This window comes from Brevibacillus sp. FW306-2-1A-C05A (assembly GCF_058781555.1).
The window spans coordinates 398,308-510,115 of the sequence record NZ_JBYSWV010000001.1 but is presented as its reverse complement, the minus strand read 5'-3'; the positions used below and the strand labels follow the sequence as shown (position 1 = coordinate 510,115).

The window sequence follows — 111,808 nt, the reverse complement described above, 5'->3', positions numbered from 1 at the left end:
TATGGAAGCTGTTCAGGAGCTGAAAAAAATACCGGGCATCGCAGCCGTCATGCCTGTCAAGCGGCTGAATGAGCAGGCGAAGCTGAAGGTAGGCAGGCGCGAAGGCTACGTCGAGCTGGTCGGGGTCGACGTGAATGAGTCGGCCGCCTACCGCAAGAACGATGTAGAAAAAGGGACGTATTTGACAGGTTCTCCCCAGGAGGTCGTCGTCGCTTTTGACGTTCCGCGGGCAATGCGCGATGTGGAAAAAGAAAAGCGGGAGGCGCGCAGGCGCAACGCCGACAACGGCAGACAGTCGGGCATGTCCGCCATGCCTCCCGATATGGGCGGCGGCGGAGAGTCGGCAGCCTTCAACATCGTCGACAAAGCGGCAACACTCATTTTGACGCGGGAATACCGCATCGACGACGAACCGAAATTCGAGAAAAAAGAATTGCGGGTGCGCGTCGTCGGCCAGCTTCAAAAATCGGAAAACTTTCGCTACTCCACAGCGGTCTACGTCCCGCTTGGCGTCGTGAAAGAGCTGAACGATTGGGTGAACCGCGGACGCAGCGACGAAGGCAGCGAAGGCTCGTCGCGCCGTACGCGGGAGCAGGCGACAAAAGACACGTTTGAATTTGACCAGATGACCGTCAAGGTAGAATCGCGGGAGCAGGTAGAGAGCGTCGTCAAGGCGTTGAAGGAAAAAGGCTATGAAGTGTGGTCGCCAGCGCGCGAACTGGAGACGATCAACCAGTTTTTCTTCGTGATCCAGATGGTGCTGGGCGGCATTGCAGCGATCTCCTTGCTCGTTGCCACAATCGGAATCGTCAATACGATGATTATGTCCATTTTGGAGCGAACAAAAGAAATTGGCATTATGAAAGTAATCGGAGCAACCGTATTTAACATTCGCTGGCTGTTTTTGATGGAGTCAGGCTTCATTGGACTGATCGGCGGCCTGGCCGGGCTTGGCATGGCCTGGGGCGCGGTAGAGCTAGTGAACTACTTCGGCGCATCCGGCGGCATTATGGACAGTTTGAACATGGGGTATGGCGGCGGACCGGAAGGCGAACAGAGCAAATTGGCAGTGATTCCGGTCTGGCTGGCGCTGTTTGCCATCGGCTTCTCCTTTATCATCGGGCTGCTCGCGGGCATTTTCCCGGCGATTCGGGCTTCCCGTCTAAGTGCACTTCAAGCGATTCGATCAGAATAAGAAATGTGGGGAACGAAAGATGAACAAGAAAAAATGGATCATACTAGCAGCGATTGTGGTCGTTTTGGGAGGGGGCGGCTACGGTGGCTATGCGTACTACCAGTCGAAAAACACGGCTGCAGAGGAACCGCCTGCCGAACCGCCTTCCTTCCCGACGGCTACAGTAGATGTGGGGGAAGTAAAGAAGACGATTTTCTCTTCCGGTACCATCGAAGCAAAGGCGCGCGAGGAAGTCAGACCGGAGATCAGCGGCAAGGTGCAGAAGCTGTTTGTCAAGGAAGGACAAGCCGTGAAAAAAGGCGACGTGTTGTTTACGGTAGACAGCGTGGACGCCCAACTGGAATTGCAAAAGCAGGAGCTGGCGATCATCCGTGCGCAAAAAGAGCTGAACGAGCTGAAGAACAAAAAAGACAAGATTGTGGCCGACAAAACGGGGAAAGTCAAGGAAGTGCTCGTGAAGGAAGGCGAAACAGTTACCCCCGACACCGTCGTGGCGAAGCTGACCAATACCGACTATTTGAAAATTACAGGGAAGTTCACCGCATACGAAGCCGAGCATTTCCGCGTAGGGCAGCAGGTGAAAGTGTTTATCAGCTCGTCGCTTTACTACGTGGACGGAGTCGTGACGAAGGTAGACCATATCGGTCAAAAGGAAAAAGGAGTCGGCGGCGTGCACGATGTCGACGTCTTGGTCAAAAAACCGGGTGCCCTCTACGTGGGCGATCTGGGCGAGGTGCAGTACACCGATCCAAAAGGCTTGCTGTTCGCCAGCCAAAAAGCGACGCCGTTTGAATTGCCGGATGAGATGGAGATCGTGGCAGGGACGCACGGCAAGATTGGCAAAGTAGAAGTGGAGAAAGACGACGAGATCAAGGCAGGGCAGCTTTTGTTCAAAATGGACCTGACCGAATCCGAGCTGGAAATGAAGGACAAGGAGCTTTCCTTGAAAGAAGCGCTTTTGAATATGGAACAGAAAAAGCGGGAAATCGCCAAAAAGCAAGTGGAAGCGCCAATCAGCGGGGTCATTACGAAGCTGAACGTCAAGGAAGGGGAAGCGCCTGGCTCCGAGCCGGTTGCGGTCATCATGGACACGAGCTCTGTCTACTTCGTCGCGGCTGTGGACGAGATGGACATTCCAGCGATCAAGCTTGGGCAAAGCGTCGATGTGTACTTGACGGCATTCGGCAACAAGCCGTTCAAAGGCAAAGTCACCGAGCTGCCGAAAGAGGGGACAAAAGAGGACAAGTCGGTTCGCTTCGCAGTCAAGGTCGAACTGAGCGACACGGCTGATATGAAGCACGGCATGACAGGGGATTGCGATATTTACGTGGAGCAAAAGGAAAACGTGAAACGACTGCCTTTGAACGCAGTGGAAGTGTTGGAAGCAGGGCTTGGCACGGTGATGGTAAAAGACCCGGCCAGTGGCGAGCCGACGCCAAAAGAAATTGAGATTGGCGTGGAAGGAACCGACTTTATTGAAGTGGTAAAAGGATTGAATGAGGGAGACGAAGTTTTGCTGACGAATCCGGAAGGCATGTAAACTTTGCAGCGTAGACTCCCAGCCAGATAAAGCCAACAGCCCTGCGTATCCGTCCCGGGACGAAGCGTGAGGGCTGTTGGCTTTTTACGCGTGCTTTTCGGACAAGGCAAGCGTTTGGACGAGTTGCGATGTCAAGCTGTGCAACGGATGGGCGACAAACCTGCCTGTCTCGCGGGCAAACCGCTCGGCTGCCGGAGCCATGGAAAGTTGGGCTACGGACAGCGGAACGCCGTGCAGCGTCTGATCGAGGTCGTGCAACGCTGCTGTGAGTTTGGCCAAATAGGATTCCTGTCTGTTTTCCATGAGCAGGGTAAAAGCGTCCTCGACTACGAGCAACTCGATTGCCGGAACGGCTCCTGCGGTCTGCGCCTGCTTCCGTATCCGGCTCATCGTCGGTTCGACGGTCGCGGGATTGCTGAATACGAGCAAGTGCCTTTCGGTCGTGCGGGACAACTCCTGGATGAAGGGGCCGTCGATCGTGAAGACAGGCGCGGCACATGCCGCTTCAGCTTCGGCTGTGAGATAGGAGGCGTACTGGGTGCAAGTGATGACGATGGCGTCAACGGAACCGTCGTCCATCCCTTTCAACTGCTGGCGAAGCCTGGCGTAAGCCTGTTCTGTAGCCGAGGCGGCAGGGCCGTCGCCTGGCAAAAGCAGATCGGCATCGACGAAGTGAACCAGCTCGACATCGTACATAGCGAAGGCAGCGGACAAGAGCGCGATATTGCTCGGATGGGCGTGCAGGCAAGCTATTTTCTTCACGGGCGCTCTCCGGCGTTTGGTGATGCGTTCGTAGCTTCCTTGTAGGCGATGATGCGGATGCGCTTGTAGTCCACGACCCAGTTGCCGTCTTGGAACAGCGTCGGACGGACCAGCTCTGTCACTTCCTCGCAGACGGCTTCGATCTCCTGCGCGGACAGCCCGGTGAAAAAGGGGCTGCAAAAGGAATCGAGCCAATGTCGAAGCCCCCGATCCCCGTCAGGCAGCGTCGTCGGCCTGTCGAAATGCGAAGCGAGCGTCACGCGAAAGCCTTGCTCCTCAAGCAGCGTCGTGTACTCGCCGACAGCGGGAAAATACCACGGAGAGCGTTCGTCTGCCGAAAGATTCCGACGGCTCAAGGCGATGCGCAGCGCCTGGACGACGTGCTCACAATTGCCTTTTCCGCCGAACTCGGCAACGAACCGTCCGCCGGGTGCGAGCGCATGCCAGACAGTGCGAATCACCTCGCGCGGCTTTTTCATCCAGTGCAGCGCAGCGTTGGAAAAGACAGCGTCATACGTTTCCGCGGATTGGTAAGCGTGGGCGTCCGCGACGAAAAAGGCGACTTGCGGGTATTTTTGTCTGGCTGCTGCAATCATGCTGGCCGAAAAGTCAATGCCCGTTACGTTTGCGCCTGCTTGCGCCAACTGTGCGCTCAAATCCCCTGTTCCGCAGCCCAGATCGAGAATGCGCTCTCCCGGCAGCGGCGACAGCCACTCTACAACTCCTTTGCCATAAGCAGAAACAAAATTCATCTTGTCGTCGTACAGCTTCGCGTTCCATTGATTCGTAGTACTCACCTGGCTCACCCCTTTGTTCTTGTTTTACCAGCTTGCGTGGTATAAATCAATCCTATAAAAGTTATGAACTAAATAGGAATTACCTATATCGAATCCCGACGAAATATTTTCAAGCTACACAGGAGATTGCGCTCTTTTTGTCGAAGAAAGACGAGTGGCAACACGAGCAATGAAGAAAGGTAGAGGACATTTCGTGAAAAAATGGGTTGTAAAAGCACTTCTTGTGTGTCTGGCAACCGGCACTTTCTTGTCGGGCGTATCGGCTCCGCCAGCCATGGGAGCAGGGGCTACAGCATCGATGAAAAAAAACAGCCAAGTATCCAAGCCCGTTTCGCAGCCTGTTCACAATATGATTATCTTCAACGACTATCAGGTAGCAGGCCAGGACTCCGGCGGATGGAACTGGGTGAAAAACGACGAGTTTATCCTCCCGCCTGAAACCGCTCTTGATATCGATCTTGTGCAAACGACATATGGGAGCGGCACGAATCTCAATCGAAGCGAAGTGTTGCTCGATGGAGTGGAGCTGCCGGAATACCAGGTCGAGCAGCAGTCCTCGCAAAGCACGTTCCGCTGGCAGGTGCCCCGCTTCTCGATTCCTGCCGCCAAATTGTCTCCCGGACCGCACATCCTCACGTTCGTTGTAACCGATGCCAAGGGGCAAAAAAGCACCGTGCACGTGCGCTTTCAAGTAGAGGCGCAAAACTACCCGAGCATCTTCGAAGGGGAGAAGCCGACAGGTGCAGCGATTCCATCGGGTAGCCAAACCGCGATTTTTGGCATGATGGGCTCGACCAGCTTTGCCAGTACGGTTCCGGGAACGTGGAAGCTGATTAACAAAACGACAAATGCGGAGCTCCGATCCGTGCCGGCCAAAATCTTCGCGACAGGCACGCTGCCGACTGGCAATTACGATCTGGTGTTTACGCCTGATGACAGCAGCCTGAGCGCCTGGATGACGCACATTCGGATCGGAATGGCAGAGCTGTACATGGGAACGGATGCGAGCGGCCAAAAGCTCGCCCAAGGACAGCAAGTGACTGCTCCGGCGGCGCCAGGCGTCGTGCAACTGTATTCGCCGGTTGCCGGTCGCTGGTCGGTGAACGGAACAGGCCAAACTTTGACCGACTCCCAGCACTTCGAGGTCGTGATTCCGGAAATGATGGCGGGAATGACCATGTCCGTCACCTTTGAGCCGAATCAGGCCGCCAACACCGACGATCTGTGGGGAGGCTCGACAACGGAAGTGAAAATTCAGGTGCCCGGTGCGCCGAACTCCTGCGATTCTGCCAGCGCTACAGCGACGATGGATGTGCTGATGCAGCAAAATGCGCAGTCTTCGTTGATGGTAGAGCGGGAAAACTTGTACTCGTCCGATGTCACCGTGAAGCTCTACCAAAATCCGGTGCACGTCATCTGGCTGGCGACGGCTGCCGAGCACGTGGAGCAGGGCAGTGAAGCTTCGGATGACGAGGGGCCGGGCTTTTGGGCAGTCGATAACGTCGTCGTGGATGAATCCAAGCTGAACTGGGACCATACCGCTTTGCTGCTGTCCAGCTTTAAGCCGGGCCGCTACAAGGTCAACTATTACAGCAAGCGCGAACCGCGTCAGTCGTGGTGCGGCTACATTCAGGTCGTAGAGGACACCCGTCCGATCCCGTCCGCCCCTGTTTGCGCCAAAAATGAAGCAGGACTGGCACCCTCACCAGGGCCGATTCTTTTGAAAAACAGTCGCGGCAACGAATATCGCGATGGGCAAACCGTCAGAGTCAGCTCGGCGGCGGAACTGGACAGCTTGAGCGAGCTTCGGCTGACGTCTACGTATGCGAAGCGGATCGGGAACAAAAAGCTGAAAGACGGAAGCGGCAAGGACATGATCACCTACTACATGCCGAATCTCGTCTGGACGTACGGCGAAACGCCAATCGGCACCCGCCAGGAGTACATCGGAGCAACCATTTCCTCGGCAAACGCGATTCAGGTGTTCTATGAAGGAAAAGAGATTGCAAGCCTGAAGCCGAACACGGACGAGGAATACGTGGACGAGGGCGATGAATCGCTCGATTTGAAAGCGATCATCGCAGACAACGAGAACAAGCCTGGCGTCTACACAGTTAAAGTAACGAACACATTCCGCAATAAAACTTGCTCGGTCGTGCAAAAATACAAGAAATACGACAAAGAGCTGGGTGAATCGGAACGAAATCAAACGATGACCTTAACCGTAGAGGTCAAATAAACAGATGACCCCCTTGCATGTGGCAAGGGGGTTTTTGCAAAGGTGGGGGGCAAGCAAGATGACGGATGAACAGATTGCGATTCTGCAAGCGTTCGGCTTTTGCGTCGAAAACGGACAAGTGAAACATTTGAAGCTGGGAATCGTAACAGACAGTGAGGAATTTGCGCGTTTTTCCCAGGCAGAGGAGCTGCGGGCGCATATCAAATCGCTGCTTCGCAACCAATGCCAATGGAAGCGCGGCAAAGAAACATAGAAGCAATGATCCGGGAGGGATTGCGGCAGATGGAGTCGAGACAGGTTTTGCAGCAGGCATTGGAAGAGGTGGAGGCATGGGAGCGCGACCAGAACGATTTGTGGTTCTGGGAAAAGCTCGGCAGGCTTCCGTTCGTTTTTCTCGATAAAATGACGCCGAATTTCGTCCGGGAAAAGCTGGGGACAGCCGTGGACGAGATGGCCGCGTTTCTGGAAACAGGGGGAACGTATCTCGTTCAGGATACGGCGATTTACAGCAAGTTCGCTCCCCGCTTGGAAAGGGATGGCGCGGGCATTCCGCAGACCGCAGAAGTCGCAGGGGCACCGCTCGTCCTCATGGATGAGATTGCCCGCGAGCTGAAAGAATCGCGCGCGACCTTTGCCACGGTACAGGGCGCAACGACAGGCATCGGCGGCATTTTTACGCTGGCGCTTGATATTCCGTTGCTGCTCGGCACGTCGCTGAAAGTGCTGCAAGAAATGGCGCTATGCTACGGCTATCGCCCGGAGGACAAGCGGGAGCGGCTGTTCGTGGTCAAATGCCTGCAGTTCGCTTCTTCCGATATCGTCGGCAAAAAGGCGATACTGGCTGAGCTGTCGCGCTTTGACGAGCCTGCTGCGCAAAAAGACGTCATGGCACAATTGCAGGGCTGGCGGGAAGTCGTGGTGACGTACACGGAAAATTTTGGCTGGAAAAAGCTGTTTCAGATGGTGCCGATTGCAGGCATCCTGTTCGGGGCGTACTTGAATCGCTCAACCGTCCAGGATGTCGCCGAAGCGGGGCGAATGCTGTACCGCAAGCGGCGAATCCTGGAGCGATTGCGCGTGGAGCAAAACAAAGAGGAATGATTAGCTCCAGTCCTCTGCCGTGATCGCAAATAGGAGGTGATCTTCCCACACGCCGTTGATTTGCAAATAGCGCAAGGACAACCCTTCGTGGCGAAAGCCGTTTTTCTCCAACACGCGGATGGAGGGAGTATTGCGGGGCATGACAGCGGCCTGTACCCGGTGCAGCCCGGCTTCCTGGAAGGCGTACGCGAGCGCAAGCCGTACGGCCGCAGTGGTGTAGCCTTTGCCGTTGCAGGCTTCATCCATGAAGTAGCCGATGGTCGCGTTTTGCCAGGCGCCGCGCACGACGTTTGACAGAGCGACGCGGCCGATCATTTCGTCCGTGTCGCGCAAAAACACGCCAAAGGCGAAGGCGGTCCCTGCTGCAAAGTCTTGCTCCGCTTGCGCAATTTGCGCCTCCTGACCGCTCAGCGTCAGGAAGGCGGCGGAGCGGAGCGGCTCGAACGGTTGCAGGAAGGCATGATTACGCAGCCGAAGCTTCAGAAGCTCGGCTGCGTCATTTGCTTGCAGTGGTCGCAAGTAGACCGTATGCGTATGTAACGTCATGATATCAATCCTCCTTCTTGAGAAAAGATGGATCGACATTTTATCATGACAGCGCTTGCTTGAAAAGGATTTTTTTGGACAACTTCTTTTCCGGCGCTAGTCTTAGCCGAGCAGCTCGGAGAAGGAAACGCCAAACTGTTTGCAAATCTCTACTTCTTTTGCGTTAGGAGACAGCTCGATTTTCAGACCTTCGAGTGGAGTTTCCGCTCCGCGCTCGCTCGCTTTTTTCAGCAAAATATCTACAGCAGCGCCCACATGCTCGTAAGCGGAGTCGCAGGAACCGAAAGCCGCGACTTTTTTGCCGCTCAAATCAATATCGTCCATCTCTTCGTAAAAGTCCAGGCACTCGTCTGGCAGATCGCCGTCGCCCCATGTATAGGCACCGAGCAAAATGGCATCGTAGTCTTCCAGTTCCTTGGCAGTGGCATCCATGACTTCTTTTATCTCCAGGTCTTTTCCGGTGGAACGAATCCCTTCGGCAATTGCTTCAGCAACTTCCTGCGTGTTTCCTGTCATGCTTGCGTACACCATCAAAATGCGGCTCATAAGAAGTAAACCCTCCAAATAAGATAATGAAAATCATTCTCACACAAATAAAATAATGAAAATGATTCTCGTTGTCAACAGTTATTTTTCTTTCCATAAAGCTGTTGCCACAAGTGATTGATTTTGGTAGAGTAAAATGAAATTATAATATTGGAAGTCTAAATAGAGGTGCGCCGAAGATGAGTACATCTTTTCGTAATCTGCCAGGGGGCGGGAAGAGAGGGAAAGGCTAAAGCGCCGAAGCTGTTGCTGTTCCCCTCGGATAGCAGCGGCTGGGGTGATTCGTGAACAATGAGCATCCTGTCACAAAAGGCAATCGCCTGTTTGTGGAGCGCTATTTACGATTTGCTTGGGCAGTATGGAAAGCAATGAGATAGCGAATGCACTCATTGCTTTTTTTAGTCAGGGGAGCGGTTCGCTCTCGTTGACAGGCACGCTTTTTATTAAAAGGAGGATGTACCAGTGAACATGATGGATGCCAATGAAATTATCGCGTTTATTCAAAAAAGCGAGAAGAAAACACCAGTGAAACTATACGTGAAAGGCAATCTGGAGGGCATTGACTTCGGTGCCAGCTCCAAGACGTTCATTACAGGCACGACTGGCGTTGTGTTTGGCGAATGGAAAGAAATCGAGCCGGTTCTGGCTGCGAACGCGGACAAAATCGAAGACTACGTAGTAGAAAGCGACCGCCGCAATTCGGCGATTCCGTTGCTCGACACAAAAGGAATCCAGGCGCGCATCGAGCCAGGCGCGATTATCCGCGACCAGGTGACGATCGGCAACAACGCAGTCATCATGATGGGCGCTACGATCAACATCGGTGCTGTGATTGGCGAAGGCACGATGATCGACATGAACGTCGTCGTCGGCGGCCGCGGAACGATCGGGAAAAACTGCCATATCGGCGCTGGTTCTGTCATCGCAGGCGTCATCGAGCCGCCTTCCGCGCAGCCAGTCGTAGTGGAAGATGACGTCGTAATCGGTGCCAACGCCGTGGTTCTGGAAGGCGTGCGCGTAGGAAAAGGCGCGGTTGTGGCAGCGGGCGCGGTCGTCATTGAAGACGTGCCGCCATACGTTGTGGTGGCTGGTACACCAGCGCGCGTGATTAAACAGATCGACGACAAAACTCGCTCCAAGACGGAGATCAAGCAGGAGCTACGTCAACTGTAGGGGAGAGAGCTCACATGGACTGGCGTACGCTTGATGAACAATACATCGTCTCTTCCTACAAACGCTTGCCGATCGCGATCGAAAAAGGGGAAGGCAACTACCTGTACGACACAGCGGGCAAAAAGTATTTGGATTTGTTTACGGGGCTGGCCGTCAATGTGCTCGGCCACTCCCATCCGCGGATCGTCCAGGCGCTGCGCGAACAGGGCGAGCGCTTCCTGCACATTTCCAACGTATTTTTGAACCAGCCGGCAATCCGGTTGGCCCAGCGGCTGGTGGAGCAGACGATCCCGGGAAAAGTGTTTTTCACAAATTCCGGTGCGGAAGCGACCGAAGCCGCGATCAAAATGATCCACAAATGGACGAAGGCAGAAGGGGCCGGGCGCGAAGGGATTGTCGTGCTCCGCAACAGCTTTCACGGCAGAACATTGGGCGCGGTGCGGCTGACCAGACAGGCCCATGTGTATCAGGATTTTCCGCAGCCGGACTTTCCGGTGTACGAGCTAGACCCTGAGGATGCGGACGGCTTGCGGGCGATTTGCCGCGACGCGAAGCCGGCCGCTGTCCTGATGGAGCCTGTGCTCGGCTCTGGAGGGGTCGTGCCGCTGTCGGAGCCGTTTTTGCGCGAAGTGGCGGCGATTTGCCAGGAGGAAGGCATGCTGTTTGCCATGGACGAAATCCAGACAGGCATGGGACGCACTGGTAAGCTGTTTGCCTACCAGCACGCAGGCGTGACGCCGGATTTGATCTTGTTTGCCAAAGGCGTAGGCGGAGGGCTTCCGCTCGGTGGCGTGATTGCCGGAACGAAGCTGATGAACCAGTTCAAGCCGGGCGACCACGGGACGACCTTTGCGCCGTCGCCGCTTTCGGCGGCTCTCGGCAACGTGGTGCTGGATGAGCTGCTCGATCCTGCTTTTGCGGCAAGCGTGGACGAAGTGATCGCGTACTTGTGGGCGGGCCTCGAATCGCTGCGCGCGCGTCTCCCGGAACAGTTGCAGGCGCTCCGCGGCAAAGGCATGATGGTCGGCATCCCGCTCAGCGCCGCACCGGAAGAGGTCAGCCGTTTGCAGCAGGCATTGCTTGATCGCGGCATTCTCGTGGACGTGACGCAAAAAACAATCGTGCGTCTGCTGCCGCCGCTCACCTTGACCAAAGAAGACGTCGACCTTTTCCTGGACAGCTTTGCAGCGGAACTCGCTGTGCGGCACGGGGCCAAAGGGGAGGCGTAAACGATGGCGACATCGCTGTTTACCCAGATTCGGCGCGACCTGCACCAAATTCCGGAGCCGGGCTTTGCCGAGGTGAAGACGCAAAAGTATTTGCTCGATTACTTGGAGCGTCTCCCGCAGGAGCGCATGCAGATCAAGACGTGGCGCACCGGGATTTTGGTCCGGATCGCGGGGACGAATCCAAAGCGCACGATCGCCTGGCGCACGGACATGGACGGCTTGCCGATTGCAGAAGAGACGTCGTATCCGTTTCGCTCGCTGCACGAAGGCTACATGCACGCGTGCGGACACGACATGCACATGGCTATCGCGCTCGGGCTTGTGACGCATTTTGTGGAGCAGCCGATTGCAGATGACCTGCTGTTCCTGTTTCAGCCCGCAGAAGAGGGGCCAGGCGGCGCTCAGCCGATGATGGAGAGCGAGGAGTTTGCTTCCTGGCGGCCGGATTGCATTTTTGCGCTGCACATCGCGCCGGAGTATCCCGTCGGCTATATTGCCACCAAGCCGGGCATTTTGTTTGCCAACACGTCCGAGCTGTACATTGATTTGGTCGGAAAAGGCGGGCACGCAGCTTTTCCGCACAAAGCAAACGACATGGTGGTCGCAGGCAGCCATCTCATCACACAGCTCCAGACGATTGTGGCACGTAACGTCGACCCGCTCGATTCCGCTGTCGTGACCATCGGCAAGCTTGAGGGCGGCTCCAAGCAAAACATCATTGCGGAAAAGGCGCGGCTGGAAGGGACGATTCGCACGTTCTCGACCGAGTCCATGGCGCTTGTCAAAGCGCGGATTGAAGCGCTCGTCAAAGGCATCGAGGCGGGCTTCGACTGTACGGCGTCCATCGACTACGGAGTAGGGTATTGCCAAGTGTACAACGAGGAAAAGCTGACGACGGCCTTTATGGACTGGGTGCGCGAGCAGGGCGAAGACGTGACGCTGATTGCCTGCAAGGAAGCGATGACCGGAGAAGATTTTGGCTACTTCCTGCAGGAGATTCCGGGCTTTTTGTTCTGGCTGGGCGTCCATACTCCGTACGGGCTGCACCATTCCAAAATCGAGCCGAGCGAGGACGCGATCGAAGTCGCGATCCGCTTGGTCTCCCGATATTTTACGTGGCTGTCGGAACAAAATTAGCGCGAGACAGGCAGCAAAAAAAGAGCGGCGAAGCTGGCCGCTCTTTTTTGTATGCGAAAAAAGGGTTGGTGAGAGAATGGGGATGTCTTTTGTCAAGAGTCCTGCGTATTTTCTTTTCGAGATTGTGTATAAGTCTTTCTTCCTGGATGTCCCGCGCCTGTGGATTCTGTGGATACTGTTGAAAAAACTTGTCTTCGGACCACAACTATTTGCTGTCTTCCACGTATAAAATAGGGAGAAGCAATTCCGGAAAATCAAGCGCTGCCGCGCACACATACAGGAGGATTATGACATGAAAAAAGCATGGTTATCGGCCTTGTTGGCGCTGACTGTAGCGGGAGTTGGGAGTACCGCCGCTTTGGGAGAAGGTGCGTTGCGCGTTTTTTTAGGCACGGAAACGATTTCAAGCGATATGCCTGCTTCCAAGGCCGATTCGGTTGAGGCCTTGGTCAACAAGCTTGGCGGGTTTGTTGATTACGATTCGCGCACGGGCAAGCTGCAGGTAGTCAAGCCTAACGTAAACATCATCGTCATTGAAGGAATTCAGCAGACGCGCAATAAAAATATCGTCTTCAGCAACCCGGTCAAAGGCTACAGCGACAAAAACGTACCGCGCACTTTCAACGTATTCGTCGAGGTAGACGAAGCGCCTGTCGCCAAAGACTTGCGGATGCAGCTCGTCCTGATTGGACCGGACGGCAAGGAAGTGAGCAAAGGCAAAGAGTGGAAGTACTCCACGCAAAATGCGAACAGCTTCTACTTCTCCGAGCCGTTTGTATCGACAAAGCTGGAGGCGTATGGAAATTACAAGGTCCAGGTGCAGATGAAGTCCGAGAAGTTTAATTCCTACGTAGTCGTAGGCGAAAACACGTTTACGGTAGGACGATAAATTAAATGCTCCTGATACGTTCCCACTTGGCTAGGTCACATGGTATAATAGACTGAAAAAACCAATATACATGTTGAAAGCAAGTACATGAAAGAAAGGAACGATGGGAGCAAATGGAGACAAATCCCCCGCGATCGTCCACGGATGTAGAAGGCCCGAGTATCCACATCGCCTGGAAAGATGAGCATTCGATTCAGGCGGAGTGGAGTATGACGAAGGAGTTCGAGCAGGAAGTGGAGAAGAAATTTGCGATACCTTTTGCCGAGCTGCCGTTTGTCCTGCGCCTTTTTGACGTGACTGACCGCAAAGAGATCCGCAATGATGGCACAGACCTTTACACTGATTTTGATATCAACCATCGTTCTTCCGAATGGATTTTGTACGGAGTGACGCAAGGATTGGAATATTGCGTAGACCTGGGCATTCGGATGGTGGACGGAAGGTTCTATTCGCTGTCAAGATCTCAAATGATTTGAATCATCGTGCTCATTTGATCTGGCTTCCGGGCGAAAGCTCGCGCGAAGCTCTCTATGATGCAGTACCTGTTTTTTTCATAAGGAAAGAGCCCCGCTTAGCCCAGGTTCGCCTGTGCTGGAACGGGGCTTTTGTTTTCGCATACGATAACGTTATGGTGCTTCGCGCTGTTTGTCGAGCAGGCGCAGGGCGACAGCGAGGACGGCCCATACAGGCATCGGTTCGTCCAGCTTGCTGAGCCACTCTGGCGAGGTGATAAGCCCCTCGCGAAGCGCGCGTTTGCCCAGATCAAGCTTCCAGGGCGGATACGGTGACGGCTCCTCTGGCGCGAACTGATCGTAGGCCGTCAGGTTGTACGTCTGGATCAGGCGGATCAGCTTGTCGGCGTATTGCGTGTCTGTGGCATAGCCGGCTTTTGACAGAGCCTGGGCAGCCTCCTGCGGTGTGGATGCCGTCAGCACGTTTTTGTAGGTAGGCTTGAGCAGAAACTGGGCGTGATCGTCAATCGACTGCTGATAGCTGTAGTACGCTTTGAACGTAGACTGGCGGGACACGGTCTGCCCATTCTCCACCTCCTTGCTTGTGATGGTGACGGAACCGGCCGGGCCTGTGCCTTTGATCCCGAACAAATTGTACGAGGAGCGGCCTGTAACTGGGTCTTGCGGGACTTTTTGCCCCCATCCCGATTCCAGGATGGCTTGCGCAATGGTGATCGAAGGGAAGATATGGTAATTGAGAAAAGTTTGCCTGGCGGAGCCTGCCACCAGCTCGATGAATGCTTTCGGTTCCATGCGGGCACCTCTCTTCATGGTGAGCATGCTGGTTTTTGCCGCTTTTTTGTGTCGCCCCCGATTCGGGACACAAAAAGGGCCATCCGTACCATTCTTATGCCGGAGCCAGCGAAAAAGCCCACTTGCGGAAGAAAGCCGAACGCGGAGGCAGCCAGTAAGCGACAGCGCGCATTTTGCCAAGCGGCCACAAAAAAACAGCCGACAACATCGGCTGCTTGCGTTCTTATGGTTTGCGCGGCTGAAAGTACTGGATGCGCTTGTTGAACAGATGGAGCTCCGCCTTGTAATCGCGGGCCAAGTAACGACAGTATTCGTTTGCTTTGTTCTTGTCGCCGTGCGTCGCTGATTCGGGCAGGGCAATCTGGATGTAGTGCTTCTCGGTGCCGTTTTCCTCTTTGCTGCCGACCCCTACGACGATGGACTTGTACATGCTTGGGTCTTTTCCTTTCAGGAGGAACCACGAGTCCTTGCCTTCCGGACGTTCTTCTATGGTATATGGAAAAGCGGCCTCTGCGTAGGACCAGCCGAGCTGCTCCCCTGTTTTCGAGGTCATGTCCATATATCGCGTAAACTTGGCTTTTACGTCGTCAATACTTGCGGATTGGGCAGTTGAGCCATTAACGAAATAGATGTAGGCCGATTGAAGTTTCACGATTGCACCCTCCTAGTACCGGGAATATCTGCGTTTAGTGTAGCATTGCTTCCACACTTTGGCAATGAGACAGTTGGGAAAGGAAAACAATTGCGCGTCTTTTCTGAAAAGTGTAAAATATAAATACTATTTATATAGTCGATAAGTGAACGATAAAGGATCATGGAGGAGTAAACCCATGCAGGAGGCCTCGATTAGACACGTATTTGAAGCATTGAACACGATGCGCGCCATTGACGTAGTGAACAAGGAAGACTGGGAGCGAGCAGCGAAGGAAGCCGAACTGGATTCCTCCGTGCAATTAAACATTCTCTGGATCATTTACTGTTATGAGGGGGTGCGCGTCACGCAAATTGCCGACTGGACTTTCTGGCACCCGTCGTCGATCGTCATCCACATCAAAAAGTTGATGGAGAAAGGAATGGTGACGATTGAAAAGTCTGAGCTGGACGGACGCGTCGTACACGTGTACCCGACCCAGCGAGGCAAGGAAGTTCTGGAGGCAAGCCGAAGAAAAGTGCCATCTATTTTCAGATTGACGTATGCGCTGGAGAAAATGGAGGAACGATACAGTACAGCAGTAGTCGAACTGTTCTTCGAATGCCTCTCCTTTGTGGCTCAATCGCTGCACGGAGCGGAGAAGGTAAGGTGGATTCAGGAGGGCGAGGAGCGGGTCATGAACCCCACTCATTTGATTAGTTAGGCGAAATGGGTGGCAAAAAGCGGATTTTCGCGTATAATGTTAAATACTCCGAATATTTTTGAAAATGTTGTCGGAGTGAAAATCAAGACGAGGAGGGATTGCTGATGGAGCACTACGACCACTTATACGACGTTTCGGAAAACGCCAATGTCCGTTTTCTCGGGTTTATCTCCGAAGGAACGAGACACGACTTCGGCATTGTATTCACGCACAAGTTTTATGGAAAGCCGTTGGTGATCTGTATGCAGACGGGGCAATCTACCCTTCTCAGTTCAGATGATGCGGTAAATCCAGGGTACCTGCAAAGGATTTTCCGACTGGACTCGGAAAGTGAAGCCAAGGCACTCGCTGAATTTTTCCAAGAATACTTGCCTCCCATCCCATTTGAAGAAAATCAGTATTAGCGGGCGAGCAGAAGTTTATCTTCTGCTCGTTTTTTACTGGTTCCCGAAGCTGCCAGACAGCCGGCAGCACGGAGCGCCCTGTTTACGAAGCGGGCTGCGACAGCATAAAATCGGGATAGGGAAGAGGAGGGACGTAGATGAGCGTACATAAATGGTCGGCAAGCGAGCCAAAAGGAGCGGTCGTGCTCGTGCACGGCACGGGAGAGCACCATGGCAGATACGAGCATGTCGCGGCGTTTTTGAATCAACAAGGATGGGACGTCTACGCGGAAGACTTGCCTGGCTGGGGACGCTCCCCGGGGATCAGGGGGCATGTTGATTCGTTTGACGATTATGTGCAGCGGGTGCGGGAGTGGACCGTGGCCGCCCTGGAAGACAGCGCAGGCAAACGGCCCGTTTTTTTGCTGGGCCACAGTCTGGGCGGACTGATCGCTACGCGCTTCGTGCAGCGGGAAAAAGCGGCACACGAGCTGGCGGGACTGGTTTTGACCTCCCCGTGCTTACAGCTAAAGCTGGAGGTGCCCGCCTGGAAGGCGCAGGCAGCGAGACTGCTGGACCGTTTTTGGCCGACGCTTGCGATTGCAAACGGGATTACGCCTGACATGGTTTCACGGGATGAGGCCGTGCAAGCCGCCTACAAAAACGATCCGCTCAATTATCCGAAAGTCAGCGTGCGCTGGTTTTTGGAACTGCACAAAGCGATGCAGGCGGCCTGGGAGGAGCGGGAACGGCTTACGGTGCCTGTGCTGGTGCTGCAGGCGGGCGACGACTCGCTGGTGGATGCAGACGCTGTGGGGCGCTTTACAGAGGGCATCCAGGGGCAGAAGACGTTTCGCCGCTTTCCGGGCTTGCGCCACGAGGTGCTGAACGAGCCGGAACGCGAGGACGTGCTCAGCCACATGGACAGATGGATGAAAGAGATCGCCCAAAACAAAATGTGACATACTAATCGACAAAAGTTGTGTGTAATTACCGTATTGACTCCAAATGGTGTGGCATATTAATATAAAAGCATGTTGAATTGAAGAATATGTGACATCACATTTCATTTGGAATCACAAATGCGGAGGGGACACAGATGGGAACTATCGTATGTCAGACTTGCGGGACCATCATCGAGCATTTTGAAAGCAACTCAGTGAAAACGCTTTATGGAGTATGCCATTGCGAGTGCAGACCGGAGCAAAGACAGGAAAAAGAATAGCGAAAAACCGTGCAGGCCTTTCTACAAAGGCCTGTTTTTTTTGACAACCTTTTCATCTTGGAGGATAATGGAGAAGTGTGAAAATCGTTGCAAAAGGAGGAATTGTTTCATGAAACGTAAGCCCATGCAGGGTTTGCTGGCCGCCGCATTGCTGGTCACCTCCCTGTGGACCGGGACTCCAGCGTTTGCGAACAGTATCGGACAGGAAATCAAAATAGACGTAAGTCAGCCGGAAGTTTCCAAAGACGGCTTTGACATTTCCAAGGAATATGCGATCTGGAAGATTGCGGGGGAACAAAAGCTCACCTTGTACAATTTGAGCAAGCAGGCCGAGACGAAGATCGGCGACAAAAACTCCGACAAGAAAAACCCGCGGGTCGACGGAAAATACGCGGTCTGGATCGACTCTCGCCACGGCGGAGCAGACGTGTATTTGTACGACATTGCCAAAGACGAGGAAATTCGCTTGACCAGCGGAAAAGCCGCTGCAGCCGATCTGGAGATCTCGGGGAAAAAGGTCGTTTGGTCCGATAAAAGCGATGCGGGAACAGACATTTACATGTACGACATCGCGACAGGCGACACAACGCGCGTTTCCACGAGCGGCAAAGCCAGCGATCCGACCGTCAGCGACAGCTACGTAGCGTGGGAAGACTCCCGCGATGGCAACCCGGACATCTACTACTACGACATCGACAAGCAAAAGGAAGAATTGGCAGCAGGGGGCAAGGCACACCAGATTGAGCCGAGCCTTTTCAGTGACAAAATCGCCTACGTAAACGGACAGCAGGTTTACGTGTACACCATCGGCACGGGAAGAAACAAGCAGTTGACGGATACTTCGACCTCCAAGTCGGGCGTACATATTTACAAAGACACGATCGTCTACCTGGACGATGACGATCTGGCATATCGGGACGCGAGCAAATCTTCCGGCAAAGAAATCGCGAGCAGCGTGTTCGAGTCGGTGCGTCCGCGCATTTTTGAAGATTACGTCATGTACGCAAAGAGAGACAACGACAAAAAGCTGCGCCTCCACATTTATGATCTGGACGAAAGAGCTGACATCGGGCTGGGCGCAACTTCCGGGGAGCCGAGCCAACCGGATGGCTCTGACCGTTACGTAGTGTACGTGACAGAGTCGAAAAAGGCAAACTCCGTCGTCCTGTTCGATACGGAAAAAGGGACGAGCAAGGTCATCAGCAAAAGCAGCGCAGACCCGATTCGTCCGGTTGTGAGCGGCAAGTACGTAGTCTGGTACGATCAGCGGGAAGATGCACTCGTCGCGTACGATATTCGCAAAGGCACGGAAAAGCAGATTACGAACGAAGATGACGACCAGCAGCCGAGTGAAAAACTGTATGAGGTCGACGGCAGCAAGCTGTTGTGGGTCAATGTGGATCGCCGCGCCGACCTTATCATCACCGACCTGGCAACGGGCAAGGAAGAAGAAATTGCCAGCCTGAGAACCGAGCCGTTAAGTGTAGATATTTACGGCAATTACGCTGCCTGGGTGGAAGAAACAGGCTCGAAAAAGGCAGACATTTACTTGTACGACATCGAGGAAAGAGACGAGACGGTAATCCGCAAAAACGTGGAAGTACAATCCGCGCAAATCGGAGACGATTTTGTGGTCTGGAGCGAAAATAGCGGAGGCGCGAAAAACGGTTGGGATTTGTACTACTACAGAATCGATCGTCAACGGACAGAACTGCTGATCCGCTACTCTGAACGCGACCAAAAAAATCCGCAAGCTTCCCGCAATATGATTCTTTTTGAAGATAACCGCTTGTCTTCCAAAGAAAAAGATTTTTATTATGAGCTGTACGATGTAGAAGACCGCTCTTACAGCGATGTGGAGTGGGACGACAATGCTGAGATTTCCAGCCCAAGAATCGGCGGCAATCGCATCGTCTGGATCGACGAGCGCGATGGCAAACCTGTCGTCTACACGATGGCATTTGCAAGCCCACGGGATGACGATGCCGTAGAGGAGCCAGGTACAGATCCAAAACCGGACCCTGAGCCGGGCGATTACAGAGAGTACAAATTGGTTGACTTGATGCTCGACGGCACGCTGGCGGAGAAAATGAACAGTACCGATTTTACCAAAATTGTGTTTGTCTTCTTCCAAGGGACAGAGGATGAAATAACAATGCCGCTGATAGAGGCTTTCAACGATAGCAAACGTATGGTTGATTTGTTTAACCAAGCTGGCCTCACCACGATCGACATTCGATTCTATAAGTAAACGAGAACAGGCGATTAGGCACAGTCCTAATCGCCTGTTTTTACTGTTCCCGTCAAATAAGGCTTCGCCAACACCAGCCCAGCCAAAAAGAACAAGACCGCTACGTAGGCAGGAAGCAAATGCACAAAATCGACGTACCCGACCGCGAAGTGAATCCCGATGCCAGCAGCGAAGCCGGGGATGCCCGCGAGAAACAGCGTCCACCATACCCACGCTTCTCCGCGGCGAAAGCCCCAGAGGCTGATGAGCAGCACGGCGAGGCCGTCGGAGACGAGAGCGCCGCCGAAGCCGGCCCGGTCGTGGGCGATCAGCGGAATCAGCCGTTCGTTAAACGCTTGCAGCATCTCGGCGGACACGCAGAGAAAGACCAGATCGGACGGGACGAAGACGCCAGTGATCCCGATCAAGGAAATAATCAGCCCAGCTCCGGTCAAAGCAAAGCCGATGACGACAAACAAAAGCTGTCCCCACAAAGCCATTTTCCACCTGCGGTCGTTGTGCCGCTCGGGAGGGAGCGCAGGCAAGTGTCTTTTCGCTGGTGTGCGCAAAGCAAGCAGAAACATGGGCAGCAGAAGGAGCGCGAGTACGGCATGCATGTAGTCAAAATAGCCGTAGCCAATAAACAGAAAAAAACTGGAAAATCCGACGGCTCCGGAGGCGAGCAGCACAGCGCGCGTCCAGTGAATGTCGTGGCGCAAGCCGTGAAAGGAAAGCTGCGCGTAAATGATTCCGATCGAGATCATCGTTCCCGCCAGGCTGATCCGGTCATGCGACATAAAGGAAAGCAACTGGGGGCTGATCTGTGACAATTGCTCCGCAGACATTTGCAAAAAACGCTCGTCGTACGGGAGGATGACAGTGGATACAGCGACCAGCCAGGCCAATGCTCCGCCGACGATCATCCCGAGCCCGAGCAGAAGCCCCCACACCCAGGCGGGTAACCAGCGGATGGCACGTGCCTGTCTCGCTGCAGGAGCAGGAGGCAGTTGTGCCGCTGCGACTTCCGCTGCTGCTTCCGTGCGCTCGCTCTTAATCGCTGGCTCGACAGCCTGACGCGCAGCGCCGGACTGCAAAATCGCTTCATTGATTCGTTTGGGCAAGCCCGGACCGGCGTACACAAGGCCGCTGTGCAGTTGCACAAAGTCGGCGCCAGCTTCCAAAAAGGCCAAAGCGTCAGCAGGCTCGATGATGCCGCCGGAGCCGATCAGCAGGCAGTCTGGCCAAGTTTGCCTCGTCAGCGCAACCGATCGCAAGGCGGCTTCGCGGGATGGCTTGCCTGTCTGGTACAGGGGCGCTGGCGAGTCGCTTGAATCGTGTGGAGCGCTTTTCACGCCACCCGCAACCATGATCCCATCCAGGCCTGCGTTACGGGCGATTTGCAGCAGCGAAAGCCACTCTTTTTCCGCTATTCCGGGCGGGAGCGCGAACAGGAGCGGGCGCTCGGTCGCCTGCCGCAGACAGGTCAAATGCTCCTGCCACTGGGCAGCGCTCCACGGCTCATGTCTTTGGCTGGCGCGGTAGTCCAGCGAAAAAAACGAGCAGTACGGCTGCAGGCGCAAAATCAGTTGCTCTCTTTCAGCGGTCGCTTCCTTTAGTGCAGCGCCTGGGCGAAATCCCAATCTGGCGCCGAGCGGAATCGCTACAGAGGGGGAGCGGCGCAAGCAGTTTTCGAGAGCGGCGACCCCGGGATTTTCGAACGGGGCGCTGTATGTAACGGAGAGATTCGTCGTCTTGCGCAAAGTCATTCCTGGATCAGACAGCGGCGCAAGCGTAACCGGCCCCAGCTCGATGTAGCCAAAGCCAAAGCGGGATAGCGCTCCAAGCGCTTTTGCTGCGGGATCAAGCCCTGCTCCCAGGCCGACTGGAGTCGGAAAACGCAAACCCCTGACCGTTTTGGACAAAGCGGCAGGCGGCTGCATGTGCCCCATCAGCTCGATAACGGAAGTGCCGCCGGGCAGCTTCGCCAATGTGCCGATGGCAGCGAGCGTGAAGCTGCGTGCGCGCTTTGGCGGCATGAGAAAAAGCAGCGGTTTAAACAACGTCTGGTACGACCAGTCTGGCATTCGCATCATCACCTTCCTGATTTTTCCCATTTCTATCTTAGCTCAAAAGGTTCAGGCAATACATGCCCAAATCATGAAAGAAGCCGTTGCCTTCGAAAAAGAGGCAACGGCTTTGCGCGCAATGAGGGGCTTACCCCGAAATCGCGGTTTGTCTTTTGATGACTTTGATCGTTTTTAACGACTCATCCTCTGGACCTTGGACGGGCAGTCCGACGCGGATGTTTTCCTGGATGTACGCGATGTTCTCTTCGGTGATGACCTCGCCTGGCAGGAAAATCGGAATCCCTGGCGGATACACCATGATGAACTCCGTAGTGACGCGGCCTGCGGCTTCCACGAGCGGGATGGTTTCCGTCTCTGCATAAAAAGCATCGCGCGGCGTCGTGGACAGCACCGGAATGTTCGGCAAGGAAATGGTCGGCTTTTCTTCTGCCTGCACGTGGGCAAACTCCACGGACAGCTCGCGCAGCGCGTTGACGAGCGCGTGAATGGATTCTTCGGTGTCCCCTGCCGTGACAAAACAGAGAATGTTGTACAGGTCGCTCATTTCCACTTCGATGTTGTACTTGTCGCGCAGCCAGTTTTCCACTTCCCAGCCGGTAATGCCCAGATCGCGGACGTGGATCAAAAGCTTGGTCTGGTCCATGGCAAAAGTCGCCGGCTTTCCGAGTATTTCTTTGCCTACGCAGTAAATGCGCGGGATGTCGTTGATGAGGTCGCGGGCCTTGTTCGCCAGCTTCATCGCCTGGTCGGCCAGCATCTTGCCGTTGAGCGCCAGATGTTGGCGGGCCATATCGAGCGAAGCCAGGAAAATGTAAGAGGTCGACGTCGTCGTGAGCATGCTCAGCACCGTTTTGACGCGATCTACATCTACGAGGCCCTCGCGCACGTTCAGGATGGATGTCTGGGTCAGCGAGCCGCCCAGCTTGTGTACGCTCGTCGCTGCCATGTCAGCTCCGGCCTGCATGGCGGAAATCGGCAAGTCCTCATGGAAGTGAATGTGCACGCCATGCGCCTCGTCCACCAGGACCGGAATTTCGTAATTGTGCGCGGTTCGCACGATCTCGCGCAAGTCCCCGGCAATGCCGAAGTAAGTAGGGTTGATGACGAGCAGAGCCGCAGCGTCAGGGTGGGCTTCCAATGCTTTTTGCACGGATTTCACTGTAATCCCGTGGGAGATGCCCAGACGCTCGTCCATCGCCGGATGAATGAAAATCGGTACCGCTCCGGCGAAAATAATCGCCGACATGACAGATTTATGCACGTTTCTCGGCACGATGATTTTGTCGCCAGGGCTGCACGTCGCCATAATCATCGCCATAATCGCGCCGCTTGTTCCTTGGACGGAGAAAAATGTATGGTCAGCGCCGAACGCTTCGGCTGCCAATTCCTGCGCTTCTTTAATCATCGCCTTCGGATGGTGCAAGTCATCCAGTGGCGCAATGTTAATGAGGTCTATCGAGAGAGCATTCTCCCCGATGAACTCGCGAAATGCCGGATGCATGCCCATACCTTTCTTATGGCCCGGAATGTGAAATTGAATCGGGTTCCGGTTGGCGTGCTCCAACAACCCGCTGAACAAAGGAGTTTTCATTTGTCTCACTACGATCGCCTCACTTTACGAATCAAGAATAAAGGGGAAAAACAAACAAATTGAGTATAGCAAAATAGGGGGGGAAAGCAAGCGAATTTTTATTCATATTCGCGTGTGGCAGCAGGAGTTTTCCCCGCTTGCCGAGAAGCTTAACAAAAACGGGGGGATGGAGATGAAAACAAAAGTAACCGAGCTGTTGCAAATCAAATATCCGGTGGTGCAGGGCGGATTGGCCTATCTAGCATACGCAGAACTGGCCGCCGCTGTGTCAAACGCAGGCGGACTCGGACAAGTCACGGCGATGTCGCTTTCGTCGGCAGAAGCGCTGCGCGAAGAAATTCGCAAGGTGCGCGAGCTGACAGACAAGCCGTTTGGCGTCAATTTCGCGATTGGGCAATACAATCGGCCGTATGAAGAAGCATTGGAGGTCGCCATCGAAGAGAAAGTAGCCGCCATCTCTGTGACCGGAGGCAATCCTGAGCCGCTCCTGCGCCGACTCGACGGCCATCCGATCAAAAAGCTGGTGCTGGTCGCGTCCGTGCGGCAAGCGCAAAAAGCGGAGGCGATCGGGGCAGACGCCGTCATGGCTGTCGGCCAGGAAGGCGGAGGCCATCTGGGCCGGGACGACATCGGGACGTTTGTGCTCATTCCGCGCGTTGTGGACTCCGTCCGCATTCCGGTGCTGGCCAGCGGCGGGATTGGCGATGGACGCGGAATCCTCGCTGCGCTCGCGCTCGGCGCGGAAGGCGTGGAGATGGGCACCCGGTTCATCGCGACCAAGGAGTGCGTCCACGCCCACGAAGCGTACAAGGAAGCTTTGCTGAAAGGAACCGAACAAGATACGGCTGTCATCAAAAGAACGCTGGGAGCGCCGGCGAGGGTTGTGCGCACGCCAGGCTCTGACCGCATTTTGCAAATGGAAAAAGAAGGCGCCGGCTATGAAGAGTTGAAAAGCTTCATCAGCGGCGAAAATAATCGCACCTTCATCTACGAAGGCGACCGTGAGCACGGCTTTGGCTGGGCAGGCCAGGTCATCGGCCTGATTTCGGACATCCCTTCCGTTCAGGAACTGTTCGAGCGGATGTTCCGGGAGGCGGAAAGCGGCGTTCAGCGGCTGAATGCCATTCGCGGCTAAAAGAGAGGCGCTTTCTTTTCCTCTAGGATGCCCCGCACGGTGACGGTATGCCAAAAAACAAAAGAACAGGCAAGCGCTTTTCAAAAGAAAGCGGACCTGTTCTTTTGCATATATCTTTAGCAAATGCCAGGGAGGCGATTAGGAAAGCTTAACGACCGATTGTGTACAGCTTGCTGAGAACGGCAAACGTGTTTTCGAGTTGTCCCAAAAGCGCCTGCGGATCAGCAAGCACCGGATCGTGACGATCAATGGTCAAGCCGCAGAGCAGCTCCGCTTTTTTCACTTGCGCCAGCCTGTCCACCAGCTTTTTCACACCGGCTTTGCCCAGCTCCGCCTGGGAAGTGCTGTCGGGCGCGGTGTGATCGGGCGACCAATGGAAATAATCGGGCACCAGCGTCACGATTTCGTCGAGATGCTCGCTGAATGATTGACTGATCTGGGCCTTGGCCGGAGCTTCGTAGATGACGGCATACCAGACGAACAGATGCGTTTGCCACAGGCCGATTTGAAAATGCGGATGCTTTTTGTACCCGCGTTTGTCATTGGCCCAGGCGACCCACGTATCTGCTGGCGGGTTTACGGTGCGGCGGGCATGCTTGGCTACGTGGTAAAACATCTCATCGCCGGTTGCGGCCGACAAAATGGGCGCAAAATGGTGGCCAAGCGCTTCAAGCTTGGGGCGAATCACGGTCTTGATTGCGTCCATCCGCTGGTCGAGTCCATCAACGGCAAAAACGTCAAAATCTTCTTGGCGAAAGCCGGAAAACGCAGTCATGGAACAAACACCTCATTTATCATGATCGAACGCCACGTATAAAGAAAAGGGCGAACGTCCTTGTCAAGGGAGCTTGGAATCCTCCATATGATATCATACCACGCAGGAAAAAAATACTTGCCGGGATATGAATAGCAAAACCGAAGCGTGAATAATATGATATACCACTCACTCCCTTACAGCCGAAACGAAATCTGAGTATTCTGTCAACGGGAGGAGCCAGGATGAATCTCGGCATGGAGCTGGAGTATGACAATCTGGCGGTTTGGTTTGATCGCAAGACATTGCACGCGATGGTGCAGGCCCTGGTGGAAGCGGGGGTGAGCGTCACGTGGAAGGAATCTCCCGAGCAGTTTCACCTCCTCGTGAACACCACGGACGGCCTTTCCGACTGGACCATGCAGCGATTAAACGGGTCTTACAAGCTGCAAGTGGCAGGCGTTCCTGTACATGACTCGCGGGTGGCGCTGGTATTGTACCACTTCGTGGAACGAGCAAAGGGGCACGCCATCATCAAGGTCAGGTTGGATGACTGCATCTTGATGAAGCACGTCCAGTACGGAGAAGTCGTCAGAATAGTAGAAATAAAAGGAGCTGAGAAAAAAATGATCTACGAAAAATTCTGCAATGTGACGATGGACCAAGTGATTGCCGCTTTGAAACGGCGTGACTCAGAGGAGCGTATTCCGGTTTTGCGTCTGGAGCTCGATTATGAACTGGCGACGTTGTTTGACGCGATAAAGGCAGAAGATCAGGCCCAAATCAAAAAATCTATGGAAGTATTAAAACAGCTTCGTCGAGAAATGCTGCTTTTGGAAGCGTAGGTAGACTGGAGGATAACCATAGGACGATGAGCTTGACACATAGGCATACGGAATGAAAAAGCGACATCTCACAAAATGAGGGTGTCGCTTTTTTTGGTTGCGCAAATTTTCGCATTTCCCGGTTTGCCAAAGTCTTTATTTGAACGGGCGGCGAAGCGGAGGTACAATAGAGAAGGCTTTGACTGCTTATTGCAACGCATGTACCAGAAAGGAAGAAAATGTTTTGGAACCATTCCTATCCCAAATACCCAATGTCGCGATTTTGCTTCTGGCGATCATCGCGCTGACGCTGATTTTGCTCCTCGTCGTCATCCTGCAATCGGTTCGCATCAGCCGCATGCGCAAGTCGATCAACAGGCTGATGACAGGTACCGGAGGAGCCAACCTGGAGGAAGGCTTGCACAGGCTGCTGGATCAGGTAGATGAAGTCAAAAAACTGCAAGGCGATCAGCAGTTTACGCTCAATCGTCTATCACAGCGTATAGCAGCCCAGTGTGGCAGGGTAGCCATCATTCGCTACAACGCCTTCGGGGATGTCGGCAGCGATCTGAGCTTTTCCTTGGCGATTTTAGATGACGCCGAAAACGGTGTGGTGATTACCAGTATTTTCGGGCGGGAAGAGTCGCGCGTGTACGCCAAGCCGATTGAAGCGGGAGCATCCGCCTACCACTTGTCCGAAGAAGAACAGGCTGCCATCAAAAAGGCAATGACGGCAAATTCCGGCCTCTGACTCGCGGCGAATTCTTTTGAAACCGCAAGCATATGAATGAATCAGGGAGATCATTGCGTCTCTCTGCGTCATATTGCGGATATTCGGTATTTTTGCGTAAATTCATCTGCTTTTTCATCAAGACTTTTGAGGGCTTCTGTTGTATAATAAAGGTGTCAAGGATGGCTTTTTTTCGGAAAAACAAAAAGTAGGTGATCCGCCTTCATTACCCAAATCGACTTTCGATTCGCGGGGCAAGGCCAGGTTCTACAGCGTTCCTTCGTTGACACTTAGCGTATCTCCTCTACATTTGGACACAGTTTGGTCGTAACTGGCCCACGGAAACCAAAAGAATTGAGGAGATATTTATGGCACAGCGTTTAGCAACCAACTACGCCAAGGCCTATTTTACGGTGAATGAAGAGGAGTTGAACCAATTCGTCTCGCTCTTCACCAATGAACACATTTCAGTCGATGTCAAAGTATGCGACAACGGCGACCGCGACGTAATCTTGTCTGACCATAACGGCGAAATTCAACTGAGCTTTTGCCGTGTCGGCAATCGCTACTCTTGCGACAGCTCCTATCTCATTCGGGATCGGCAGTTGGCGAATGCGATGAGAAAAGCGATGAAAACGTTTCGGGGCTATGGAATCGTCCACAGAATTTACGAAGGCTTCACGATGGTGTACCACTACGATCAAGGATCGGTGGTCAGCATCCAGGAGCTGTCGGGGGACGAGGAGACGTCCATCTTTGAAGATACCTCTCTGAACATTGCCAACGAGCTGGAAGCGTTGTTCCAGCAAGAGGGCAGCGAAAGGGAGATTGAGTCCTTGCGTCAGGAAACGGACCGCTGGCTGGATTTGCGTAATTGGGCAAAGGGAGCTGCTCCGGAGAAACTTCCAGCAATCGATACGCGTTTAGTGATGTTGTCGCAGCGTCTGTTTGAACTAGAAGTATAAAAAACGTAAGACAAAACGGGTGCCGAGTGGTGCCCGTTTTTTTCATGGACTTTCTCGAAAAAGGGTATTGTCAAAGTAGGCAAATACATGGTATTGTTGTTTTCGTTGGAAACAGGATTAGGAACCAGGATTCACTTCAAAGGGTGGATAACAAGAGGGAAACCGCCCCCGTTAGTGAATGACGCAGGTCCTAGCGATGTTTAACATTACACTTGCTAGGAAGGGGGAACCGAAAGATGGAATACTCGACTTTCGGAAGACACGTTGCTGTTGACACATGGGGAGTTCAGTTTGACTTGTTGAACGACGCAGAATTTTTGAAAAAGGAAATGATTGAAGCTGCTGAGGCATGCGGAGCTACGGTGCTGAGCGTGCAAGCGAAGCAGTTCTCTCCTCAGGGTGCTACCGTGCTGGTTCTTCTCTCGGAAAGCCACCTGTCCATTCATACTTATCCTGAGCGCGGTTTTGCCGCTCTGGATTGCTACACTTGTGGCGAGACAGTCGATCCGCAAGTTGCCATCGACTACTTGGTATCCGTGCTGAAGCCGGAGAAAACCTACGCGAAGAAACTCGTTCGCGGAACAGGTGAACTGCAAGTGGTTGAGCCAGAAATCAAAGTGGCTGAAGTTGTGAGTAAGTAACAAAACGGAAGAGTATTCAAGAGGTGCGGGAGACATGTCCGCACCTCTTTTACGTGAGAGCATGCGCTGTCGATCCATCACCGCAACGGCTGCTGGATCGTCGTGCGCATGTCGTGCAGAAGTCTGGTAAATTCGGTCGAGGTGTTCGTTATTTTTTGTTCTACCGAGGTGCCCTCGTGCAAAACCTGGTTGCTGCGGTTCGTCGCTTCCTCGTAAATTTGCGCGTTGATCGCACGCACGCGGTCAAAGACGGCTTGGTCGGACGAGACTTGCATTTGCAAGGTAGGCGACACAGCCCGACAAGCAGAGTGGACTTGCTGCTCGATCACTTTTGCCTGCGGCTCGCCAAGGTTGTCGCGCACGCGAATGCCGATCATGGCGTCCTGGCCGCTTACGACGACAGTAGCGCGATCGACGCCCGGGACATCATCGGCCGCTTTTGTAAGCTGCTCTGCCAGGTCTTGATTGAAGCCGTTTGAGGTGTACCCTTTGAGGTAGTTCTGGGCGTTGATTCCTTGCGTATAGGCGTTAAAATCGTGTCCGATGCTTGAGCGAGTCATCGGTGTCGCTGGATGCGAACTGCTTTGCGTCTGTGCGCCCGTGTCAGGCCCTGCGTTGGAAGACGCGCACCCGACAAGCGTTGCTGCGATCAAGAACAAACCTGTGAAATAGCTTGGCTCGTTTTTCCTCATGGCAGACCACCTCCTGTCTTTAGTATGTCGATTGTGGCGCATGCTAATCAGGAAGTGTTTCCGAGTAAAAAAATGCCCATTGTGCCGTGTTTCGCGACCTGTTAATATGGAAGGTATGCATAACAGAGGAGGTTCACATGAAGCGTCTTGACATACGCAACATTGCCATTATTGCCCACGTTGACCATGGAAAAACAACGTTGGTCGACAAGCTTTTGATCCAATCGGGCACATTCCGCAGCAACCAGCAGGTAGAGGAGAGAATGATGGACTCCAACGACCTGGAGCGGGAACGCGGGATTACGATCCTGGCGAAAACAACGTCCGTGAAATACAAAGAGTTCACCATCAACATTTTGGATACGCCAGGCCACGCCGACTTCGGTGGCGAGGTAGAGCGGATCATGAGCATGGTGGACGGCGTCCTTTTGATTGTTGACGCATTTGAAGGCTGTATGCCACAAACCCGTTTCGTATTGAAAAAAGCGCTCGAAGCAAAAGTTACCCCGATCGTTGTCGTGAACAAGGTAGACCGCGACAATGCACGTCCTCAAGAAGTCATCAACGAAGTGTACGACCTGTTTATCGATCTCGATGCGACGGAAGATCAACTGGAATTCCCGATCGTCTACGCTTCCGGCCTGCAAGGTATCGCCGGAATGGAGCCGGATAAACTGGAAGGCGACCTTCGTCCACTTTTCGACACCATTGTTGAGCACATGCCCGCACCTGATGCCGATGAAAACGCACCACTCCAAATGCAAGTAACCATGCTGGATTATAACGACTTTTTGGGTCGTATCGGGATTGGCCGCATTTATCGCGGAACCATGAATGTAAATGAAATGGTATCGGTCACCACGCGCAACGGCGAAGTGAAAAAAGCGCGGATTCAAAAGCTGTTCGGCTTCTCCGGCTTGCAGCGCGTGGAACAAAAAACGGCGAGAGCAGGGGACATCGTCGCGATCGCAGGGATTGACGATATCAACGTAGGCGAAACCGTTTGCCACGTCGACCACCCGGATGCGCTGCCTCTGTTGAAAATCGACGAGCCGACATTGCAAATGACGTTTTTGGTGAACAACAGCCCGTTTGCAGGCCGCGAAGGGAAACACGTTACTTCCCGCAAGCTGCGCGATCGCCTGATGGCCGAGCTGGAGACAGATGTATCTCTTCGTGTGGAAGAAACAGATTCTCCAGATGCGTTCATTGTATCTGGACGCGGGGAATTGCATCTGTCCATCCTTGTGGAAAACATGCGCCGCGAAGGCTTCGAGCTGGGCGTGTCCAAGCCGGAAGTCATCGTGCGAATGATCGACGGACAAAAAATGGAGCCGGCTGAGTTTCTCGTGATCGACGTGCCGGAAGAATACACCGGGGCTGTCATGGAGACGCTGGGCCAACGCAAGGCCGAGATGGTCAACATGGTCAACAACGGCTTCGGCCAGGTCCGTCTGGAGTTCATCATTCCGTCCCGCGGACTGATCGGCTACCGCACGGAGTTTTTGACGATCACACGCGGCTACGGCATCCTCAACCATTCCTTTGACAGCTATCGTCCGCTTGTCCAGGGCGCTGTGGGTGGACGTCACGCAGGCGTGCTCATTTCCCACGAGACCGGAACCGCAACCACGTACGGCCTGATGTCTGTCGAGGATCGCGGCATCATGTTCATCACGCCGGGTACGGAAGTCTATGAAGGCATGATCGTGGGCGAACACAACCGCGACAACGACTTGACCGTCAACGTGTGCAAAGAGAAGCACGCGACCAACGTCCGCTCCGCAACGAAGGACGAGACGGTGAAAATGAAGACCCCTCGCCTGCTGACGCTGGAAGAGGCTCTGGAGTATTTGAACGACGACGAGCTGTGCGAAGTTACGCCACAATCCGTCCGTTTGCGCAAAAAGTATTTGAACAAATCGGATCGCGAGCGCTACGAAAAGCAAAAGCGCTGGGAAGCACAACCGCAAGCGTAAGCTCGCGGCGCGATCGCGGTACAATAAAAGCCGCTTTGTCCCCGATAATGGGCAAAGCGGCTTTTGGTTTGGCAGGGAAGCCGTTTTTTACAGCAAGCGTTCGATGTCAGCGGCCACGTCTTCCGGCTGCACGCGGGCACCGATGCGCTTGACGATACGGCCTTCCTTGTCTACGAGAAACTTGGCGAAGTTCCATTCGATCTCTTCACCCTGGCCTTCGGGAGCGTTGGCTTTCAGGTGCTGGTACAAAGGATGGGCAGTCGGACCGTTCACATCGATTTTGGCAAACAGCGGGAACGTTACGCCGTAGTGGCGATCGCAAAATGCCGCGATCTCTTCCTCGCTGCCAGGCTCTTGAGCGGCAAACTGGTTGCACGGAAAGCCGAGAACGGCGAATCCTTTGTCCGCATAGCGCGTGTACAGCTCCTGCAAGCCTTTGTACTGCGGGGTTAGTCCGCACTGGCTGGCGGTATTGACGATCAGCAAAACGCGTCCTTTGTACTCGGCCAGCGTCTGTTCTTCGCCGGAAATCGTCTTGACGGAAATATCGTACAGGCTCATGTTTTTCCCACCTTTTTCTAAGTTTGCGACCCTCTCATCATAGCATGTCCGCGAAAAGGCAGGCTAGCATTGTCGTGCGCCAAGTGCAGGAGCAGTCCGTTTTTGACAGGAAATCCATCACCTGATAAAGTAAAAAGGATACATACGAAAAAACGTTGGAAAAAGGAAAAGATTATGCAAAAGAGCGGGTCTTTCCCGTCGCGGTGAGAGGACACGGCCTTTTGCGTTACAGGAGAGATTTGTGATGGACTGGATACACCTTGCTTCAACCTACGTACCGGCAAACCCGGATCAACTGAGCGCCTACGACAGCTTCCGCCTGTGGGCGGACCATAATCGGGCTTGGATTTTGTTTGTGCAATTAATTATCGTTTACTACCTGGGGTTTGCGACGGTAATTCGCATGCCGATCTTGAAAACGTTGCTTTTATACCTTCTCCTGTTCGTCGGGGCGCTGATCTTTGCGATTTTGGACGTCCAGCTTCCTGTGAAGAGCGCGATGCTGGTCGCGATTGTCATTCTGGTCGTCGTCAAGCTGAGAATCAAACCGGAGCGAAAGTGAGGTGGCCCTCGTGAAACGTGATGATGCACTCTTTAACTGGCTGCAGATTCAAGTGGTAGCAGACGCGCGGCCGGACGATCAGTCGGCGCAGGAGACGGCGGCGTTTTTCTTGCAGATGTTGCAGGAGGACCACGCGCTTAGCGAGCTTGCCTATCGGCAGGAAGGCGGCTGGTACGTGCTGACGGCAAAGGAGGAAGCGGCGACGTTCGAGCGCAAATATCCGGCTGAAACGGTCGAGTCCTTGCTGGTCGCGATTGAAAACGAGCCTAAATACAATAGTTAAAAAAAGGGAAAAGACTCTTTCCGGCTCCGACCTGTTCGGCGGCGGAAGAGTCTTTTTTGTCGTGCGCACGGGGGCATTATCAGGCGTTCAGAGTGTCCCGGCGCGCTTTTTTGCTGTCTGGAGCCGCTGTGGGTATTAAGACGTGTTTTCGGCTGCGGTGCAACTTTTGAAAAAAACGCTACGTCTGTATGGTTGCCCACAGAAGACAGGGGATGATTGGCAAAAATAGAGGGGGAGACACCAGTGAAAAAGATCATGACCAAGCCCGTATTGGCGGTCGTTACGGCGGCGGGACTCATCGGCTGCCTGACGCCGATTTTTGCAGATGCCAGCTCCAGCAGCACGCCGGCGACCAAGGTAGTGATGAGCGACGAAGGCAAGCAGGTTACCCGCTACAACCTGAAAGAGCTTGCGAAAAACGACCCGGCTACGCTGAATATGCTGCTGAAAAACCAGGCAGACCATTTGTACCTGATTGTAGATCCGATCCATCTGAATACGAAGCTGCAAACATACATGGAAACGAACAAGTCGGAGTGGGAGCGCATTTATCGCGACTATTACGGCGACATCTGGCTGGAAGTTCGCCGCACAGAGGCGGACGAGGAACTGGTCAGCGTGAGCGCGCAGACCGAAAACGGCAAGGTGTACATCAAAGGCATCGTGACGCCGGAAGTGACGAAAGTAGTCGTGACCAAGCCGAACGGCGACTTTATCGAGGCAGTGCCGACGAGCGAGCATTCGTTTACCGTCAGCTTTGCCGCGCCGGAAACAGATTCCGTCCAATACGTCACCGTACAGGCGTATGCCGGCAGTCTGTTGGCGGACAGTGAAAAAGTTAAGCTCATCCCGCAGGCTGACGAGGAAAAAAGCAGGCTGATCCACGCCTTTTCCGTGTACGACGCCAAAAAAGCCGAATGGCAGGTAAAAGGTGTCGTCAAGCACGGAGCGGACAAGGTCGTCGTCTCCTACAACGGCGTGAAACAGGAGACGAGCTTGAAGAAGCTGTGGGACGGGGTGGACAGCTTCAGCGTGACGGTCAAGGACGTGAAGGCGAAAGCCGCAAGCGACGAAGCGCTGGTCGAAATATATGAAGACGGGAAAAAAGTCGACTCCGACACGATCAAAGTCGATGTCGTCAACCCACCGGACAAAGACCCTGGCGCGGCCTATGCCATTGCCGGAACGGCAGTGCACGATTTGAAGAAAAAGTCCGTTCAACTGAAAGGCACCGTCAAGGGCTGGGACGAGAAGCAAAAAGCAAAGCTTGTCGTCGTCACCCCGGACGGCAAGAAAAAGGAGATCAAGCCAAACGACAAGGGCGAATACACCGTGACCTTTACCTACAAAAACCGCTCGTTTGCTGCGAAAACCGTCCATCTGGAACTGTACGCGAAAGACAAGCTGGTGAAGCAGGCGGACATCGCGCTGAGCACGAAAATTACCGCCGTGCCGAAGAAGGATGACGATAAGGACGACAAGGATAAAGACAAGCACCACTATCCAAACGGAAAAGCATACGGCTATTGGAAAAACTACGACGGCAAATGGAAAGATGGCGACAAAGATGACCGCGACGATGACCGCGACGACGACGATGACGACGACGATGACGACGACCGCGGCAAAAGAAGCGGCAAGTAGTCTCGTTTACGGCTGCTTGTAAGTCTGAACATACTCGACCAGCTCGCGGATGTAATCGCCGAGGATAGGGATCGAGAGAAACTGCGTCAAAAGCGAGCCGAGCAGCGCCAGCACGATCGCTGTTCCAATCGTCAAGCCAAGACCCCGGGCAAGCCCTGCGAGGAAATTGATCCAGAGCAGCTTGCGCGGGGCTGTGTAGTTTTGGATCACGTCTGCGAGCCGGATATCCTCCAAAAACATGGCGATTTTGTCCATGCGCTCGTTCAATTTCCTCACTTCCTGCAGCTCGTGGAGGACCTGGTCGATTTTGTGCATAAGCCGGTCTGTAGGCGTAGGTGCCACTTTTTCCAACCTCCTTATCCGGTACGGCTTTGTTTTTTACCAGTGTAGGGAAAAAAACAGGCAGAATCAAGGCGTGGAGGAAACGTTTGCCTAATGGCAGATGCGAGGGGTACAATAGACGTACTACCGTTTACGAGGAGGCATCCGAATGGCTGAAACCGTATCCCAAACCTTGTCGGAAGAACTGTTCGCGCTCCTGCAAAAAGAGCGATTTGTGACGCTCGGCACCGTCGATCACGAGACAGGAGCGCCATCGCTCAGCTCCTTGTCCTGGACATTGGCGGTGAACAGCGGACTCATCCGCTTTGCCGTGGATAACCGCTCGCGCATACTCGCCAATATTGCCAAAGAGCCGCAGGTCGTCCTGCATCTGATCGGGGCAGGCTCCTCTTTTGCGATCAACGGACGCGCCGCAGTGAAAGCCGAGCGGCTGGAGGGCGTTCCGCTGAAGCTGGCGCTGGTGGAGATCGCGATTGACTCCGTCCGAGACGTCATGTTTTACGGCTCGCGCATTTCCGTAGAACCGCAATACGAAAAGACGTACGACAAAAACGCGGCTGCGAAGCTGGACAACCAGGTCATGACTGCGCTGAAAAACGCCTAGTCAAGACGGCCGCACAACAGTGGAAAATCCTGTTGACAAAAAACCGCCGTATCCTTTAGTATTAGGTCATTCAAATTGAATAGCAAAACTTCTTATCCAGAGAGGCGGAGGGACTGGCCCGATGATGCCCGGCAACCAATCACCTGCATGTTCGTTCATGCGGGGAGATAATGGTGCTAATTCCTGCAGAGTTTTTTAACTCTGAAAGATGAGAAGGTCTTGCTTACGGTGACGTAAACAAAGCCTTCTTTCAGAGGAAAGGGGGCTTTTTTCATGCCCCTCGTACATCATTGGAGGGAGAGAGTTACGTATGAGACTGGAAACAAAATTGATTCAAGCAGGCGTAGGCAGAGATGAAAAAACAGGGGCGGTCAGCTTTCCTGTCTACTATGCCACCGCATATCGCCACCCGGCATTGGGGCAGAGCACAGGCTTTGACTATACACGCACGGCCAATCCGACCCGCACGGTTTTGGAAGAAGCCATCGCCGAGGCAGAATCGGGCGATGCGGGCTTTGCCTGCGCATCGGGAATGGCGGCGGTTCATACGGTCATGGGGCTGTTTTCCCAGGGAGATCATCTCATTGTGTCGCTCGATTTGTACGGAGGGACGTATCGCTTGTTTGAGCAGGTGCTTTCCCGCTACGGCCTGTCTTTTACGTACGTAGACTTGCGCGACCTGGAAGCGGTGCAAAACGCGCTGCGAGCCGAGACAAAGGCGATCTTCGTCGAGACGCCGACGAATCCGCTCATGCAGATTACCGATCTTCGCCAAATCGCCGGGCTGGCAAAGCAGCATGGACTTTTGACGATAGTCGACAACACGTTCATGACCCCTTATTGTCAACGCCCGCTGGAGCTTGGCGCAGATATCGTGTTGTACAGTGCGACGAAGTACTTGGGTGGCCACAACGATGTACTGGCCGGACTGATCGTGACAAAAGGCGAGGAGTTGTCGGAAAAAATCCGGTTTTTGCATAATTCCATCGGAGCGGTATTGGGTCCACAAGATAGCTGGCTGTTGGTACGCGGAATGAAGACATTGGCGCTGCGCATGGAAAGACATCAGACAAACGCGCTCGCGGTTGCAAAAAAGCTGCAGGAGCATCCGGCTGTCGCCGAAGTGTTTTACCCAGGGCTGCAAGAACACCCCGGGCATGCCATCCAGGCGAGCCAGGCAAGCGGTTATAGCGGTATGGTTTCATTCCGGGTACGGTCTGCGGAGCAGGTGGGCTTGTTTTTGCAAAATCTGCGCATCGTTTCTTTTGCGGAAAGCCTTGGCGGCGTCGAGTCGTTGTGTACGTATCCGGCGACACAGACCCACGCTGACATTCCGCTGGAAGTACGGGAGTATGTCGGCGTTTGTGACCGATTGCTGAGGCTGTCGGTCGGGATTGAGCATCCGGAAGACTTGATCGCTGATCTGTTTCAGGCTTTGGACGCAAGTCTTGTCGTTGGGGGGGCTGCGCGATGAATTTCGCAACGAAGGTTTTGCATGGCTCTACTTGCATCGATCCGTTCACAGGGGCGTCGTCGGTTCCGATTTACCAGGCTTCCACGTTTCACCAGTTTGATCTCGACCAGCCAGGCACGTATGACTACGCCCGTTCCGGCAATCCGACCAGACACGCGCTGGAGGAAGCGATTGCCGCTCTCGAAGGCGGCGCGCGCGGCTTTGCTTTCTCGTCCGGCATGGCGGCGATCTCCAGCGTGTTCATGCTGTTTTCGGCTGGCGACCATATCGTAGTCGCGGAGGACGTGTACGGCGGCACCTTCCGCTTTTTGACCCGCGTGCTGTCGAGAATGGGCATTTCCGTTACGTTTGTCGATGCGACCCAGACAGAGGCCGTGCGGGAGGCGATTACTCCGGCGACCAAGGGAGTGTATCTGGAAACGCCGTCCAATCCGACGCTGAAAGTGACCGACATCGCGGCGGTGTCAGCCGTTGCGAAGGAGCACGGGCTGCTCGTCATTGTCGACAATACGTTTTTGACGCCGTACTATCAGCGGCCGCTGGAGCTGGGGGCGGACGTCGTCATCCACAGCGCGACCAAGTTTATCGGCGGCCACAGCGACGTGGTTGCCGGGCTGGCAGTGACGCGCGACGCCGCGCTCGGCGAGCAACTGTACCTGATCCAGAACGGCATGGGCGCGATTCTTGGGGTACAGGATTGCTGGCTCGTCATGCGCGGGCTGAAAACGCTCAAGGCACGTCTGGATGTCAGCACAAAGTCGGCAGGGATTCTCGCGGAGTGGCTGTCCACGCACCCTGGCGTGAGCCGCGTTTACTACACGGGCTTGGCTGACCATCCGGGGCATCTCGTCCAGCAACAGCAAGCAAGCGACCACGGTGCGGTTCTGTCGTTCGATGTAGGGAGCCGTGAGCGAGCCAAGGCGTTGTTTGACCGGGTGAAGCTGCCGATTGTGGCAGTGAGCCTGGGGGCTGTCGAGACGATCTTGTCGTATCCGGTGATGATGTCGCATGCGGCGATGCCCGCAGCGGAGCGGGAAGCGCGCGGCATTACCGATGGCTTGATCCGGTTGTCCGCAGGGTTGGAGGACGTGGACGACTTGCTCGCGGACTTGAAGCAGGCACTGGACGCATTGCCGCCGCTGAGTTCGGTTCAGTCACAACAATCCGTCCAGCCGCAACAAAAAGAGGCATTCTCCCGGGCGTAATTTCCCGAGGCGAATGCCTCTTTTTTACTGAATCGGAATCTTCCACGAAAACGCGTTCGCTCATCCTTGAAATGGCTTCGAGAGAGTTTTTTTTATGGTGCGCCTGTGCGGTTTACGTTGATCTTGTCGTTTCCTTGCGGTGTCGCGCGGCCGTCTTTGTTGATGCGCTGTTCATTTTCCTGCGAGGGCGTTTCCTCCCGCTGCCTTACGTCGCGCGGCAACTGTGGAATGATGCGGCCGACGATGTCAGCCAACTCCTCGGCGAAGCCCGAGATCGGGTGGCCCCGGCGAATGTCCGCAGCCATTTCCTTCAGGCGCTGGACGATGTCCGGATCGGCTGTCACGATTGCGTTTGCGCCCTGCGGGTCTTCTTTCATCGCTTCGGCAACGGTGTACTTGATGACGCCGACCTCGGGCCGATCGAGATGGGCATCCACATCAATCCCGACGACAGCGATCTTGCCGATGACGACCGCCGTCGCACCGTTAACCTTTTTCACACGGGTAGCCAGTTGCACAAGCCGGTCGGCCGTCGCTTGCGAAGATTGGTTGTAAGCTGGTTCCGGGGCCGTTTGCTGGACGCGCTGGGTATGAGGCACTTGCTGGTTGGGCTGTGGGGCAGCCTGATTGGCTGGCGGCTTGTTGTTCGACATGCATCCAGACAAAAGCAGGCTGGCGCCCAGGCAGCCGATAATCATCCGTTTCATACGCATTCTCCCTTTCCCCGTAATGCCTCCTGAAAGCGGAGGGCAGGTTACCTGTATTTTGTCCTTGCAGCCCCATTTCATTCTGCCAAAGGGCCGTCTATCTCTGTCCGACCGAACATAGACTGTAGTACATCACGTCGCCACAATTGAGCATCCCTCCAAAAATTGCATACCGTATATAAGAAGGGTAATAGGAGGCGAGATTTTGAAGAAAATCTACGTACTGGACACCAACGTACTCCTGCAAGATCCACGGGCGATGTTCTCTTTCGCTGACAACGAAATTGTCATACCCGCTGTGGTGTTGGAAGAAATCGATTCCAAAAAGCGGTACATGGATGAAATTGGCCGCAACGCTCGGTACGTATCGCGGCTCTTTGACAGTTTTCGTGAGCTGGGTCATTTGCACAAAGGCATTACCCTGGAGACAGGCGGGCTATTTCGGGTGGAGCTGAACCATTCCTCGCTTCATCAACTGCAAAAGCAATTTACGGAAATGACCAATGACAACCGCATTTTGGCGGTCGCACTTAATCTGCAGGAGGAGGAGAACCAATCCCCACAGCCCAGACCCGTCATATTGGTGAGCAAGGATGCGCTCATGCGTGTGAAGGCAGATGCCTTGAACATTTCGGCAGAAGATTTTCTCTCCGATCGCGTAGTGGGGGAATTTTCCAGCATCTACACGGGTTATCAAAAAATGCTGGTCGCCTCGGAGATCATCAAGACGTACTACGCGACGAGAAAACTGCACTTGGCCTCCTGTTTCCCTCGCTACCGCTTTTATCCGCATCAGTTTCTCGTACTGAAGGACGAATGCAACCCGTCCATTTCTGCCATCGGAAAAGTGGACCCCGATGGAAAAACGCTGGAAATGCTTGTTTCAGACGACGATCCGATTTGGGGCATCCGGGCCCGAAACGTGCAGCAACGGATGGCAACCGATCTCTTGCTGCGAGATGATATCCCGCTGGTGACCATGACGGGCAAAGCGGGGACAGGAAAGACGTTGCTGGCGCTGGCAGCGGGGCTGCTGCAGATCGAAGACCAGCAAAAGTACAAAAAACTGTTAGTGGCACGACCTATCGTTCCTTTAGGAAAAGACATCGGTTATTTGCCCGGCGAGAAAGAAGAAAAACTGCGGCCGTGGATGCAACCGATTTATGATAATCTGGAATATTTGTTCAACACGAAGCGACCAGGCGATCTCGATAAAATTTTGGCGGGGATGGGCAGTCTGCAAGTCGAGGCGTTGACGTATATTCGCGGTCGTTCCATTCCCGGGCAGTTCATCATTATTGACGAGGCGCAAAACTTGACGAAGCACGAGGTGAAAACGATCCTGACGCGGGTAGGGGACGGCTCGAAAATCGTCCTGATGGGCGATCCGGAACAGATCGACCATCCGTACCTGGACGAAAGCAACAACGGACTGACGTACGTGGTCGAGGTGTTCAAGGATCAGAAGCTGGCCGGGCACATTCGCCTGGAAAAAGGCGAGCGCAGCGTGCTTGCCCAGTTGGCTGCCGATTTGTTGTAAAAAATCGTGTATGAAAACCGACTGGTTGACCATACTATAGTTGTCGAGCCCGACGATTCATGTAAGAAACGGCGAAATGCCTTGCAGGAGGCGAAGATCCGTGGATAACCATGAACAAGCAGTCGACGAAAGTCGTATGGAAATAAGCCGATTCCTTGGGTAACCTATCTCTTTCATGGAGGTTGAAGTGCCAAAGAGAATAACCGGTAAAACCCCATAAGCAATCGGGCTCGACAAAGGACCGCTCCCTATTTGGGAGCGGTTTCGCTTTTTGGCGCAAATCAACGTGCGTTCCACGTCCATAAAAAAACGCGGACAGCCGTGTGGACGGCTCCGCGTTTTGCAGGCAAATGATAAGGGCTAGGCTTTGGCTGCGGCAATCGCCTTGCGCAAGGAAGAGATCATGCCGATGTGCATGCCTTCGTGGAACAGGGTGAAGACCATGATTTCGCCATACGTGTGCATAACACCCTTGTCTCCCAGTTCAAACGGCTTCGGGAGCGACTCGTTCAGCCGGGATTGGAATTGCTCCTTGATGCGAGCATGCTGCTCCTTCAACTGGGCAGCCAACGTTTCCAGGGAAGGGATGTTTCCCTGCCAGTCTGCCGGTTTTGTCCCTGGGCTAAACATAGCCGCGTAGGACGGAGGACAGTTCATTTTGGCTGGTCCAAGCAGCAAATAATCTTGCGTGAGCAAAATATGGCCGATATTCCAGCGGATGTTGTTTTTAAATCCTTCCGGAACGATGTCAGCCTCCTCCTCAGTCGTCTTGGTCACGTCCTCCAAAAACAGGCCGCGAATCAAATCGTATTGATTCCAAACGAATGAATAATCCTGCATGGCGAAAACCACCTTTCGTCAATTTCCATTCGTCTCCATGTTACCGTAAATCCGTAGCGAGGAAAACAAGCCCGGACAATTTTTTGCAAGTTGTCCTCCTCCCTTCATATATATATATCAAGGAGGGAGCGCACATGGTCACGTTGGACTCATCCATTGCCTTTTTTGTTTATGTAACCGCTGTTTCCAGCGCAGCGGCAGGTGTGACAGAAGCGTTCAAATCGATCATTCCGTTTTTGTCCACTGACTACGAGCCGAAGGAAGACTGCTGGGAGGACCAAAATGAGGCGGCGCGTCTGATGCACTACAAACGCTTTTTCAACCTGCTCATCTCGGTGTTGGCCGCCGGCGCGATTTTTGGCATGCTCGGCCTGGACCCGGCGCTGATTTTGACCGGAGCGGATTCGGCTTACGTGGAAAATCCATGGCAGGTAGGAACATGGCTGTGGGGCATTATCGCCGTGTTCGGTTCCCCGTTTTTTGCTTCGGTCCTGAAAATTTTGGAGGGATTCAAGCAGTCGGTCAATAACAGCAACCCGCCGAATCGCCCGCGGCAGAAGGTGAGCGGCCCGCGGGAATGACCGGCCACAGCTTGAACAGTGCCTGCCGCGTGCGGTAAGATAGCAAAAGCACATACCGCTAAAGTAGGTGGGCACGATGGCAAAGCGAAATTCATTCGGAATATTGGCATGGTTGGCGCTATTCATCTTCATGCTGACAGCCTGTTCGGGGCAGTCGGAGCCGTCCGGCGTATTCGATCCGGAAAACCAGCGGGAATACGGCGTGGGCGGAATTTACTTGGGCCAAAACATCAAGGAAGCGATGGACATCATCAAGCCGAGCAAAGCCGATTTTATGGACATGGTGTCTCGGGAAAGCTACACGGTGGACAGAATGGCAAAAGGCGAAGGCGAGGCCGTCATGGGCATGCTTTTGCTCGATCGCACGCAACTGCTCGTCAAGGTCAGAAAAGGCGAATTGAGCTCGATCATGCTCGGCGGAGTGGCAAAAGAAGATGCTGCACGGTTCAAAACGTATCGAGGGCTTGCCATGTACGACAGCGGTGAGCAGTTGAAAAAGCTGTACGGCGAAGGCAGCGGGGAAAAGGAAGTCGTGTACGAAGGCAGCAAGTACACGGCCAACTTCGGCCTTGAAGACAACCAGGTGGTCTGGTTCCGGTTTGACAGCAAGTAGCGAGCAAGCAAGGAAGGAAGTCGCTTGGCTGGCGCAGGGAGCGCATGGCCCGCCAGCCCTGGCAAGCCGACAGAAAGAAAGTGAGTTCTCCCAAAGCGGAGAGCTCACTTTCTTTCTGGGCGAAGGCCGCAGTCAGCGCATCGGCTCGGCTACGTTTTGTGCAGCCACTGCACTTGCACCTGATAGGCTTTGGCGATCCCTTCAACAAGCTCGGTCAGGCTGCTGTCGAGCAGGTAGATCGTCTCTTCTTCCTCCGCTTGCGGGATCGTGCCGCTGACGTGCTCCTTCCACTGCTCAGCCGCAGCCCAGCGATCAGCAGGGGTGCCAGACGCTTTGTCTACCGTAAACAGCGCAACCTGGTCTGCATACACAAACATATGGTCATTCGGCGAGACGAAACCGATATCGTCCAAGTGCCCGACCATCGCTTCGGGAGGAAGCAATAGCAGCGAGAAGCCGTCGCCCAGCATCTGCGACTTTTGCAAAATCGCCTCCAGCTTGTCTTTTTCCGCCTCGTTTTCGACGATAAAAAGCAGTTTGTCCCGATCAAAGACATTGACATGGTCCCCGATTTTATGTATGACTTGAGCATAGAAGCCAGGCAATTTCCCGTCTGGGATCGCAAGCTCGATTCCGTACATATGGCGCATGCGCTTCATCCTTTTCTCTAGGCTTTTTTCTTATCGTACCAAAAAAACAGGGAGGTTCCTATGAGCGACCAACAGCTTGCCATCCAATCTTTTGCCTTGGGAGGCTTTCAAACAAACGCCTACGTCCTGACCAACACGGATACAGAAGAGACGATTGTCATTGACCCCGGCATGGAGCCAGCGCGGCTTTTGCAGGCGATTTCCGGCAAAAACGTCGTGGCGATCCTTTTGACACACGCCCACCTCGACCATATCGGCGGACTGAACCAGGTGCGCGCGCTGACAAAAGCGCCCGTGTACATCCATCCGCTGGAACAGGAGTGGCTGACCAATCCCGATCTCAACGGTTCCAGCCGCTGGGGGCTGCCTGAGCCGATCGTGTGCGATCGCGCCGAGCACGAACTGGCTGACGGGCAGATGCTGCAGCTCGCCGGATTTGACATCCAGGTGCTGCACACGCCGGGACATTCGCCAGGAAGCTGTTCGTTTGTGATCGGCAAGCATTGCTTTGGCGGTGATGTACTGTTTGCGCAGAGCATTGGCCGGACCGATTTGCCCGGGGGCGATTACGAGACGCTGATGATTAGCATCCAAGACAAGCTGTTTGAGCTGGATGACGACACGATCGTCTACCCGGGGCACGGCCCGAAGACGACGATTGACTACGAAAAAACGTACAATCCGTTTGTAACGGGCATGCTACGGTAAAGACTGCTCGACTCTTTCTGGAGATGCGAAGAGGATTTTGTCGGATGGCGGCGAAAAAGAAGGGGTTATCTTAACGCCAAAAGGAGCTATTGCGATGAAGCAAGCATGGAGCAAGTGGGTCATCATCACAGCGGTCGGCTGTATGAGCCTGGTCGGGTGCGTCCCGCCGGCAGCCCCGGATCACGAAGCTTCCAAGGCTCCTGTCCAGCATGTGACCCCATCTGAGCCCGCCACGCCGCAGCCGCCGCAAGACGAGCCTGCCGCCGACACGGAAGCAAATCCACCCGCCCCTCCCCCGGAACAGGCGCCTTCACGTTTTCCGGAACAGCGAATCTCGCTGCTCGCTGTCGGGGACATCATGGTTCACCAGGAGCAAATGGATGCCGTCTGGAACCCTGCGACCAAAACCTATGACTTCAACAAGTTTTTCCCTTATGTCACGCCACTGTTTCAAGAGGCGGACTGGGTGATCGGCAACCTGGAAACGACGATGAGCGGCAGCCAGGCCCGCTATTCGGGATACCCGATGTTCAATTCCCCGGAATCTTTGGCGCAAACGTTGAAGGAAGTAGGTTTTACCGCTGTAACGACCGCGAACAATCACTCGATGGATCGCAAGGAGCAGGGGGTACTGCAGACGATCAAATACTTGGATCAGGCAGGAATTTTGCACACGGGGACGTTTGCCAGCGCCGAGGAACGCAACGAGCCGCTTCTCTTGACCAAGGACGGCTTTACGCTCGCCCTGCTGTCCTATACGTACGGGACGAACGGCATTCCCGTTCCGCCAAAGAAGCCGTACCTCGTGAACCTGATCGCGCCTGAGCTGATGAAGCAAGACATTGCCCGGGCGAAGGAAAAGGGAGCGGACCTGGTCGCCGTGGCGCTGCACTTCGGCGTCGAGTACCAGCGGCTGCCCAATGCGGAGCAAATTCGGACAGCCGAGCTGTGCCTGACGTACGGGGCCGATCTGATTTTGGGCGCTCACCCTCATGTCGTGCAGCCGTACGAGTGGAAGACGGTCACGCGGGAGGACGGTACAGAGCACACAGGACTGATTGCGTATTCGCTTGGCAACTTCGTCTCGGCACAGCGCTGGGATTACAAGGACGTGGGCGCGATTCTCAAGCTCACCTTGCACAAGGACGAGTCCGGAAAAGCGAGTATTGAACAGGCGGAGCTGCTTCCGACCTACGTTCATTTTTTCCGCAAAAACAACAAGCGCAATTACGTGATTTATCCCGTGAATGAAACGCTGGCAGGGCTTATGCGCGGGGAAAAATATCCGACCCTCACCAAAGAAGCGATCCAGTACATGACCCGTTTGCAAAAGGAGATGCCGGTTCACGTGAATACGGCTGTCTCCGGAAAAAAAGCCAGCTAATGGATAGCTGGCCTTATTTCTTTCCGAAGCCGAACGGCAAGTTCAGCTTCAGTTGCAGCTTCAGTTCTTCGTTTTGCAGGCTGATGCCCTGCACCTGGATGTTGGGCGAGATCAGCTCGGGATAAAAGCCGAGATCGTACGCTTTTTCCATCTCGTCCACGGTCGCTTGCGGCAACGCGAAGCCGTCGAAGTAAAGCTCGCTGATGTGGAATTTCAACTGGGTGGGCGAGACGAGCTCGTAGCTGCCCACCAGACGAAGCTCCATATGGTCGTAGGTGCCTTCGACAATCAGTTTGTTGTCTTCAAAAGAGAAGCGCGACTGCTTGAACAACTCGTCCTTTTGCATCAAAAACTGGTTGAAATCGCTCTGCTTGATCGTCAGCGTATGGTTGAAAAAGCCGTCCGACTGGATGCGATCGGGCGTAGCCAGCTCAGGCACTTGCACCATCACCTTGGCCAGCATGCCGAAAAACGTCTGGAAGGCGGGCAAGCCGCGCTTTTCCCAATCATCAATCAAATGGTCCATCAACGCTTCTACGGCCGTCGGGTCGTCCAGCTTCTGCACGTTTTTCTCTTTTTCCGCCTGGATGGCGAGCATCTCGGCCAGTTGCTGCTCGTATTTTTTGCGCAGATCCTGGAGCAGAGCCAGCCGGTCTTGCTTGTCTGTCTGCATGACAGCAAGCTTTGTGCGCTCGGCATGGTACGCCTGGAGCCGATTCATGTCGTGCTCGTACAGTAGCTGATAAAATTCGAACATCAATAAAAATTGATTGAAATTTTCAGCATTAAGTAAAAGAGTGAGAAGATTGACTCGTTCACCCATGTAGTAAGCCCGTGCCACCTCGCCGGCATGGCGCTGCATCGCTTCGATCACGAGCTTTTGACGCTGCAGGTCGAGGTCGATTTGAGCGATATCCCGGTATGTCCGAGACTCTTCATCCTTGAGCAAGGTGAGGGTTCGCTCCAGCTCTTTCTGAGTGAAATGCTGCTGCAGGATGAGCTGTTCCAGAGGAAGCGCCGTTTCTTCCTGGGCGAACGCCGTCAGCGGACATACAAGCAGGAACAAGACGAGCAGAAATTTGCGCATGTTTTCACCTTTTGCTTTCATGATGGAAGTCGCTTACCTTTCCACATTGTATGACTTCTTTTTCGTATTATAGCCTTATCAGGTTGAATTTGGATAGCAGGAGAAGAGACGAATGGATATCATCGCACAGATTCGCCACGAAATCGAAAGCCAGGAGGGACGCGCCATTTCGTTTTCGCGCTTTATGGAGCTGGCTCTCTATCACGACGCCTATGGCTATTATATGTCGGACTTGCCCAAGGTAGGCAAAGATGGCGATTTTTTTACCAGCGCGACGGTACACGCGGTGTTTGGAGAAACATTGGCGGATGCGGTGAGCGAGCTGTGGCGCGCAGCGGGGATAAAGCAGCCCGTGCTCGTCGAAATCGGCGGAGGTACCGGCTCCTTGTGCAGCAGCATGCTGGGACGAATACGCGAGAGTGCGCCGGACGTGTACAAACGGTTGAAAGTCGTTCTCATCGAAGCAAGCCCTTATCACCGGAGAAGACAGGAGGAAGCGCTGCGCGAGCATGAGGTGGAAAAGGTGTGGCACGCTTCGCTTGCGGATGCCGCTTGCGGAGAAGCAGTAGAAGGCGTCGTCCTGTCCAACGAATGGCTCGATGCCTTTCCCGTTCACGTGGCCGAGCGGACGAAGACAGGCTGGCAGGAAGTAGCGGTGACTTGCAAAGAGGGGCAATTTTGCGAGGTGCTGCGGGAGCCGACCGCGCCATTGCTCGCTGCTCTGGCTGAAATAGAGGCGGCTCTGCCGATTCCGGCAGGCATGCGGATCGAGGTGAACCTGGGGCTGAAACAGGCGGCGCAAGAAGTAGGGCGCCTCTTGGCAAAAGGCTTTGTCGTGACGATTGATTACGGCGATCGCCAGGAAGAGCTGTACCACCCGAGCCGAAAAAAAGGGACGCTGATGTGCTACTACCGCCACCAGGCCCACGACAATCCGTACATCCACGTCGGGGAGCAGGATATTACCGCGCACGTCAACTTTTCCTCCTGGAGCCGCTATGGAGAAGCAGCAGGCTTGCAGGAGGTTTGCTACATGCGCCAGGACAAGTTTTTGCTGCAATGCGGGCTGCTGCACAAAGCGGTTGCGCACCAGGATACGGACCCGTTTACAAGCAAGGCGATGAAGCGCAACCGGGCGATTTTGCAACTGATCGACCCAGCCGGATTGGGCGGCCGCTTCCGGGTCATGGTACAGCAAAAAGGCATGGAGCCGAATGCCGCTGCCTTGCCTGCGTTTTTCCGCCAATAAAAAAGATGCTCGCGATTGAGCATCTTTTTTTCTTACATCATCAGTTGCATGAAAGCGTGTTCTTGTCCGCCTACAGGCATCACGAAGAAGGTGTAGTACGTGAACCCTACAAAAGACAGGAACATGAAGCCGAAGAAAATGTTGATATACACTCGTTCAGTCAGGCTCATGTAGCTCAACGCTACAAAGAATGCAGTAAGACCGAAGAAGATGAGCGACATCGGGTACAGACCGCCCCAGAACGCCATCAGCGCGATTACAATGGTCCAAAAACCGAGAACGCGATACATACGATCCATTTGTTGTCCCCCCTTTTTGCCTAGATCGGTAAGATTTACAAGATTCCTTCCCCATTATATAGGACAGGCGAAGACGTGTAAACGATAAAGCTATGACGGTTTTTTGACGCGCCGAACAAAAAAAAGACGGGCGCGCCCAAGGGAGGACGTTTTCGCTTGCTCAGAACTGGATGACCGTATAGTTGCACGATTTGCAGCCCCGAATCATGGAGTCATCCTCACGTAATTCAATGTTCCCTAAGTACGTTTCGAATATTCCCATCAAAAGAGCGTTGTGCATCTGGCAGACAGCGCTCGGATATTTCTTGGCGGTGTCGGAAAACGTGCAGTTGTTTACGCGAAAACGAAGCTTGCCGTCTTCCAGCTTTTCAATGTCCGGTCTCAATCCCTGAGCCACGACGAGGCGATGGATCAGGTGCAATTTTTCTTCCAACGTAGCCGTTTGCAAATTCAATCCGCTTTGGACAATCGCCCGTTTCGCCATCTCTGTACCAATGCGATGCCCCATATGGATAAGAGCGGCTTCGCCCGCCTCACCGAGCGACAGCAGACTTTCGATCGCGATATCGGCCAGCAACTGATAGTCGCGCGGTGGGAACTGCAGGCTCACCACCTGTTCAGACAGTGAATACAATCGACTGGGACGTCCTCCTTTGCCGCTTTTGTCCGAGACGGCCGTGAGCAGATTCACGTCCTCCAGCTTGGTCAGGTGCAGGCGCGCTACATTCGGGTGAATGGCAAAGTGGTCTGCGACGTCCTGAACCGTGATGGGCTCTTTGCTGTACGCGACAAACTGGTAAATGGAAAAACGGGTGGGGTCTGCCAAAGCACTGGTTAACTTCTGCGCATCTTGGTCCATGCCGGATACCCCTTTCTCAACGTGACAAGCCTTGTTCAACATTTGTTTGAAAAAATTTCACATCCTCATAAGTGTATCCGATTTTGTGTGGCTTGTTAAGGTGGCAGTGTGCTACAACAGCACATCCCCCGATTTCCTGCCTAGTTTTTAGATTAACTACTATTGACATAGTGTTTATTGTAGATTTATAATCCAAACTAAAGAAAGAATTTTTATTAGCTTACTTTTTGCAAGTTAATAGCTCTAAGCAATTAACGAAAGCAGACAGCAGCACCAAGAACATACGCAAATGAATTTGTATAGATGAGACGGAGGGGTAACCGATGGCAGTTGCTGAGCGTACACGAACACAAAAATTGACGTTTTTCACGTATCCGAGCTGCACATCCTGTCGCAAAGCCAAAGCTTGGCTGGCAGAGAATGGCGTCAACTACGAAGAGCGTCACCTGTTCAAAAATCCACCGACAGCCGAAGAGCTGCTCGACATCATTAAAATGACGACAAACGGACTCGACGAAATTTTGTCGACCAGAAGCCAGCGCTTCAAAAACTTGGATGTGGACATCAACGACATGTCTGTAAAAGAGCTGCTGGAGATGCTGAGCGAAGAGCCGCAACTCCTGAAGCGTCCGATTCTCACCGATGGCGAGAATCTGATCGTCGGCTTCAATTCATCCGCCATGAAAAACTTGTTGTCGTAACCGGAGAGGGAAGGCGTAGGCCTTCTCTTTTTTTTCGTCGTTAAAAAGTTCTAGCGGCACAAGAGCAGCCAAGGCTTCGCCAAAAGACCGGCAAAGCCAAGTTTTCTCGCGCCGATATGATTTTCGCGGGCGACACGGTACAATAAAGCAAATACATTCGAAGAAAAGGATGGAGACTGTTCATGGATACGTTACTGATCCGAAAAGAAGCAGGGATTGCCACGATTACGCTGAACCGTCCGCACGTACATAACGCCATCAGCATGGAGCTGGTCGACGAGCTGCACGAGGTGCTGGCCGATTGCCAGACCGATCCGCAGGTGAAGGTGCTCGTCATCACGGGCACAGGCAAAAGCTTTGTATCCGGCGGCGACCTGAACCAGTTCATTGCGGCGCGAGGGCGTGCGCAAGCGCATCCGCTGCTCAGCAAAGTGGCGGGTCTGCTGTCTTCTATCGACCGCTGCACGAAACCGGTCATCGCGATGGTGAACGGTGCGGCGGTAGGCGGCGGTTGCGAATTTGCCGGGGCGTGCCACTTCCGCTTCGCCAGCGAGCAGGCGCTGTTTGGCTTCGTCCAGATCAGCATGCATATTACGACTGGCTGGGGCGGAGGCAGCCGGCTTTTGGACCTGCTCCCTGAGTCAAAGGCACTGGCTCTTTTGCTCGCCGGGGAAAGGCTTTCTGCACAGCAGGCCAAGGCTTACGGCTTCGTCGACGAAGTCTATCCGCACGAGCAGCTTGCGGACGCCGTTTACGCCTTTGCGCAAAAAATCGCGGCGCAGCCGCTTGTCGGGATCGAGGCGTACATGCAACTCGTCCGCTGGAAGCGGGAAGGGCTCGTGCGCGAGGAGCGCATCAGGCGGGAAGTCGATCAGTGCGCACAGCTCTGGGGCAGTCCCGAACACGTGTCCGTCGTGCAAAAGTTCCTCACCAAGCAGTAGTTCTCGCCTATTCGGGTTCTTCTCGTTTAAACATTTATTTGCTTGGACATACTTTTTCTAGTAGAAAGCGATTCTACAAGAGTAGGGAAAAGCATAGGATGAACTACATCATCCTTTTTAAAGGTAACGGGAGGGACTCATATGGTAGCTTCCAGACAAGACGCATGGACCGAAGATGACGATCTCGTGTTGGCGGAAGTCACCTTGCGCCACATACGCGAAGGCGGCACACAGCTTGCCGCATTTGAAGAAGTGGGTCAAAGGTTGGGTAGGACTGCGGCAGCGTGCGGTTTTCGCTGGAATAGTTGCGTGCGCAAACGTTACGATGCAGCAATCTCGATTGCCAAGAGCCAAAGACAGCAACTGAAAAAAATGGGTCGGATACAAGCGCCGGCCGCAGCGGCCGAGACGGATGCGGTTTTGTTGCCGCCAAGGCAGGCGGCGCCTGCTGCTTCGGAGACGCAGGCTGCCAAGCTGGAGGTAGTGGAGGAGGAGCAGATCGAATCCGTGATTCGCATGCTCGTCAACCAGAAAGAAATGGCCCGTCGCTTGCGACAATTGGAACAAGAGTTGGAAGGAAAAGATTTGGAGTTAAAAGAATTGAAAGAAGCGCACGAGCGCGCCAAAAAAGAACTGGAGCAGGTGCAGGGCGTAAACGACGACTACCGCGCCCTCGTCCAGATCATGGACCGGGCTCGCAAGCTTGCCTTTTTGCAGGAAGAAGAATCCGCCAAAGCCATTTTCAAAATGGATGAAAACGGCAATCTGGAGCGCGTGGAAAAATAAATGCAGGGCTTTCGACAGAAAAAAGAAGCGGTGTTCAGTCCGCTTCTTTTTTCTCGTCCGGACGAAGAGCTAGTCTTGCAGCTCCACGTTTTCCGGCAACCAGACGTAAGGGTTTTCGCCACGGTCGCGCATCGGATTGTACTTGACAGGGGTAAAGCCCATTTTCAGCCAAAATTCGTCCGCACGACAGCGGGAATTGGTTTTGATAGGAGCGCCAAAGCTTTTTGCGTGGTTAACCAGAGCTGTCCCGTAATCTTTGCCGCGGTAGTCAGGCAGAACTTCAAGCTTCCACAGCTCGTAGTAATCTTGGGCTGGCTGGAAATAACGATCGTATTTCCCGTCGATTTTATAGAGGCTCATGCGTGCTACCAGAAGATCGTTGTCATAAATACCATAAAAAGGAGATTCCGAATCGTTCTCCACGATGTTCGCCTCCAGGTCTTCCTTCATCGAAAGCTCCTCCAGGCCAAATTCGCGAAACTTTTGGAATTCCTCCAGTGTCTTGTAGTTGATCTGTAAACGTCTTACTTCAAACATGGTTAGCCACTCCTCTCACAGCTCTTTGCCTTGGCCAGCTTCGGCCACTCTCCTCTATTATACACAAGGATTGGATTTTCCGAAGCGTTTTCTTTGATTCGTCTAGGAATTGACAGGAAGTGATCGCGCTTCCTTGGAAAAAATTAAAATTTCTTGCTAGAACTATGTTCATTCTCATGGCAAAATAGAAGTAAGCAGCACATGAAACAAACCGAGCAAACGATTTGGAAACGCTTTCGATTGAAGCCGGTTTGTCAAAGAGGGGAGCGTTGCCATGCGCAAGGTATTGATCGCAAACCGTGGTGAAATTGCCAGAAGGATCATTCGCACCTGCCGCGAACAAGGAGTCGCGACCGTAGCGGTCTATTCGGATGCCGACCGCGACCTGCCGTTTGTCCGCGAAGCAGATGAGGCCGTCCATATCGGCCCGCCACCAGTGCCGCACAGCTATTTGAACGTGGAGGCAATTATCGCGGCTGCCAAGAGCACGAATGCCGATGCCATTCACCCCGGTTACGGACTGCTTTCGGAAAACGAAGCGTTCGCGAGCCGCGTTTTAGCGGAAGGACTCATCTTCATCGGCCCTTCGCCAAAAGTCATCGGGCAAATGGGCGACAAGCTGACCGCCCGCAAAATCATGCAGGAGGCAGGCGTGCCTGTCGTACCAGGCTGCGAGGAATCGCTTGCGACCGTGGAAGAGGCAGCAGCCAAAGCGGCCGAAATCGGATATCCGGTCATGCTGAAGGCCAGTGCCGGCGGCGGTGGGATCGGGATGCAAATATGCCGGGAGGAGTCGCAGTTGCTCCAGGCCTATCAGTCGGCCAAGGGCCGCGCAAAAGCTTATTTCGGCAACGATGCGATGTACGTGGAAAAGTACGTGGAGCGCCCGCGTCACATTGAGGTGCAGATTGCCGCGGACAACGACGGCAACGTCATTCATTTGCTGGAGCGCGAATGCTCGATCCAGCGGCGCCATCAAAAGGTGCTGGAGGAAAGCCCGTCGCCATTCCTCGACCCAGCCACGCGCGCGAAGCTGTGCGAAGCAGCCGTAAAGGCAGCGAAGGCCGTCGGCTACACGGGTCTGGGCACGGTCGAATTTATTGTAGATGAAAACAAAACCTTTTACTTTTTGGAAATGAACACGCGTTTGCAGGTGGAGCATGCCGTGACGGAAGAAATGACCGGCTACGATCTGGTAGCCATGCAGCTTGCCATCGCGGACGGACATCCGCTGCCGATCAGCCAGGACGAAGTGCAGGCAAAGCGCCACGCGATCGAACTGCGCGTCTACGCGGAGGACCCGGTGACGTTTTTGCCATCGCCAGGCACGATCAGCCTGTATCAGTCGCCTGTCATGGAACATGTGCGGATCGACGATGGAGTGGAGTCGGGCACACAGGTCACGCCTTTTTACGATCCGATGATCGCCAAGGTGATTATTTCCGGGCAGACCCGCGCAGAAGCGGTGCAAAGGGCGCAGGAAGCGCTGAACCATTTTCTGATTACTGGTATTAAAACGAACATTCCGTTTTTACAGGAAGTATTGGCAGACGAGCATTTCCAGGCCGGAGATTACACCACCTGGTTTATCACCGAGCGCCAAGCCAAATCCAATCACTAAACAAGGAGAGGGTCATTCATGAAGCAAGTAACCGCAAACATGGCAGGAACAGTCATTTCCGTCCTGGTGCAGCCAGGCGACACAATTAGCGACGGCCAGGACGTCATCGTGCTGGAATCGATGAAAATGGAAGTGCCGGTGCAATCGCTGGAAGCAGGCAAAGTCGTGGAAGTCAAAGCGAACGTCGGGGACTTTGTCAACGATGGCGACGTTATCGTCGTTCTCGAGTAGTATTTTTTTTCTTTCAAACTGAGCGGTCGCTAGGAAAGGAGGCGGGATGAGCGTGAAGGTGCAAATTGTAGAGGTTGGCCCCCGAGACGGGCTGCAAAATGAGAGTGCCATCGTGCCCGCAGAGGCGAAAATCGCCTTGATCCACAAGCTGCTGGATGCGGGACTGGAAAGGATCGAGGCAAGCTCCTTTGTCAACCCGCGCTGGATTCCGCAGTTGGCTGACGCGGAAGAAGTGTTGCGAGGGATTTTGCCTGTCGAAAAAAAAGGTGTGCAGATCAGCGCCCTTGTGCCCAATGTGCGCGGTCTGGAGCGGGCGCGTCAGTGCGGTCTCGATGAAATCGCCCTGTTCATGTCCGCCTCGGAGAGCCACAACCGCAAAAACATTAACAAGAGCATCGCGGAAACTTTTCCCGTGCTGGCGGAAGTGGCGAAGGAGGCGCTCGCTCTCGGGATGCGCGTGCGCGGGTACGTCTCCACCGTTTTCGGTTGTCCGTACGAAGGCGACGTTCCTGTCGACAACAGCCGTAGAGTCACCGATGCGCTGCTGGAGATGGGCGTGTACGAGGTTTCGCTCGGGGACACGATCGGGGTGGCGACGCCGAAGCAGGTACACGAGATTTTTGCGGAACTTGTGAAAGATGTTACGACCGAGCGCTTGGCCGGGCATTTTCACGACACGCGCGGAACGGGTCTGGCGAATGTGGTGGCGGCGCTCGAAGAAGGCATCCGCACGTTTGACAGCTCGATTGGCGGCCTGGGCGGTTGTCCGTACGCTCCCGGCGCGGCAGGCAACATCTCGACGGAAGATCTGGTTTACATGCTGCACGGCATGGGCTATGAAACCGGAGTCGACCTGAACCGACTGACGGAAGCAGGCGCCTACATCCAGGAGCAGCTTGGCCGGGAGCTGTCGTCGAAAGTGCTGAAAGCAAACCTGGCAAAACGCCAGTTGGAGGAGCATACGTAGAGAGGAAGGGCTACATGACGATTTCTTACCAAAAAGAGGGCATGGTCGGTGTCGTGACGATTGACAGGCCGGACGTTTTCAACTGCCTGAACCTCGCGACATTGACCGAGCTGAGACAGCTTGTCGCAGAGTTGGCGGGCGATCGCAGCACGCGCGTCGTGGTCGTGACAGGAGCGGGAGACAAGGCGTTTTGCTCGGGCGCGGATTTGAAGGAGCGGCGCGGCATGTCGCCTGAACAGGTCGAGCACTACATCCGGACGATTCGCGACACGTTCAGCGAGCTGGAAAAGCTGCCGAAGCCGGTCATTGCCGCCATCAACGGATTGGCGCTGGGCGGGGGCACAGAGTTGGCGCTCGCCTGCGATCTGCGGATCATGAGCGATCAGGCGCAAATGGGCTTGACGGAGACGTCGCTCGGGATTATTCCGGGAGCGGGCGGGACGCAACGCCTGCCGCGGCTGGTGGGCAAGGGCATTGCCAAAGAGCTGATTTTTACTGCGCGGCGCGTCCAGCCGGACGAGGCGCTGTCGATCGGGCTGGTCAACCGCGTCGTGCCTGCGGAGCAACTGATGGGCGCAGCGCTGGAGATGGCTGCCCAGATTGCGAACAACGCTCCGCTGGCGCTCGCACAGGCGAAGTTCGCGATTGACTGCGGGGGCGAGGTCGAGCTGGGAGCAGGGCTGTTGATCGAGAGCAACGCCTACCAGTTGCTCGTTCCGACCAAAGATCGCCTGGAGGGGCTGGCAGCCTTTGCCGAAAAACGAAAACCGAACTATCGCGGAGAGTGACGAGGGGGAGTAGCCGATGAGCAAACATTTGGAAGAGACGTTGCAGGAAAAGATCGCGCAAATCCAGCAAGGTGGCGATGCCAAGTACCACGAAAAGCTCAAGGAGCAAAACAAGCTGTTTGTCCGCGATCGGCTGAAGCTGTTGTTCGACGATGAATTTATGGTCGAGGACGGGCTGTTCGCCAATGTCATGGCGGGAGATTTGCCGGCAGACGGCGTCGTGACCGCCATCGGAAAAGTAAACGGCCAGACAGTGTGCGTCATGGCCAATGACTCTACGGTCAAGGCTGGCTCCTGGGGTTCGCGGACGGTGGAAAAGATCATCCGCATTCAGGAAACGGCCGAAAAAATGCGCGTGCCGCTGATTTATCTCGTCGACTCGGCCGGGGCGCGGATTACGGATCAACTGGAAATGTTCCCTGGCAGACGGGGAGCGGGCCGGATTTTTTACAACCAGGTGAAGCTGTCCGGAAAAATTCCGCAAGTGTGCATCCTGTTCGGCCCGTCCGCTGCAGGCGGAGCGTACATCCCGGCATTTTGCGACATTGTCATCATGGTCGACAAAAACGCGAGCATGTACCTTGGCTCCCCGCGCATGGCCGAAATGGTGATCGGGGAAAAGGTGAGCCTGGAAGAGCTGGGCGGCGCCCGGATGCACTGCTCGGTGAGCGGCTGCGGCGACGTGCTGGCTGCCAATGAAGAGGAAGCGATTCGGTCGGCGCGCACCTACTTGAGCTTCTTTCCGGCCAACTACACGCAACAGCCTCCGCTGGCAGCGGCTAAAGGCCCTATCGAAACGGCCAAGGACATCTCCAGCATTGTCCCGGAAAATCAAAACGCGCCCTTTAACATGCACGATCTCATTCAATCGTTGGTCGATGCGGATTCGTTTTTCGAGATTAAAAAGCTGTTTGCCCAGGAGCTGATTACAGGTCTTGCCCGTCTGGACGGCAAGCCGATCGGGATTATCGCCAACCAGCCGCGGGTGAAGGGCGGCGTCCTGTTCGTCGATTCGGCCGACAAGGCGGCGCGGTTTATTACGCTGTGCGACGCGTTCGGCATCCCGCTCCTGTTCCTGGCCGATGTCCCGGGCTTTATGATCGGCACAGCGGTGGAGCGCGCGGGCATCATCCGCCACGGGGCGAAAATGATTTCGGCGATGGCCGAGGCGACCGTACCGAAAATTTCCGTCATCGTGCGCAAGGCGTACGGAGCAGGACTGTACGCGATGGCCAGTTCGGCGTTCGAGCCGGATGCGTGTATCGCCCTGCCCGGCGCGCAAATCGCGGTAATGGGCCCGGAAGCAGCGGTGAACGCCGTTTACAGCAACAAAATTCAGGCCATCGAAGACCCGGCCGAGCGCCAGGCGTTCATTCAGGAAAAGCGCAAGGAGTACCAGGAGGACATCGATCTGTACCTGTTGGCCTCGAACCTGATCGTCGACGCGATCGTTCCGCCGAGCAGCTTGCGCCAGGACCTGATTGCGCGCTACGAGATTTACAAGGACAAACGGCAAGTGTTCTCCGACCGGAAGCATCCGGTTTATCCGGTGTAGGAGGGAATGGCTGGAGACTGTCGCCTTTGGGCGGCAGTCTTTTTTGGCTGGCGAAAAGGTAAATTCCTCTACGAGCTGTTTCTTTCGTTCGATGTTGATTTTTGTATTGTAAATCAGGAAGTCAGGCTGCCCAAGGCAAGGAAGCAGATTCAAAAAGCATTGCGAATGGTCGAGCAGGTAGAATGATAGCTCCCAGAAAGGTCTACACGAATGCCCGCACTTCTTCTTTAATTCTTGTCCAATCTTTTTACCTTGCCCTTTCTTTTTCCCCTCCGACATCCCCCTTGGTCCCTGACGAGGAAAGAGACGAAATCCGCGAAAGCTCTTTGGGCTCCCAACCGAGGCTGCGGGGAAAAAGCGAAACACGCTTTTAGCGTCCAACTCTGAGAAGCTCCCTGAATCAACCACTTTTGGACGCGGTTTCGCTTTTTCCCCGCAGCCAGGCAGTCCAGCCCTCCAGCAGGGAGCCCAAGAAGCTACAGCGATTTCGTCTCTTTCCTCGCCGCACCAAAAGTGCCGATGAAGGCCGCTTTTAAAACACAGCACGTACTACACCCAAAGTTTTCACCTCATCCGGCCATGTAAACGAAAGAATCAACAGAGAATTTTTCGATAATTGCGATCTTTTTTGTTCCAATCAATTGAACAATCTCCTAAACTCTGCTATTCTTATAAAATAAGTATTGATTAATGTAGGTGAACAAATGCAGCCAGTAACTAGCGATTTGCAAGTGGTCGTAGTTGGCGGTGGTTCCGTTGGTTTGCTGTACGCAGCAAGGCTTGCGCTCGCTGGACTGTCTGTGACCGTCGTTACGCGCAGTTCACTTCAGGCGAATCAACTCATGGAACAAGGACTTTCGCTCCAGCGTCTGGACGGCACAAAAACAAAGGTGATGGTACCTGCCCGCCCCATTGAAGCTGGCTTGCCTGCAGGGAACCTGTACCTGCTCGCCGTCAAGCAGCCTGATTTGCCTCCGTTGCTTCCGGCGCTGACCGACTTGAATCCTGCCGCGCGCGTCGTCGCGCTGCAAAACGGGATGGGGCACCAGGAAATGCTCGCAGAAGTGCTTGCGGACGCGCAATGCTTTTTCGCCATTCACACAGAAGGAGCCAGAAGGCATTCCGCGACGGAAGTGGAGCATACCGGGACAGGCACTTTGCGTGTCGGACCATGGCAGGAGAGAAACAGCAGAGATCCCGTGATCGCTTCCTTTGTCGAATGGGCATCGGCTGCGGGGATTACGGCAATCTACGAAAAAGCGATTGAACCGCATGCGTGGAGAAAGCTGCTCGCCAATGCCTTGATAAATCCGCTTACGGCATTGTTTGAAATCCCGAACGGGGCACTCCTCGACAGTTCGCATACACAAGCGCTGATGCGCGATTTGTTTGATGAAGCCGCGCAGGTAGCTGCTTTCGCTGGACAAAAAATTGGGGAAAAAGACTGGCAGGAAATTGTCGTTATTTGCCGAAGTACTTCCCGTAATCTTTCCTCTATGCTGCAAGATGTGATGAAAAATAGGTCTACGGAAGTACAATCAATCAACGGTTATCTTGTCGAACTAGGAAAAAAGTCCGGGATTCCTACTCCGTTGCACGAGACCTTGCTTCGCGTCATTCTTCTAAAATCTGGCATGGGAATAGGGAAGGAGGGGAGGCGACAGTAGATGGCCATGTGGACAACTTTCTGGTCCTATTTTTGGGGGACGCTGACCGTAGTGCCATTCTTAGGATTTCCGCTTGTCTATTTGATTGTGTACATGGTGAAGCGGAACAAAAGATTGGCAGGTCGTTGGGCGGTGAATATCACGAATTTTTTGGTGATTCGTTCCGCTGTTTCCGCGTACGAGCTCATCTGGCCAGAAGCGATGTCAGCCTGGTGGTGGGTTAGCTGCTTTTTCCTGGTGACGATTGTGCTGCTAGGCTGGTTCCAGGTGAAGTTGAAAGGGAAGCTCTCCTTGAAAAAGGTAGGATTTTCCGCTTGGCGGTTGTCGTTTCTCTGGTTTGGACTTGTCTATATAGTGCTGTTTACGACGGGCATAATCAAGACGATGGATGTGGTGTAACGCACTGGCTATACATATCGTATTTATTCCGATAAGAAAGAAGGTTGGAACTATGCGACTTCCCATCGAGAGCATCGGACATAAGATTCGGATGATTCGAAAAGAACGTGGATTTACCTTGGAGATCATGGCAGGAAAAACGGGGCTGAGCAAAGGGCTACTCAGTCAGGTGGAGCGGGGAATTTCCCAGCCATCGCTGGATTCGCTGTGGAAAATCACAAAGGCGCTGGAATCCCCGATCATTCATTTCTTCGAGGACATCGATCAAAAGCAAGTACACGTGACACGTCTGCAAAAGCGCAGACAACTGGTTTTTCCCGAATCGACAGGCACGTATTCGTTGCTCTCAATGGGAGGGAGCGCCAAGCTGGGCATGCTGGAGGTCCGGCTGATGCCAGGAGAAATGGTCGCGGACAAATTCGTCCAGACCGAAGGCGAGGAATGCTTTACGGTGATCGCCGGAAGCGTGACAGCGAGGTTCAACGATGAAGAGCACGTGCTGGAGACAGGCGACAGCATCTCGTTTGACAGCAGCAAATCGCACACGATTGAAAACAGCGGCGACGTGGAAGCCGTTCTGATCTGGTCTGTCACACCGCCTCAATTTTAAGAAAAAACAGCGCTACACTTTGACAACCCATTTTGGCGGGTTGTCTTGTTTTTTGTGGATGGCTAGCGTGGTATAATTTGCAGTGACCATCGCCCTAAGAAAGGTGAGCTAGCATGAATGTTGAACGTGTTGCGCTTCCATTGGCAAATCGGCTGGCACGAGAGTACCAGCAGCAGAACGAATCTGCTTTGTCCTTATTCGCGCACAATCCCTACCAAGATCAGTCATACCGGGAACGGTTGAAGTGGCTCTCCACGCAAACCTTCGAGCGGAAGCAACTGGCGGAAGGCTTACATAACTTTAATGAAGCAATAGGCACTCACCCCGAAGCGCTGAAAAACATCGAATTACTGAAGCAGCCGGATACATATGTCGTCATCGGCGGCCAGCAGGCAGGAGTCCTCACAGGCCCGCTGTACACGATCAACAAAGCGGTTCATTTGATTCAGGCAGCGCGAAAGCTGTCGGCCGAACTGCAAACAAACGTCGTCCCCGTCTTTTGGATCGCCGGAGAAGACCATGACATTGATGAAATCGATCATGTGTACTGGGCGGCGGATAGCGATACCCGTCTGCACAAGGAACGGCTGAAGCTGCGAAAAAAAGGGCGCATGTCGGCAAGCAAGCTGGCTTTGGAAGAAGAGGTGTGTATGCAGTTCCTGGATGCTTTTTTCCAGGAACAAACTGAGACAGCCGAAACGAAAAACGTGCGGGAATTGCTGACGCAAACAGCCAAAAGCTCGGCTACGGTGGCGGAGTGGTTTGCCCGGCTGATGGCCCAACTGTTCGGAAAGCATGGGCTGATCCTCGTCGAGTCATCGCTGCCGTTCGTACGGGAGCTGGAACGCCCCGTGTTTCAGCAGGTGATCGAACAAAACGAGCAGATGGCCCGCCTGCTCGTGAAGGCAAAAGACCGGATCGCAGCGGCCGGGTATCCGTTGCAGCTTGAAGTTGACGAGCAACAGGCCAACCTGTTCATCTACGAAGGGGAAGACCGGCTGCTATTGTCCCGGCATCTGGATCGCTTTGTCAACAGACGGCAGTCGTACAGTCGCGAGGAATTGCTGCGGCTGGTCCAGGAGCAGCCTGAGCGATTCAGCGCCAATGTCGTCACGCGCGGTCTGATGCAGGAGCATTTGTTTCCGACTGTGGCTTTCATCGGGGGGCCAGGCGAGATCGCCTATTGGGCGTACTATCGCGAAGTTTTCGAGCTGTTCGGGATGCAGATGCCGATTGTTTTGCCGCGCATGTCCATCACCCTCGTGGAAGGCGCTCACCTCCGTCTGCTGGAGAGTCTGGAGCTTACGGTCGAACAGGTGCTGACCGACTTTGCGGGCTGGAAAGCCGAGTGGGAGAAAAAGCAAGGGCCGCATCCGCTGCATGAGCAATTTGCCAGTGCGCGCGAATCAATCCTGGCCATGTACCGTCCGCTCGTGGAAGAGGTGCTGCGTCTGGACCCGGGAATGCGCGGCCTGGCGGAAAAGAACAGTGCGCTGTTGCTTGAGCAGGTGTCCTTTTTGGAGGAACGTTTGATTCGCTCCTTGCAGCAAAAAGAAGATGTCGCCTATAACCGGATCAAGCGGATCGAGACGACGCTTTTGCCCGAGGGCGGCTTGCAGGAACGCAAGCTCTGTTTTTTCCCCTTCGCGAACAAGTACGGGCTGGAACTGGTTGACCGTCTGGTCGAGGCTCCGTTTGCTCACGACGGCACTCATCAACTCTTTTTCGTGTAACAGGCAAAAAACAAAACGGATGAAAACAAAAAGTCGGCTGATCGTCCTAGACGGCCAGTCGGCTTTTTTTCGTGCAACGAAGGCGCTGCGAATCGCTTGGCTTCGCTGATTTTTCTTGCGTGTTTGGAAAATGGAAACAATTTCTACGGCGTATGCCGAAACTTTTCCGACAAAGTTTGCGTCCTACGAATAACGGAATTCCTGTGAAGAAAGGTGGTACTCGGGATGGAGAACAAGTCGCGACTATTCGGGAAAAAAGCCACTGTATGGGCGCTTGTCCTGTCGATGGCCTGGGCAGGCACAGCACTTGGCGAGTCGAATCAGGCCCAGGCCAGGGAGGAAAAGGCCGTCACCGCTTCCGTCTCCTTCCTCGACACAAAAGGACATTGGGCGGCCAAGGAGATTGAGCAGGCAGCCAAAGCCGGGTTGATTCAAGGCTTCCCGGACGGGACGTTTCAACCGGAGAAAACAGTGACACAGGAGCAGTTTCTTTCGTTGATAGAGCGCGTGCTCCCGTCCTACAAAGGACACGAGCCGGACGCTTTTGTCAAAGAGACGTATGTAGCGAAAGCTTCGGGCCGCTGGTCGGAGCAAACGTATCGCCACCTGGCGGCAGCAGGCATCATGACGACAGGCAAACCGACGGATGGAATGACGCGGCTGGAGGCGGCGCGCCTTCTGTTGGCAGCGCTCGGCCATCAGTCCGAGGGCGAAAAATACCGGGGAACGACGGCGCGGTTTTTCTCCGACCTGTCGCCCAAAAACGAGCATGAGGTCATGACCGTCTATCCGGCGTACAAAATGGGGCTTCTCTCCGGCTATCCGGACGGCACGTTCCGCCCGCAAGAAACGATCAGCAGAGCGCAGGCCGTCGCGATGCTGACCCGACTGGACAGCAAAATGGAAGAGCTGTTCCCGGGCCAGGTGAGCGAGAGCGAGAAAAAGGCGATGACCGATGCCGTAGCGGCGTTTGTCCGCGATGTGATGGACCAGAAAAAGATCAGGCGCTACGACGACCTCGTCGCGTATGTGAAGCAAAACAAGCTGAATGTCAGCGAGTCTTTTTTGCGCGAGCATTTCTCGTTCATGAAATACGAAATTTACGACTTCGTGCGTTTTCCGCAATTCAATGAACTTTTGTACTTCGCCAAAATCGGCACGAACAAGTACAGACTGACCGTCCAATACTACGCGGGCGAACTGGGCGGCAGCGTCGACAAAACTTTTTACCTCTCGTCTGCGGACGGCAAGACGTTCCGGCTGATTGGCAAAGACGAATAGCGGGCAACAAAAAAAGCTGGGTGCTTTGCATCCAGCTTTTTGCGATTTTGAGGAAAACGCGCTACGACTCCCCCTGGCCTTTAAGCAGGCGGATCAGCTTGCGGTTGAAGTCGACGGCAGCTTCTGTGGTCATCCCGTTTTGGAGCAAAAAGGTGGTCGTATAAGCGGTGTCATCGTAATTGAAGCTGTAAAAGGCGTACGTCCCTGAGTCGGTTTCCTTTTGCCCGTACTCGACCGCCATTCCTTCGATGAGCTGTGATTGCGCGTCGGCGAGGAAATTTTTCATCGTGTGGATTTCCATGATGATGACCGGCCTGCCAGCGTATTCACCGTAAAACAGTTCGCGTTGCTGCCTGTTTCGCATCACGGCGCGCTGCTCGTCAGTCAGTGGCAGAAGCTCGCCATTTTCATCGGTGTACACAATGACGGCGACAGAGGGGCCGGCGATCTGCTGCTGGTTTACGATCGGCGGGTAGCGGATTTCGGCGTATTTGACCGCGAGCTTTTCCGCAGGCGGAACGACAATGTCGACGTGAAGCTGCTCCTCCATGCGCTTTTCCACCTCTTTCGGCAGCGTGACTTCCACTTCCGGTTCCCCGCATCCTGGCAAAAACAGCAGGAGCTTCAAGCTGAACAACCACAAGCGTCTCATGATTCGCCACCTTTCCTTGGCCTGTGCCGCTCTTTTTCCTATATTTTACCATATAACGAGCGCGGGAAGGCGCTTCTGCCTCCAAAAGAAAAAGCGTGCGGGTACCAGTGACGGTCCGCACGCTTTTTGACGTGACGCTCAAACGGTTTGATTGCGCCCGGCCCCGATGCCGCTTGTGACGACCAACACGCTGACGAGGCAGAGCAGGCTGAGCGGCACGGTCCAGGAGTGCTGCAAATCGTAGAGAAAGCCGACAAAAATCGGGCCGACCGCAGCGAGCAAGTAGCCGACAGACTGGGCCATGCCGGATAGCCGGGCGGCCTGGCGCACGTCTTTGGCCCGAATGACGATAAAGGTGAGGGCGAGACTGATGCAGGCGCCTTGCGAGAGGCCGAGCAGCAACAGGCAGAGGTAGAGCAGAAGCTCGCTTGTGCCGAGCAAAAGCCCGCCGAAGCCGACGAGGGAGAAGAGGCCGACTACAGCCGCGAGCAAACGCTGATTCGTCAAGCGGGAAGCGAGCACAGGGGTGAAAAAGCTCGCAGGCAGGCTGACCGCCTGCACGAGCGACAGCATCCATCCGGCGCTGGTTTGGCTGATGCCGTGCTGCTGCAAGAGCGTAGGCAGCCAGGCGATCGTGCAGTAAAACAGAAACGACTGCAAGCCCATGAACAGCGTGACCTGCCAGGCGAGCAGCGAGCTCCACAGCCCTTGTTTGCTTTTTTCGCCCGTGCTTTTTCCTGGCTGGCTTCCGTCAGCGCGAAGCTGCGGCAGCCAGACGGCGATGGCGAACAGGACCGGGAGCGCCCAGGAGAAGAGCGAGCCTTGCCAACCCCAGCCGCCTGTGCTGGCGAGCGGGATGCTGATGCCGGAAGCGAGCGCGGCACACATCGACATCGTGGTCGTGTACACGCTGGTCATCAACCCGGCTTTTTGCGGGAAGCGCTGCTTGACCAGGCCGGGCAGCAGCACGTTGCAGATGGCGATGCCTGCTCCGATCAGGGCGGTTCCGGCGAACAGCGTGAAGACGAAGCCGGAGGAGCGCAGAATCAGCCCGATGAGGACGACGAGCAGTCCGGCAAAGAGCGTGCGCTCCGTGCCAAAGCGGTGCCCGATGCCCGGTGCCAGCGGCGAGAGCAGCGCGAAGGCGAGCAAAGGAACGGTAGTCAGCAGTCCGGACATTCCATTGGACAGGCCGAGGTCGCCTTGGATGGAGCCGACCAGAGGGCCAACAGCCGTCAGCGGAGAGCGCATGGCAAATGTAATCAAAATAATTCCGGCGATGATGAGAAACGGTTTGGGAGTGACAGGCTGCGCTTTGCTTTTCGCTGCTGTCAGGGTGGCAGGGCTCATGCGTCCATCCCTCCTTTCTCGATCAGCTCCGTGAGAGCTGTTTTGCTGGCTTGAATCAGGTTGCTTGCCGCTTCTTCCGCCGCGTCAGGACTTTGTTCGGCAATCGCTTGGACGAGAGCCGTATGTGTGATTGCCTGCTGGTCCAACAGGTCGTGGAAATCCAGCGTGCCGCTGACAGACAGGCGCAAGGATTCGGTCATCTGCTCGTACAGGTCGATCATGACGCTGTTGTGTGTCGCGTGGGCGACCGCGATATGAAACGCCACGTCAGCGGTGATGTACGCTTGCGGATCGTGCCTGAGCGAGAGGGAAGCGTCGAGCTTTTGCCGGATTTGCAGCAAATCGGCATCCGTCCTGCGCATGGCAGCCAGCCGGGCGATTTCGCGCTCCAGTCCGTACCGCACCTCCAAAATTTCCAGCAAGGTCGAGCGCCGTAGCCGTCGCTGCATCGCTGCGCCGAACTCGCTGGACGAGCGGACGTAAGTGCCATCGCCTTGGCGCGCTTCCAGCATGCCTGTGTGGATCAGCGCCTGCACCGCCTCGCGCAGCGTGTTGCGGCTGATGCCGAGCTGCTCCACCAGCTCCGGCTCAGGCGGGATGCGTTCTCCGACCTTCCACGCGCCTGATTCGATCCGCTGCACCAGTTGTTCCGCAATCTGTTTCACGAGCGAAGAGCGGACAGGTTTTTGCAATGTCATAGGATAAACCTCCAAACATCCGACGATTGGGAATGTCGCCATTTTAGCATGGGGAAAGACGACGGGCAAGATTCATGAGCGAGGAAACTGTTTGCAAGCGCAAAAAAAGACAGGTGCGTTTCCCGGGAAGAAGAAACGACCTGTCTTGATGCTACGCGGTCATGCGTTTTTCCATGCGCTTTTGCCAGAGTAGCAGCAAGGCGGCGATCACGAGCGGATAGAGCGCGGACCAGCCCAGAAATGGATAAAGCGCGACAGTGAAGACGAGCGACGTCCAGGAAGCCAGCCGTCCGAGACGATGGTTGCGCAGCAGCCGGATTCCGGCGAGACACCCGCCGATGTAGGTGGCAAAAAACGTGGCGGTGGGCAGCTCGATCAGCCGGGCCAGGTCAATCACTCCTGCATACAGGACCGTCAGCACCACGCCAAAGCAGAGCGAGAGGAACAACAGCCCGCCGATCGGCGTCCGGTATTTCGCGTGCAGCAGCCCAAACCAGCGGGGCGCGATCTTTTCCTGCGCCAGCGCATAGGCGATCCGCGCCGCCGCGCCGATGTAGGCGTTGGTGGTGGCGATGCAAATAAACAAGGCAGTCACAGCCACGATCCAGCCGCCGACAGGCCCGAGTGACAGTTGAACCATGACGGACAGCGCTGCCGCCGAGATGCCTGCGCCATAGCTGTGAGTGGCGACCGTCATGAACGCGACGGCAAAGTACAGGAGGGCGACGATGCCCGCGCTCCACAATACGCCGCGGATGGCATTTTTCGCCGGATCGACGAACTCCTCGGACAAGTGCGTGACCGCCTCCCAGCCGATAAAGCACCAAAATAACAGCCCTGCCGCTTGCACGACGCTAAGCCAGCCGTTGGGGGCAAACGGAGTGAAGTGAGCGGCGGAAGCGTGCGGCAGCGCAGCGACGACGGCCACGATCAAAATCGAGATAATGAGCGCGACGACGATCGTTTGCACGCGAGCGGCAACGTGCATCCCTAACACGTTCATGATGAGCACCGCGGTCAAAATGAGCGCAGCCGCCGCGTAAATTTGCGTGTCGCCCCAGCCGAGCAGCACCGCGAGATAGTTGGCTCCGGTCACGCTGAGGATCGGGGCGCCGATGGGCACAGATAATAGAAAAAACCAGCCGACGATGTTGCCGAAGCGGTCGCCGTAGGCCGTGCGGACAAAGGTGGAGACGCCGCCGGAACTTGGGTAGCGGGCGGACAGCAGTCCCATCGTGAGTGCCATCGGCAAGACGAGAATCGACATGACCAGCCAGGCGAGGATCGAGGCGGGGCCTGCCTTTTCTGCCGCCAGCCCCGGGATGAGCAGCACGCCGGACCCGATGACGGCCCCGATGTACAAGGCGACGATTTGCGGCAGCCGCAGCGTTTTGGCGAGGCCCGCTGTTTGCACAGTTGCTTTTTCCATGAATGTTCCCTCTCTTTATCGTTCGGTTGTTTGTAGAGGTAGTGTAGCATAGACATAATCATCGGAGTTATCTATAATATTAGATAATCAAAATCGGTTTTTTCGATGAAAAGGAGGGAGAGGAATTTGGATACGCGCTACTTGCTGACCTTTCGCGAGGTAGCCAAATGCCAGAGCTTTACCCGCGCGGCAGAGGTGCTGGGCTATGCGCAATCCAGCGTGACGACGCAGATTCAAAACCTGGAGGCGGATTTTGGCGTCACGCTGTTTGAGCGGTGGGGGCGAAAAATCAGACTGACCCACGCCGGAGAAGCCCTTCTCGCCTACAGCGAGCAACTGCTGGCGGTGCTGGACGAAGCGAGGGCCAACCTGTCCGAGCAGGCGCAGTTGGCTGGCACCTTGCGCATTGGCACGGTGGAATCGCTCGCCGCTTTTTTCCTCCCGCCTTTTTTGCAAGCATTTCGCACGGAGCACCCGCGCGTGCGCATTTTGTTGAAGCCGGGAATTTGTCACGAACTGCGTCAGGGCGTCAAGGAGGGGCACTACGACTTCGCCTTCGTGCTCGACTGGCTACAGGATCATCCCGATTTGGTGAACACCAATCTCGGCGAAGAAAAGCTGGTGGTCATCGCCGCGCCCAACCATCCGCTGGCCCGGGTGGAAAAGCTCGAAGCGCGCGATTTCGCCGGAGCAAACTGGATTTTTACCGAAGCCGGATGCAGCTACCGCTCGATCATGGAGTCTGTCCTGCGCGACGCCGGAGCGACGATCGAATCGTCGTCCGAGTTCGGCAGTCTGGAAGCGATCAAGCAATGCGTCGCATATGATTTAGGGATTGCGCTCGTTCCTTACATCGCCGTCGCCGAAGAAGCGAAAAACGGTACGCTCACCATCCTGCCTTTTTCCCATCCGGAAGTCCGCGTCTACCGCCAACTGGTCTATCATAAGAAAAAATGGATGCCACAGGCGCTGCTGCGGTTTTTGGAGCTGCTGACGACAAATGCAGGACAGCAGCAGGGCGCAGCAAAAAACGCCATTTCGGCAGCGAAGGCGGATGCGATCTGACAGCAGCGGCGAGGCTCGCTTTCAGCAGCGCAGCCGTTCGCGGGGCGACACCTGCAGCCGTGTGCCGAAAAATTGGCGGGAACAGGAAAAAGAGATGATGGTTGTACTTGCGTATGATATGATAGACAGGGTTGTGTTTATGAGATAAAAGGAGGTCTACCCATACATGAACACCGTTTCTGAAAGCATTGTAAAAGACATGTCGCTTGCACACAGCGGCCATTTGAAAATTGACTGGGTAAAAGAGCACATGCCCGTTCTCAACCGCATCCGCGAGCGTTTTGAAAAAGAGCAGCCATTTGCAGGACTGAAAGTGGCGATCTCCTTGCACCTGGAAGCAAAAACCGCGTACCTGGCAAAAGTCGTGCAAGCCGGTGGCGCTGAAGTAACGATTACAGGCTCCAACCCGCTCTCCACTCAGGACGACATTTGCGCGGCGCTGGTGGAAGACGGCATCCGCGTTTTTGCGAAGTACAATCCAGATCCAGCCGAGTACAAGGAGCACCTGATTAAAACGCTGGAGACGCGCCCTGACCTGATTATCGACGACGGTGGCGACCTGGTGACCATCCTGCACAGCGAGCGCCGCGATCTCTTGTCGCAAGTGCGCGGTGGCGCAGAGGAAACGACAACAGGGATTCTGCGCTTGAAAGCATTGGAAAAAGAAGGCAAGCTGGAGTTCCCGATGGTAGCGGTGAACGACGCTTTCTGCAAATATTTGTTTGACAACCGTTACGGTACAGGCCAATCCGTATGGGATGGCATCAACCGCACAACCAACCTGGTCGTAGCAGGGAAAACCGTTGTCGTAGCCGGCTATGGCTGGTGCGGAAAAGGTGTGGCGATGCGCGCGAAAGGTCTTGGCGCGAAAGTCATCGTGACCGAAATCGACGCGATCAAAGCGGTAGAAGCGTACATGGACGGCTTCGAAGTAATGCCGATGAGCGAAGCGGCGAAGCACGGCGACTACTTCGTGACCGTGACCGGAAACCGCGACGTGATCCGCAAAGAGCATTTTGAAGTGATGAAAGACGGCGCGATCCTGTCCAACGCAGGCCACTTCGATGTCGAAGTAAACAAAGTGGAGCTTGGCGCCCTGTCGACATCCAAGCGAATCGTGCGCAAAGATATTGAAGAATTTGTCATGGCAGACGGTCGAAAACTGTACCTTCTTGCAGAAGGACGCCTCGTAAACCTGGCAGCAGGCGACGGCCACCCGGCAGAGATCATGGACATGACCTTTGCCCTGCAAGCTGTTTCGCTGGCGTATGTCAACGAACAGTACAAAAACATCGGCAAAAAAGTGCTGAACGTACCTTACGAGCTGGATGCAATGGTTGCCCAATACAAATTGGAAGCATTGAACATCGGCATCGACAAATTGACCGACGAGCAAAAAGCATATCTCGATAGCTGGGTCGAATAGTTCGCGAAAACCGTCCTTTCCCGGCAAAAAATTCAACGAAAAAATCCTGCTTACAAATGCAGGATTTTTTTTTATAATAGCAAGTAGGCGACAAAGTGGGGAAAAGTGGGGGAAAGTGGAGCCAAAGGACAGGAAAGTGGGGGACTAGGGCGTGTTCATGGGGGAATACCAGCACAGCATCGATGAAAAAGGCCGCCTGACGATCCCTGCCAAATTCCGTGAAGGACTGGGAGCTTCCTTTGTCATTACCCGCGGACTCGATCAATGCTTGTTCGCCTATCCGATGGAAGAGTGGAAGCAGCTTGAGGAAAAACTGAAGACTCTTCCCTTTACAAAAGCGGATGCACGCGCGTTTACACGGTTTTTCTTTTCCGGCGCAACCGAATGTGAGTGGGACAAGCAGGGAAGGGTAAACATACCGCCCAATCTGCGCGAGCATGCCGGTATGCAAAAGGAATGTGTCATCATTGGCGTATCCAACCGCGTAGAGGTGTGGAGCAAAGAACGTTGGGAAGATTATTTCGCCCAGTCGGAAGGCTCTTTTGGAGAAATTGCTGAGAAACTGGTTGATTTTAATTTGTAGCAGCGAGAAGAACAGGAGTGACGACATTGTCGTTTCATCACGTAACCGTACTGAGGGACGAAGCTGTAGACGGCCTGAACATCCGGCCCGGGGGCATTTATGTGGACTGCACGCTCGGTGGAGCGGGACATAGCAGCCTGATCGCGTCCCGTTTGACCGAGGGCGGCCGCCTGATTGCGATCGATCAGGATGACTGGGCGCACGACAACGCCCGGGAAAGACTGGCTCCCTATATGGACAAGGTAACACTGGTCAAAAGCAATTTTCGCCATCTGAAAGAGATTGTCAAAGATTTGGGGCTTACAGGTGTAGATGGAGTTTTGTTTGATCTGGGGGTGTCTTCCCCGCAGCTCGACGAAGGCGAACGCGGTTTCAGCTACAATGCGGACGCGCCGCTCGACATGAGAATGGATCAGCAAGCGCCGCTTTCGGCCTACGACATCGTCAACGAGTGGGACGAAGAGGAGATTGCCAAGATCATCTGGCTGTACGGAGAAGAGAAATTTTCCCGGCGGATTGCCCGGCAAATTGTACAGCAGCGCAAAAAGCAGCCGATTCGTACAACAGGCGAGCTGGTCGAGCTGATTAAGGAAGGAATCCCGGCAGCAGCGCGGCGCACAGGAGGACATCCTGCGAAGCGGACGTTTCAGGCGATCCGCATTGCCGTCAACGATGAACTGGATGCATTCAAAGAAGCTGTCGCCGATGCCATTGATATTTTGAATCCGGGTGGCCGCGTGAGCGTCATCACGTTCCATTCGCTGGAAGACCGGATTTGCAAGCAGGTGTATCAAGATTATTCCAAGGGCTGCACATGCCCGCCGTCGTTTCCGATCTGCACGTGCGGGAACGAAGCGATTGTCAAAGTCATCACGCGCAAGCCGATTTTGCCGTCCGAAGAGGAGCTTGCGGCCAATCCACGCGCGCGTTCTGCGAAGCTGCGGGTAGCCGAGAAGGTGTAGAGGGAGACAGCAACGAGGAAAAAGGGGTGAGAAAGCGTTGAGCTACTACTACCAAGGGAATCTGGCAATGGAGCTGGAGAAGCAGTCGCGCTCCGTCACCAAGACAACAAAACGAACGATCCGAATCAAACCAACCATTCCGACAGGCGAAAAATTGCTCTATCTCTTGTTTATCTCGTTGACAGTGATCGGCCTGGGGATGGTCGGAGTCAGGTACTCGCAAATCTCCCAGATGAATTACGAAATCCAGAGCACGAAAAAAGAAAACCGTCTGGTAGCCGAGAAAAACGCCACTCTGAAGCTTCAGATCGAGCAGCTCAGCAATCGCGATCGCATCCAGAGAGAAGCAGAGCGACAAGGCATGGTGTACAACGCGAATGCCGTACATACGATTGGTCAGGGGAAAGTAAAGGCGAGTTCGCTTCAACAACAACAGCCAAACCAGCCTTAAAATCAATGTTACTGCGTCAATTGTGCGGTAACATTTTTTTCTTACGCTTGACTGTCCGTGCCGATTCAGGCAGGCGATCATTGACGTGATGGAGTGAGTGGAAATGGAAACGAAACGACTCGTGAATTGGCGCATCCTCATTTGTGCGTTATGCCTGATTTTGATCTTTTCAGGCTTGAGCATTCGGATCTACTGGATTCAAACGGTAGACGCAGCTCGAATCATGGGACAGGCACAGGAGCAATGGGACCGGAATCGGACCCTGCAGCCGACGCGCGGTGCCATCAAAGACCGAAACGGCGAAATTCTCGCCTTCCAAGGCAAGGCATACACCGTGAACGCCAGGCTGAAAGGGCGGGATGAAAAAGATCAGGACGTCGTCAAGGACCCTTACTACACAGCAAACAGTCTGGCCCCCATTCTCAACGCTCCGGTGCCTGAATTGGTGAAGATGCTGACCAAGCCGAACAAGGTGGTGGAGCTGGGCCGCTACGGAAGGAAAATCAGCGAAGAGCAGAAAAAGCGGATTTTGGAGTTGCAATATCCGAAGCTGCCAAGCGGTAAGCAGGTGGAAGAAAATCAGCTTCCGGGGATTTTTCTGAATGAGACGACGAGACGCGTCTACCCGAACAACAGCTTTGCCTCGCACGTGATCGGGTATCTCGATCTGTACGATGAGCCGAAGATGGGGATCGAACTGCAGCTCAACAAGGAGCTGGCCGGAGAAGAAGGGCAGATGCAGTATAAAAGAGACGGAGCTGGCTACCAGCTACCGGATGGAGAAGGCGAATACATCCCGGCAAAAGACGGCTACGATGTCTATCTGACCATCGACAGGCAAATTCAGGATTACGTCGAACAAGCGCTGGATGTGGTGGATCGGCAGTACAAGCCAAAAGGGATGACGGTCATCGTATCCGATCCGCAGACGGGCGAAGTTTTGGCGATGGGCAATCGTTCGCAATTTAATCCCAATACGTACTATAACGGGATTTCGAACTATACGAACCACGCGATCACCTCCATGTTCGAGCCTGGCTCCACGTTCAAGATCATTACGCTGGCCGCCGCGATTGAGGAAGGCTTGTTCAACCCGAATGAGACGTATGACTCCGGGAAGTACACGATCAAGGGACAAGTTCCGATTCGCGACCATAACAACGGGGTGGGCTGGGGCAGAATTTCGTTTCTGGAAGGGGTGCAACGCTCCAGTAACGTGATGTTCGCGAAGCTCGGCTACGAGCGTCTGAAGCTGGAGAAGCTCAGGGCGTACTTCAAAAAGTTCGGGATGGGCTCCCTGACTGAAATCGAGTTGCCCTACGAAAAAGAAGGAACCCTGATTAACTTGGAAAAACCGCAGTCTCCTCGCGACTGGGCAGCGACGACCTTCGGACAAGGGGTGACGGTTACGGCGATCCAGCAAGTGATGGCGGTAGGGGCCATCGCCAACGGCGGCGAGCTGTTGAAGCCGCATATCGTCAAGGAAATGCGCGATCCGCATACAGGAGCGGTCGTGAAGCGCAGCGAGCGCGAAGTCGTGAGAAGGGTCGTCTCGGAGGCGACGGCGAAGAAGACCCGCGACATTTTGGAAACGGTCGTGACCGGCGAGCACGGAACAGGGAAGCTGTACGCCATCGACGGCTACCACGTCGCCGGGAAAACCGGTACCGCGCAAAAGTACGATCCGAACACAGGCAAGATCATGGACGGGCACTACATCGCTTCGTTTATCGGCTTTGCGCCGAAAGACAATCCGCGCCTGCTCGTCTACGTCGTAATTGACGATCCCGATACGAAAGAATGGTACGCGTACTGGGGCAAAATGATGATCGCGCCGACGTTCAAGTCGATCATGGAGCGCAGCCTGCAATACTTGCAGCAGCAGCCAGAGGTGCCTCGTGCAGCAGCCGACAGCGGGAAAGGCAAATCGACCGCTATGGCCGCACAGGAACAGGTGCAAGCGGCTCAGTCTGCTGCAAGCCAGACGCTGCCGAAGTTCGTGGGCATGTCCACGACAGCGGCGCAACTGCGAGCGAAGCAGGACAATTTGACCGTGACAGTACTCGGAACCGGGACCAAGATCGTGGAGCAGTACCCTGCCGCCTACGAACAGGTAGTGCCTGGGAAGCAAATCATTTTGGTATCGGACCGCTTGACGGGCGCGAAAATGCCTGACTTCAAAGGGAAGTCGCTCAGGGAAGTCATGGAATTTGCCTCGCTGCTCGACATTGATGTCCACGCTACGGGCACGGGCTTTGTCGTACAGCAGAGCATTGCGCCGGGCACAGCGTTAAACGGCAAGGAAAAGCTGCAGATCACGCTGCAGTCCGAATCGCAGCCGCCAGCGCCGTCTCCAGCTCAGGACGGAGCGGCGACATCCGGAACCGCTCCGCCGTCAGGAACGGCGCCTCCGGCCGGAACAGGTGCAGCGACCGATCCGGCTGAACAAATGGAACAGCCTGCTGGACAATCGACAGGCCAGCAGGGCGGGGCAGAGTCGAACCAGGGAGCCCCTCCTGCCGGCACAGATGCCAGCCAAACAAGCGCAACCCCATAGTTCTATCCCGTCCCCCCAAGGAATAAGGTAAGGAAGAGACAACCTATTTCCGAGGGGGGACTCGCTTTGCGGGTATCCAATGCTACTGTACGCCGTCGCATTTTCATATCGCTGGTCATCGGCATTGTCCTGTACACGGCGCTCATCACCCGGCTCGGGTATGTGCAATTGATCGAAGGACCGAAGCTTGCCCAGATGGCTGACCAACTGTTGAACCGGGAAATCGACTTCAAGCCGAATCGCGGCCGGATTTTGGATCGGAACGGCAACGAGTTGGTGTCAAACATGACGGTGCCAACGGTAGTCGCCGTCCCCGCGCAAATTAAGGACCCGAAGGAGACGGCCCGGCAGCTCGCGATCATTTTGGAGCAAAAAGAAGAAGACGTTTATCAGGCCATCACCAAAAAACAGATGAGCAACGACAAGATTCCAGGCGGAAAAAAGCTGCCGATCGAAAAAGCGCGGAAAATCCAGGAGTTGAACCTGCCGGGGATTTATTTGGCCGGAGACTCCAAACGCTTTTATCCGAACGGGAGCATGGCCGCGCACATTCTCGGCTTTACCGGAATTGACAATCAGGGCTTGACCGGACTGGAAAAAATTTACGACCCGTTTCTGAAAGGAACCGAGGGGCACATTTCTTTTCCGTCCGATGCCAAAGGGCGCGTCATGCCCGGAGGCTCCGAAGATTACGTCCCTCCGGTGAGCGGGATGGACATGTATTTGACGATCGACAGCGCCATCCAGTCGTTTATCGAGCGGGAGCTGGACCAGGCCGTCGTCGCTTATCAGCCGGACGATGTTCTCGCCATCGCGATGAACCCGAAGACCGGAGAAATTTTGGGGATGGGCAGCCGTCCGACCTTCCAGCCGGACGAGTATCAAAACTATCCGACAGAAGTGTACAACCGCAATTTGCCGATCTGGAAAACGTATGAGCCAGGTTCGACCTTCAAAATCGTCACGCTCGCTGCCGCTTTGAACGAAGGCGTCGTCTCTTTGGAGGAAAGCTTCTACGATCCCGGCTTCATTACCGTGGCAGGCAAGCGGCTGCGCTGCTGGAAGCGGCAAGGGCACGGACAGGAGACGATGCTGGAAGTCGTGGAAAACTCGTGCAACCCCGGCTTTGTAACGATGGGGCAGCGCCTGCAAAAAGAGCGGCTGTTTGAATACATCAAAAAATTTGGCTTCGGGCAAAAAACAGGCATCGACCTGATCGGGGAAGAGAACGGGCTGTTGTTCAATCTCAGTCGCGTCGGACCTGTCGAGCTTGGCACGACTTCGTTTGGCCAAGGGGTATCGGTCACGCCGATCCAGCAAATGGCCGCAGTCTCGGCTGCGATCAACGGCGGGAAGCTGATGAAGCCGTTTGTCGCCAAGGAATGGCGGGATAGCGTCACACACGATATTGTAGCGCGGACGCTTCCGACCGAGGTGCGCCAGGTGATTTCAGCGGAAACCTCTGCCAAGGTGCGGTATGCGCTGGAGAGCGTCGTGGCCCAAGGAACAGGAAACAAGGCCTATATTGAAGGCTACCGGGTCGGCGGAAAAACGGGAACCGCGCAAAAGGTCAGAAACGGCCGCTACGTGGACGGGGAGTACATCGTGTCGTTTATCGGCTTCGCCCCTGCGGACGATCCGCAAATCGTCGTCTACTTCGCGGTCGATAATCCGAAGGCGCTGGCTTTTGGCGGACTGATTGCCGCGCCGAGCGTCAAGAGCATTATCGAATCTTCCCTGCAGTATATGAATGTGCCCAAGCGCAAGGACGGCATCGCCAAGGAGATCAACAAGGCATTGGGCGAGCGCGAGCCGATCGAGGTTCCGAACATGGTCGGGCAGACGATGAAGGACGTCGTGCAGACGTATGAGACGCTTCCGCTGGTCGTTTCCGGAAAAGGGACCTACGTCATTCAGCAGTCGCCTGCGCCTGGCGTGAAAATTGACCAGGGCGGAAAAATTCGCATACATCTTGGTGACAAATTGACCAATTAGCTATAAAATGAGATTTCGAAGGCGGAGGGAAGTAGGCTTGTCTACAGTCGCTCTGCCTTTGTTCGTCACAGAAATGGATCGGTTTCCTTTCGTAAAAAAGGGCAAATTTCTGTCTATACTAGTTGGAGAATGGGGTGCCTGTTTCATGTTTCTACGGGATCTGCTCATGCCTTTGTTGCCAGTGAAGGTTTCGGGGGATGACAGTATGGAGATTACGGGTTTGACAGCAGACTCGCGCCAGGTGAAGCCCGGCTACTTGTTTGTGTGTCTGACAGGGTACACCGTGGACGGTCATGCGTTTGCGGCCCAGGCGGTGAAAAATGGCGCCGTCGCCGTGCTATCCGAACAAGATCTGGACGTGCCAGCGACTATTGTCAGGGTGCCGGACACCCGGCGGGCAATGGCTATGCTGGCTGATCGCATTTTCGGATCTCCCACAAGAGAGTTAAAGGTGATTGGGGTTACCGGAACAAACGGGAAGACGACCACCACTCATCTGATCGACAAGATCCTGCGCGACCAGCGCAAGCAAACAGGCTTGATCGGCACGATCCACATGCGGATCGGGGATGTCACGGAAGAAGTGAAAAACACGACGCCCGATGCCGTGGACCTGCAAAGAAGCTTCCGTCGCATGTGCGATGTCCATACAGACTACGCGATTATCGAGGTGTCCTCCCACGCGCTGGAGCAGGGACGCGTGCGCGGCTGCGACATACATACCGCAGTCTTCACCAATTTGACGCAGGACCATCTCGACTACCATAAAACGATGGAAAACTACCGCTATGCCAAGTCGCTGCTGTTTTCCCAGCTCGGGAACCACTACGACCCGAACCGCCTGAAGACAGCCGTGCTGAACGCAGACGACGAGGCGTCGAAGCTGTATGCGACGGTGACCCCTGCGCGCGTCCTTACGTACGGGATCGACCAGCCGGCGGACGTGCGCGCGAAGGACATCGAAATCACGAGCAAGGGAACGTCGTTTACAGCGGAAACCTTTGCAGGCACCATTCGCCTCAACCTGAAGCTGATGGGCAAATTCAATGTGTACAACGCATTGGCCGCTATCGCGGTTACACTGGCAGAAGGCGTGAGCCTCGAAGACATCAAGGCCAGCCTGGAGGCGGTCCTCGGTGTGAACGGGCGATTCGAGTCGGTCGATGCCGGACAGCCGTTCGCCGTTCTGGTCGACTACTCCCATACGCCGGACAGCCTGGAGAACGCCTTGGTGACGGTCAAAGAGTTTGCCAAAGGCAACGTATTTTGCATCGTCGGCTGCGGCGGAGATCGCGATCGCACGAAGCGCCCGATTATGGCGAAGATCGCAACGAAGTATGCGGATATGACCGTCTTAACATCAGATAACCCTCGCTCCGAGGAGCCGCAAGCGATTATCGACGACATGCTGGCTGGCGTGCGCGACGTGGACGCTTCCCGTTACACAGCGGTGACAGACCGCCGCGAAGCGATTCATCATGCCATCTCGCTGGCAAAGGCTGACGACGTCATTTTGATCGCCGGAAAAGGTCATGAGACGTACCAGATTATTAAAGATCAAGTACTGCCCTTCGACGACCGTGAAGTAGCACGGGAAGCGATTGCCCGGTACAACCAAGAATAGAGACAGATGCGACACATTGGCATCGAAAGAAAGGAGGCTCGGGCATGTTCGCTGACAACGTCCTAATCGTCACGATCGTCGCCGCGTTTCTCATTGCCGTACTGATTGGCCCACTGTTTATTCCCTTCCTTCGCCGCCTGAAATTCGGGCAGGCCATTCGCGAGGAAGGACCGCAATCGCACTACAAGAAGGCTGGGACTCCTACCATGGGGGGTACCATCATTCTTTTGGCACTTATCTTTACCGTGTTGAAGTTTGCCAATGCCAACATGGAAATTTACTTCCTGTTACTGGTGACACTCGGCTACGGTCTGATCGGGTTTTTGGACGACTTTATCAAAATCAGAAAAAAACGCAACCTCGGTTTGACCGCCAAAGAGAAGTTTGCCGGTCAGATTTTGCTGGCAATCGGCGCGTATGTTTTGCTGCTCATGATGGGGCACGACACGTCGCTGCATCTGCCCGGAACGCCGTGGAAGCTGGAGCTCGGCTATTTCTACTTCCCGTTCCTGCTGTTTTTGCTCGTCGGCACGACCAACGCCGTGAACATTACAGACGGCCTGGACGGACTTTTGGCAGGGACAGGAGCCATCGCCTTTGGCGCGTACGCGATCATTGCCTGGTTCGGGCAGGACTACGACACGGCGATTTTCAGCGCCGCCGTCGTCGGGGCCGTTCTTGGCTTCCTCGTCTTCAACGCGCATCCGGCCCGCGTGTTCATGGGAGACACAGGCTCGCTCGGTTTGGGGGGAGCGCTTGCGGGAATTGCGATCATGACGAAAACCGAGTTGCTTTTGGCGATTATCGGCGGCGTGTTCGTCGTGGAGACACTGTCCGTCATTTTGCAGGTCGTTTCTTTCAAAACGCGCGGCAAACGGATTTTCCGCATGAGTCCGCTCCATCATCATTTTGAATTGACAGGCTGGTCCGAGTGGCGCGTCGTCGTCACCTTCTGGCTGGTCGGGATGTTTTTTGCCGGATTGGGCGTATATCTTGAGGTGGTGACAATCAGATGATTCGTTATCAAAACCAGCACGTAGTCGTTTTAGGAATGGCGAAAAGCGGTGTAGCAGTGGCAAAACTGCTGCACCGCTTTGGCGCTCATGTCGTGGTCAACGATAAAAAGCTGCGCGAAGAAGCAGGTGGCATCGAGGAACTGGAGGCGCTCGGGATCACCGTCATTTGCGGCCACCATCCGGATGATTTGATTCATCCGGGCGTGGCGCTCGTCGTTAAAAATCCGGGGATTCCGTACGAAGCGCCGCCTGTGCAGCAGGCGCTCGCACTGGAAATTCCTGTCGTGACGGAGGTGGAGCTAGCCTCCCAGATTGCCAAGGCACCGATCATCGGCATTACAGGCTCCAACGGAAAGACAACCACGACGACGCTCGTCGGACAAATCCTCAAGGAAGCGGGCCTGGATGTGCTCGTTGGCGGCAACATCGGCACGGTTTTGTGCGGCCTCGCCGAAGAAGCGGGCCCGGACCAGTGGCTCGTGGCCGAACTGAGCAGCTTCCAGCTCATGGGGACGAGGGAGTTTCGTCCGCACATCGGTGTTTTGCTCAATCTGTATCCTGCTCATCTCGACTACCACCATACGATGGAGGCGTATCTGGACGCGAAGCTGAAAATGTTCGCCAACCAAACAGCAGATGATATCGCGATCCTGCCGTTTGACCAGCCGGAGATTCTCGCCAAATGCGGCGAGCTGCCTGCCCGTGTCTACTACTTCAGCAAGACGCAGCAAGTTCCGAGAGGCGCTTTTGTCCAGGATGGCGTGATCCGGTTTACAGATGGACAGGGCCAGTCGGAGGACATCATCGCGGTAGCGGATATGACTGTTCCGCATTTGGACAACGCCCTGGCTGCGATTCTCGTCGCCAAGCTGGCTGGTGCCAATACAAGCGCCATCGTGCAGGTGCTGTCTACTTTTCCTGGCGTGGAGCATCGCATGGAATACGTCGATTCCATTGCCGGGGTCAAATATTACAACGACTCCAAAGCGACCAATCCGGAAGCGGCTTCCCGCGCGCTGCAGGCGTGCCAGGAGCCTGTTGTCTGGATTTGCGGCGGCCTTGACCGGGGCGTCGATTTTCGGGAGCTTTTGCCTGTCATGAAAGGACGGGTCAAAGCGGTCGTCGCGCTCGGGCAGACAGCGCCGATTTTGCTTGCGCGTGCGGAAGAAGCAGGGATTAACGAGCGAATCCATGTCGATACTGTGGAAAAAGCCGTTCTTGCTGCTTCCCGGTTGGCGCAATCAGGAGACGTAGTACTGCTCAGCCCGGCGTGTGCGAGCTGGGATATGTTCCCTTCGTTTGAGGTCAGGGGGAGCATGTTTAAGGACGGCGTGCATAGACTTAAAACAAGCCTAGCATAACGTCCCACGAAAGCCTCATGAATACAGCGCAATACGGGACGGCATGAGAAAGGATGACCTGGCACTATGAGCAAGGTACGCTCTGCCCCCGACTTCGTAATTATTTTTGCAACACTTTTTTTATTGGGAATTGGCATCGTGATGGTGTACAGCGCCAGTGCGATCGTCGCCCAGAAGCCGCCTTTTTCCGACCCGTACTTCTTTGCCAAGCGGCAGCTCATTTTTGCTTTGCTCGGCATTACCTCCATGTACATTACGATGAACATTGACTACTGGGTGTGGAAACAATGGGCCAAGCCGGGCTTTTACATGAGTATCGGCTTGTTGATACTGGTTCTCGTGATCGGGATCGAAGTGAACGGCTCCAAAAGCTGGCTTGGCTTCGGGGCTTTCGGGATTCAGCCTGGCGAATTTGCCAAGCTCGGCGTCGTCGCGTTTTTGGCGCGCTGGCTGTCGGACAACCAAAAACAGATCGTCCTGTTCCGAAAAGGGCTGATGCCTGCCCTGGCGATCCCGATGGTCTGCTTCGGGCTCATCATGCTCCAGCCGGACCTGGGAACCGGCACCGTCCTGATGGGAACGGCGGTTGTGATGATTTTTGCCTCGGGAGCGCGAATCAGCCACTTCGTCGGTCTGGGGATGATTGGCGTCGTCGGCTTTATCGGGCTGGTGTTGTCGGCCCCTTACCGCATCAAGCGGATTACGTCTTTTCTCGATCCATGGTCTGATCCGCTCAATACCGGGTACCAAATCATCCAGTCGCTGTATGCGATTGGCCCAGGCGGCTTGCTCGGCCTCGGTTTGGGACAAAGCAGGCAGAAGCATCTGTACTTGCCGGAGCCGTACAACGACTTCATTTTTTCCATCGTAGCGGAGGAGTTGGGGTTCATCGGCGGCACGCTCATCCTGCTTTTGTTCCTGCTGCTGTTGTGGAGAGGGATGCGCACCGCGATTACGGCGCCAGACCTGTTCGGAAGCCTCCTTGCGCTCGGGATCATCGGCATGATCGCTATTCAGGTCGTCATCAACATCGGCGTCGTCACGGGCATGTTCCCGGTTACCGGGATTACGCTGCCGTTTCTAAGCTACGGAGGATCATCCCTGACCTTGATGCTTACAGGGGTCGGCGTTCTCTTGAACATTTCCCGCTTTTCCCGATCATGAATTTTCAGCAGGAAGCCAGTTTTTTTCCCTGCATAAAAATAAGGGTGTGATTGTATGCGCGTCGTCCTAACAGGCGGTGGCACAGGTGGACATATTTATCCGGCGCTTGCGGTGGCGAGAGAAGTTTCTCGCCAAACACCGCAGGCTGCCTTTTTGTATATCGGCAGTAAAAAAGGGCTGGAGGCGCAGCTTGTACCGCGCACGGAAATTCCGTTCCAGTCTGTCGAGATCAGCGGCTTGAAGCGAAAGCTGTCGCTGGACAACATCAAGACTTTGTGGAAATTCGTTCGCGCGGTGTCCGAGGCGAAAAAAATGCTGCGCGACTTCCGGCCGGATGTCGTCGTCGGCACTGGCGGATACGTGTGCGGCCCGGTCGTGTACGCGGCGTCCCGTCTGGGCATTCCGACGCTGATTCACGAGCAAAACGTCGTCCCGGGCTTGACCAACAAGTTTTTGTCGCAGTCGGCTACGCGGGTGGCGGTGTCGTTTGCGGAGTCGCTCGCCTATTTTCCCAAGGGCAAAACAGTCTTTACCGGCAACCCGCGCGCGACAGAAGTGATGCACGGCAACGCGCAGGCGGGAAGAAGCTTTCTCGGGGTAGACTTTGGCAAGCGAATCGTCCTGATCTTTGGCGGCAGTCGCGGCGCACGAGCGATCAATGAAGCGGTGCTAGCTGTCGTCACACAACTGGGCCAATATGCCGATACTCATTTTGTATATGTAACGGGTGACGTTCATTTCGAGAACATCTCCAAACAACTTGCCGCAAAAGGGAAGCTTCCCGAAAACCTTTCCGTGCTTCCTTTCCTCCATAACATGCCGGACGTTTTGGCGGCGACGCATATTTTGGTTGGACGTGCCGGCGCGTCCACGCTGGCCGAAGTGACGGCGCTCGGCGTGCCGTCGATCCTCATCCCTTCTCCGTACGTGACCAACAACCATCAGGAGAAAAATGCGCGCGGCCTGGAACGGGCAGGGGCAGCGCGGGTCATTGTCGAAAAGGAACTGACCGGCGAGCGCCTGCTGGGCGAGGTAGAGAGCCTTTTGCAAAGCCGTGAGCGGTGGGCGCAGATGAAGGAAAGCGCCCTGTCGCTCGGAATGCCGCAGGCAGCGACCGAGATCGTTCGCACGCTGCAGGAAGTCTCCGGAAAAAAATGATCGGATGGGCGATTGTCACGCCGCTCTGGGCGATGGCATAGTATGGAGCAAACACGTGAGAAGACTTAAAGGTCCGACCTAGCAAACGTATCAGGAGGTTCACAAATGAAAAAAATCGCAGATGAGCTGAAGCAAGCAGGAATCGAAAAAGTGTGGACCAATGAACCTCTCGCCAATCATACGACTTGGCGGATCGGGGGTCCTGCTGATTTGTTGATCCAGCCCAAGGACAAAGAATCCTTGCTAAAAGCCTTGCAAATCATCCATCGTCATGAAATTCCTTGGAGTGTTATCGGGCGCGGCTCCAACCTTCTGGTGAGGGACGGAGGGATTCGCGGAGCCGTGCTCAAAGTGGCTGAGGGCTTGAGCCACTGCGAGTTCAGGGATGAAGAGGTGTGTGTGGGTGCCGGATATTCCATGATCCGCCTGGCGGTGGAGACAGGCAAGATGGGATTGACAGGGATGGAATTCGCAGGAGGGATTCCTGGTACGGTAGGCGGAGCCGTCTATATGAATGCAGGGGCACACGGATCTGATCTTTCACGTATTCTTATTGAAGCCGAAATCCTTTTTGCAAACGGCGAATGTAAGGTGTTGAGTAACGAGGAACTGAGCTTTAGCTATCGGACTTCACTCTTGCAGAGAGAAAAAGGGATCGTGCTGGAGGCCCGTTTCAAGCTGCGCCCTGGTGATCGCAAGCAAATTTCCGCTACGCTTTCTGCCAACAAGGAGCGGCGACGCCAGACACAGCCGTTGCAGATGCCGTGCGCCGGCAGTGTGTTCCGCAATCCGCCGAACGACCACGCAGGACGTCTGATCGAGGCAGCAGGGCTGAAAGGCTATCGAATCGGCGGAGCTCAGGTTTCGGAAAAACACTCCAATTTCATCGTGAATTGCGGAGGAGCCACGGCTACCGACGTCCTCACCTTAATCGAGCATGTACGGAGCACAATTCTTGCGACATACGGAATTGATCTGCATCCGGAAGTTCTGGTGGTGGGCGAGGGGTAACACGGAGGTGAAAGTTTGGAGACTTTTGCGATCGAAGGCGGAAGACCTCTGTCCGGTTCGCTTCGGATCCAAGGAGCTAAGAACGCTGCTCTTCCTATCCTTGCCGCTGCTGTGCTTGCGGAAGGGCAATTCTATATCTACGATGTCCCCCACTTGAAAGATATCAAGGTCATGTTGGAAATATTGACGGCGCTGGGGGCCAACACGAAGCATGTGGACGGTTGCGTCGATCTGGATACAACGTCTGTCTCCGTCCCGCATGTACCAGATGATTTAATGAGCCAGATGCGATCTTCTATTTTTCTCGCCGGGCCGCTTCTGGCCAGGTTGGGTGAAGTCACCATATCGCATCCCGGCGGCTGCGACATTGGTGAACGCCGAATTGACCTGCATTTGTCCGGTCTTACGGCACTCGGGGCTAAAATAGAAGAATCCGAAGGCTACATTACATTTCGGGCAAAGCAATTGCGCGGGACCAATATCTTTCTTTCCTTCCCCAGCGTGGGTGCGACGGAAAATATCATGATGGCGGCGGTCTTGGCAAAAGGGACGACACGCATCTGCAATGCGGCCCGAGAGCCGGAGATTATCGACCTGCAAAACTTTCTGAACGCCATGGGCGCGCGGATCAGGGGCGCAGGCACCGATACGATCGAGATCAGCGGCGTGCCGCGGCTTCGTTCCGTCAGCTACCGGATCATTCCCGACAGAATTGTCACGGGTACGTACGTGCTGGCGGTCGGAATTGCCCAGGGCCATGTCGAACTGACGAACACGCTGCCTGAGCAGCTCACAGCATTGATTGAGGTTGCCCGTAGCTGCGGTGTTGAAATCAAAACCCGCCATGATATAATGGAAATCAAAAGCAACTCCCGTCCGCGTGCCTACGACCGGATCATCACCTCGCCGTACCCAGGGTTTCCGACAGACCTGCAGGCGCAGTTGATGGTGTTTCTGTCACAGGCGAGGGGAACCAGCGTCATCAAGGAAACGATTTTCGAAGGAAGATTCAAACATGTGAATGAATTGGCGCGAATGGGCGCCTCTATATACGTAGATCTCGGCTCTGCCATCATTCGCGGCGTAGGGAAGCTGACCGCCACGAGTGTGGAAGCGACGGATCTGCGAGCAGGAGCTGCTTTGGTCTTGGCAGGGCTTGCTGCAGAAGGCATTACCACGGTGAACCAGATCCATCATATCGATCGCGGGTACGATCGGCTGGAAGAGCAATTGCGCAGGCTGGGAGCCGATATTACGAGGGTGTCGATATGATCGAGGGAAGACAAGCGGCATAGTGCTATGCCGCTTTCCCTGTTTTGTAAAGTGGCAATTATTTGGAAAAAAACCTTTTATTTTCTTTTGTTTTGAGTAATCTTGCGGGCGATGAGCCTAGAATGCATGAGGAAGGATTCGGCCATGGCGGTATTTGAAGAACGCATTCCGCAAGTCAAGCAGCAACGCCCCAGAAGAAAAGGAAACCGCAAGCTAGTTTTTCTCTTGGTGCTGTTTTTTCTTACCGTACTTATCATCGTTTTTATTCGATCACCATACAGCAAAGTGCAGGAAATTCAAGTGATCGGCAATGACATTTACCCAGCGGAGCAAATTGTCCAGCAGTCTGGCCTCGCGCGCGACATGCAATTTCTCAACGTATGGGAGAGCAGCGTGCAGAGCAACCTGCAGCCGCTGGAAGGCATCAAAAGCGTAACGGTCAGCCGCTCGTTCCCGGGAGTCATCCGCCTGCACGTGACAGAGCTGAAGCGGGTCGCTTTCTGGAACGGCCAGGACGGCAGCCGCTATCCGCTGCTCGAAAACGGGAAAGTATTGAAGCAGGTGAATTTTGCCGATCGCGTGGTGGACAGGCCGTTAATCAGCTCCTGGACAGCGCCTGAGCTCCTCCCGAACCTCGCCAAAGCGTTATCCAGACTGACGCCGAACGTGCTCGCAGAGATTTCGGACATAACTCTGACGCCAACGGTGTACGATAAGCAGCGGGTGACCTTGTACATGCGCGACGGAAACGAAGTGCGCAGTGTGGTCTACAAGCTCGACAAAATGTTGAACTGGTATCCGGCAATCGTGGCTGAGCTGCCCGCAGGTACCAAAGGGGTGCTCTCCATGTTTGAGCAGCCGTGGTTTGTTCCATACGGCGCGGCGGGAAGCGATGGCGTGCCGCTTACGGACAACCAGCAGCAAACAGAAAAGCCGCAGTAAAGGAAAAAGGGGAAGCAGACAATGAGTCGTCGCCGCAAGTTTCATTTGTATTTAACTGTTGTGACCTTCTGTACCGGTTTTTTGGTAGCGACCTCGTTTGAGACTACCAAGCTCACGCGCAAAGAGCGGCTGAACGATCAGTTGTTCCAGCAGGAAACGCAATTGAACGATCGGATTTTGTCCGAAAAAGAACAAAACAGGCATCTGGAAAAACAACTGATCGATCTGCAGCGGCAGGTGGGCAAAGTCGAGGAAGCGATGGCGCAGCGAAAATCGGAAGCAGCCGAAACGCTCAGCCAACTGGAAGCCGCGCGGATGCTCTCTGGCGTAGTAGCCGTAGAAGGGCCGGGAATCGTCATCACGATGCAAGACAGCCAAACGGCCGCCAGCAGCTCGGACATCGCCAACTTCATCGTGCATGAGCAGGACGTCCGCCTGGTCGTCAACGAGCTGCGTGCAGCGGGAGCGGAGGCGATCAGCATCAACGGCCAGCGGCTGGTGAGCAACTCTTCCATCCGCTGTGTCGGGCCGACGATTATCGTCAACGGGATCAAGTCAGCGGCTCCCTTTGTGATTTCGGCAATCGGCAATCCGGAGACGATGGAGAGTGCTCTCAATTTGCCGGGGGGAGTACTGCACTCCCTGCAAGATTTTGTTCAAATCGACCTGGTGAAAAAGGACAAGTTGCAACTGCCGGCTTTCGTCGGCGACGCCAAAACGAAACACTCCTAAAAGGGAAAAGGATGCGTTTGCCCCATGTTACAAAAAAGCCGTAAAATCACGTTTATTCTTGCCATTATTAGTGCTATCATAGGTGTGATGTTGGCTGTACAGTTGCGCAGCAGCTTACATCCCGTACATAAGGAGTCTCGCAGCATCGCGGAACTTCGGACCACGCTGCAAAAAGAACTGGAGAAACACAAGAACCTGCTTGCAGATATTTCCAAGTACAATCAGTTGTACTACCAATACGAAACCTCGCTAAGTGAAGACGAGAGCATTTCTGTCATGAAAGAAGAGCTGGAACGAAACCGCCGGTTGGCCGGAATGGTGGAAGTGGAAGGAGAAGGCATTGTGCTGCAAGTCGTCGATGCCCCCATGCCCGAGGAGCCGATTCTGGACGATCACATGCAGGTGCCTGTTGTAGGGGAATACACGATTGACGATGAAGATTTGCGTTGGCTGGTCAATATCCTGTTTGCGAACGGAGCGCAGGCGGTATCCATCAATGAGCACAGGTTGGTTGCCACCTCTGCGATTCGCAATGTCGGGGATGTCATTCAGATCGATACGAGGACGATTAAACCTCCGTATGAAATAAAAGCATTGGGGGAGCCCGAAGTACTGCTGTCCGCCTTGAAGCTGGAAGGGGTCGAAGAGAACTTCCGGCTCGCGAATAAAAAGGTGCTGGCCGAAAAACGGGACAAGCTGATGATTTCTGCAAACAAAGAAACACGCGTCATTCAATTTATGAAACCTGTAAAAGAAAAAGGAGATTCGTAACCATGTGGCTCCCGCTTATCGGACTGATTGTCGGTCTCGCTGTCGGCTTCCTTCTGGATTGGCGCGTGCCCCAGGAGTATAGCAGCTATCTCTCCATCGCCCTCTTGGCTGGATTGGACACGATCTTTGGGGGAATCCGCTCGTTTCTGGAGCGCACCTTCAACGTTCGGATCTTCATGTCCGGATTCTTTTTCAATACGCTGTTTGCAGCCGGCCTTGCCTTCATCGGCGGCTTCCTGGGGATTGATCTTTACCTGGCGGCGATTGTGGCTTTCGGGGTGCGTCTTTTCAATAACCTGGCCGTAATTAGGAGAATTGTTCTATCCCGTTGGATCAATCAGCAGGAATAGCCGTAACAAATGGGAAGAAGGTCATTTTTTTACAAAAATTCTATATGAAAAAAAGGGAATGGTTGTCCTGTGTGGAATAATTTATGCAGGTGTTCTCATTTTATTAGCAAGACAAAAGACGTAGCAGGGGAGGTGTCACAGGTTTGGTAAGTAATGAACTCATCGTCAGCCTAGACATTGGAACATCCAAAGTACGCGTCATGATCGGCGAAATCAACAACGGTTCCATCAACATCATCGGCGTCGGACAATCACATTCTGAAGGCATCAAGAAAGGCGTGATTGTTGACATCGACCAAACCGTGCATGCCATCCGGGAAGCGGTTGACCATGCCGAGCGCATGGTTGGCGTTTCAATCGAAGAAGTGTATGTGGGGATCACTGGAAACCATATCGAGTTGCATGAAACCCAAGGGGTTGTCGCTGTATCCAGCGAAGACCGTGAGATACGAGAAGAAGATATCCAACGCGTCATTCAGGCAGCGAAGGTCGTAGCGATTCCACCGGACCGTGAAATCATTGAGGTAGTTCCAAAGGAGTACATCGTAGACGGGCAAGGTAGTATAAAAGACCCGCGGGGCATGATTGGCGTCCGACTGGAAATGGAAGGTACCATTGTGACCGGATTGAAGACGGTTGTACATAACATTGTTCGCTGTGCTCAACGGACCAATTTGCGCGTGGCTGGAATTTTCTTGCAACCGCTTGCGGCTAGCACTGTCGCCCTTTCCAAAGATGACAAAAACATGGGTGTCGTTCTTGTCGACATCGGTGCGGGTTCTACCACGATCGGTGTATTCGAGCAAGGGAAGTTGGCAGCGACCACCGTGATCGGCATCGGTGGCGACCACATTACGAGCGACATTGCATTGGGATTGCGCACACATACGGATGTAGCAGACCGCGTGAAGATAAAAAACGGGTGTGCATTGATCGACGAAGCTTCTGAAGATGTGAAGTTCAAGGTGAACCGGATTGGCAGTGAAGTCGAAAAGCAGTTTACGCAAGTGGATTTGGCCAATATCATTGAGCCGCGCGCTGCAGAAATATTCCAACTGGTCGAGGAGGCCGTCTACAAGCTGGGCTTCCGCGACGAGATTGCAGGTGGCTACGTTCTCACAGGCGGTACCGTAGCGATGCCTGGCATGCTGGAATTGGCAAAAGAAGAATTGGACGCACCTGTTCGCATCGCAATTCCTGATTACATCGGAGTGCGGGATCCTGCCTACACCACAGGGGTAGGTTTGATTCAATATGCCTTGCAGTTGATGGAGCGCCGCAGCGTACGCGTCACCCCCTCATTCAAGGGCACTCAGAAGCAAACCGTTGTGAAGCAGCCGAAAGAAGGCGGCGGTTTAATGGAAAAAGTGAAAAACTGGTTTAGCGAGTTTATTTAGTCGCTTGCCGTAGTTAACACAATGGCGAAAATTGGAACGTTTCGTTCTTCGAAAAACATGGAAGAGAATAACGGGATGTCCCATTCGTTTTGTCAATCGGCTTCTTGGGCCACGAAGTTTTTATGTTGAATTGGGGAGGACTAGCAATATGCTGGAATTTGATATGGACATGGAATCCTTTGCACGAATTAAAGTAATTGGATGCGGCGGCGGCGGAAGCAACGCAGTCAACCGCATGATTGCAGGCGGTTTGAAAGGGGTAGAGTTCATCACCTTGAACACCGATGCCCAGGCGCTCCAATTGTCCAGTGCAGACATCAAACTGCAAATTGGCGAAAAACTGACGCGCGGTCTCGGAGCAGGCGCGAATCCTGAAATCGGAAAAAAAGCAGCGGAAGAAAGCCGCGATATGATTGAAAATGCCCTGCGCGGTGCGGACATGGTGTTCGTTACAGCGGGAATGGGCGGAGGAACGGGTACGGGGGCGGCTCCTGTAGTTGCAGAGATCGCCAAGGAACTGGGCGCTCTCACCGTTGGCGTTGTAACCCGTCCGTTTTCCTTCGAGGGCCGCAAGCGTTCCCAGCACGGTGAAGCCGGAATTGCTGCGCTCAAGGAAAAAGTAGACACGCTGATCGTCATTCCAAACGACCGTTTGCTGGAAATCGTCGATAAAAATACGCCGATGCTGGAAGCATTCCGTGAAGCGGACAACATCCTGCGCCAAGGGGTGCAAGGGATTTCCGACCTGATCGCGGTACCGGGGCTTATCAACCTCGACTTCGCTGACGTGAAAACGATCATGACCGAGCGCGGCTCCGCCCTGATGGGGATCGGCGTAGGCAGCGGGGAAAACCGTGCGGCAGAAGCGGCTCGCCGCGCTATTTCCAGCCCGCTTCTGGAGACGTCCATCGACGGCGCACGCGGTGTCCTGATGAACATCACAGGCGGTACGAATCTGAGCCTGTACGAAGTAAATGAAGCAGCCGACATCGTTTCTTCCGCAGCAGACCCGGATGTCAACATGATTTTCGGTGCGGTCATTAACGAAGACTTGAAAAACGAACTGGTGGTTACGGTGATTGCGACCGGCTTCGAGCAAACGCAGCGCGCGGCAGAAGCGCCTCGTCGCCAGCAACAGCCGATCAGCTCGGCCGGCAACCGCCCGACGCCGATTTCCAACGTGAATACGGGTCGTGCGAAGGAAGAAGAGGATGACAAGTCCCTCTTCTCCATGAGCAACCTCGACAACCTCGATATTCCGGCATTTTTGCGCAATCGTCGTCGTAACAAAAAATAGTGTCGCCAAAACGAAAAGCCTTGTTCCCTTACTTGCGGGAACGAGGCTTTTTTGCGTGCGTAGACCAGAAAGTGTTAGACAAAAAATCCAAAAAAACACCGTCAAGAATTGACAGACTTTACATACACATTGATATATACTGCTTTTACTGATAGAAGCCAGTGTACGTAGGCAGCGCAGCACTGGCCGAAAACACACTTGGCAACTCTTGCAGCTCTCGGATTTTCGCCAAGGCGAAACCAGATCGGAGGTGAGAGCAAGTGGTTGTGTATCTTGATATCATTCTACTCCTCAACCTCGCCATTGATACCTTGTTGCTCTGGTTTACGGCGTATTTTCGCAAAGAGCGCGTGGTGTGGTGGAGAATGATCGCGGCCGCCTTGTTCGGGTGCTCGTATCTGGTCTTTTTCTTTTTCCCGGCGTTTTCATCCATGTATCAATGGTCAGTCAAACTGCTCTTTTCCATTCTCATGCTCTGGATTGCATTTGGTAACAGGAGGTTGTTGTCGTTTGCGCAAAACTTAATCATCTTTTACTTTGTCGCTTTTGTCTTTGGAGGCGGGGTATTCGGTCTGCAATATTTTTTGGCCCCGCAAAACGAAATCGTCAACGGATTGGTTGTGACGCACAATGACGGGTTTGGCGTCGGCTTCAAGCCTACGCTCGCGATTGTTGCCGTCGGCTTCACGCTCGTCTTTTTCCTCGGGAAAAAGAGCTACAAGGCGATCCAGGAGCCGCGCAGGATCGAAACGTTTCTCGTCGATGTCGTCGTGACCATAGCCAAGGAGAAAGTCATTTGCCGCGGTTTGGTGGACACAGGCAATCAGCTCCACGAGCCGATTACGCGTCTGCCGGTCATGATTATCGAAAGTCGCATGCTGGCTCATCTGCTTCCGCCGTCGCTTCTCCGACAAACCGATGAAAACGGTGGAGTGTGGGAGAAGCTGGACGGATCCTGGGATGACCTGCCGATCGAATGGCAGTCTCGCGTGCGCCTGATCCCGTATCGGAGCGTGTCGCGGGGAATGGATTTTTTGCTTGCGATCAAGCCAGATCATGTGTTGGTTGTACAGGAAGGGCTTCGTTATGAAACCGAAAAAGTGCTGATCGGGCTGAACCCGATTCCGCTCTCAGCCGACGGGAAGTACCAAGCGATCGTGCATCCTGCCATGATGGAAGCATATACGCAAGAACCTACCTTTATTCTCAAACAGGAGGGCTAATCATGTATGTAAAACTTCGCCTACAACTCCAGTTGACCTGGTACCGTTTCCTGCTGTGGATTGGTGTACGCGCTGAAGAAGTCTATTATATTGGCGGGAGTGAAGCATTGCCTCCACCGTTGACGCGAGAAGAAGAGGAAGTGCTCCTGGGACGCCTGCCATCGGGCGATTCTGCGGTGCGCGGTATGCTGATCGAGCGCAATCTGCGGCTGGTCGTCTACATTGCCCGCAAGTTCGAAAATACGGGGATCAACATTGAGGATTTGGTCAGCATCGGGACGATCGGCTTGATTAAAGCGGTCAACACGTTTGACCCGGAGAAAAACATCAAGCTGGCGACATACGCCTCCCGCTGTATCGAAAACGAGATTTTGATGTATTTGCGCCGCAACAACAAAATCCGCTCCGAGGTGTCTTTTGACGAGCCGCTCAACATCGACTGGGATGGCAACGAGCTGTTGCTGTCGGATGTGCTCGGCACGGAAAACGACACGATCTACAAAAATATCGAGGACCAGGTGGATCGCAAGCTGTTGAAAAAAGCACTGGATAAGCTGTCCGAGCGGGAACGGATCATCATGGAGCTGCGCTTCGGCCTGGCAGGCGAAGAGGAGAAGACACAAAAAGACGTGGCCGATCTGCTCGGAATCTCCCAGTCGTATATTTCCCGTTTGGAAAAGCGAATTATAAAACGGTTGCGAAAAGAATTCAACAAAATGGTCTAGCGCATATTTTCCCAGCCTCAGGGGATACTGTTCCTAAACCGTAACAGATGGTGGCTTTTGCCACCTTCTTGGCGGCTACGCGTCAGTACGCGGCCTTTCAAGACAACCGGGTTAGGGACTTTTTTCTTGCTTCGAGGAGGGAAAGACGTGACGCGCAATAAGGTAGAGATATGCGGGGTAGATACTTCCAAGCTTCCGGTGCTGACAAACAAAGAAATGCGTGATTTGTTTGAGCGCCTGCAAAGCGGTGAGCTGGCTGCCCGTGAGAAACTGGTCAACGGCAACCTGCGTCTGGTGTTGAGTGTGATTCAGCGGTTCAACAATCGCGGAGAGTTCGTCGACGATCTGTTTCAAGTAGGCTGCATCGGATTGATGAAAGCGATCGACAACTTTGATCTGGGGCAAAACGTGAAGTTCTCTACGTACGCCGTCCCGATGATTATCGGGGAGATCAGGCGCTATCTGCGCGACAACAACCCGATTCGCGTTTCCCGTTCGCTGCGGGACATCGCCTACAAAGCCCTTCAGGTGCGAGACAACCTGACCAACAAGCATTCGCGAGAGCCCACCATTACCGAGATTTCTCAGGAATTGAACGTCGCCAAGGAGGACGTCGTGTTCGCGCTCGATGCGATTCAGGACCCCGTATCGCTCTTTGAGCCGATCTATCAGGATGGGGGAGATCCCATCTACGTCATGGATCAAATCAGCGATGAAAAGAACAAGGATGTCACATGGGTCGAAGAAATCGCCCTCCGCGAAGGGATGCAACGTCTGGGTGATCGGGAAAAAATGATTTTATCCATGCGCTTTTACGAGGGAAAAACCCAGATGGAAGTAGCAGAGGAAATCGGAATTTCGCAGGCACAAGTTTCCCGGCTGGAGAAGGCAGCCATCGCCCATATGCAAAAGCACGTCCAATCGTAATGAGAAACGACATAGGTCCCGACGGTCTTGTACCGTTGGGTTTTTTTATTCCCGCAGGCGCTCCGCCGCAAAGAGCCGCTCTTGTTTTTTCGGGCCGAGGAGGACATATTCTCCCGCTGGTTCATATACTGAAAGTAACGGAGAAAAGTGGGTGAGGAGAATGGTAAAAATCTCTGACTTCCAGACAAAAGAAGTGGTGAACATCCTGGATGGGAAGCGGCTGGGGACGATATCCGATTTGGAGATTGATCTGCGCCACGGACGCGTGGAAGCGATTGTCGTGCCGGGGCCAGGCAAATTCCTCGGGTTCTTTTCCTCCGGGAATGATTACGTCATTCCGTGGCGCAATATTGTGAAGATCGGGAAAGATGTGGTGCTGGTCCGGATGGAGGAGGCACTCAAGGTAGAAGCCAGAACCTCTGGCGGGGATGAATACAGGGAGTAAAGGGAGAAAGGCGGCAGTTAGCCTTTCTTTTCTTTTCGGCTATGGTATGATAAGCCATATGAGGAAGGTGACAGGATGAGAGAACCGTTTGTCTTGGAAGGGGAAAAATCCATTTTGGCGCTGGCGGACTGGCAAGCGCATTTCCCGGGGCTCGTGGCGGGCTTTACGGTTCGCCTTGGCGGGGAAAGTGAGGAACCGTACGGCTCGTTTAATATGGGACTGCACGTGGGAGACGACCCGGCGCATGTGATCGCGAACCGCAAAAAGCTGGCCGAGCAGGTCGGGATGCCGTTTGAGGCGTGGACATGCGCCGACCAGGTGCACGGCAACCGCGTCTGTCAGGTGACGGCGGGAGGTGCGGGAAAAGAGAGCCTCGGAGACGTCATTGCCGCAACAGACGGGCTGTTCACGCAGCAAAAGGGAGTCTTGCTGACGTCGTTTTACGCTGATTGCGTTCCGCTTTATTTTCTCGACCCGGCATCAGGAGCGATCGGGCTTGCCCACGCAGGCTGGAAAGGGACGGTCGGGCGTATTGCCGAGGAAATGGTGAAGGCGCTGCAAACGCACTATAAGGCGAAGCCGGGGGACATCCGCGTCGCGATTGGGCCATCCATCGGGGGTTGCTGCTACGAGGTGGATGAACGGATCATGACGCAGGTGCGGACGAGTGCGGAAAACTGGAAGACGGCAGTCTCTGCCTCCACAGAAGGGAAGTACATGCTCGATTTGCGGCAGTTAAATACGGAAATTTTGCGGGAAGCGGGGATTTCCCGGGCAAATATGTTGGTGACGGACTGGTGTACAAGCTGCCGGACAGACTTGTTTTTCTCGCATCGAAAAGAAGCCGGGCCGGGCAAAATGACAGGACGAATGGCTTCGTATATCGGCTGGAAGGAAACAGAAGGGAGATAGGGCATCGTGAAAATCAAGGAGCAGGAAGTGTTGAAAGAAAGATTGGCGGCGATTGAGACGCGCATTCAGGCGGCTTGCGAGAGGGCGAACCGTCGGCGCGAGGAAGTGAAAATCATCGCTGTGACCAAATACGTCGACGAGCAGGCCATCGGTGATTTGCTGGATGTCGGGATCGAGCATATCGGGGAAAACCGGGTGCAGGATGCCTTACCGAAATACGAGTTGCACAAAGACAGAGGCATCTGGCATTTTATCGGGCATCTGCAAACGAACAAGGCAAAAGAAGTCGTCGGGCGTTTCCCGTACATTCATTCGCTGGACCGCCTCTCGCTCGCCCAGGAGCTGAATCGCCGAGCCGAGGCGATCGACCAGGTCGTCAACTGCTTTTTGCAGGTCAATATTTCCGGGGAAGAGACAAAATTTGGGCTTAGTCCCAACGATGTATTGGCTTTTTTGCGTGAAACCAGTAATATGAAACATATAAAGATCGTCGGATTAATGACGATGGCGCCTGTTGTCGAAGATCAGGAGGAGGCGCGACCTGTATTTCGCGGACTGTGCGAGTGGAAAGCGCGGATCAATGAATGCGCGTTCCCGCATGCTCACATAGAAGAATTGTCCATGGGCATGTCCAGTGATTTTGAAGTGGCAATTGAAGAGGGAGCTACATATATTCGTCTTGGCTCTGTTTTGGTCAAGCCGGAATAGGGAAGAAACAGACGCGACAACGAGCAGGAGAGGAGGTAGCGTATGGGTGTCATGAACAAATTGATGGGGTTTCTGGGGCTAGATAACGAGGAATACATCGAGGAAACCACGGTAGAAGAGGAACGCGACGAATACGATTCTCACCACAAAAAGCAGCAGCCTGTCAGCCGGGCCAATAACGTAGTGCCGTTCCAAGCGCGGGAAAAGGAGGGAATCCGTTTGATTCTCTGTGAGCCCCGTCATTATAGCGATGCGCAAGACATTGCCGACAACCTTCGTCATCGCAGACCTGTGGTAGTCAATCTGCATCGGGTGGAAAAAGATCAGGCCAAAAGAATTATCGACTTTTTGAGCGGGACGGTTTACGCGCTGAATGGAGACATTCAAAAGGTGGGCGATACGATTTTTGTATGCACCCCGGACCATGTAGATATTCAAGGAACGATCTCCAGCGTTATGGAAGAGTAACGGACTAACACGATAAAAAGGGTGAGCTAATGGCGTACTTGTTTACCATTTTAAATTTTGCTTTTACAGTGTATCAGTACATGATTATTGCCTACATTTTGATGTCATGGGTGCCGCAAATGCGGGCAACTGGCATCGGCCAACTGCTGGAGAGACTGGTAGAGCCTTATCTGGCTCCGTTTCGCCGATTTATTCCCACACTCGGTTTCATTGATATTTCGCCCATCGTCGCTTTGATTGCCCTTCGCTTTGCCCAGTATGGCTTGTTCAGCATTCTGGAAAAACTGCTGTAGGACGAGTGCTATGAGCGTATTCGATCATTTTGCAAAAGAAGAACGTCCCTTTGTGGAACGGGCGCTGGAAATGCTGACGCTGGTAGAGCGTAAGCAGGCCATGCGCCTTACTGATTTTGTGGATCCACGGCAATGGCACATTATGAAAAGCCTTACGTCGCAAGTGCGCGATGTGAAAATTTCCGCGAGCGGCGGCTATGAAGGCGCCGAGCGGGTGCGCGTCCTCATTCATCCGGAGTACATCGAAGTGGAGCCCGAGGACTTCCGGCTTGCCCTGTTGGCAATCAAGGCAGACCAGCGCTTCCACACCCTGGAGCATCGCGATGTGATGGGAGCGCTGCTGCATGCGGGGATGAAGCGGGAAAAGTTCGGCGACATGCTGACGGACGTCGGGACATGCTATGCGATTGTGGCCGAGGAAGTCGCGGATTTTGTCTGCACGCAGGTGACGCAGATTCACCGGACCTCGGTGCAGTTTGAACGCGTGGCGTGGGAGTCGTTTACCCCGCCTGCGACCCGCTTTGCCGAAAAAACGATCACCGTGCCTTCGCCGCGAATTGATGCGGTAATCGGGGAAGTGCACAATATGTCCCGGGCCAAGGCACTGGTGCCGATTCGCGCGGGCAAAGTCAAGGTCAACTGGAAGGTTACGGAAGATCCTTCGACCCAATTGCAGCAAGGCGACATGGTGTCGCTCGCCGGATACGGGCGGTTTAAAATTTTGGAGATAGCCGGCCCGACGCGCAGCGGAAGACTGCGCATGATTGTCGGACTGGTTACATAAAATGAACGAGGGCGCAAAAAAATGTAAAATAAGGCAGGAAACAATGTCGATTCTGTCGAAAACATAAGTACGAATTATCGGGAAAAGTGGGGGGTTCATGTGCCATTAACGCCATTGGATATACACAATAAAGAATTCAGCACAGGCTTTCGCGGCTACAACATTGACGAAGTGAACGAATTTCTCGATCAGGTCATCAAAGACTTTGAACTCCTGATTAAAGAGAAAAAGGAAATGGAAGAACGGATCGCCATTCTCAATGAGCGTGTGGACCACTATAAGAGCCTGGAAGAAAACTTGAGCAAGTCGATTCTCGTCGCCCAGGAGACGGCGGAGGATGTCAAGTCCAATGCCCGCAAGGAAGCGCAACTGATCTTGAAGGAAGCCGAGAAAAACGCGGACCGGATTGTCAACGAAGCCTTGGCGAAGTCTCGCAAAATTGCGATTGAAATCGAAGAATTGAAAAAACGCGCGTCCGTTTACCGCATGCGCTTCCGCACGCTGCTGGAGGCCCAACTGGAAATGCTGGAGCACGGAGCATGGGACGACATCGAGCAGGCGGATTCTGCGGTAGTTGTTGAATAAAACATTGACGTTGTGCCGATGATGGTACTATAATGAAAAACAACTTTTTCGAAAACATTAATCCATATCACGACAAGACGATGAACGGGAAGAGTACGCGGAAACAGCACTGTCAAAGAGAGTCGGGAACAGGTGAAAGCCCGACCAGTCGCCTCTGCTGAAAATCACCCGGGAGTTCAAAATCCGAAAGCTTGGCCGCACGTTGTTGAGGCAGGCAAGTAAGTGAGCGCGTCATTCCCGTTACGAATGAACGAGTGGAACGAATCCCTCTGCATGTTTGCCGACGGGTTTGTTCAATCAGGGTGGTACCACGGGAGCCTTCTCTCGTCCCTTTTTTGGGATGAAGGAAGGCTTTTATTTATTTTTAGGAGTGAAGCAGGCTATGGACTACAGCAAAACCTTATCGCTACCGAAAACCGATTTCCCGATGCGCGGCAACTTGCCGACACGCGAGCCGCAAATCCAGGAGAAGTGGGAAGAGCAAAACATTTATCAACAAGTGCTTGCCCGCACGGAAGGACGCCCTTCGTTCGTTTTGCATGATGGCCCTCCTTATGCGAACGGAGACATCCACATCGGGCACGCGCTGAATAAAATTCTCAAGGACTTCATCGTTCGCTACAAGTCCATGGCAGGTTTCTACGCGCCGTACATCCCGGGCTGGGATACGCACGGCTTGCCGATTGAGCAGGCGATTGTCAACGCTCAAGGACTGGATCGCCGCAACATCGAGGTCAACGACTTCCGCAAGCGTTGCGAAGAGTACGCCTGGTCCTACATCGACAAGCAGCGCGATCAGTTCAAGCGACTGGGTGTTCGCGGCGACTGGGAAAATCCGTATGTCACGCTTTTGCCTGAGTACGAAGCCAACCAAATTCGCGTGTTCGGCGAGATGGCGAAAAAAGGCTACATTTACAAAGGACTTCGCTGTGTCTACTGGTCTCCGTCTTCCGAGACGGCACTGGCTGATGCGGAAATCGAATACAAAGACAAGCGTTCTCCTTCCATCTACGTAAGCTTCCAGGTCGTAGATGGCAAAGGCAAGCTGGATACCGAAACAGGTGTTGTCATCTGGACGACCACACCGTGGACGATCCCGGCAAACCTGGCGATCTCGCTTCATCCTGAACTGGAGTACAGCGTCGTCAAAGCCGATGGCCGTAAATTCCTCGTGGCAAACGGCCTGATCGAAGCAGCCAGCAAGGAAATCGGCTGGGAAAACGTAGAAGTTCTCGCCAGCTTCAAAGGACAGGAGCTGGAGGGCGTAGTGACGAAGCATCCAATCTACGACCGTCCATCGCCGCTGATTTTGGGCGAGCACGTGACACTGGATGCCGGTACAGGCTGCGTGCATACCGCTCCTGGACACGGGGAAGACGACTTCGCTGTCGGACAAAAATACAATCTCGGCGTGCTTTGCCCGGTTGACCATGAAGGAAAAATGACCAGTGAAGCTCCTGGTTTTGAAGGTCTTTTCTACGAAGATGCCAACAAGGCGGTCACCGAGAAGCTGAAAGAAAACGGAGCGCTCCTGAAGCTTAACTTCTTCACGCACTCCTACCCGCACGACTGGCGGACGAAAAAGCCGGTGATTTACCGCGCGACCGAGCAATGGTTCGCTTCCATCGACGGCTTTCGCGAGCAAATGCTCGAAGCGATCAAAAACGTGAAATGGATTCCGCATTGGGGAGAAACCCGTCTGGCGAACATGATCGCCGACCGCGGCGACTGGTGCATTTCCCGCCAGCGCGTCTGGGGCGTTCCGATTCCGATTTTTTATTGCAAATCGTGCAATGAGCCGATCATCAACGACACGACGATCAACCACATTGCCGAGCTGTTCCGCAAAGAAGGCTCCGCTGTCTGGTTTGCCCGCGAAGCAAACGAGCTGATTCCGCAAGGGCTTGCTTGCAGCAAGTGCGACTGCAAAGATTTCCGCAAAGAAACAGACATCATGGACGTATGGTTCGACTCCGGTTCTTCCCACCAGGCGGTTCTGCGCGAGCGCGGCCTCGCCTGGCCGGCTGACATGTACCTGGAAGGCTCCGACCAATATCGCGGCTGGTTCAACTCTTCGCTGTCCACAGGCGTTGCCGTCTATGGCACGGCACCGTACAAGGCGGTACTGAGCCACGGCTTTGCTCTCGACGGAGAAGGACGCAAAATGTCCAAGTCGCTCGGCAACGTGGTTGTGCCGCAGCAAGTCATCGACAAGCTGGGCGCCGACATCCTGCGCTTGTGGGTAGCTTCTGTCGATTACCAGGCAGACGTGCGCATTTCCGATGCGATCCTGAACCAGATCGCCGAGGTGTACCGCAAAATCCGCAACACGTTCCGCTTCCTGCTGGGCAACCTCGATGGATTTGACCCGGCGAAAGACCGCGTAGCGTATGAGCAACTGGGCGAGCTGGACCGTTATGTCTTGGCAAAAGCTGCGAAGGTCGTCAAGCGCTCCCGCAAGGCGTATGACGAATACCAGTTCCATACCGTTTTCCACGCGGTGCACAACTTCTGCGTGATCGACCTGTCTGCTTTCTACCTGGACATCTGCAAAGACCGTCTGTACGTCGAAGCGCCTGACAGCGTAAAACGCCGCGCTGCCCAAACGGTCATGTACGATTGCCTGCTCAGCCTGGTGAAGCTGGTAGCGCCGATTTTGCCGCATACCGCCGACGAGGTATGGTCCTTCATCCCGGGCGTGACCGAGCCAAGCGTGCAGTTGACCGACATGCCGGAAGGCGACGAGCAGCACCTGAGCTTCTCTGCCGAAGCGGAAAGCAAATGGGACGCGTTCCTCGCTGTCCGCGACGAGGTGCTCAAAGCGATGGAAGAAGCGCGCCGCAACAAAGTATTCGGCAACTCCGTCGACGCGAAGCTGGCGCTCTATCCGCAAACAGAGGAAGCAGCAAAAGCATTGGCGGCCATGGACGATCTGGCCGACCTGTTCATCGTCGCTCATGTCGACCTGCACGCCCAAGGCGAAGCCGCTCCGGCAGAAGCTGCCCAACTCGAAGGCATCGCGGTTGTCGTCTCCGCGGCTGACGGCCAAAAATGCGAACGCTGCCGCGTCGTGAAGCAGGACGTAGGCGCCCGCGAAGCGCATCCATCTATCTGCGTGCGCTGCGCAGATATCGTGGAGCAGCATTATGCGCATGTAGCTGAATCGTAATTTCAGATGTTTTTTCAGGACCTGTCATTCCTAAAGGGATGGCAGGTTTTTTCGGTCCCAACTATGGTCGAACTATGGTCGAAGATTTTGGTGCAAATTATTAACAAAATTGCAAAATATTAATTTACGATAAAGTAAATGACTAGGCCATAATAACCACAAATGGGTTTGGTTGGTAATTTTTTCTGTCAATGGACCGAGGCAGCTTTGTTTCGGTCCGTTTTTCCGTATGATTGGAGGGGGATCCGTATGAAAAAGTACTTGGTGTTTCTTCTGGTAATCATCCTTTTGTCAACGGCTTGTCAGACGGTGAATGAATTACCTGTAAAAAAGGAAACACCGCATTTGGCCGTTATCAAAGAGAGGGGGAAAGCCAATGTCGTCATCTTGAATAAAGACTACAAGGTCGTAGGGGAAAAGAAAATCGGCGAATTTCTGATTGATGGGCAGGTGGATGGGCAGACCTTGTACGCGATTGACTGTGGAATTGAGCCGGCGTTGAAAAACTTGTATGCCATAAACGTCCATGATCTCTCGTATCAAACGCTAACCTTGCCCTACATTCCCCAGAAAATATTTATTCATGATCGGGTAGCCTATATCGCTTCCTCTTCGGTCCAACAATCTGGCTTTCCGTTTATGCTTGTCGATTTGGAATCTTTTTCGCTGATTGACACGTTTACGGTTCCCGGCGCTGTCAGTTCCTTCATCCCCGAAGCGAATGGAGTCACGATGCATGTCAATGCGGGAGGACCGAACAAATTTGGCCCGTATGCCAAAAAAGTTCGCGTGGGGAAAGGGACAGCCGGAAAATACGAAATACTGGAAACGAAAGACACACCGCAAGAGCTTCCTCCTACCGATGTCATTTCGTATCAGGAAAAAAATATCGCGGTCTATGCGGGATTCGCCAAAGGGCCAAAGCCGAGATGGGTAAAGCAGCCAGAAGCCTATACAAGTAAAATAAAAGTGTTGGACAAAAAGAATGATTCCGTTTTACAGGAAATCGATCTGGAAGAGTCGTTCCCGCAGCAGATTGTGCAGAAGGACGATCTTGCTTTTATCAATCATTATACGGATTTGGATATGAGCGGGGAGATGATTTCCGTCTACGACTTGAAAACAATGAAGCTGATAACCAAGATTCGCTCGGAAACCCCGTCTTCCATTGCCCTGGCTGGCTCCCATCTTCTTGTTGCGAATTTTGTGCCGGGAACGGTAAGCGTGATTGATACGCAGGAGCGAAAGCAAATACAGCAAGTGGACGTTGGCGAGTGGCCGACAAAAGTGCTGGTTGTTCCAGACTCAAGCAGTCCCATACCGAAAGAATAATGAAACGGCCCTTCACTAACAGGGCTGTTTTTTGCTGCGCGGTTTTTCCGTTGCATAAGCAAATTTTTTAAGCCTCGCCGAACAACTACAAGCCCCTGACGAGGAAAGAGGAGAAATCCGCGAAAGCTCTTTGGGGTCCCGACCGAGGCGGAGTGGAAAAAACGAAACACGCTTTTAAGCGTCCACGCTGAGAAGCATCCTGAGTCAACCACTTTGGACGCGGTTTCGTTTTTTCCACGGAGCCGGGCAGCAAAGCTTCCTGCAGGGGCCCCAAGAAGCTACAGCGATTTCTCCTCTTTCCTCGCCTCCAGGGAAGCAACGATTAAGAAGCTTTTAAAAAAGAAAACCGAGCGAACACCAAAAGCTGCTATACCTGACAAAACAGCAACGAACAATCCGCAAGCCGAGGTTGACAAGTAAGCTTGACGGAGCCAGGGTCTTGCAGAGCACGAGAACCGAACGAACAAGCCACACCCATACCCTTCCCCAATCACTTCAAACGGTTATTTCCCGCCTGCAAAGCCATACTACCAGTTGAGGAAACCAAACAAAGGTGGTGGCCGACGTGGACCCAAAAATGCTGGCCAGCTTCAGGGAAAAGCTGCTTGCGCAGAAAAAAGAACTCGAAGACCGCGTACAGGATCATTACGGCATGCGAGAGCCGATGACGACCTCCTTGCAGGAATTTTCCATGTACGATAACCATCCGGCCGACATCGGCAGCGAGCTGTTTGAACGGGAAAAAGACCTCGCCCTCGACAGCCTCGACCGCGAGACATTAAAAGAAATCGAACAGGCGCTGACCCGCATGGAAGAAGGGACATACGGGCTGTGCACCGTCTGTGGCGAGCCGATTCCTGCCGAGCGACTCGAAGCCTTGCCCCAGGCGCAGACGTGCAAGGAACACGCGCCTGCGCCCCATGTGAACGAATCCCGGCCGATCGAGGAAGAGTTTTTGCAGCCCCCGTTTGGCCGCACGTCGCTCGACGAAAAAGAAGGGCAAAACGGCTTCGACGGGGAAGACGCCTGGCAGATCGTCGAGTCGTGGGGCACATCCAGCACGCCGTTCTCCTTCCAGGACAGCGATAAAGCCGACTATGGCGAAATGTACATCGAAAGCGACGAGCCGGATGGGTACGTCGAAGCCGTAGAAGAAATCGGCTACACCGATATCGACGGCTACCATGGTCCCGACAGCGTGCACTTCATGCGCAGCGAAACATACGAAGACTACATGCACAAAGGCGAAGGAAAAGGCAACTTCCTCCCCTACGACGAGTATGAGTCGCAAAACGAACCGCGCGAGGGGCGCGATGGCGTGGAATGACCGCAGTCTGCTGATCGAACGCGTCGAGACTTATCCGCTGTTGCACCGCTTGACGCAAGCCTACGGGGACGCCAACGGGTACAAGCGCTACCGCAGCACGTACCTCATCCGCATCATCACGCAAGCCGGGATCGATGGCTGGGGCGAAATTGTCGATTGGCTGCCCACCCTGGACCGCGGGTTTCGCGAGCGGATCGTCCCTTTTTTGCTCGGCAAGCATGCGTCCAGCCGGACACAGATCGCAGCGATCGTCAACAAATGGCACCAGCGATCGGCAGCAGGGGTCAGCATGGCGTTGACAGAGATCGTCGCCAAGGCAGCGGGGATGTCGGTCTGCCAGCTATGGGGCGGGGCGCTCCACCGGACCATTCCCGTCTACGCATCCTTTCAGTCGTATGCGGAGCGCGAGGACTGGATGACGCACTCGCTCAACCAGGTGGCAGCCGCTCTCGCAGCAGGATTCACCAGGTTCAAGGTAAAAATCGGCGGCCGCTCCGTTCGAGAAGATCAGGCGCACATTGTTCAGTTGATGGACATGCTCTCGCCGGAGGTACAGGTGGCGCTTGACGCCAACCAAAGCTACGATCTGGCGACCACCAGACAGTGGACGCGCATAATCGAGCGCTATCCGAACTGGCTGTGGCTGGAAGAGCCGATGCCGATGGAGCGCACGGAAGAATACGCCAAGCTGCGTGCCGCATTGCCCATTCCGCTTGCGGGCGGGGAAAACCTGGTCCGCTGTGCGCAGTTTTTGCCGCTATTCAAAGCGGGGGCGCTCGATATCGCACAGCCGGATTTGCTGCACACAGAAGGGATCGAGAGCTACCGGACCCATCTGCAAATGGCGCGGGAATTTGGCTATCGCGTGTCGCCGCATTCGTTTGATGGCGGGCTGGCACGCCTGTACACGCTGTTCGCGCAAGCATGCTTGCCTGCCTGGAGCAAAATGGACAGCGAACAGATCGAGCCAGTCGAGTGGGATGTCATGGAAAATCCGTTCACACACCTCTTTCCGCTGTACCCAGTCAACGGTGAAGTAGCCATCCCGAGCGGAGTGGGGATCGGCATGGAGCCGAATTGGGAGATTATCAACGCCACGCGCTGGGATGGCAGCGCATATGCGTGAGACGAGGAGTTTCGTATGGCGCAAAATGCGAAAAACCTGATTGGGCTGACAGGGATTCCGTTAGTCATGGTGCTTGGCAACTCGATGCTCATTCCCGTCCTGCCCACGATGAAAAACAAGATGGAGCTGACTTCGCTCCAGACCAGTCTGTTGATTACGGCTTTTTCCATTGCCGCCGGAATCGTGATTCCGCTGGCTGGATACTTGTCTGACCGTTTTGGCCGCAAAATCGTCATCCTGATCTCGCTCGCCCTGTACGGGACGGGCGGGCTGTTGGCGGGGCTTGCGGCACTCTGGCTCGATCAGCCGTACATGCTCATCATGGGCGGGCGCGTCCTGCAAGGGATCGGCGCAGCCGGGACAGCGCCGATTGCCATGGCGCTGGTCGGCGATCTGTTCGAGGGAGCGTCAGAGAGCAAAGCGCTCGGCCTGATGGAGACATCGAACGGGATGGGCAAAGTGCTCAGTCCCATTTTCGGGGCGCTGCTTGCGCTCATTTCCTGGTACATGGTCTTTCTCGCTTTCCCGATCATTTGCGGCGTCGTCCTTGTGCTGTTCCTGTTTTTGACCAAGGAAAAGAAGCAGGAGCGGCAGCCGCTTCCGGTCAAGCAGTATTTGCACAGAATCGCACAGGTGTTTAAGCAGCACGGCAAATGGCTCGTTCCCGCGTTTTTTATCGGCAGCATCTGCCTGTTCACGCTGTTTGGCGTTCTGTTCTACCTGTCTGATCTGCTGGAGGAAAAATACAAGATCGACGGCGTCATCAAAGGCGGATTTTTGGCGATTCCGCTGCTCGTCATGAGCATCGCTGCCTATGTGACAGGGCTGATTATCAAAAAGAAGCTAGGCCTGATGCGCCTGTTTGTGATCGTCGGGATGTTTCTGCTCGCGGCGTCGTACGTTCTCGCCAGCTTTGTAAAAGGCGCCTATGCGCTGATCGGCATTCTCATCATCGGCAGCATCGGTACAGGCATGATTTTGCCTTGCCTGAACTCGATGATTGTAGGAGCGGTGCAAAAAGCGGAGCGGGGCATGATTACGTCTTTGTACAGCGGCGTCCGCTTTATCGGCGTGGCTGTCGGGCCGCCGATTTTCACCTGGCTGCTCGGCATCTCCCGGACGGTCATGTTTTTCTCGATTGCCGGCTTGTCGCTTGTCTTCGCGATTTTGGCCATTTTTTTCTTGAAGCCGAAGCAGGCCGAACAAGGCGGGCAAAACCAGGAGCAGGATGCTGCCAAAGAGCGCGAAACGAAGGCGTGGCGGCAAGTGTCAGAGGTGCTCGGGATCGAGCCGGGGACGCAGCAGGAAAAGCGGCGGGCGCGGGCGATCGAGAAGTACGGCTTCGATGTGAACGACTTGTTTGCACGTATCTTGTCCGGGAAAAAAGAAAAGGAAAAAAACTGAAACAGGCAGCCCTGCGCAGCTCTCCCTCAGGAAAATGGGGATCGAAGCAGCAGCAGGGACGTGCCTGTTTGTTTGTGTGAACAGCTTATGCGCTTATGGTCAGGAGCGGACAGATGGGGCAGCAAACGGATGCAGCAACGCTCTTTCCAGCGTCAGAGGATAGACATCGTCGCGCAAAATGCGGCTGAACTGCCCGTCGCTTTTGATATCACGCGGAATGGTGTCGAAGAGGACGGTTTCGGTCACGTCAGAGCCAGAAGGCGTCGCAGCGTATGTAAGCACTTTTGCGATGTAGATGTCTTTTCGCTGTCCGCCGGCAAGCGTGTACTGGCCGATTCGCTCAATGCCTTCCAGCACAGCTCCCGTCTCTTCGTACACTTCCCGGACGGCAGCGGCGAGACTGCTTTCGCCAGGCTCGATTTTTCCTCCGGGCAGCTCTACGCCCCGGCTGCGGTGGCGGGTAAACAGCAGCTTTCCGTCATAAAAAGGGAGAATGAGCACGTGGCCTGCCGGATGAAGGCGATATTCGTCGGGGTCAAAGGTCAACTGCACAGGCAAACCGAAATCATCTGAAAAAGCGTACAAGAACAGCTCTCCTTTCTACGATCAGAACGGGGTAGATGAGCGATATTGCATGGAAATATGCTTGACTGCTTTCATCGCTTGCCCGACAGCGAGGGACAGGCTGGCATAGGCGGCTCCATTGGTGGCGTCACCCGTGCCGTAAATCCACGAATCGTCCGCGCGCTGAAATTCATCTGTTTTCAAATACCCTTCGCCAAACGTGGCAAGGCCGCCCAGCCCTGCGCAGTTGCCATGGACGCCGATGCGCGGCAAAATCCAGTCGACGGCCAGCGTTGGCGGATTTTCAGGCCGTCGCGAGGCCAGCGTCAAGCACAGCCGCTCTCCTTCGTCCTGGTAGCCTGTTACTTCCGTCTCCCACAGCAAAGACAAATTGGGCAGCCCCGCGATTTTGCGCAGCCACTCGGGGCGGGCGCGCAGATGGTTGCTGCGGATCAGCAAGTAGACATGGCGCGCATGCCTGGCGAGATTGACGGCGCTTTCCAGCGCGCGATCCCCTCCGCCGATGACGGCAAGCGCCAGCCCTGCGACCGATGTAGCTTCCGCTGTAGAGGAAAAAGCGGGGGGCAGGACGCGCTTGCAGCCGTTGAGGGCCGGGATCTCATTGGGGGTAACGCCCGTAGCGATAAGCAGATAGTCGACGCGATAGGCAGTCTTGGAGGTCGTCACGATGTGCGCATCGCGGTCAATGGCTAACAGCTCTTCTCCCAGCCGGACATTCAGGTTTTGGATGGTAGGATGCTGGTACAACTCGTCGAGAAGCGAAGCGCCCCGAGGGTACACCCGCGGAGGAAAATCCCAGATTTCATTGTGAATCTGGTGCAATTGCCCTCCGAGCCGATCCGATTTTTCCACCAGCAAGCAAGACAACCCCAATCGTTGGCACCAAATAGCGGCAGACAAACCCGCGATGCCGCCGCCTGCGATCAGCACCTGTACGTGTTCCACTCTCCAGTCCCCCGATCTTTTCTGTTTCCGATTTCCCAATAGTTTTAGACTACCTGTTTCGTTTCCGGAGTGCAAGGACTCACCGCCAAAACGACAAAACAGGTGTGTGGCCTTGACCGTCACCTACAATTTGACAGCAAAATGTGGTAAAATGGGACATGGTTTTCCAGAATAATAGAAAAATTGAACGGAAATGTTGGCACCATGGGAAAAGGAGTGAACCTGCGTGCAGGCCAAGAACGAAAAACAAGTGGCTCCTGTGAAGACGCCGCGGAAACGAAAAAAACGCGGACAGCGATCCAAGCGGATGTATCTGCTTCTGGCTGCGTGCCTGTTCCTCTGTTTGCTTGCGGTCGGGGCGGGGTATGCCTTGAACCAGGTGGACAAAACATTGGAGGACGTGACGAAAAACCCGTACAAGCTTCCCGATCAGCCAGTCGTGGAGCAGCCGTATGAGGAACAGAAATCCATTTCCTTTGTCATCGTCGGATTGGACACGCGCGCCAACATCGGGATGCTGAACACCGATGTGCTGGTCGTCGCTGTCGCTAACCCTGTCACGAAAAAGGTAACGATGGTGTCGCTGCCCCGTGACACGCGGGTCCAAATTCCTGGCGAGCCAGGCTATCACAAGATTAACGAAGTTTTTTCGATTGGCGAAGGGAAAAAGAAATTGGCGGAGAGCAAAGGACAGCCTGTCACGGAAAATGGCATGACGGTGCTGAAAAAGACGCTGGAGCACATGCTCGGTGTCTCGGTCAATCACTACGTCCAGCTCGACTTCGAAGGTTTTACCGCTGTGGTCGACAAGCTCGGCGGCGTCAAGGTAGACGTGGACCGCGACCTGGTGTACGAGCTGCCCAAGCAGGGCGTCTACCGCAGCTTGAAAAAAGGCACGCAAGTATTGAACGGCGAGCAGGCGCTTGGCTTCGTCAGACACCGGATCGACAGACGCGGCAGCGCCTACAACTCCAGCGACTTCGACCGCAACCGCCGCCAGCAGCAGGTCATTCGCGCTGTCGCGGACAAAATGGTTTCGATGGACGGAATTACCCACTTGACGGAGGTAATGGCGACCGTCGGCAAGCATATCAAAACCGATCTGTCCAAAGACCAGATCAAAGGGCTGGCCATGGACTTTGGCAGCATCTCTTCCGACAATATCGTCTCGTTGGAAAACGGCGCGATCTGGAGCTTTCCGTACTCTCTGTGGCCGAAGGAGAACATGCAGGCGGTCCGCAGCACGCTGCAGAAAGAGCTGGGAGTGGCAGAAGCCAGCGACAAGCTCAGCGATGCGGCGGTAGCGGAAATAGCCAAAGTCGAGATGAAAACAGAGACCAGACCGCAAACTACGAAGCCGTCGACCTCTTCGCAATCGGAAGTAGCGAAGCCGCAGCCGCAGAAGCCGTCGACTCCGGCGCCAAAACCGCAGCCGAAGCCAGAGACGCCAGCAGAGCCGACACCTGTGCCGGGTGGAGAAGCAGGCCAGGACAGCGAGTCGTATCCGAGCGACATGCCGCCGCCTGATATTCTCGCGCCGCCAGCTCCTGCGCCAGATGGCGGGGGCAGTGGGCAAACGTAACGATTTTTTTGCACCCTCCGCAAAGCCGGGCACATATACTGCCAGGGAGCGGAAGCGCTGCCCGCTTTCGGGAAGGGGGCGATGTTCTTTGAAAAATTGGCAGGAGACGATGAAGCAACTGCAAAAGGCATCGCAAAGCCTGGCAAAGCTGAACCTGGACAAAGACCATCCGTGGGGGGCCTTGCGCCAGATGAACCAGATCATGGATGCGAATTTTTGGGAAAACATTGCGGCGCTCAGCCAAAAATCGCCGAACCAGTCGCCGAGCACGGCCGCGAAAGTCGTGCCGACCATCCAAAAAAACCGGAAAAAGCCAGCAACGGATAGGCCGCTGCGGGTGGTGCAGGTCGAAGAAACCGAGGGCTACCCGCCGACGGATGTGTTCCTGGCGGAGCAGTCCGTGATCGTATGCTGCGAGCTGCCGGGCTTTGCGCGCGACAGCCTGGAGCTTTCGCTTGTCGAACAAAAAGTGCTCGAAATCAAAGGGCTGGTCAAGGAGCCGGACTACAAAGGCTCATGCGTGCAGGCGGAGAGAAGCTACGGTTCGTTTCACCGCAAGATCGAACTGCCTGCTCCGGTGATCGCCAAAGGGATGAGAGCCCAGTACCAGGATGGCTTGCTGGAAATTTATTTGCAGCGCGATGCCGATTACCGCGAACGAAAAACAACATTCAAGGCGAAGCTGTAGAGGAGGGACTTTTCGGCCCTCCTCTTTTCCTTTTCCCGCAACTTGCAAGGGACGGGGGAGCATGTCCGCGCCCAAACAAAAACAGTGCTAATGTAAGCCATTAACACTGTCCGTTCATATATTGCCAACCAGCGGCTGATCGACGATGCTCGGATCGAGCGTATTGGTTGCGTTGGCGCCGTTGATCGTGTTCACGACGTTGCCCGTATTGCCGCCACCGGAACCGGAGAAAGTCTTGGATGCGGTTTTGGGCGAGATGTTCAAGGTGTCCCCGAAGTTGACAGTCCCGGAGTTGCTGTTGATGTTGACCGCTCCGACCACGGAAGGCACGGCTAGCTCCTCCTCTCGCGCTTGGGCTCGTCGCGAAGCAGGTGGCGGATGGTTTTCACGCGAGTCTCCAAGGTCAGGCAGTCGGTTGAGCCGATATGGATCAGCGACGATGCCGCAGTAAACGGTACGTCGACCTTTTTGACGTGAATGCGGGGACAGTCGTGAAACGTATCGAGGCAAATCGGCTCGGCAGGGCAAGGAGCGGGTAACGGCACGGAAAAAACAGCGTAATCGGCAAATTCAAATTCGTGCTGGTAAAAAATCGCTTTTTCCCGTTGGACCGCCAAAATGTTGGAGCGGGCGTTGACTTCCTTCGAGTCCCCGATCTGCAAGACAGAGGAGGAGTCGATGGAAATGCTGTTCAGCTTCTTGACATGGCTCGTTCTGCGGTGCATCAATAGGAACCTCCTCAAGGTGGAGTGAGCGCCGTATCAACCGGAATCGCTCCGAGAATCATCGACTCGGGTGGCGTTTCGTAGGACGAGAGCAGCGTGACCGTTGTCGTGTCGCCGATAAACAGGGAGGCGGACGACGACAGGGCATCGATCGAAACGCTGCGCACGCAAATGTCGCCGTTTATCACTTGGTAGATCATATCAGGGTTCGTTCACCTCGCGCGGGAGATTTTTGACAAAGCCTTCACACGTTTTTTCGATATCGCGCTTGACCTTCTGGACGATTTTTCCCGCCCAGACGTCGATCTGTTCAGGCTCCCATTCATCGGTCTGAAGCTGATTGACATAATAACGGATGCGTTGGTCGATCTGCTTCTTGATATCCTCCAAAATAAAATCGCGATAGTCGTCATTGAGCGGATAACCGCACTCTTCCTCGATTCGTTCCAGCACATGGTAGGCGTCCGCTTTCAGGTAACGGTAAATTTCTTTTTGCACTCGTTCGAACAAAGGCGTGTTCTTTTTCTCCCCGTTTGGCACATCCATGCTCTGGTTAATGGAAAAATCGCCGATGCCGGAATCGTTGCTCTTCGGATTAAGCCCGATGTTGAGCGTTCCTTCCAACCGTTCGACTTTCAGCAGATCAAATTTGTACTCGTTTTTGATGACGGAAGGAACCTGCTTTTCCTTTAACTCTTTGACATCCTGTTGCAGTTCTTCTATCATTTGCTTCATTTTTTCCATTTTTTTGTTCTGCGTTTGTATATAGTCATGTAACTGTTGCAAATACTGCATCATTTCGGGACCCATGTACATGACGATCATCCTTCTTCATCAAACGTAAAGCCGGTTAGAGGGAAGGCGAAACCAAAGGCACAAGCGGAATGAACTCCTCTGACGAAGTCTCGGGCAATGGCCCCGCAGGGGGAGCCGGCTCTGTGAATCCGCCTGTGTTGTACATTTGGGATAACGGTTTAATCATACCTGCACTGCCAATTTGGCAAACCGACGAGTTGGTGATGCCATCAATTTTCAAGTTGTGGATGACGATGTTTTGATGAACGAAAAAGTTCATGAAAAATCCCGTCCCTTTGCCGCCGGATCGCTTGTATCCTCTACAAAGATCGGCAGCTCGTTGCCCGCTGTCTCATTGACGTAGACGACGCTGCGGGGAATCTTGAGCGAAAGATTCGTTCCGGAGTTGAACGATCCGCCGCCAGCAAAAGTTTTGGAGTAGCTGACAGGCGAGATTTTGCGGACGTCTCCGACATTGAAGACGCCGCTTATGCTGTTTACGTTGATGACTCCAACAATAGCTGGCAGCTTCGACACATCCCCTCGGAAGAGTCCTTTTTGTATTGTATGTGTGACGGCACTGGGTGTTCATACCTGTTTTTCGCGCTTTTGCGGTTCGCACCGGGCAGCGTGGGCATACGATACATCAGCGACAGGCAGAAGAGTTTTGCGAGGATGGAAAAAGGAGGGGAAACGCGATGAACATGAAGGTCAACAACAAAAAAATCGCCGTGGGAGAAATCAAGATGGGCGGCGTGCAGCAGTCATCGCTCGTGCTGATCGGGGACGCGGACGTCATCAGTTGCTCGTCGGTTTTTGACACGGCAGACGACTCGCTCATTTTCAGCAAAGACGTTCCGATCCGGCCGACCACACCAACGAGACGAGGCGACTGATCGCCTCGTCTAGCTTGCGGACGCGTATTTGCTCTGGTAGTGGCTAAGGGCGAGCAGCGGCCAAATCCAGCGATAGCTGTGATAGGCAAAATAAGTGCCGCCGGGGCGTCCGCCGCCCGTCGGATAAGCGGTGGTCCAGTCTGCCGCCTGGCTTTGCCTGGATAAATAGTCGATGCCGCGTTCAATAGCCGGAGTCGGCCGGGGATGTACGGCGATCAGGGCATCGAGCGCCCATGCCGTTTGCGATGGCGTGCTGGCGCCGAGGGGGACGTACGTTTTTTGCTCGTCGCTGTGGCACGATTCGCCCCAGCCGCCGTCGGCATTTTGCTGTCGCGTCAGCCAGTCGACCGCTTTCTGGACCGCCGGATGAGCGGGGGAGACGCCGACTGCCATCAGCCCGGTGAGCGCCGCCCACGTCCCGTACAAATAGGCGATGCCCCATCTGCCGTACCAGGAGCCGTCTATTTCCTGGCGGGCGAGCAGCCAGCGAACCGCCTTCTGGACAGGCGCGTCGTTCTCTTTGTACCCGGCGTAACGGCCGAGAAACTCCAATGTTCTTCCGGTCAAATCGGCCGAGGACGGGTCGGTGCTGACCGTGTCTGCGCCTTCGATCGGCAGGCTGGAAATGAGCGGGGAGTCCGTGTTTTTTTCGAAGGCAGGCCAGCCGCCATCGTCGTTTTGCATGGACAACAGCCAATCCAGCCCGCGCTTCCAGGCGGCAGCGGTTGCTTTATCCAGGCGGGACTGGCTGAGCAGAGCGCGCAAGGCCGCTGTCGTGTCGTCGATATCCGGATTCATCGTATTGTAGTCCGAAAAGCCCCAGCCGCCAGGAACCCCTCCCGGATTGCGAATTTTCCAGTCTCCGTACGTATGTTGCTGTTT

At 54.4% G+C, this 111,808-nt stretch carries 116 protein-coding genes, 2 riboswitches and 1 other annotated feature (2 of these 119 running past the window's edge); of the genes, 84 read left to right on the top strand and 32 right to left on the bottom strand.

Annotation, left to right across the window (positions count from 1 at the left end):
* Together AC3WJN_RS02620 and AC3WJN_RS02615 are read left to right on the top strand one after the other, a co-directional pair.
* Positions 1-1,195: the 3' portion of an ABC transporter permease gene (locus AC3WJN_RS02620; RefSeq protein WP_007784106.1), read on the top strand. 257 nt of this gene lie to the left of the window's left edge; 1,195 of the gene's 1,452 nt are visible here — the last part of the coding sequence; its start codon lies beyond the left edge, outside the window; its stop codon occupies positions 1,193-1,195.
* A 19-nt stretch (positions 1,196-1,214) separates the two neighbouring features.
* Positions 1,215-2,735, top strand: coding sequence for an HlyD family secretion protein (locus AC3WJN_RS02615; RefSeq protein WP_005832817.1), 1,521 nt, complete (start codon positions 1,215-1,217; stop codon positions 2,733-2,735).
* Between the two features lie 84 nt (positions 2,736-2,819).
* On the opposite strand, the gene AC3WJN_RS02610 is transcribed toward AC3WJN_RS02615, so the two are convergent.
* Both AC3WJN_RS02610 and AC3WJN_RS02605 read right to left on the bottom strand, forming a co-directional pair.
* Positions 2,820-3,497: a hypothetical protein gene (locus AC3WJN_RS02610; protein WP_492329212.1), complete on the bottom strand. Its 678-nt coding sequence runs from the start codon at positions 3,495-3,497 to the stop codon at positions 2,820-2,822.
* Positions 3,494-4,294 carry a class I SAM-dependent methyltransferase gene (locus AC3WJN_RS02605; protein ID WP_007784112.1) on the bottom strand — a complete coding sequence of 267 codons (801 nt, stop codon included), beginning with the start codon at positions 4,292-4,294 and terminating at the stop codon, positions 3,494-3,496. The genes AC3WJN_RS02610 and AC3WJN_RS02605 overlap by 4 nt, the downstream gene beginning before the upstream one ends.
* A gap of 298 nt (positions 4,295-4,592) precedes the next feature.
* Between AC3WJN_RS02605 and AC3WJN_RS02600 the strand changes: the two genes are divergently transcribed.
* The 3 genes from AC3WJN_RS02600 to AC3WJN_RS02590 are packed head-to-tail and all read left to right on the top strand — an operon-like array spanning position 4,593 to position 7,634.
* Positions 4,593-6,533 (top strand): hypothetical protein, encoded by a 1,941-nt coding sequence (locus AC3WJN_RS02600; protein ID WP_286086003.1) that lies wholly within the window; start codon positions 4,593-4,595, stop codon positions 6,531-6,533.
* A gap of 58 nt (positions 6,534-6,591) precedes the next feature.
* On the top strand, positions 6,592-6,786 hold the full coding sequence (locus tag AC3WJN_RS02595; RefSeq protein ID WP_005832807.1) for a hypothetical protein: 195 nt from the start codon (positions 6,592-6,594) through the stop codon (positions 6,784-6,786).
* A 29-nt stretch (positions 6,787-6,815) separates the two neighbouring features.
* Positions 6,816-7,634, top strand: a complete 819-nt coding sequence (locus tag AC3WJN_RS02590) for an EcsC family protein (protein WP_007784115.1) — start codon at positions 6,816-6,818, stop codon at positions 7,632-7,634.
* Here AC3WJN_RS02590 and AC3WJN_RS02585 read toward each other — a convergent pair whose 3' ends face one another.
* A complete protein-coding gene (locus AC3WJN_RS02585) occupies positions 7,635-8,180 on the bottom strand; it encodes a GNAT family N-acetyltransferase (RefSeq protein ID WP_005832803.1) in 546 nt (181 codons plus the stop codon). It abuts the gene before it with no gap.
* Positions 8,181-8,282: 102 nt separating this feature from the next.
* The gene (locus AC3WJN_RS02580) at positions 8,283-8,726 is read right to left on the bottom strand and encodes a flavodoxin (RefSeq protein ID WP_005832801.1); all 444 of its coding nucleotides are present in this window, start codon (positions 8,724-8,726) and stop codon (positions 8,283-8,285) included.
* A gap of 155 nt (positions 8,727-8,881) precedes the next feature.
* Positions 8,882-9,071, top strand: a riboswitch (Lysine riboswitch).
* 117 nt (positions 9,072-9,188) lie between these two features.
* Between AC3WJN_RS02580 and dapD the strand changes: the two genes are divergently transcribed.
* The 5 genes from dapD (at position 9,189) to AC3WJN_RS02555 (ending at position 13,630) form a co-directional block, all read left to right on the top strand.
* Positions 9,189-9,899: a 2,3,4,5-tetrahydropyridine-2,6-dicarboxylate N-acetyltransferase gene (dapD, locus tag AC3WJN_RS02575; RefSeq protein ID WP_005832798.1), complete on the top strand. Its 711-nt coding sequence runs from the start codon at positions 9,189-9,191 to the stop codon at positions 9,897-9,899.
* 14 nt (positions 9,900-9,913) lie between these two features.
* Positions 9,914-11,128: an aspartate aminotransferase family protein gene (locus AC3WJN_RS02570; protein ID WP_007784118.1), complete on the top strand. Its 1,215-nt coding sequence runs from the start codon at positions 9,914-9,916 to the stop codon at positions 11,126-11,128.
* A 3-nt stretch (positions 11,129-11,131) separates the two neighbouring features.
* Positions 11,132-12,265, top strand: coding sequence for an N-acetyldiaminopimelate deacetylase (locus AC3WJN_RS02565; RefSeq protein WP_007784120.1), 1,134 nt, complete (start codon positions 11,132-11,134; stop codon positions 12,263-12,265).
* 292 nt (positions 12,266-12,557) lie between these two features.
* A complete protein-coding gene (locus tag AC3WJN_RS02560; RefSeq protein WP_005832793.1) occupies positions 12,558-13,154 on the top strand; it encodes a hypothetical protein in 597 nt (198 codons plus the stop codon).
* A 113-nt stretch (positions 13,155-13,267) separates the two neighbouring features.
* Positions 13,268-13,630 carry a DUF4912 domain-containing protein gene (locus tag AC3WJN_RS02555; RefSeq protein ID WP_007784123.1) on the top strand — a complete coding sequence of 121 codons (363 nt, stop codon included), beginning with the start codon at positions 13,268-13,270 and terminating at the stop codon, positions 13,628-13,630.
* A gap of 150 nt (positions 13,631-13,780) precedes the next feature.
* On the opposite strand, the gene AC3WJN_RS02550 is transcribed toward AC3WJN_RS02555, so the two are convergent.
* The gene (locus tag AC3WJN_RS02550; protein WP_290426264.1) at positions 13,781-14,419 is read right to left on the bottom strand and encodes a glycoside hydrolase family 73 protein; all 639 of its coding nucleotides are present in this window, start codon (positions 14,417-14,419) and stop codon (positions 13,781-13,783) included.
* Between the two features lie 223 nt (positions 14,420-14,642).
* Complete coding sequence (locus tag AC3WJN_RS02545; protein ID WP_005832788.1) at positions 14,643-15,071, bottom strand: DUF1885 family protein; 429 nt, start codon at positions 15,069-15,071, stop codon at positions 14,643-14,645.
* Between the two features lie 178 nt (positions 15,072-15,249).
* Here AC3WJN_RS02545 and AC3WJN_RS02540 point away from each other — a divergent pair, with 178 nt between their 5' ends.
* The 5 genes from AC3WJN_RS02540 to AC3WJN_RS02520 all read left to right on the top strand — a co-directional run bounded on the left by AC3WJN_RS02540 (position 15,250) and on the right by AC3WJN_RS02520 (position 19,633).
* On the top strand, positions 15,250-15,774 hold the full coding sequence (locus tag AC3WJN_RS02540) for a MarR family winged helix-turn-helix transcriptional regulator (protein ID WP_005832786.1): 525 nt from the start codon (positions 15,250-15,252) through the stop codon (positions 15,772-15,774).
* Between the two features lie 104 nt (positions 15,775-15,878).
* Positions 15,879-16,178, top strand: coding sequence for a DUF3055 domain-containing protein (locus AC3WJN_RS02535; RefSeq protein WP_005832784.1), 300 nt, complete (start codon positions 15,879-15,881; stop codon positions 16,176-16,178).
* Positions 16,179-16,315: 137 nt separating this feature from the next.
* Complete coding sequence (locus tag AC3WJN_RS02530) at positions 16,316-17,119, top strand: alpha/beta hydrolase (protein ID WP_005832783.1); 804 nt, start codon at positions 16,316-16,318, stop codon at positions 17,117-17,119.
* A gap of 137 nt (positions 17,120-17,256) precedes the next feature.
* Positions 17,257-17,382 (top strand): GapA-binding peptide SR1P, encoded by a 126-nt coding sequence (locus AC3WJN_RS02525; protein WP_005832781.1) that lies wholly within the window; start codon positions 17,257-17,259, stop codon positions 17,380-17,382.
* 109 nt (positions 17,383-17,491) lie between these two features.
* Positions 17,492-19,633: a hypothetical protein gene (locus AC3WJN_RS02520; RefSeq protein ID WP_005832780.1), complete on the top strand. Its 2,142-nt coding sequence runs from the start codon at positions 17,492-17,494 to the stop codon at positions 19,631-19,633.
* A 26-nt stretch (positions 19,634-19,659) separates the two neighbouring features.
* On the opposite strand, the gene AC3WJN_RS02515 is transcribed toward AC3WJN_RS02520, so the two are convergent.
* Positions 19,660-21,696 carry a dihydroorotate dehydrogenase gene (locus AC3WJN_RS02515; RefSeq protein WP_035317336.1) on the bottom strand — a complete coding sequence of 679 codons (2,037 nt, stop codon included), beginning with the start codon at positions 21,694-21,696 and terminating at the stop codon, positions 19,660-19,662.
* A gap of 130 nt (positions 21,697-21,826) precedes the next feature.
* Positions 21,827-23,299 (bottom strand): aminotransferase class I/II-fold pyridoxal phosphate-dependent enzyme, encoded by a 1,473-nt coding sequence (locus AC3WJN_RS02510; protein ID WP_433947778.1) that lies wholly within the window; start codon positions 23,297-23,299, stop codon positions 21,827-21,829.
* A gap of 163 nt (positions 23,300-23,462) precedes the next feature.
* Between AC3WJN_RS02510 and AC3WJN_RS02505 the strand changes: the two genes are divergently transcribed.
* Positions 23,463-24,425: an NAD(P)H-dependent flavin oxidoreductase gene (locus AC3WJN_RS02505; protein WP_005832773.1), complete on the top strand. Its 963-nt coding sequence runs from the start codon at positions 23,463-23,465 to the stop codon at positions 24,423-24,425.
* Positions 24,426-24,573: 148 nt separating this feature from the next.
* On the opposite strand, the gene AC3WJN_RS02500 is transcribed toward AC3WJN_RS02505, so the two are convergent.
* Complete coding sequence (locus AC3WJN_RS02500) at positions 24,574-25,200, bottom strand: YktB family protein (protein WP_007784132.1); 627 nt, start codon at positions 25,198-25,200, stop codon at positions 24,574-24,576.
* Positions 25,201-25,424: 224 nt separating this feature from the next.
* Between AC3WJN_RS02500 and AC3WJN_RS02495 the strand changes: the two genes are divergently transcribed.
* The 4 genes from AC3WJN_RS02495 (at position 25,425) to speD (ending at position 28,339) form a co-directional block, all read left to right on the top strand.
* Positions 25,425-26,024, top strand: a complete 600-nt coding sequence (locus AC3WJN_RS02495) for a YkzI domain-containing protein (RefSeq protein WP_007784134.1) — start codon at positions 25,425-25,427, stop codon at positions 26,022-26,024.
* 223 nt (positions 26,025-26,247) lie between these two features.
* Positions 26,248-26,754 carry a DUF4446 family protein gene (locus AC3WJN_RS02490; RefSeq protein WP_005832768.1) on the top strand — a complete coding sequence of 169 codons (507 nt, stop codon included), beginning with the start codon at positions 26,248-26,250 and terminating at the stop codon, positions 26,752-26,754.
* A gap of 347 nt (positions 26,755-27,101) precedes the next feature.
* Positions 27,102-27,698 carry a hypothetical protein gene (locus AC3WJN_RS02485; protein ID WP_005832766.1) on the top strand — a complete coding sequence of 199 codons (597 nt, stop codon included), beginning with the start codon at positions 27,102-27,104 and terminating at the stop codon, positions 27,696-27,698.
* 236 nt (positions 27,699-27,934) lie between these two features.
* Positions 27,935-28,339 carry an adenosylmethionine decarboxylase gene (gene speD, locus AC3WJN_RS02480; protein ID WP_005832764.1) on the top strand — a complete coding sequence of 135 codons (405 nt, stop codon included), beginning with the start codon at positions 27,935-27,937 and terminating at the stop codon, positions 28,337-28,339.
* A 77-nt stretch (positions 28,340-28,416) separates the two neighbouring features.
* Here speD and AC3WJN_RS02475 read toward each other — a convergent pair whose 3' ends face one another.
* Positions 28,417-29,031 carry a YhcN/YlaJ family sporulation lipoprotein gene (locus AC3WJN_RS02475; RefSeq protein WP_007784138.1) on the bottom strand — a complete coding sequence of 205 codons (615 nt, stop codon included), beginning with the start codon at positions 29,029-29,031 and terminating at the stop codon, positions 28,417-28,419.
* Between the two features lie 137 nt (positions 29,032-29,168).
* On the opposite strand from AC3WJN_RS02475, the gene typA reads away from it, so the two are divergent.
* The gene (typA, locus tag AC3WJN_RS02470; protein WP_005832760.1) at positions 29,169-31,010 is read left to right on the top strand and encodes a translational GTPase TypA; all 1,842 of its coding nucleotides are present in this window, start codon (positions 29,169-29,171) and stop codon (positions 31,008-31,010) included.
* An 87-nt stretch (positions 31,011-31,097) separates the two neighbouring features.
* Here typA and AC3WJN_RS02465 read toward each other — a convergent pair whose 3' ends face one another.
* The gene (locus AC3WJN_RS02465; protein ID WP_005832758.1) at positions 31,098-31,571 is read right to left on the bottom strand and encodes a glutathione peroxidase; all 474 of its coding nucleotides are present in this window, start codon (positions 31,569-31,571) and stop codon (positions 31,098-31,100) included.
* Between the two features lie 244 nt (positions 31,572-31,815).
* Here AC3WJN_RS02465 and AC3WJN_RS02460 point away from each other — a divergent pair, with 244 nt between their 5' ends.
* The 3 genes from AC3WJN_RS02460 (at position 31,816) to AC3WJN_RS02450 (ending at position 34,060) form a co-directional block, all read left to right on the top strand.
* Positions 31,816-32,133 carry a YlaH-like family protein gene (locus AC3WJN_RS02460; RefSeq protein WP_005832756.1) on the top strand — a complete coding sequence of 106 codons (318 nt, stop codon included), beginning with the start codon at positions 31,816-31,818 and terminating at the stop codon, positions 32,131-32,133.
* 10 nt (positions 32,134-32,143) lie between these two features.
* Positions 32,144-32,416, top strand: coding sequence for a hypothetical protein (locus AC3WJN_RS02455; protein ID WP_005832754.1), 273 nt, complete (start codon positions 32,144-32,146; stop codon positions 32,414-32,416).
* 243 nt (positions 32,417-32,659) lie between these two features.
* The gene (locus tag AC3WJN_RS02450; RefSeq protein ID WP_197186681.1) at positions 32,660-34,060 is read left to right on the top strand and encodes a hypothetical protein; all 1,401 of its coding nucleotides are present in this window, start codon (positions 32,660-32,662) and stop codon (positions 34,058-34,060) included.
* A 6-nt stretch (positions 34,061-34,066) separates the two neighbouring features.
* Here the strand turns inward: AC3WJN_RS02450 and AC3WJN_RS02445 are convergent, their stop codons facing one another.
* Positions 34,067-34,375: a DUF5665 domain-containing protein gene (locus AC3WJN_RS02445; RefSeq protein WP_035317338.1), complete on the bottom strand. Its 309-nt coding sequence runs from the start codon at positions 34,373-34,375 to the stop codon at positions 34,067-34,069.
* Positions 34,376-34,550: 175 nt separating this feature from the next.
* Between AC3WJN_RS02445 and AC3WJN_RS02440 the strand changes: the two genes are divergently transcribed.
* From AC3WJN_RS02440 to AC3WJN_RS02430, 3 genes are all read left to right on the top strand, one after another.
* The gene (locus tag AC3WJN_RS02440; protein ID WP_003843022.1) at positions 34,551-35,006 is read left to right on the top strand and encodes a pyridoxamine 5'-phosphate oxidase family protein; all 456 of its coding nucleotides are present in this window, start codon (positions 34,551-34,553) and stop codon (positions 35,004-35,006) included.
* Positions 35,007-35,095: 89 nt separating this feature from the next.
* Positions 35,096-35,221, top strand: a riboswitch (SAM riboswitch).
* 95 nt (positions 35,222-35,316) lie between these two features.
* Positions 35,317-36,480, top strand: coding sequence for an aminotransferase class I/II-fold pyridoxal phosphate-dependent enzyme (locus tag AC3WJN_RS02435; RefSeq protein WP_221842616.1), 1,164 nt, complete (start codon positions 35,317-35,319; stop codon positions 36,478-36,480).
* On the top strand, positions 36,477-37,685 hold the full coding sequence (locus AC3WJN_RS02430) for a trans-sulfuration enzyme family protein (RefSeq protein WP_005832744.1): 1,209 nt from the start codon (positions 36,477-36,479) through the stop codon (positions 37,683-37,685). Before AC3WJN_RS02435 ends, AC3WJN_RS02430 begins: the two co-directional genes overlap by 4 nt.
* A 92-nt stretch (positions 37,686-37,777) precedes the next feature.
* On the opposite strand, the gene AC3WJN_RS02425 is transcribed toward AC3WJN_RS02430, so the two are convergent.
* Positions 37,778-38,398, bottom strand: a complete 621-nt coding sequence (locus tag AC3WJN_RS02425) for a YhcN/YlaJ family sporulation lipoprotein (RefSeq protein WP_005832742.1) — start codon at positions 38,396-38,398, stop codon at positions 37,778-37,780.
* Between the two features lie 199 nt (positions 38,399-38,597).
* Here AC3WJN_RS02425 and AC3WJN_RS02420 point away from each other — a divergent pair, with 199 nt between their 5' ends.
* Positions 38,598-39,932, top strand: coding sequence for a PhoH family protein (locus AC3WJN_RS02420; protein WP_007784152.1), 1,335 nt, complete (start codon positions 38,598-38,600; stop codon positions 39,930-39,932).
* 360 nt (positions 39,933-40,292) lie between these two features.
* On the opposite strand, the gene AC3WJN_RS02415 is transcribed toward AC3WJN_RS02420, so the two are convergent.
* A complete protein-coding gene (locus tag AC3WJN_RS02415) occupies positions 40,293-40,772 on the bottom strand; it encodes a DinB family protein (protein WP_005832736.1) in 480 nt (159 codons plus the stop codon).
* A 134-nt stretch (positions 40,773-40,906) separates the two neighbouring features.
* Here AC3WJN_RS02415 and AC3WJN_RS02410 point away from each other — a divergent pair, with 134 nt between their 5' ends.
* Positions 40,907-41,353 (top strand): hypothetical protein, encoded by a 447-nt coding sequence (locus tag AC3WJN_RS02410; protein ID WP_005832734.1) that lies wholly within the window; start codon positions 40,907-40,909, stop codon positions 41,351-41,353.
* A 76-nt stretch (positions 41,354-41,429) separates the two neighbouring features.
* Positions 41,430-41,966 (top strand): hypothetical protein, encoded by a 537-nt coding sequence (locus tag AC3WJN_RS02405; RefSeq protein ID WP_005832732.1) that lies wholly within the window; start codon positions 41,430-41,432, stop codon positions 41,964-41,966.
* A gap of 149 nt (positions 41,967-42,115) precedes the next feature.
* Here the strand turns inward: AC3WJN_RS02405 and AC3WJN_RS02400 are convergent, their stop codons facing one another.
* Positions 42,116-42,616, bottom strand: a complete 501-nt coding sequence (locus tag AC3WJN_RS02400) for a hypothetical protein (protein WP_005832730.1) — start codon at positions 42,614-42,616, stop codon at positions 42,116-42,118.
* Between the two features lie 60 nt (positions 42,617-42,676).
* On the opposite strand from AC3WJN_RS02400, the gene AC3WJN_RS02395 reads away from it, so the two are divergent.
* Both AC3WJN_RS02395 and AC3WJN_RS02390 read left to right on the top strand, forming a co-directional pair.
* The gene (locus AC3WJN_RS02395) at positions 42,677-43,324 is read left to right on the top strand and encodes an MBL fold metallo-hydrolase (protein ID WP_005832728.1); all 648 of its coding nucleotides are present in this window, start codon (positions 42,677-42,679) and stop codon (positions 43,322-43,324) included.
* Positions 43,325-43,418: 94 nt separating this feature from the next.
* The gene (locus tag AC3WJN_RS02390; RefSeq protein WP_007784161.1) at positions 43,419-44,708 is read left to right on the top strand and encodes a CapA family protein; all 1,290 of its coding nucleotides are present in this window, start codon (positions 43,419-43,421) and stop codon (positions 44,706-44,708) included.
* A 13-nt stretch (positions 44,709-44,721) separates the two neighbouring features.
* Here AC3WJN_RS02390 and AC3WJN_RS02385 read toward each other — a convergent pair whose 3' ends face one another.
* On the bottom strand, positions 44,722-45,795 hold the full coding sequence (locus AC3WJN_RS02385; protein ID WP_007784163.1) for a hypothetical protein: 1,074 nt from the start codon (positions 45,793-45,795) through the stop codon (positions 44,722-44,724).
* Positions 45,796-45,907: 112 nt separating this feature from the next.
* Here AC3WJN_RS02385 and AC3WJN_RS02380 point away from each other — a divergent pair, with 112 nt between their 5' ends.
* Positions 45,908-47,044, top strand: coding sequence for a class I SAM-dependent methyltransferase (locus AC3WJN_RS02380; RefSeq protein WP_429787537.1), 1,137 nt, complete (start codon positions 45,908-45,910; stop codon positions 47,042-47,044).
* Positions 47,045-47,076: 32 nt separating this feature from the next.
* Here AC3WJN_RS02380 and AC3WJN_RS02375 read toward each other — a convergent pair whose 3' ends face one another.
* Positions 47,077-47,343, bottom strand: a complete 267-nt coding sequence (locus AC3WJN_RS02375; RefSeq protein ID WP_005832721.1) for a DUF2626 domain-containing protein — start codon at positions 47,341-47,343, stop codon at positions 47,077-47,079.
* A gap of 160 nt (positions 47,344-47,503) precedes the next feature.
* Positions 47,504-48,202 (bottom strand): helix-turn-helix transcriptional regulator, encoded by a 699-nt coding sequence (locus AC3WJN_RS02370; RefSeq protein ID WP_007784168.1) that lies wholly within the window; start codon positions 48,200-48,202, stop codon positions 47,504-47,506.
* A 323-nt stretch (positions 48,203-48,525) separates the two neighbouring features.
* Here AC3WJN_RS02370 and AC3WJN_RS02365 point away from each other — a divergent pair, with 323 nt between their 5' ends.
* The 3 genes from AC3WJN_RS02365 (at position 48,526) to AC3WJN_RS02355 (ending at position 50,630) form a co-directional block, all read left to right on the top strand.
* Positions 48,526-48,903 (top strand): Spx/MgsR family RNA polymerase-binding regulatory protein, encoded by a 378-nt coding sequence (locus AC3WJN_RS02365; protein ID WP_005832718.1) that lies wholly within the window; start codon positions 48,526-48,528, stop codon positions 48,901-48,903.
* Between the two features lie 182 nt (positions 48,904-49,085).
* Positions 49,086-49,844 carry an enoyl-CoA hydratase/isomerase family protein gene (locus tag AC3WJN_RS02360; RefSeq protein WP_007784170.1) on the top strand — a complete coding sequence of 253 codons (759 nt, stop codon included), beginning with the start codon at positions 49,086-49,088 and terminating at the stop codon, positions 49,842-49,844.
* Positions 49,845-49,985: 141 nt separating this feature from the next.
* A complete protein-coding gene (locus tag AC3WJN_RS02355) occupies positions 49,986-50,630 on the top strand; it encodes an RsfA family transcriptional regulator (protein ID WP_005832715.1) in 645 nt (214 codons plus the stop codon).
* Between the two features lie 69 nt (positions 50,631-50,699).
* On the opposite strand, the gene AC3WJN_RS02350 is transcribed toward AC3WJN_RS02355, so the two are convergent.
* On the bottom strand, positions 50,700-51,167 hold the full coding sequence (locus AC3WJN_RS02350) for an N-acetyltransferase (protein ID WP_005832713.1): 468 nt from the start codon (positions 51,165-51,167) through the stop codon (positions 50,700-50,702).
* A gap of 274 nt (positions 51,168-51,441) precedes the next feature.
* Between AC3WJN_RS02350 and AC3WJN_RS02345 the strand changes: the two genes are divergently transcribed.
* The 10 genes from AC3WJN_RS02345 to AC3WJN_RS02300 all read left to right on the top strand — a co-directional run bounded on the left by AC3WJN_RS02345 (position 51,442) and on the right by AC3WJN_RS02300 (position 62,019).
* On the top strand, positions 51,442-52,788 hold the full coding sequence (locus AC3WJN_RS02345) for an acetyl-CoA carboxylase biotin carboxylase subunit (protein WP_005832712.1): 1,347 nt from the start codon (positions 51,442-51,444) through the stop codon (positions 52,786-52,788).
* Between the two features lie 18 nt (positions 52,789-52,806).
* Complete coding sequence (locus AC3WJN_RS02340; protein ID WP_005832711.1) at positions 52,807-53,019, top strand: biotin/lipoyl-containing protein; 213 nt, start codon at positions 52,807-52,809, stop codon at positions 53,017-53,019.
* A 52-nt stretch (positions 53,020-53,071) separates the two neighbouring features.
* Positions 53,072-53,986 carry a hydroxymethylglutaryl-CoA lyase gene (locus tag AC3WJN_RS02335; protein ID WP_005832709.1) on the top strand — a complete coding sequence of 305 codons (915 nt, stop codon included), beginning with the start codon at positions 53,072-53,074 and terminating at the stop codon, positions 53,984-53,986.
* A gap of 14 nt (positions 53,987-54,000) precedes the next feature.
* A complete protein-coding gene (locus tag AC3WJN_RS02330) occupies positions 54,001-54,774 on the top strand; it encodes an enoyl-CoA hydratase-related protein (protein WP_007784177.1) in 774 nt (257 codons plus the stop codon).
* Positions 54,775-54,790: 16 nt separating this feature from the next.
* Complete coding sequence (locus AC3WJN_RS02325) at positions 54,791-56,329, top strand: acyl-CoA carboxylase subunit beta (RefSeq protein WP_005832704.1); 1,539 nt, start codon at positions 54,791-54,793, stop codon at positions 56,327-56,329.
* A 704-nt stretch (positions 56,330-57,033) separates the two neighbouring features.
* The gene (locus AC3WJN_RS02320; RefSeq protein ID WP_007784179.1) at positions 57,034-57,996 is read left to right on the top strand and encodes a ketopantoate reductase family protein; all 963 of its coding nucleotides are present in this window, start codon (positions 57,034-57,036) and stop codon (positions 57,994-57,996) included.
* A complete protein-coding gene (locus AC3WJN_RS02315; RefSeq protein ID WP_005833013.1) occupies positions 57,997-58,395 on the top strand; it encodes a DUF3397 family protein in 399 nt (132 codons plus the stop codon). It abuts the gene before it with no gap.
* Positions 58,396-58,447: 52 nt separating this feature from the next.
* Positions 58,448-59,005, top strand: coding sequence for a helix-turn-helix domain-containing protein (locus tag AC3WJN_RS02310; protein ID WP_005833012.1), 558 nt, complete (start codon positions 58,448-58,450; stop codon positions 59,003-59,005).
* A gap of 113 nt (positions 59,006-59,118) precedes the next feature.
* Positions 59,119-60,738, top strand: coding sequence for a bacillithiol biosynthesis cysteine-adding enzyme BshC (gene bshC, locus AC3WJN_RS02305; protein WP_007784182.1), 1,620 nt, complete (start codon positions 59,119-59,121; stop codon positions 60,736-60,738).
* 225 nt (positions 60,739-60,963) lie between these two features.
* Positions 60,964-62,019 carry an S-layer homology domain-containing protein gene (locus AC3WJN_RS02300; protein WP_005833008.1) on the top strand — a complete coding sequence of 352 codons (1,056 nt, stop codon included), beginning with the start codon at positions 60,964-60,966 and terminating at the stop codon, positions 62,017-62,019.
* Between the two features lie 61 nt (positions 62,020-62,080).
* On the opposite strand, the gene AC3WJN_RS02295 is transcribed toward AC3WJN_RS02300, so the two are convergent.
* The 4 genes from AC3WJN_RS02295 to AC3WJN_RS02280 form a co-directional block, all read right to left on the bottom strand.
* Positions 62,081-62,671, bottom strand: coding sequence for a hypothetical protein (locus AC3WJN_RS02295; RefSeq protein ID WP_007784186.1), 591 nt, complete (start codon positions 62,669-62,671; stop codon positions 62,081-62,083).
* Between the two features lie 138 nt (positions 62,672-62,809).
* Positions 62,810-64,021 (bottom strand): CynX/NimT family MFS transporter, encoded by a 1,212-nt coding sequence (locus tag AC3WJN_RS02290; RefSeq protein ID WP_005833004.1) that lies wholly within the window; start codon positions 64,019-64,021, stop codon positions 62,810-62,812.
* On the bottom strand, positions 64,018-64,719 hold the full coding sequence (locus AC3WJN_RS02285) for a FadR/GntR family transcriptional regulator (protein ID WP_005833002.1): 702 nt from the start codon (positions 64,717-64,719) through the stop codon (positions 64,018-64,020). Before AC3WJN_RS02285 ends, AC3WJN_RS02290 begins: the two co-directional genes overlap by 4 nt.
* Positions 64,720-64,870: 151 nt before the next feature.
* Positions 64,871-66,148, bottom strand: a complete 1,278-nt coding sequence (locus AC3WJN_RS02280; RefSeq protein WP_007784189.1) for an APC family permease — start codon at positions 66,146-66,148, stop codon at positions 64,871-64,873.
* 126 nt (positions 66,149-66,274) lie between these two features.
* Between AC3WJN_RS02280 and AC3WJN_RS02275 the strand changes: the two genes are divergently transcribed.
* The 35 genes from AC3WJN_RS02275 (at position 66,275) to AC3WJN_RS02105 (ending at position 104,710) form a co-directional block, all read left to right on the top strand.
* On the top strand, positions 66,275-67,213 hold the full coding sequence (locus tag AC3WJN_RS02275) for a LysR family transcriptional regulator (protein WP_007784190.1): 939 nt from the start codon (positions 66,275-66,277) through the stop codon (positions 67,211-67,213).
* A gap of 166 nt (positions 67,214-67,379) precedes the next feature.
* Entirely contained in the window at positions 67,380-68,639 is a 1,260-nt protein-coding gene (locus tag AC3WJN_RS02270; protein WP_007784192.1) for an adenosylhomocysteinase, read from the top strand.
* Between the two features lie 151 nt (positions 68,640-68,790).
* Positions 68,791-69,222: a division/cell wall cluster transcriptional repressor MraZ gene (gene mraZ, locus AC3WJN_RS02265; protein ID WP_025845067.1), complete on the top strand. Its 432-nt coding sequence runs from the start codon at positions 68,791-68,793 to the stop codon at positions 69,220-69,222.
* Positions 69,223-69,239: 17 nt separating this feature from the next.
* Positions 69,240-70,184 carry a 16S rRNA (cytosine(1402)-N(4))-methyltransferase RsmH gene (gene rsmH, locus AC3WJN_RS02260; protein ID WP_026557387.1) on the top strand — a complete coding sequence of 315 codons (945 nt, stop codon included), beginning with the start codon at positions 69,240-69,242 and terminating at the stop codon, positions 70,182-70,184.
* 37 nt (positions 70,185-70,221) lie between these two features.
* Complete coding sequence (gene ftsL / locus AC3WJN_RS02255; protein WP_005832993.1) at positions 70,222-70,635, top strand: cell division protein FtsL; 414 nt, start codon at positions 70,222-70,224, stop codon at positions 70,633-70,635.
* Positions 70,636-70,738: 103 nt separating this feature from the next.
* Entirely contained in the window at positions 70,739-73,192 is a 2,454-nt protein-coding gene (locus AC3WJN_RS02250; protein ID WP_005832991.1) for a penicillin-binding protein, read from the top strand.
* Between the two features lie 66 nt (positions 73,193-73,258).
* Positions 73,259-75,187 carry a stage V sporulation protein D gene (locus AC3WJN_RS02245; RefSeq protein ID WP_007784200.1) on the top strand — a complete coding sequence of 643 codons (1,929 nt, stop codon included), beginning with the start codon at positions 73,259-73,261 and terminating at the stop codon, positions 75,185-75,187.
* Between the two features lie 145 nt (positions 75,188-75,332).
* Entirely contained in the window at positions 75,333-76,811 is a 1,479-nt protein-coding gene (locus AC3WJN_RS02240; protein ID WP_026557385.1) for a UDP-N-acetylmuramoyl-L-alanyl-D-glutamate--2,6-diaminopimelate ligase, read from the top strand.
* A 44-nt stretch (positions 76,812-76,855) separates the two neighbouring features.
* Positions 76,856-77,827 carry a phospho-N-acetylmuramoyl-pentapeptide-transferase gene (gene mraY / locus AC3WJN_RS02235; protein WP_005832983.1) on the top strand — a complete coding sequence of 324 codons (972 nt, stop codon included), beginning with the start codon at positions 76,856-76,858 and terminating at the stop codon, positions 77,825-77,827.
* On the top strand, positions 77,824-79,188 hold the full coding sequence (murD, locus tag AC3WJN_RS02230; RefSeq protein ID WP_007784206.1) for a UDP-N-acetylmuramoyl-L-alanine--D-glutamate ligase: 1,365 nt from the start codon (positions 77,824-77,826) through the stop codon (positions 79,186-79,188). The genes mraY and murD overlap by 4 nt, the downstream gene beginning before the upstream one ends.
* Before the next feature lie 66 nt (positions 79,189-79,254).
* The gene (spoVE, locus tag AC3WJN_RS02225) at positions 79,255-80,352 is read left to right on the top strand and encodes a stage V sporulation protein E (RefSeq protein ID WP_025845057.1); all 1,098 of its coding nucleotides are present in this window, start codon (positions 79,255-79,257) and stop codon (positions 80,350-80,352) included.
* 54 nt (positions 80,353-80,406) lie between these two features.
* Complete coding sequence (gene murG, locus AC3WJN_RS02220) at positions 80,407-81,510, top strand: undecaprenyldiphospho-muramoylpentapeptide beta-N-acetylglucosaminyltransferase (RefSeq protein WP_221842646.1); 1,104 nt, start codon at positions 80,407-80,409, stop codon at positions 81,508-81,510.
* Positions 81,511-81,615: 105 nt separating this feature from the next.
* On the top strand, positions 81,616-82,521 hold the full coding sequence (gene murB, locus AC3WJN_RS02215) for a UDP-N-acetylmuramate dehydrogenase (RefSeq protein WP_005832977.1): 906 nt from the start codon (positions 81,616-81,618) through the stop codon (positions 82,519-82,521).
* A 15-nt stretch (positions 82,522-82,536) separates the two neighbouring features.
* Positions 82,537-83,793, top strand: coding sequence for a UDP-N-acetylglucosamine 1-carboxyvinyltransferase (murA, locus tag AC3WJN_RS02210; RefSeq protein WP_005832975.1), 1,257 nt, complete (start codon positions 82,537-82,539; stop codon positions 83,791-83,793).
* Positions 83,794-83,937: 144 nt separating this feature from the next.
* Entirely contained in the window at positions 83,938-84,735 is a 798-nt protein-coding gene (locus tag AC3WJN_RS02205) for a cell division protein FtsQ/DivIB (RefSeq protein WP_005832973.1), read from the top strand.
* Positions 84,736-84,756: 21 nt separating this feature from the next.
* Positions 84,757-85,467 carry a DUF881 domain-containing protein gene (locus AC3WJN_RS02200; RefSeq protein WP_238500877.1) on the top strand — a complete coding sequence of 237 codons (711 nt, stop codon included), beginning with the start codon at positions 84,757-84,759 and terminating at the stop codon, positions 85,465-85,467.
* Between the two features lie 24 nt (positions 85,468-85,491).
* Entirely contained in the window at positions 85,492-86,238 is a 747-nt protein-coding gene (locus AC3WJN_RS02195) for a DUF881 domain-containing protein (RefSeq protein WP_005832969.1), read from the top strand.
* Between the two features lie 2 nt (positions 86,239-86,240).
* Positions 86,241-86,588 (top strand): small basic family protein, encoded by a 348-nt coding sequence (locus AC3WJN_RS02190; protein WP_005832967.1) that lies wholly within the window; start codon positions 86,241-86,243, stop codon positions 86,586-86,588.
* Between the two features lie 143 nt (positions 86,589-86,731).
* Positions 86,732-87,985: a cell division protein FtsA gene (gene ftsA, locus AC3WJN_RS02185; protein WP_005832964.1), complete on the top strand. Its 1,254-nt coding sequence runs from the start codon at positions 86,732-86,734 to the stop codon at positions 87,983-87,985.
* A 148-nt stretch (positions 87,986-88,133) separates the two neighbouring features.
* A complete protein-coding gene (ftsZ, locus tag AC3WJN_RS02180) occupies positions 88,134-89,282 on the top strand; it encodes a cell division protein FtsZ (RefSeq protein WP_007784216.1) in 1,149 nt (382 codons plus the stop codon).
* A gap of 260 nt (positions 89,283-89,542) precedes the next feature.
* Entirely contained in the window at positions 89,543-90,505 is a 963-nt protein-coding gene (spoIIGA, locus tag AC3WJN_RS02175) for a sigma-E processing peptidase SpoIIGA (RefSeq protein ID WP_005832960.1), read from the top strand.
* A gap of 2 nt (positions 90,506-90,507) precedes the next feature.
* Positions 90,508-91,230, top strand: coding sequence for an RNA polymerase sporulation sigma factor SigE (sigE, locus tag AC3WJN_RS02170; RefSeq protein WP_007784220.1), 723 nt, complete (start codon positions 90,508-90,510; stop codon positions 91,228-91,230).
* Between the two features lie 147 nt (positions 91,231-91,377).
* Positions 91,378-92,157, top strand: coding sequence for an RNA polymerase sporulation sigma factor SigG (sigG, locus tag AC3WJN_RS02165; RefSeq protein ID WP_005832957.1), 780 nt, complete (start codon positions 91,378-91,380; stop codon positions 92,155-92,157).
* Positions 92,158-92,317: 160 nt separating this feature from the next.
* Positions 92,318-92,602, top strand: a complete 285-nt coding sequence (locus AC3WJN_RS02160) for a YlmC/YmxH family sporulation protein (protein ID WP_005832955.1) — start codon at positions 92,318-92,320, stop codon at positions 92,600-92,602.
* Between the two features lie 75 nt (positions 92,603-92,677).
* Entirely contained in the window at positions 92,678-93,514 is an 837-nt protein-coding gene (pgeF, locus tag AC3WJN_RS02155) for a peptidoglycan editing factor PgeF (RefSeq protein ID WP_007784225.1), read from the top strand.
* A 6-nt stretch (positions 93,515-93,520) separates the two neighbouring features.
* Positions 93,521-94,222, top strand: coding sequence for a YggS family pyridoxal phosphate-dependent enzyme (locus tag AC3WJN_RS02150; RefSeq protein ID WP_005832951.1), 702 nt, complete (start codon positions 93,521-93,523; stop codon positions 94,220-94,222).
* A gap of 42 nt (positions 94,223-94,264) precedes the next feature.
* Positions 94,265-94,690 carry a cell division protein SepF gene (locus tag AC3WJN_RS02145; RefSeq protein ID WP_005832949.1) on the top strand — a complete coding sequence of 142 codons (426 nt, stop codon included), beginning with the start codon at positions 94,265-94,267 and terminating at the stop codon, positions 94,688-94,690.
* Positions 94,691-94,719: 29 nt separating this feature from the next.
* Entirely contained in the window at positions 94,720-94,983 is a 264-nt protein-coding gene (locus tag AC3WJN_RS02140) for a YggT family protein (RefSeq protein WP_005832947.1), read from the top strand.
* Positions 94,984-94,993: 10 nt separating this feature from the next.
* The gene (locus AC3WJN_RS02135) at positions 94,994-95,767 is read left to right on the top strand and encodes a YlmH family RNA-binding protein (protein ID WP_007784233.1); all 774 of its coding nucleotides are present in this window, start codon (positions 94,994-94,996) and stop codon (positions 95,765-95,767) included.
* Positions 95,768-95,866: 99 nt separating this feature from the next.
* Positions 95,867-96,352, top strand: a complete 486-nt coding sequence (locus AC3WJN_RS02130) for a DivIVA domain-containing protein (protein ID WP_007784235.1) — start codon at positions 95,867-95,869, stop codon at positions 96,350-96,352.
* Positions 96,353-96,423: 71 nt separating this feature from the next.
* Positions 96,424-96,687 (top strand) — a binding site (T-box leader).
* Positions 96,688-96,734: 47 nt separating this feature from the next.
* Complete coding sequence (gene ileS / locus AC3WJN_RS02125; RefSeq protein ID WP_007784237.1) at positions 96,735-99,521, top strand: isoleucine--tRNA ligase; 2,787 nt, start codon at positions 96,735-96,737, stop codon at positions 99,519-99,521.
* Positions 99,522-99,770: 249 nt separating this feature from the next.
* Entirely contained in the window at positions 99,771-100,853 is a 1,083-nt protein-coding gene (locus AC3WJN_RS02120; RefSeq protein WP_007784240.1) for a YncE family protein, read from the top strand.
* 565 nt (positions 100,854-101,418) lie between these two features.
* On the top strand, positions 101,419-102,180 hold the full coding sequence (locus tag AC3WJN_RS02115) for a TraR/DksA C4-type zinc finger protein (RefSeq protein WP_007784242.1): 762 nt from the start codon (positions 101,419-101,421) through the stop codon (positions 102,178-102,180).
* Positions 102,167-103,306 (top strand): mandelate racemase/muconate lactonizing enzyme family protein, encoded by a 1,140-nt coding sequence (locus AC3WJN_RS02110; protein ID WP_005833433.1) that lies wholly within the window; start codon positions 102,167-102,169, stop codon positions 103,304-103,306. The genes AC3WJN_RS02115 and AC3WJN_RS02110 overlap by 14 nt, the downstream gene beginning before the upstream one ends.
* 15 nt (positions 103,307-103,321) lie before the next feature.
* The gene (locus tag AC3WJN_RS02105) at positions 103,322-104,710 is read left to right on the top strand and encodes an MFS transporter (RefSeq protein ID WP_007784246.1); all 1,389 of its coding nucleotides are present in this window, start codon (positions 103,322-103,324) and stop codon (positions 104,708-104,710) included.
* A 99-nt stretch (positions 104,711-104,809) separates the two neighbouring features.
* On the opposite strand, the gene AC3WJN_RS02100 is transcribed toward AC3WJN_RS02105, so the two are convergent.
* A complete protein-coding gene (locus AC3WJN_RS02100) occupies positions 104,810-105,295 on the bottom strand; it encodes an NUDIX domain-containing protein (RefSeq protein ID WP_005833429.1) in 486 nt (161 codons plus the stop codon).
* Between the two features lie 21 nt (positions 105,296-105,316).
* The gene (locus AC3WJN_RS02095; protein ID WP_005833428.1) at positions 105,317-106,240 is read right to left on the bottom strand and encodes an NAD(P)/FAD-dependent oxidoreductase; all 924 of its coding nucleotides are present in this window, start codon (positions 106,238-106,240) and stop codon (positions 105,317-105,319) included.
* 226 nt (positions 106,241-106,466) lie between these two features.
* On the opposite strand from AC3WJN_RS02095, the gene AC3WJN_RS02090 reads away from it, so the two are divergent.
* Positions 106,467-107,822 (top strand): LCP family protein, encoded by a 1,356-nt coding sequence (locus tag AC3WJN_RS02090; RefSeq protein WP_005833426.1) that lies wholly within the window; start codon positions 106,467-106,469, stop codon positions 107,820-107,822.
* An 88-nt stretch (positions 107,823-107,910) separates the two neighbouring features.
* The gene (locus tag AC3WJN_RS02085; RefSeq protein WP_005833425.1) at positions 107,911-108,510 is read left to right on the top strand and encodes an Hsp20/alpha crystallin family protein; all 600 of its coding nucleotides are present in this window, start codon (positions 107,911-107,913) and stop codon (positions 108,508-108,510) included.
* 114 nt (positions 108,511-108,624) lie between these two features.
* Here the strand turns inward: AC3WJN_RS02085 and AC3WJN_RS02080 are convergent, their stop codons facing one another.
* The 6 genes from AC3WJN_RS02080 to AC3WJN_RS02055 are packed head-to-tail and all read right to left on the bottom strand — an operon-like array spanning position 108,625 to position 110,567.
* A complete protein-coding gene (locus tag AC3WJN_RS02080; protein WP_005833423.1) occupies positions 108,625-108,840 on the bottom strand; it encodes a spore germination protein in 216 nt (71 codons plus the stop codon).
* Between the two features lie 2 nt (positions 108,841-108,842).
* On the bottom strand, positions 108,843-109,235 hold the full coding sequence (locus tag AC3WJN_RS02075; RefSeq protein WP_005833421.1) for a spore germination protein GerPE: 393 nt from the start codon (positions 109,233-109,235) through the stop codon (positions 108,843-108,845).
* A gap of 14 nt (positions 109,236-109,249) precedes the next feature.
* Positions 109,250-109,435, bottom strand: coding sequence for a spore germination protein GerPD (locus AC3WJN_RS02070; RefSeq protein ID WP_005833419.1), 186 nt, complete (start codon positions 109,433-109,435; stop codon positions 109,250-109,252).
* Position 109,436: 1 nt separating this feature from the next.
* Positions 109,437-110,051 (bottom strand): spore germination protein GerPC, encoded by a 615-nt coding sequence (locus tag AC3WJN_RS02065; protein WP_005833417.1) that lies wholly within the window; start codon positions 110,049-110,051, stop codon positions 109,437-109,439.
* A gap of 34 nt (positions 110,052-110,085) precedes the next feature.
* A complete protein-coding gene (locus tag AC3WJN_RS02060) occupies positions 110,086-110,310 on the bottom strand; it encodes a spore germination protein GerPB (protein WP_005833415.1) in 225 nt (74 codons plus the stop codon).
* Complete coding sequence (locus AC3WJN_RS02055) at positions 110,307-110,567, bottom strand: spore germination protein (protein ID WP_007784254.1); 261 nt, start codon at positions 110,565-110,567, stop codon at positions 110,307-110,309. The genes AC3WJN_RS02060 and AC3WJN_RS02055 overlap by 4 nt, the downstream gene beginning before the upstream one ends.
* 161 nt (positions 110,568-110,728) lie before the next feature.
* Here AC3WJN_RS02055 and AC3WJN_RS02050 point away from each other — a divergent pair, with 161 nt between their 5' ends.
* Positions 110,729-110,926 carry a spore germination protein GerPD gene (locus tag AC3WJN_RS02050; RefSeq protein WP_005833411.1) on the top strand — a complete coding sequence of 66 codons (198 nt, stop codon included), beginning with the start codon at positions 110,729-110,731 and terminating at the stop codon, positions 110,924-110,926.
* Positions 110,927-110,935: 9 nt separating this feature from the next.
* On the opposite strand, the gene shc is transcribed toward AC3WJN_RS02050, so the two are convergent.
* On the bottom strand, positions 110,936-111,808 hold the 3' end of the coding sequence (gene shc, locus AC3WJN_RS02045; RefSeq protein ID WP_007784257.1) for a squalene--hopene cyclase. Its footprint extends 1,029 nt past the window's final position; 873 of the gene's 1,902 nt are visible here — the last part of the coding sequence; its start codon lies beyond the right edge, outside the window — the gene reads right to left on this strand; its stop codon occupies positions 110,936-110,938.

Excerpts from the sequence above, each read along its gene's own strand:
- AC3WJN_RS02615 (WP_005832817.1), top strand. The coding sequence starts at position 1,215 with ATGAACAAGAAAAAATGGATCATACTAGCAGCGATTGTGGTCGTTTTG.
- AC3WJN_RS02600 (WP_286086003.1), top strand. The coding sequence starts at position 4,593 with ATGAAAAAAAACAGCCAAGTATCCAAGCCCGTTTCGCAGCCTGTTCAC.
- AC3WJN_RS02595 (WP_005832807.1), top strand. The coding sequence starts at position 6,592 with ATGACGGATGAACAGATTGCGATTCTGCAAGCGTTCGGCTTTTGCGTC.
- AC3WJN_RS02590 (WP_007784115.1), top strand. The coding sequence starts at position 6,816 with ATGGAGTCGAGACAGGTTTTGCAGCAGGCATTGGAAGAGGTGGAGGCA.
- AC3WJN_RS02585 (WP_005832803.1), bottom strand. The coding sequence starts at position 8,180 with ATGACGTTACATACGCATACGGTCTACTTGCGACCACTGCAAGCAAAT.
- AC3WJN_RS02580 (WP_005832801.1), bottom strand. The coding sequence starts at position 8,726 with ATGAGCCGCATTTTGATGGTGTACGCAAGCATGACAGGAAACACGCAG.
- AC3WJN_RS02570 (WP_007784118.1), top strand. The coding sequence starts at position 9,914 with ATGGACTGGCGTACGCTTGATGAACAATACATCGTCTCTTCCTACAAA.
- AC3WJN_RS02565 (WP_007784120.1), top strand. The coding sequence starts at position 11,132 with ATGGCGACATCGCTGTTTACCCAGATTCGGCGCGACCTGCACCAAATT.
- AC3WJN_RS02560 (WP_005832793.1), top strand. The coding sequence starts at position 12,558 with ATGAAAAAAGCATGGTTATCGGCCTTGTTGGCGCTGACTGTAGCGGGA.
- AC3WJN_RS02555 (WP_007784123.1), top strand. The coding sequence starts at position 13,268 with ATGGAGACAAATCCCCCGCGATCGTCCACGGATGTAGAAGGCCCGAGT.
- AC3WJN_RS02550 (WP_290426264.1), bottom strand. The coding sequence starts at position 14,419 with ATGGAACCGAAAGCATTCATCGAGCTGGTGGCAGGCTCCGCCAGGCAA.
- AC3WJN_RS02540 (WP_005832786.1), top strand. The coding sequence starts at position 15,250 with ATGCAGGAGGCCTCGATTAGACACGTATTTGAAGCATTGAACACGATG.
- AC3WJN_RS02535 (WP_005832784.1), top strand. The coding sequence starts at position 15,879 with ATGGAGCACTACGACCACTTATACGACGTTTCGGAAAACGCCAATGTC.
- AC3WJN_RS02530 (WP_005832783.1), top strand. The coding sequence starts at position 16,316 with ATGAGCGTACATAAATGGTCGGCAAGCGAGCCAAAAGGAGCGGTCGTG.
- AC3WJN_RS02525 (WP_005832781.1), top strand. The coding sequence starts at position 17,257 with ATGGGAACTATCGTATGTCAGACTTGCGGGACCATCATCGAGCATTTT.
- AC3WJN_RS02520 (WP_005832780.1), top strand. The coding sequence starts at position 17,492 with ATGAAACGTAAGCCCATGCAGGGTTTGCTGGCCGCCGCATTGCTGGTC.
- AC3WJN_RS02515 (WP_035317336.1), bottom strand. The coding sequence starts at position 21,696 with ATGCCAGACTGGTCGTACCAGACGTTGTTTAAACCGCTGCTTTTTCTC.
- AC3WJN_RS02505 (WP_005832773.1), top strand. The coding sequence starts at position 23,463 with ATGAAAACAAAAGTAACCGAGCTGTTGCAAATCAAATATCCGGTGGTG.
- AC3WJN_RS02500 (WP_007784132.1), bottom strand. The coding sequence starts at position 25,200 with ATGACTGCGTTTTCCGGCTTTCGCCAAGAAGATTTTGACGTTTTTGCC.
- AC3WJN_RS02495 (WP_007784134.1), top strand. The coding sequence starts at position 25,425 with ATGAATCTCGGCATGGAGCTGGAGTATGACAATCTGGCGGTTTGGTTT.
- AC3WJN_RS02485 (WP_005832766.1), top strand. The coding sequence starts at position 27,102 with ATGGCACAGCGTTTAGCAACCAACTACGCCAAGGCCTATTTTACGGTG.
- speD (WP_005832764.1), top strand. The coding sequence starts at position 27,935 with ATGGAATACTCGACTTTCGGAAGACACGTTGCTGTTGACACATGGGGA.
- AC3WJN_RS02475 (WP_007784138.1), bottom strand. The coding sequence starts at position 29,031 with ATGAGGAAAAACGAGCCAAGCTATTTCACAGGTTTGTTCTTGATCGCA.
- typA (WP_005832760.1), top strand. The coding sequence starts at position 29,169 with ATGAAGCGTCTTGACATACGCAACATTGCCATTATTGCCCACGTTGAC.
- AC3WJN_RS02465 (WP_005832758.1), bottom strand. The coding sequence starts at position 31,571 with ATGAGCCTGTACGATATTTCCGTCAAGACGATTTCCGGCGAAGAACAG.
- AC3WJN_RS02460 (WP_005832756.1), top strand. The coding sequence starts at position 31,816 with ATGGACTGGATACACCTTGCTTCAACCTACGTACCGGCAAACCCGGAT.
- AC3WJN_RS02445 (WP_035317338.1), bottom strand. The coding sequence starts at position 34,375 with ATGCACAAAATCGACCAGGTCCTCCACGAGCTGCAGGAAGTGAGGAAA.
- AC3WJN_RS02440 (WP_003843022.1), top strand. The coding sequence starts at position 34,551 with ATGGCTGAAACCGTATCCCAAACCTTGTCGGAAGAACTGTTCGCGCTC.
- AC3WJN_RS02435 (WP_221842616.1), top strand. The coding sequence starts at position 35,317 with ATGAGACTGGAAACAAAATTGATTCAAGCAGGCGTAGGCAGAGATGAA.
- AC3WJN_RS02430 (WP_005832744.1), top strand. The coding sequence starts at position 36,477 with ATGAATTTCGCAACGAAGGTTTTGCATGGCTCTACTTGCATCGATCCG.
- AC3WJN_RS02425 (WP_005832742.1), bottom strand. The coding sequence starts at position 38,398 with ATGCGTATGAAACGGATGATTATCGGCTGCCTGGGCGCCAGCCTGCTT.
- AC3WJN_RS02415 (WP_005832736.1), bottom strand. The coding sequence starts at position 40,772 with ATGCAGGATTATTCATTCGTTTGGAATCAATACGATTTGATTCGCGGC.
- AC3WJN_RS02410 (WP_005832734.1), top strand. The coding sequence starts at position 40,907 with ATGGTCACGTTGGACTCATCCATTGCCTTTTTTGTTTATGTAACCGCT.
- AC3WJN_RS02405 (WP_005832732.1), top strand. The coding sequence starts at position 41,430 with ATGGCAAAGCGAAATTCATTCGGAATATTGGCATGGTTGGCGCTATTC.
- AC3WJN_RS02400 (WP_005832730.1), bottom strand. The coding sequence starts at position 42,616 with ATGCGCCATATGTACGGAATCGAGCTTGCGATCCCAGACGGGAAATTG.
- AC3WJN_RS02395 (WP_005832728.1), top strand. The coding sequence starts at position 42,677 with ATGAGCGACCAACAGCTTGCCATCCAATCTTTTGCCTTGGGAGGCTTT.
- AC3WJN_RS02390 (WP_007784161.1), top strand. The coding sequence starts at position 43,419 with ATGAAGCAAGCATGGAGCAAGTGGGTCATCATCACAGCGGTCGGCTGT.
- AC3WJN_RS02385 (WP_007784163.1), bottom strand. The coding sequence starts at position 45,795 with ATGCGCAAATTTCTGCTCGTCTTGTTCCTGCTTGTATGTCCGCTGACG.
- AC3WJN_RS02380 (WP_429787537.1), top strand. The coding sequence starts at position 45,908 with ATGGATATCATCGCACAGATTCGCCACGAAATCGAAAGCCAGGAGGGA.
- AC3WJN_RS02375 (WP_005832721.1), bottom strand. The coding sequence starts at position 47,343 with ATGGATCGTATGTATCGCGTTCTCGGTTTTTGGACCATTGTAATCGCG.
- AC3WJN_RS02370 (WP_007784168.1), bottom strand. The coding sequence starts at position 48,202 with ATGGACCAAGATGCGCAGAAGTTAACCAGTGCTTTGGCAGACCCCACC.
- AC3WJN_RS02365 (WP_005832718.1), top strand. The coding sequence starts at position 48,526 with ATGGCAGTTGCTGAGCGTACACGAACACAAAAATTGACGTTTTTCACG.
- AC3WJN_RS02360 (WP_007784170.1), top strand. The coding sequence starts at position 49,086 with ATGGATACGTTACTGATCCGAAAAGAAGCAGGGATTGCCACGATTACG.
- AC3WJN_RS02355 (WP_005832715.1), top strand. The coding sequence starts at position 49,986 with ATGGTAGCTTCCAGACAAGACGCATGGACCGAAGATGACGATCTCGTG.
- AC3WJN_RS02350 (WP_005832713.1), bottom strand. The coding sequence starts at position 51,167 with ATGTTTGAAGTAAGACGTTTACAGATCAACTACAAGACACTGGAGGAA.
- AC3WJN_RS02345 (WP_005832712.1), top strand. The coding sequence starts at position 51,442 with ATGCGCAAGGTATTGATCGCAAACCGTGGTGAAATTGCCAGAAGGATC.
- AC3WJN_RS02340 (WP_005832711.1), top strand. The coding sequence starts at position 52,807 with ATGAAGCAAGTAACCGCAAACATGGCAGGAACAGTCATTTCCGTCCTG.
- AC3WJN_RS02330 (WP_007784177.1), top strand. The coding sequence starts at position 54,001 with ATGACGATTTCTTACCAAAAAGAGGGCATGGTCGGTGTCGTGACGATT.
- AC3WJN_RS02325 (WP_005832704.1), top strand. The coding sequence starts at position 54,791 with ATGAGCAAACATTTGGAAGAGACGTTGCAGGAAAAGATCGCGCAAATC.
- AC3WJN_RS02320 (WP_007784179.1), top strand. The coding sequence starts at position 57,034 with ATGCAGCCAGTAACTAGCGATTTGCAAGTGGTCGTAGTTGGCGGTGGT.
- AC3WJN_RS02315 (WP_005833013.1), top strand. The coding sequence starts at position 57,997 with ATGGCCATGTGGACAACTTTCTGGTCCTATTTTTGGGGGACGCTGACC.
- AC3WJN_RS02310 (WP_005833012.1), top strand. The coding sequence starts at position 58,448 with ATGCGACTTCCCATCGAGAGCATCGGACATAAGATTCGGATGATTCGA.
- bshC (WP_007784182.1), top strand. The coding sequence starts at position 59,119 with ATGAATGTTGAACGTGTTGCGCTTCCATTGGCAAATCGGCTGGCACGA.
- AC3WJN_RS02300 (WP_005833008.1), top strand. The coding sequence starts at position 60,964 with ATGGAGAACAAGTCGCGACTATTCGGGAAAAAAGCCACTGTATGGGCG.
- AC3WJN_RS02295 (WP_007784186.1), bottom strand. The coding sequence starts at position 62,671 with ATGAGACGCTTGTGGTTGTTCAGCTTGAAGCTCCTGCTGTTTTTGCCA.
- AC3WJN_RS02290 (WP_005833004.1), bottom strand. The coding sequence starts at position 64,021 with ATGAGCCCTGCCACCCTGACAGCAGCGAAAAGCAAAGCGCAGCCTGTC.
- AC3WJN_RS02285 (WP_005833002.1), bottom strand. The coding sequence starts at position 64,719 with ATGACATTGCAAAAACCTGTCCGCTCTTCGCTCGTGAAACAGATTGCG.
- AC3WJN_RS02280 (WP_007784189.1), bottom strand. The coding sequence starts at position 66,148 with ATGGAAAAAGCAACTGTGCAAACAGCGGGCCTCGCCAAAACGCTGCGG.
- AC3WJN_RS02270 (WP_007784192.1), top strand. The coding sequence starts at position 67,380 with ATGAACACCGTTTCTGAAAGCATTGTAAAAGACATGTCGCTTGCACAC.
- AC3WJN_RS02250 (WP_005832991.1), top strand. The coding sequence starts at position 70,739 with ATGGAAACGAAACGACTCGTGAATTGGCGCATCCTCATTTGTGCGTTA.
- AC3WJN_RS02240 (WP_026557385.1), top strand. The coding sequence starts at position 75,333 with ATGTTTCTACGGGATCTGCTCATGCCTTTGTTGCCAGTGAAGGTTTCG.
- mraY (WP_005832983.1), top strand. The coding sequence starts at position 76,856 with ATGTTCGCTGACAACGTCCTAATCGTCACGATCGTCGCCGCGTTTCTC.
- murD (WP_007784206.1), top strand. The coding sequence starts at position 77,824 with ATGATTCGTTATCAAAACCAGCACGTAGTCGTTTTAGGAATGGCGAAA.
- spoVE (WP_025845057.1), top strand. The coding sequence starts at position 79,255 with ATGAGCAAGGTACGCTCTGCCCCCGACTTCGTAATTATTTTTGCAACA.
- murG (WP_221842646.1), top strand. The coding sequence starts at position 80,407 with ATGCGCGTCGTCCTAACAGGCGGTGGCACAGGTGGACATATTTATCCG.
- murB (WP_005832977.1), top strand. The coding sequence starts at position 81,616 with ATGAAAAAAATCGCAGATGAGCTGAAGCAAGCAGGAATCGAAAAAGTG.
- AC3WJN_RS02205 (WP_005832973.1), top strand. The coding sequence starts at position 83,938 with ATGGCGGTATTTGAAGAACGCATTCCGCAAGTCAAGCAGCAACGCCCC.
- AC3WJN_RS02200 (WP_238500877.1), top strand. The coding sequence starts at position 84,757 with ATGAGTCGTCGCCGCAAGTTTCATTTGTATTTAACTGTTGTGACCTTC.
- AC3WJN_RS02195 (WP_005832969.1), top strand. The coding sequence starts at position 85,492 with ATGTTACAAAAAAGCCGTAAAATCACGTTTATTCTTGCCATTATTAGT.
- AC3WJN_RS02190 (WP_005832967.1), top strand. The coding sequence starts at position 86,241 with ATGTGGCTCCCGCTTATCGGACTGATTGTCGGTCTCGCTGTCGGCTTC.
- ftsZ (WP_007784216.1), top strand. The coding sequence starts at position 88,134 with ATGCTGGAATTTGATATGGACATGGAATCCTTTGCACGAATTAAAGTA.
- sigE (WP_007784220.1), top strand. The coding sequence starts at position 90,508 with ATGTATGTAAAACTTCGCCTACAACTCCAGTTGACCTGGTACCGTTTC.
- AC3WJN_RS02160 (WP_005832955.1), top strand. The coding sequence starts at position 92,318 with ATGGTAAAAATCTCTGACTTCCAGACAAAAGAAGTGGTGAACATCCTG.
- pgeF (WP_007784225.1), top strand. The coding sequence starts at position 92,678 with ATGAGAGAACCGTTTGTCTTGGAAGGGGAAAAATCCATTTTGGCGCTG.
- AC3WJN_RS02145 (WP_005832949.1), top strand. The coding sequence starts at position 94,265 with ATGGGTGTCATGAACAAATTGATGGGGTTTCTGGGGCTAGATAACGAG.
- AC3WJN_RS02140 (WP_005832947.1), top strand. The coding sequence starts at position 94,720 with ATGGCGTACTTGTTTACCATTTTAAATTTTGCTTTTACAGTGTATCAG.
- AC3WJN_RS02135 (WP_007784233.1), top strand. The coding sequence starts at position 94,994 with ATGAGCGTATTCGATCATTTTGCAAAAGAAGAACGTCCCTTTGTGGAA.
- ileS (WP_007784237.1), top strand. The coding sequence starts at position 96,735 with ATGGACTACAGCAAAACCTTATCGCTACCGAAAACCGATTTCCCGATG.
- AC3WJN_RS02120 (WP_007784240.1), top strand. The coding sequence starts at position 99,771 with ATGAAAAAGTACTTGGTGTTTCTTCTGGTAATCATCCTTTTGTCAACG.
- AC3WJN_RS02110 (WP_005833433.1), top strand. The coding sequence starts at position 102,167 with ATGGCGTGGAATGACCGCAGTCTGCTGATCGAACGCGTCGAGACTTAT.
- AC3WJN_RS02105 (WP_007784246.1), top strand. The coding sequence starts at position 103,322 with ATGGCGCAAAATGCGAAAAACCTGATTGGGCTGACAGGGATTCCGTTA.
- AC3WJN_RS02075 (WP_005833421.1), bottom strand. The coding sequence starts at position 109,235 with ATGCACCGCAGAACGAGCCATGTCAAGAAGCTGAACAGCATTTCCATC.
- AC3WJN_RS02070 (WP_005833419.1), bottom strand. The coding sequence starts at position 109,435 with ATGATCTACCAAGTGATAAACGGCGACATTTGCGTGCGCAGCGTTTCG.
- AC3WJN_RS02065 (WP_005833417.1), bottom strand. The coding sequence starts at position 110,051 with ATGTACATGGGTCCCGAAATGATGCAGTATTTGCAACAGTTACATGAC.
- AC3WJN_RS02060 (WP_005833415.1), bottom strand. The coding sequence starts at position 110,310 with ATGAACTTTTTCGTTCATCAAAACATCGTCATCCACAACTTGAAAATT.
- AC3WJN_RS02050 (WP_005833411.1), top strand. The coding sequence starts at position 110,729 with ATGAACATGAAGGTCAACAACAAAAAAATCGCCGTGGGAGAAATCAAG.